Origin of the sequence: Azospirillum thermophilum, assembly GCF_003130795.1 — a bacterium.
GTDB classification, from domain to species: Bacteria; Pseudomonadota; Alphaproteobacteria; order Azospirillales; family Azospirillaceae; genus Azospirillum; species Azospirillum thermophilum.
In genome coordinates this window covers 401,237-492,500 of record NZ_CP029357.1, presented here as the reverse complement: position 1 = coordinate 492,500, position 91,264 = coordinate 401,237, and the positions used below count along the sequence as shown (strand labels likewise).

Sequence of the window (91,264 nt, the reverse complement as noted above, 5' to 3'; positions counted from 1 at the left end):
CTCTCCTCCGGACGGTTCCAGTACCCCGGGGCGACATTCGGGCCTTTTACGAGAAGCTCGCCGGGAGTCCCGTCGGGCACATCATGCTCCTCGAGGTCGACGATGCGGATGGCGGTGGCGGGGCCGGCGATGCCGACGGCACCGGCGTGGGCGGCGATGAGGTCAGGGTCGAGCGGCATGCCGAGGACCGTCCCGGTCTCGGTCATGCCGAAACCGTCGACCATGGGACGCCCTGCTCCAGCCACCAGCGGATGTTGGCGGGCGGATTCGGCGCCCCTCCGGTGAAGAGCGCGGTGAGCGACCACGCCCCGGGTCGGAAGCCCTCGGCATGGCGCAGGGCCTCGGCCATCTGTGGGACGCAGAAGTAATGGGTGATGCCGAGGCTGCGGTCGGCGAGGCGGCCATTGGTCGTCGCCGGGTCGAAGCCGCGGGACACGAGAATGGTCCCGCCGAACAACAGGGGCGGCCAAAGCGAGGTGACGAGCCCGATGACGTGGAACATCGGGGACTCGCAAAGGAAGACGGACGCGGGAGTGACCCCGCCAAGGACGCCGAAGTTGACGCCCGTGAAGAAGAGGGTCTGCGGGGTCAAGATCACCCCTTCGGCACCCCCGACGTGCCGGAGGTGTAGAGAATGACGCACGGGGTCCGGGCCGACCGGAGAGGACGGTTCGAGACGGGGATGGCGGCCTCGACCGCGGCAGCGAGGTCAGGCAGCGACAGCGCGCGGCAGCCTGCGGGAGTTTCCACCGTGACAGTGCCGTCGCCGACGAGGAGTTGGGGCGCACAGTCCGCGAGGATGGGGGCGAGTTCCGCCGGCGCCAGGCGCCAGTTCAACGGAACGAAGATCGCGCCCATCCGCATGGCCGCCAGATGAATGATCAGGAGGTCGGCGCTGTTCCTCGCCAGCGCCGCGATGCGTCCGCCGGCGACGAGGCCGAGGGCGGCGAGAGCGGCAACCGCCTGGTCGATCCCGCGGTCGAGGGCGGCATAGGTCCAGCGGCGGCCGGTGGCGAGGTCGAAGAGGGCGAGCTTCTCCGGACGGCCCTGCGCGTGCAGGGCCACCGGATCAGGGGCGATCCAGTCTTCCATGGGTCAGGTTCCCTCCCGGAATCACGGCTCAGGGTTTGACGCGGCCCGTGTCGTAGGCGCCAAGGCCGGGCTTGTAGCTCTTCTCGTCGATGAACTGGCGAAGACCTTCCCTGCGACCGTCATTATCGTAGGAGTTCGCCGCCTCCTGGGCGCGGACGAGATAATCCTCGGCCTCGTCGTAGGTCATCACCCCGACCCGGCGGACCGCGTCCTTGGTGGCCTTCAGCGCGACCGGGTTCTTCTTGAGCAGCTCCCTGCAGACCGCGACCACCCGGTCCCTGAGCTGCGCCAAGGGCAGACTCTCGTTGACGAGGCCCCACTCGGCGGCGGTCTTTCCATTGATCGGCTCGCCGAGAAGAGCGTGGTACATGGCCTTGCGGAAGGGCAGGAGTTCGACGGCCACCTTGGTGGCGCCACCGCCGGGAAGAATGCCCCAATTGATCTCCGAGAGGCCGAACGTCGCCTCGTCGGCGGCGAAGGCGAGGTCGCAGGCGAAGAGGGGGCCGTAGCCACCACCAAAGCACCACCCGTTGACCATCGCGATCGTCGGCTTCTGGTACCAGCGCAGCCGCCGCCACCAGCCGTAGCTCTCGCGTTGGCTGCGGCGGACGCCCTTGAGACCTTCGGCTTCCGTTTCCCGGAAATACTCCTTCAGGTCCATTCCGGCGGTCCAGGCGGACCCTTCCCCGGTCAGGACGAGGACGCCTACGTCGTCGCGGAACTCGAGCTCGTCGAGGACGTCCATCATCCGGCGGTTCAAGGTCGGACTCATGGCGTTCCGTTTCTCGGGCCGGTTGAAGTGGACCCAAGCGATGCGGTCTTCAATGGCGAAGGTCACGACGTCGGAGGTCATGGTGTCTCCAGGATTGGATTTGAAGGGCCGCGGAGCGTCCGGAGCTGGCCGGATCGCTGCTGCGGACGGTTGGGGAGCCCCGGAACGGCCGCTCAGATCGGGTAGTGGCCGGGCTCGGTTGCGAGCGTGATCCAGCGGAGCTCGGTAAATTCGGCGATGCCGGCCTTGCCGCCGAAGCGGCCGTAGCCGGAAGCGCCGACACCGCCGAAGGGCATCTGGGCCTCGTCATGCACGGTCGGTCCGTTGACATGGCAGATGCCCGATCTGATCTGACGGGCGACCTTGAGCCCCCGGGCCCCGTCGCCGGTGAAGACCGCGGCCGACAAGCCGTATTCGCTGTCGTTGGCGAGGCGGATCGCGTCCGCCTCGTCCCGGGCGCGGATCACGGCGACAACCGGACCGAAGCTCTCCTCGGCGTAGAGTCGCATCTCAGGCGTCACGCCGACGACGACGCGGGCCGGGACGAGCACGCCTTCGGCCGCGCCGGCGGAGATGACGTGGGCACCCTTCGACACCGCGTCTTCGACCAGCTCGGCGAGCTTGTCCGTCGTCTTCCGGTCCACCACGGCCCCGAGCGGGGCTCCGGCCTGGCGCGGATCGCCTGCAGTCAGGGTCTTCACCTTGGCGGCGAATTTCTCGAGAAAGGCGTCGGCAATGGCGTCGACCACGATGATCCGCTCGGTAGACATGCAGATCTGGCCCTGGTTGAAGAAGGCACCGAAGGCGGCGGCCTTCACCGCCTCGTCGATGTCCGCGTCCTCGAGCACCACGAAGGGCGCCTTGCCGCCGAGCTCCAGCACCACGGGTTTCAGGTTCTGCGCGGCGCGGGCCGCGATGATGCGGCCCACTGCCGTGGAGCCGGTGAAGTTGATCCGGCGGATGGCAGGGTGGTCGATGAGCGCGCCGACCACCTCCGCGGCATCCTCCGGCGCGTTGGTGACGAGGCTGACGAGACCCCGCGGGAGGCCGGCCTCCTCGAACGCCTCGACGATCAGGCCATGGGTCCGCGGGCAGACCTCGCTTGCCTTGAAGACCACCGCGTTGCCGCAGGCGAGCGGCGTCGCAATGGCGCGGATACCCAGGATGACCGGAGCATTCCAGGGCGCGATCCCGAGGACGACGCCAACCGGCTCGCGTACCGACATGGCGACGCTGCCGGGCTTGTCGGACGGAATGGTCTCGCCCGCAACCTGGGTGGTGAGCGCGGCGGCCTCACGGAGCATGGACGAGGCAAGCATGACGTTGAAGCGTGCCCACGCCTGCGTACTGCCGGTCTCGGCCATCATGGCGGCGACAAAGGCGTCGCCGCGCGCGGCGACGACGTCGGCCGCCTTGAGGAGTGCCGCACGCCGTGCCCCCGGGCCGAGGGCGGCCCAGCCCGGAAAGGCGGCTGCCGCCGCATCGGCAGCGGCGGCAGCGGCAGCCGGCGTCGCGGCCGGAGCCTCGCTCGCCACCCCGCCGCTGATCGGGTTCATCCGCCGGAACCGGCGGTCCACGCTATCCATCAGGGGTCTCCCCTCTTGTCCGGGGCTGCGGTACGCAGCCCATGGTGCGTCAGGCAAATTGTTATGTAACATAGCGATTGACTGCTATATCACATAACAGTATGGTCTTGGCAAGGGGTCGTTTCGCAGCGCCTGCATCAGACAGGGGGGATCGGATGAAAGCGCGGGCACCGCAGCGGGTCGTGGCCAGCAAGCTCGAGGATTATCTCGGCTATCACCTGCGCCGCGCCTCCATTCGGGATCTCAACGGCATCGCTGCGACCTTCGGCGACGAGATGAGGCCGGTGCCGTTCACCGTGCTGTGCCTGATCGACGAGGAACCGGGCATCACCGCGTCGGAGATTGCCCGTGCCCTCCGGCTGCAGCGGGCGAACCTGGCGCCGATGCTGGCCGACTTCGACGGTCGCGGGCTGATCGAGCGTCGAGCCGACCGGGAGGACAACCGCATCCAGCGGCTTCACCTGAGCCCGGCCGGCGCCGATGCGCTCGCCGGCTGGCGGGCCAGGGTCGACGAGCATGAGGCACGGACCTTCGGAGCGCTGACCGCCGCCGAACGGCAGACGCTGCGCCTGCTGCTCGCAAAGGTCTGGAAGGACGAATGAGAGACTGAACCCGGCCGGCCGACCGGCCGGGCAACCGCAAAAGGCAGCCGCGATCAGCGGCATATTCGGGAGGATTTCTGCAATGACCACGGTCTCGCACGCCGGTGCGGGGACGCGGGCGCTCGCGCTCGTGTTCCTGGCGGCGGTCATCGAAGGATTCGATCTCCAAGCCGCTGGCGTCGCCGCGCCCAAGCTCGCTCCGGCCTTCGGCCTGCAGCCCGACCAGATGGGCCTGTTCTTCTCGTCAGCCACCTTCGGACTGATGTTCGGGGCGCTGGGCGGCGGTCTGATTGCGGACCGCTGGGGCCGGCGGGCGGGTCTGGCGCTGGCCCTCGTCGCTTTTGGCGTGTTCTCCGTTCTGACCGTCTGGGCCGGGACCTTTGAACAGCTTCTGATCCTGCGCTTCCTGACGGGTGTCGGTCTGGGCGGCGCGCTGCCCAACCTCGTTGCGATTGCTGCGGAGTCGTCGGCCCCGGCACGGCGCGGGCGGGCGGTCGCCATCATGTATGCGGGCGTGCCGCTCGGCGGCGCGATCGCAAGCGCCGTCGCCATGATGGGCCTGCACGGGGACTGGCAGTCGATCTTCCTCATCGGCGGGGTGTTGCCGATCCTGCTTGTCGTTCCGCTCCTGCTGCTCCTGGCGCCGTTCAAGGTGGCCCGTGACGCGGCGATGCCGACGAACCGCCGGCAGGTGCTGTTCGCGCCTGGAACAATGGTGGGGACCGTTCTGCTGTGGAGCGCATTCTTCTGCGGGCTCGTCGTCGTCTATCTGTTGCTCAACTGGCTGCCGCAGCTTCTCGTCTCACTCGGATTCGCTCGTGAACAGGCCTCTCTGGTGCAGGTCGTCTTCAATGTCGGCGGCGCGGTCGGGAGCGTCATCGGCGGCCGGCTGCTCGACAGCGAACGGCCGGCGCTTGCGGCCGTCGGATGCTTTGTGGGGCTCACCGTGGCGATCGCACTGCTTTCGGCCGTTCCGGCGGGCAACGTCGTGGCGGCGCTGGCGGCCGGAACCTTCGTCGGTGCGACGCTGCTGGGCGCGCAGGCTCTGCTCTACGGGCTCGCGCCGCAATGCTATCCGGCGGAAGTGCGCGGCACCGGGGTCGGCCTAGCGGTTGCGGTCGGGCGGATCGGATCGATCGTAGGTCCGCTCTTCGCCGGGGCGCTGCTGGCGAGCGGCATGGGACCGCAGCACCTGCTTTATGCGATCCTGCCGATCGCGGCGGTCTGTGGGCTGGCGACCGTCGCGTTGATCCTGCGACGCAGCTACCGTGCCGCGGTTCCGGCCTGAGCGCCACACGCTCGCCGGCGACCGCGTATTCGCCGGCAACCGCGCATATGTGGATCTCCGGGGACGATGATGCTCCAGTTCCAGACCTGCTTACGTGAAATCGCGAACGCATGGTGCGCTCCAGGTCCCGCGCCGGTCGGCCGGTCCACGGGCGTTCCGGCGGAAGCGGCGCCGGCAAATGCTGAAGCTGCTCATCGCTCAACTCGGATCGTGCCATTCCCCTTCAACAGAGCACAGCCCGACCGTCACTGCCGGGTCCTCCGGCGTGCTGGCCGAGCGTCGCGGCATGAGCACCGAGACCATCCCCAGACGGTGCAAGCGCGGCACCGACGACGTCCAGGACCACGCCTCGCGGCCTCAGCACCTGCGCTGGCGGGCCGGCAACGAAGAGCGTGCTGTCTGTGGATCGGCTTCCAGGCCTGGGCCACGGACCAACGGCATCCATCGCCTTGATTTTTCCCACTCGTCTTTTCAAGAAGGTGGCCCTCTGTCGACGCCGACAGAGGGCCACCCGGAAGCTCAGGCATCGTAACAAATCGGTGGATTGGATCGCCTCTGCTCCTGGTTCAGCCTTGGGCGCCGATCCACAAGCTCAACCGCCCTTGCCAGGATCCTTCACCGCGGTGACCTTGTCGAACTCGACGTTGAACAGCTCGCCGTCCCGGCGCTCGACCTTCCGGATGTAGATGTCCTGGATGATGTCACGGGTGTCGGCGTCGATGGTCACCGGGCCGCGCGGGCTGGTCCAGCTCATGCCCTTGGCGGCGGCGACGAAGCTGTCGCCGTCGGCCTTGCCGCCGGTCTTCTTCAGCACCTCATAGACCAGATGCATGCCGTCCCAGCCGCCGACCGACATGAAGTTGGGGCGCAGTCCGCCGTTCGCCTTACGGAACGCCTCGACATAGGCCTTGTTCTCCGCCGACGGGTGGGCGGCGGAGTAATAGTGCGCGGTCACCGTGCCGATGGCGGCGTCGCCCATCGCCGGCAGGATGTCGTCGTCGGTGACGTCGCCGGTGGCGAGCAGCCGCACTCCGGCCTTGGCCAGCCCGCGCTCGGCGAACTCCTTCATGAAGGAGGCCCCCTCGCCAGAGGGCACGAAGGCGAAGATCGCGTCGGGGGCGGTGTCCTTGGCGCGCTGCATGAAGGGACCGTAGTCCGGGTTCTTCAGCGGGATGCGGACATCGCCGACCACGGTGCCGCCGGACGCGGCGAAGCGCTGCTTGAACACGGTTTCCGCATCGATGCCCGGGCCATAGTCGGTCACCATCGAATACATCTTGGCAGCGCCGTTCTTCGCCGCCCATTGGGCGATGGACGCGGCCGACTGCGGCAAGGTGCCGGACGTGCGCAGGATGTAGGGCGACTTGGTGGTGATGACGGAGGAGGCCGCCGCCATGACGATCATCGGCGTCTTCGCCTGCTCCGACACCGGGGCGGCCGACAGCGCCAGCGGGGTCAGCCCGAAGCCGGCGAGGACGGACACCTTCTCCTTCACCACCAGCTCCTGGGCCAGGCGCTTGGTCATGTCGGGCGCCACGCCGGTGTCGTCCTTGACGATCACCTCGACCTTGCGGCCGGCGACGCTGTCGCCGTTGAGCTGCTGGTAGAGCCTGACCGCCGCCTCGATCTGCTTGCCGGTCGAGGCGAAGGGGCCGGACATCGGCAGGATCAGGCCGATCTTCACCGGGTCGGCCGCCAGGGCGGGTGACCCGGCCGGGATCGTCCCGGCCGCTGTTCCCAGCACGGCCGCCACCGCCAAACTCCGCGCCAAACTCCGCGCCAAACTCCGCACCACTGACGTCATCGTGAACCTCCCCCAGTCCTTATTGGATGGTGTCTCTAGGCCGCCTTGGCGGCGACACGCAGGCCGACATAGCGTTCGAGCGTGGCATGGTCCTGCGCCAGCGCCGCCGAGGGCGCGCGGTGGACGATCCGCCCGCGCTCCAGCACGATGGCGTCGCGGGTCAGGCCCAGCGCGATGTGGGCGTGCTGTTCCACCAGGATGATGGCGAGGCCCTCGCGCTCCACCATGCGGCGGATGGCGGCGGACAGCTCCTCGACGATCACCGGGGCCAGCCCTTCCAGCGGTTCGTCCAGCAGGACCAGCGCCGGGTTCAGCATCAGCGCCCGGCCGATCGCCAGCATCTGCTGCTCGCCGCCCGACAGTTGGGAGCCCAGGTTGGCCCGCCGTTCGCGCAGCCGCGGAAACAGCTCGTACACGCGGGCGAGCGTCCAGGGGCCGCGCCGCGCCGCCACCGTCAGATTCTCCTCCACCGTCAGCGAGGGGAAGATGTCGCGCTCCTGCGGCACCCAGCCGAAGCCGGCGCCCGGCCGCAGATGCGGGGCGAGCCGCTCCACCGGCCGGCCCCGCAGGGCGATGCTGCCGCCGCGCCGCTGCGTGTGCCCCATCAGCGTGGCGAGCAGCGTGGATTTGCCCATGCCGTTGCGGCCGAGCAGGGCCAGCGCGCCGCCATCCTCCAGCTCGAACGACACGTCGTCCAGCACCGACGCGTCGCCATAGCCGGCGCTCAGGGAGCGGACTCTCAGCAGCGGTTCAGCCCCAGCAGCGGTTCAGCCCCCAGCAGCGGTTCAGCCATGACCGGCACTCCCCAGATAGACGCGCTGGACCTCCGGGTTCTCCGCGATCTCGGCCGGGGTGCCGTGGCACAGCACCTGGCCGCCGACCAGCACGGTGATGCGGTCGGCGAAGCGGAAGACGAGGTCCATGTCGTGCTCGATGAACAGGATGGCGAGATCGCGCGGCAGGCCGGCGATCACCTCGAACAGTTCGGCACTCTCGCGTGCCGGGACGCCGGCCGCCGGTTCGTCCAGCAGCAGCACCCGCGGCTCGCAGGCCAGCGCCAGCGCGATCTCGACCAGCCGCTGCCGGCCATAGGCCAGTTCCCGCGTCGGCCGTTCCGCGTCGGGGCCGAGGCCGAGCCGGTCGAGCAGGGCGTGCGCCTCGTCGATGGCGTCGGTGTGCCGGCTCAGCCGCGACAGCCAGCTGCGCGTCAGCCCGCGCCGCTCGCACACAGCCAGCGTGACCGACTCCAGCGGCGTCAGCGCCGGGAACAGGCTGTTGATCTGGAAGGTCCGCACCAGCCCGCGCCGCACCCGCTCGGCCGGGCTGGCGTGGGTGATGGTGCTGCCGTGCAGGCGGATCTCGCCGCCGCTGGCTCGCAGCAGGCCGGTCAGCAGGTTGATCAGCGTCGTCTTGCCGGCGCCGTTCGGGCCGATCAGCGCGTGGCGGGCTCCCACCGGCAGGTCGAGCGTCACGTTGCGCGTCGCGAGCAGCGCGCCGAAATTGACCGACAGTCCCTCGGTGGACAGGGCGGCGATCGATCGGGCGGCGGTCATCGCGTGCCTCCCTTGCGGAAGCGGGCGCCCAGCCCGTATGCGATGGTGCCGACCCCGCCGATGATGCCGCCGCGGGCGAACAGCACGACCAGCACCAGCATCAGGCCCAGCCAGAAGAACCAGTATTCCGGGTTGGCCGCCGCCAGTTGGTCGCGGACGATCATGAAGACCGCCGCGCCGATGAAGGCGCCGTAGAGATGCCCGGCCCCGCCGAGGATCAGCATGATCAGCACCTCGGCCGAGCGTTGGAAGCCCAGCACCTCGACCGACACGAACTCGGTGGTCTGGGTCAGCAGGGCGCCGGCCACCCCGGCCAGGGCGGCGGAGACGGTGTAGATCAGCGCGCTGTGCCGGCGCAGCGGCGCGCCGATGGCGGCCATCCGCCGGCCGTTCTCGCGCATGCCCTGCAAGGCCAGCCCGAAGGGGGAGGACACCAGCCGGCGGGCCAGCAGGAAGCCGGCGAAGGCCACGGCGAGGCTGTAGCCGAAGGCGGTCCGCCCCCACATGTCCATCGGGAACATCCCGAGCAGCGGGTCGACGGCGATGCCCTGCAGGCCGTCGTCGCCGCCGGTGACGGCGTAGCCCTTCACCGCCGCCTCGTGCAGCACCAGCGAGACGCCGAGCGTCACCATCAGCAGTGCGATGCCGCGCACCCGGACGATGATGAAGCTGAGGGCGAAGCCGAGCAGCCCGGCCAGCGCGCCGGACAGCAACAGACCGCTGACCGGCTCGCCCCAGCCATGGCGGGCCAGCAGGCCGGCGGCATAGGCGCCGACGCCGAAGAAGGCGGCGTGGCCGAGCGAGACGATGCCGCCATAGCCGAGCAGCAGGTCGAGCGACAGGGCGAACAGCCCGGCGATCAGCACCTGCGAGGCCAGCACCAGATCGTCCGGGACGATCAGCGGGCAGCTTGCAACCGACAGCCAAAACAGGATCTCGTGCCAGCGCCAGCGGCTGCGCCGTTCCAGCCGGGTGACCGCCCGGCTGGGGCGGGCGGCGTCGGACGCCTGGGGGGACGCCACGGGAAGCGACACCATCGGCTACCTCCGCCCGAACAGGCCGGCGGGGCGCCACAGCAGCAGCGACACCATGACGGCGTAGATGATGAAGGCACCGGCCTCCGGCACGTAGTATTTGCCGCCGACGTCGAAGACGCCGAGCAGCAGCGCGGCGATCAGCGACCCCTTGATCGAGCCGAGGCCGCCGACGGCGACGACGATCAGGAAGTAGACCATGAACTTCACCGGGAAGCCGGGGTCGAGCCCGATCAGGTTGATGCCGACCGCGCCACCCAGGCCGGCCAGCCCGCTGCCGGCCATGAAGGTCAGGCTGAACACCCGGTTGACATTGATGCCGCAACCCTGGGCCATGCGCGGGTTGTCGACGGCGGCGCGTATCATCGCGCCGAAGCGGGTGCGCTCGATCCCCAGCACCAGGGCGGCGGTGACGGCGATGCCGACCAGGATCAGGAACAGCCGGTAGACGCCGATGTCGATGCCGGCCACCGTCCATTGCCCGGTCAGATAGTCGGGCATCCGCACCGGCTGCTGGCCCGGCCCCCAGACATAGGTCGCCCCCGCCACCGCCATGAAGACGAGGCCGATGGTCAGCAGCACCTGGTCCAGCTCGCCCGCCCGGTAGAGCCGGCGGTACAGCACCCGCTCCAGCACGAAACTGACCGCCGCGACCGCGACGAAGGCGACGGGCAGCGTCAGCAGGAACGGCACCCCTGCCTTGTTCATCAGCGTCGTCGCGACATAGCCGCCCAACATGGCGAAGGCGCCGTGCGCCAGGTTGGCGAAGCCCATCAGCCCCATCGTCACCGACAGGCCGACCGAGATCACGAACAGCAGCATCCCATAGGCAAGGCCGTTGAACAGCACGTTGCCCAGACTGACCATCATGGTCGTCCCCTCCCCAATTCTCACGTCGGCAGGCGCCGCCCCCGTTTCGGGATTCGGTCAGGCGCCGGCCTTCAAACCCCGCGGTCGGCGGTGTCGATGGTGATGCCTCCCTGCACCGCGCGCGACACGCAGGTGCACATCCGCTTGCCTTCGTCCTTCTGGCGGTCGCTGAAGAAGACGTCGCGGTGGTCCAGCGCGCCGTCGACCTCCAGCACGTCGACGGTGCACAGCCCGCACTCGCCGCGCCGGCAGTCGGAGATCATCGCCACGCCGGCCGCCTCCAGCGCGTCCAGCATGGTCTGGTTCTGCGGGACCTGCACCGCCATTCCCAGCCGCGGGATACGGACGGTGAAGGGCTCCGCCGCGAAGCGCCCGGTGTTGCCGAAGGTCTCGAAGCGCAGGTTGGCGGCCGGCCGGCCGCTGTCCCGCCACAGGCGGCGGACGGCGTCGAGCAGGCCGATCGGGCCGCAGACATACAGCTCGCCATCCGGCGCCAGCGCCGCCACGGCGCCCGGCAGGTCGGGCCGCTGGCCGTCCTCCTCGACGGCGATCTCCAGCCGGTCGCCGATCCGCTCGCGCAGTTCGTCGGCGAAGGCGAGATCGCCGCGCGACCGGCAGCCGTAGAGCAGGCGGAACTCCGCCCCCTTCTCGGCCAGCGCCAGGGCCATGCTGTAGATCGGCGTGATGCCGATGCCGCCGGCGACCAGCAGATACTGCGGCCGGCCATGCGCCAGCGGGAAAAGGTTGCGCGGCGGCGTGATCGACAGCCGCGCGCCGGGGGCCAGCGACCACAGATAGGCCGACCCGCCGCGGCTCTGCGGCATGCGCTTGACGGCGATCCGGTAGACGGAGTCTCGGCAGGGGCCAACGACGGAGTAGGAGCGGGTGTCCGGCCGCTCGCCGATCCGGACCGCGACCGAGATGTGGCTGCCCGGCGGCGGCGGTTCGAACCAACCGGCAGGCTCGATGTCGAACAGGCGGATGTCGTCGGCGATGTCGGTCACCGACCGCAGCCGGGCGTCACGCCAATCGGACTCAACAGGCATAGCGGCTCTCCACGCGGCAGGCGGATGATGAACGGGGATCAGGCGCGCTCGCGCTGACGGATCAGCGATGCGCCGGGAATGCGGTTGCGCTGCTGCTGGTTCGACAGGGCGATCTGCAGGTTGCGCTGGGCGATGCGGGAATGCTCGCGCGCCAGTGCCTCGGCCCGGCCGCCTTCGCCATGCTCGATCGCCTCCAGGATGGAGCGGTGATGCTCCTGCGCGATCGACAGGATCTCGCGCGATTCCGGCAGCTCCGACTGGACGAAGACGAAGGCGTTGGGCGAGGCGAAGGGCAAATGCAGGATGCGTTCGATCGACCGCTTCAGCACCGCGCTCGCCGCCAACTCCACCAGCAGGGTGTGGAAGCGGTCATTGAGCCGGATGTAGTCGGAGAAGTCCTCCATGCTCAGCTCGCGCTGGCGGATCAGCGCGTCCAGATTGCCGACGCAGTCGCGGATCTCCGCCAGTTCGCCACGGTCCGGCCGGCGCTCGGCGGCGCGGCGGGCGGCCATGCCCTCCATCGTGCCGCGCAGTTCGATCGAATCCGCGATGTCCTGGTCGCTGAACTCCCGCACCACGAAGCCGCCGGTGGCGAGGCAGTCCACCAGCCCCTCCTCCTCCAGGCGGACCAGCGCCATCCGGATCGGGGTGCGCGAGACACCCAGCCGGTCGACGATGCTCAGCTCCGCGACGCGCTCGCCCGGCGGCAGTTCGCCGCTCAGCACCATCTCGCGCAGCTTCAGCAGCGCCTTGACCGTCTGGGCGTTGCGCGGCTTGTCGTCCGCGGCGGCGGCGGTCATTCCGCCGCCATGCGGGGCTGGGGCGCCGCGCCGCTCTCCGCCGCGATCATCGCGCCGATCAGCCGGCGCGCCCACAGGGCGCCCGCATCGATGTTGAGGTTGTAGAAGGGCTGGCGCCGGTTGCGCTCGATCGCCGCCTGCTGCGCCTCCAGCACGGCGTGGTCCTGGTCGTAGACGCCGCGGCCGTTGTTGACGTGGGCGAGGTTGAGCTGCCTGGTCAACTCATCGTCGTCGGTGCGGTAGGTGCGGACGAAGTTCCAGAAATAATGGCAGCTCGTCTCGGTTTCCGGCGTGATGGCGGCGAGGAAGCAGCCGTTGACCCCCTGCGAGCGGTCGCCGGCGCGGGCACCGGTCCCGGTCAGCGCCACGCCGACGTCGCCGACCACCGTCGACGGCGCCTGGAACAGGATGACCTGCCAGCGGTCGACCCGGCCGCTGCGGCCGGTCGAGGCCAGTTGACGGGCCCAGAAGGGCGGCGGCTCGATGTCCTCCATCCAGCGTTCCACCGTCGCGGTGCGGTCGGTGTGGGTGACCTCGAACGGGTTGCGGGTGATGGCGTCGTCGCCGATGCTGCCGGCGTGGACATAGGTTTCGTGGGTCAAATCCATCAGGTTGTCGATGACCAGCCGGTAGTCGCATTTCAGGCTGTAGAAGGTGCCGCCCTCGCCGACCCAGTCGGTGCCGTCGTTCCAGTGGAAGTCGGGAATGCGGTCGGGATCGGCCAGCGCCGGGTCGCCCATCCAGGTCCAGACCAGCCGGTGCCGCTCGACCACCGGAAAGCTCCGCACGCAGGCCGACGGGTTGATGGTTTCCTGCGCCGGCATGTGGGTGCAGCGCCCGCCGGCGTCGAACACCAGCCCGTGATACCCGCAGACGACCTGATCGCCGTCCAGCCGGCCGAGCGACAGCGGCAGCAGCCGGTGCCAGCAGGCATCCTCCAACGCCGCGACCTCGCCGGTCGTGCGGCGGTACAGCACGATGTCCTTGCCGCAGATCGTCCGCGGCGTCAGCGCGTGCCTGATCTCGTGGCCCCAGGCGGCGGCGTACCAGGAGTTCATGGGAAATGGCTTGGCGTCCGACACCGGCTCCTCCCTTTCAGCGGTTCTGGCCATGCGGTGGTTCGCTTCGGGTTGGAGTATAGTGTCGCCAACTGTTGTATACAACGGATCATTTGTGGATAAAACTGTTTCGCGCGTTCAGCGGGGTTGTGCGGTATCCGACCGCTCCCGCTGCCTCGCTCCTTCGATTTTTGTATCCATTATTGGATCTTGGGCTCCGGCAGCCGCCCGCCGTGACGTTGGTGCGCAATCTGATTGACGGCCGGCGGTCGGAGTGCGGGGCCGGGACAGAGGCGCGCCCCTGACACCGGGAACCGTATGCCGTGCATGGCCGACGAGAACCGCCGTCACCGCATTCCGAAGGCCGGCTACCGCGTCTGACCATCTGAGTGTCCTACAGCATGGACCGTCCACACTCCGCGCTCGGCGACAGAACCCCGGAGGAGGCCTGCCAGGGCACACCGGATCCCATCGGACTGGCGGCATGACACAAACCGGAACCAAGCCTGGCAAAGACGCGGATCTGCCCGGAAAACGGGGACCAGCCCAGGCGTCAGGACGATGCGGTCGGTCCGACGCACGCCACCTTCACGGCTTCGGTGTACTGAGCTGCGTCAAAAGGCCGGCGGCGACGCCGGACGGCTTATGGTAGCAAGGCACATCGCGCTCTGGCGTGTCCTGAGCTCCCGCCTCGTTCGGGTGGGAAGGAAATTGCGTGTTCAGACACTCACTGGCCCGGCTTGTCCTCGCCCTGCAATGGACATCCATTCTGGCGTTGGGCCTGATCACCACTCTCTTGGCGGGACAGGAATGGCTCGCCTATCTCGACGCGCAGCGGATCGTCGGCCTGACCCGTGCTGACCGGGTGCTTTTCCAGTCGATGACCGGTATCCGCTATGAGGTCGGCGTGACCGGCGTGGCGGTGCTGACGCATGAGGATGCGCGCGCGCTGGTCCATGAGTCCTATCGGACCGTCGATGCCTTCTACAGATCCGCGCTCGCCTCCATTGCCGAAACCGGCATCGAGGAGGGGGGCTCGATGCTCGAAGCGGCCCGCCGATCCTACGCCGCTCTCGAGCGCACGCGTGTCCTGGTCGCGGAGCAGCTGCGGCATCCCCTGGCGGACCGTGACATGGCCCCGGCGGAACCCTGGCGTCAGGCGATGTTCGATGTGGTCGGGCGGCTCGACGATGCCTCCATCGCAGTCGGCAACACCGTGCGGATGCTCGACCCCGCCATCGCCGAACTGGTGCAGGTGCGGCAGGCATCCTACGTCATCCGCGAACGATACGGACGCCCATGCTCCACCTTCCGGCCCAACATCCAGCGCAACGTGCCGCTCGACCGCGGTCAACTGGCGGCCTGGAGGGAGGATGTCGGCGCCTATACGTCGCGCTGGCGGGATCTGGAGACCATTCTGCGGCGTCCCGGAGCACCGGCTCAACTGATCGAGGATGTTCGGGCCGCCCGTCTCGCCACCGAGGCGGTGCAGGCACGGATGGACGGGATCCTCCATGGCCTGAACGGGTCCGGGGCTCCGGCCATGCCGGCTGCCGAATGGTCGCAACTGTGCGTCTCCGCCTATGACGCGATCCTGACGCTCGGCGAGCATGCGCTCGACCTTGCCATCGCGCGCGCCGACGAGCGCAAGGCGGAGGCCTTCCTGATGCTGGTGGGCATGGCCGGGCTGGCGGCCACGAGCCTCCTGCTCGGCGGACTGTCCATCGTCGTGGTGCGTCGGCGACTGTCCCAGCCGATGAAGACGCTGGTCGCCACCATCGGCCGGCTGTCGCGGCAGGAGTTCGACGCACCGGTGCCCGCCACCGGTTATCCGGACGAAACCGGTGTGATGGCCGGTGCGCTGGAGGATTTGCGGATCGGCGCGCTGCGGGCACAGCATCTGCATCGCCTGCTCGACGAGGCGCGGGACGGCGAGATCAGGCGGGCGAACGAGCTCAACCGCGCCAAGACCGCTTTCCTCGCCACGATGAGCCACGAGGTGCGGACCCCCCTGAACGGCATTCTCGGCATGGTCCAGCTGCTCGAGGACAGCCCGCTGTCGGACCGGCAGAGGCAATGGCTCGACGCGATCTCGAAGTCCGGCTCCCTTCTGCTGGCCGTCCTCAACGACGTCCTCGACTTCTCGAAGATCGAGGCCGGGCGGATGGAGTTGGAAGCCATTCCCTTCAGCCCGGAGAACCTCCTGCAGACCGTCACCGCGACCATGAGGCCCCAGGCCGCTGCCAAAGGGCTGTCCTTCCATTGCGAGCATTCACCCTTGCCCGGCTGGCTGATCGGCGATCCGGCCAAGCTGGGTCAGGTTCTGCTCAATCTCGTCAGCAACGCGGTGAAGTTCACGCAGGCCGGCTGCGTGACCCTGTGCGTCCGGCGCCTGGAGGATGCTGCCGCTCCGGGGCAGGTTCGGCTGGAATTCAAGGTCGGCGACACCGGTATCGGCATGACGCCGGAGGCGGTCGAGCATGTGTTCGACGCCTTCGCGCAGGGCGATTCGTCGATCACGCGGCGCTTCGGCGGCACGGGACTGGGCCTTGCCATCTGCAAGCGCATCGTCGGAATGATGGGCGGCGGCATCGCCGTGACCAGCGTTCCCGGCCGCGGCAGCACCTTCACGGTCGTTCTGGAGGTTCCGGAAGCGGCAACGGGTCCCTCCGCCGAAGGCCCCACCGCCATTGCCGAGCCGCTGCCCAGCCTGTCGATCCTGCTGGCCGAGGACAACGAGGTGAACGCCGCCGTTGCCGTTGCGATGCTGGAGCGGATGGGGCACACCGTCACCCATGCCGCGGAGGGGTGTACCGCGGCGAAGCTGGCGGCGGAGAACGACTATGACGTCGTGATCACCGATCTCGCCATGCCGGGTCTGGATGGCGTCGGGTTGACGCGCAGCATCCGCGCCCTGCCGCACGCGACGCGTCGCGAGGTGCCCGTCGTGGCGCTCACCGCCGACGTGGCGACCGACCGCCTGCAGCATTGCCTTGCCGCCGGCATGACCGGCTATCTGGAGAAGCCGTTCCGTCGGCAAGACATCGAACGGGCGCTGGCGGAGTCCATCGGTGCCCTTGAGGTGGCCGGACAGACACCGTGCGGGACACCCCTGTCGCTGCTGGAAGAGCGCGCGAACGATCTTGGCGAAGAGCATGCGGGCCGGATCGTCGAACTGTTCGCGATGACCGCTCCGGTCCTGTCCGTTGAGGCGGCGGACGCCGCCAGGATCGGCGACGCCGGAGCGTTCGGCGACGCGGTGCACAGGCTGAAGGGGGCGGCCGGTCAGGTCGGGCTGCGGAAACTGGCGCAATTGGCGCTTCAGGCGGAGCAGGTGGCGGCCAACCATCCGGAGCGCATTGGCGACTGCGCCGAGGCGATCACGGCGGAGGTTCCGCTGGCCGTGACGGCGCTGCGCGATGCCTGGGCCGATGTGCTCAGCGAACGGGCCCGGCGAACCGATAGCCCACCCCGTGTTCCGTGACGATCAGATGCGGGTCGGCCGGATCGGTTTCGATCTTCCGGCGCAGGCGCGCGATCAGGACGTCCACCGTACGGTCGTTCGGCGGTCCGTCGCGGTGGCTGATCTGGTCCAGCAGGGCGTCCCGCGACAGCACCTGTCCGGGATGGCGGACGAGCGCTGAGAGCAGTTCGAACTCGCCACGGGTGAGCCGGACCTCCTGCCCGTCGGCGGCGGTCAGGGTGCGCTGCGACAGATCGAAGGTCCAGTTGGCGAAGCGCCGCGTGAGGTTGTGCCGCTCCGGCCGGAAACCGTCCGTGGTACGGCGCAGGACGGTGCGGACCCGGGCCAGCAGTTCGCGCGGCGAGAAGGGCTTGGTGATGTAATCGTCGGCCCCCAGTTCCAGCCCGAGGACGCGGTCGATCTCGTCCGACCGGCTGGTCACGAAGATGACCGGCAGACCCGATCGGCTGCGCAGTTCCCGGATGATGCTCAACCCATCCTCGCCGGGCAGGCGGATGTCCAGCAGAACCAGATCCACCCGTTCGCGGTTGAGGACGCCATGAAGACCGTGCGCATCCTCGACGGCGCTGATCCGGTAGCCCTCCCGTTCAAGATACCCGGCAAGGGTTTCACGGGCGACCGGCTCATCTTCCACAACAACGAGATGAAAATCATTCATACTCAACATCCATGACAGGTCGTCTGCGACATATCGTCCTGTTAATATCCTGTTCGCAACCTGACGAACGCGTATTCATACCAGCCGGATATCTCCTGATCCAAGGATTCCGCGATTGGCGGACGGAACAGGAGAGCCGAAATGTTTGGTCGGACCTCACGACTACGGAAGTGGCTGAGAAAGCCCGTCGGCATCGGAACGGTGGTTGCGGTGGCAGTGCTGTCTGCCGGCGGCGCCTTGGCGGCGTGGGGGACCTTCTCGGTCGTCATCGAAAAGACCAACTCGCTGGAGTTCTGCGTTTCCTGCCACTCGATGCAGGCGACCGTCTATCAGGAGTATCAGAATTCCCCCCATTTCAAGAACGCGTCGGGCGTGCGCGCCATCTGTTCCGACTGCCATGTGCCCAAGCCCTTCATCGACAAGATGATCGCCAAGGTCACGGCGGCGAAGGACGTCTACCACACGGTGCTCGGCACCATCGACACGCCGGAGAAGTTCGAGAAGAACCGGCTGCACATGGCGAAGACCGTCTGGGCCAAGATGGAGGCCACGGATTCGCGCGAATGCCGGTCGTGCCATTCCCGGGACGCCATGGACGTCCACAAGCAGCGCCCCAAGGCCCAGAGCCTCATGGCGAAGGGAATGGAGCAGGGACAGACCTGCATCACCTGTCACAAGGGCATCGCCCACAAGCTTCCCGACATGTCGAGCGGCTACCGGGCGATGCTGGCCGAGCTGAAGGATGCAGCCCCGGCCAAAAGCGGCTCCGCCGGCACGCTCTATGCCTTCGAGAGCACCGAACTCTACAGCGAGCGGCCCGACGGGACCCCCGGAAAGGGTGATGGCACCGTCTTCCCGCTGACGGAGGCCAAGGTGCTGGAGCGTCAGGGCGACTTCGTCAGAGTGGAGGTCCAGGGCTGGCTGCAGGAAGGCGCCGGCCGCCTGCTGGTGGCAGCCAAGGCCCGGCGCATCTTCCAGATCACCATGTCGCCGAAACTGGCCGATACCGTCGCCATACAGGGCGAGGCGGAAAGCGATCCCGACACGGGCCTGTCCTGGCAGCAGGCCAGCGTGACCGGTTGGGTGAAGAGCGCGGCCTTCACCGCCGACCGCAAGGCACTCGATGCCTACGGGGCGGAGATGGCCGGCGCGGCTTGCGGCTCCTGCCACAGCCAGCCCCATGCCGACCATTTCCCGGCCAACCAGTGGATCGGGATCATCAAGGACATGAAGGACAGCACCGCGCTCAGCGCCGAAGACGTGCGGTACCTCCAGTCCTACCTCCAGCGCCAGGCGAAGGACATGGCGAAGCACGGCTCCTGAGCCCTGGTCACGCCACCCCCCATCGAGACGGAGACAGACGCCATGTCAGCCCGGTCCCTTTCCGCCGCCGAACTCGCCGACATCTGCGGCGAACTTGCCGGCATCTTCGGAGCGCCTCTCGAACTTGAGGACATCCGCGTCCTGCGCCGACACGGCAGCTTCGGGCCGCTCCACGCTCTTGCCGCAGATCCGCTCTACGCGACCGGCCTCCGGCGCGCGCTGGCCGCGGTGCTCGCCCCGGGTTCCGACGAGGAGGCGGTTTCGCTGCTCAACAGCAGCTACTGCCAGCTGTTTCTCGGCATCGGCGGAGCCGCCGGCGCTCCCCCCTTCGAATCCGCCTATCGCGGCGCCGGGCGCCTGTTCCAGGAGCCTGCGGACAGCATGGCGGAGCTTCTCGCCGCCTGCGGGCTGAAGCCGGCGGACGGCTTCGCCGAGCCGCCCGATCATGTCGCCATCGAGCTGTCGGCCCTGGCCCTGCTGATGCGTCCGGATCCCGGCACCGGCGTCGCCAACGGGCCTGCCCCGGCCTTGCGCGAGCGTCTGATCGAATGGGTCCCCGCCTTCGCCCGCGCCTGCGCCCGGTTCGACCGTTCCGACTTCTACGCGCCGCTGGCGGCCGTGCTCACGAACCTGCTTGAAGACGGCACGCCGGCCCTTGCCGCCTGACCTGCCGGCCTTCCGACCGAGCCTTCTGAAAAGGAAACTCTCCCATGACGGAACAAGACACACTGCGCATCTCCCGGCGCCGGTTCCTGCAGACGACGTCGGCAGCCGCGGCACTCGGCGGCCTGTCGGAATGCCCTTCGGGCTGCCGAAGGCCTTTGCGGCATCCGCGAGTGCGGCCGTGGCGGATGGCGAGTATCTCCAGGCCTCCCACTGGGGCGCCTTCTGGGCCAGGATCGAGAAGGGCCGCTTCGTCTCGCTGCGCCCGTGGGAGAAGGACCCGCACCCCAGCCCGCAGCTTCTCGGCGCCTGGGATCAGGTCTACTCGCCGACGCGGATCCGCTATCCGATGGTCCGCCGCGCCTGGCTGGAGAAGGGGCCGGGCGCCGCGCCGGAGACCCGCGGCACCGGTGATTTCGTCCGCGTGAGCTGGGAGAAGGCGCTCGATCTCGTCGCCGGCGAGATCAAGCGGGTGCAGACCGACTTCGGTCCCTGGGGCATCTACACCGGTTCCTACGGCTGGGGTCCGATCGGCCGCGTGGGCAACCCGCAGACCATGCTGAAGCGCCTGATGAACCTGACCGGCGGCAGCGTGGTGTCGTCCAGCAATTATTCGAAGGCCGGCATCGAAGCGATCATGCCCTATGTGGTGGGCTCGATCGACGCCGAAGGGCCGCAGACCAGCCACCAGACCATTCTCGACAACACCGACCTGATCGTCTTCTGGGCCTGCGACCCGCTGAAGAACAACCAGATCTCCGCGGCCATTCCCGACCATGGCGAGTATGGCTGGTTCGAAGCCATGAAGAAGGCCGGGAAGAAGGCCATCTTCATCGATCCGGTGCGGACCGAAGGCTGTAAGATGCTCGGGGCGGAATGGCTGCCGGTGCGGCCGCATTCCGACGTCGCCCTGGCGCTGGGCATGGCGCACACGCTGCTGGTCGAGAACCTCCACGACAAGGGGTTCCTGGAGAACTACACCTTCGGCTTCGACCAGTTCGCCCAGTATCTGCGCGGCGAGAAGGACGGCACGCCGAAGACCGCGGACTGGGCCGCCTCCCTGTGCGAGCTGCCGGCGGACACGATCCGCGACCTCGCACGCCGCCTGACGAAGGGGCGGTCGATGCTGGTCAGCGGCTGGACGCCGCAGCGTCAGCAGTATGGCGAGCAGTTCCCGTGGGCCTTCGTGACGCTGGCCGCCATGGTCGGGCAGATCGGCCTGCCGGGCGGCGGATTCTGCCAGCGCTACCACCTGGACAATGCCGGCGTGCCCAGCGCCAACGCACCGGGTCTCGCCGGTTCGCTGCAGATCGGCAAGCGCAAGGAGATCAAGCCCTGGCCGAAGGAAAAGGGCACCACCAGCATTCCCTGCGCCCGCGTCGTCGATATGCTGCTGAATCCGGGAACGACGTACCAGCACAACGGCGGCACCCATGTCTATCCGGAGATCAAGCTCTGCTATTGGGCGGGCGGCAACCCCTTCCACCATCATCAGGACCGCAACCGCATGGTCCAGGCCTGGGCGAAGATCCAGACCTTCATCGTGCAGGACTTCCAGTGGACGGCGACCGCGCGGCATGCCGACATCGTGCTGCCGGCCACCACCAGCGTCGAGCGCAACGACATCGAGCGGGTGGGCGTGGTCGCACGCAAGGCCGTCGTCGCGATGAAGCAACTGATCGACCCGGTCTTCGAATCGCGCAACGACTACGACATCTTCGTCGAACTTGCCAAGCGGCTGGGCGTCGAGCCGGAATTCTCGGAAGGCAAGTCGGAGCTGGAGCGTGTCCGCGAGATCTATGAGGACGCGCTGAAGCAGGCGACTGCCAAGAAGATCCCGATGCCGGACTTCGACACCTTCTGGAACAAGACAGGCGTGGTCGAATTCTCGACGCCGGACACGGCGGTGCGGCGCACCAAATATGCCGATTTCCGTGAAGACCCGGTCATCAACGCATTGCCGACGGCGACGGGGCGCATCGAGATCTACTGCAAGGCCATCGAGAAGATGGGCTACGCCGACTGCCCGCCGCACCCGACCTGGCTCGAACCCAGCGAATGGCTGGGCCAAGCGGACCGGAAATATCCGCTGCACGTCAATTCCAGCCACCCGCAGTTCCGTCTGCACTCGCAGCTGAACGGCACGAAGGTGAGGGAACTGTATGCCGTCGCCGGTCGTGAGCCCTGCCGCATCAACAGTGCCGACGCTGCGGCCCGCGGCATCAAGTCCGGTGACGTCGTGCGGGTCTTCAACGGCCGTGGCCAGTGCCTGGCCGGCGCGGTGGTCTCGGACGACATCCGGCCGGGCGTCATCGAACTGCAGGAGGGCGCCTGGTACGATCCGGCCGAGGGCGGCAAGCCCGGCACCCTGTGCAAGTACGGCGATCCGAATGTGCTGACGCCGGACATCCCGACTTCCAAGCTGGGACAGGCCACCTCTGCGCACACCTGTCTGGCCGAAGTCGAGCTCTACAAGGGCACGCCTCCGGCGGTCACGGTGTTCGACACGCCGAAGGACGCGTAATCCACCGTCCGGCAGCCGGCAGTCCCTTTTCGCGAGAGGCCTGCCGGCGCTTCGGGCCGGGCGTCAGCGTGATCCGCTCGATCGTGCCGTGCCGCATGTCGCGTAGCGGAGCCAGCTGTTCTTCTTCGCGCGAAGCGGCCTCTGACGGCCGCAAGGCCCGAGCCCGGGGCCTTCGCAGCCTGGCCCGACCCGGGCCGAGGTCGCCGGTGCGCCGCTGGCCGCCTGATCCCCAGGTCACCGGCGCGCCACGATGGTGAACATGGGGATCAGCCTGTCTCCCTGGATCTGGTGGTGGACGCTCAGCTCGGCATGCGGAAACCCAAGGCACTCCAGCGACCTGATGAAGAAGTTCGGGGAGAAGGACCACCATGTGTCGATGCCCGGCGCCTCGCGCCAGGGGATCAGCCGCATCACCGGCAGTTCGCCGAGGCCGATGTCGTAGAGCTCCGTGACGATCATCGTGTCGCGCACGCGCGCCGCGACACTCTCCAGAATGGAGAAGGGCGAACGGACGTGCAGCAGGATGGCCCCGAGAAGGCCGATGTCGAAATCGCCGACCGCCTCCGGAATGGATTCGGGCACGGTTTCGATCAGACGGACCGTCGATCGGTAGCGGTGGTGCAGGTACCAGAAGGAATTCCGCACCTGCGTGATGTTGCCCAGGAAATCCGAACGCCACGCGTCCATGTCGAAGCCGTGCAGCGGGAAGGCATCCCACAACCGCTCCATTGACGGTTCCACGGCGGTCACCGACGCGCCGGAGCGCTCCATGTGGAAGGACAGGAAACCGCTGGCCGGCCCGATCTCCAGCACGCTCCGGCCTTCCAGAGGGACGCCGCCGAGATAGGCGTTCACGTTCGGGCGCAGATCCCAGTCGCCCGGAATGGTGCCCTCCGGCAGGTCGGCGGTGTGGTAGAACCGGCACTGGTCCAGCGGCGGCGGGGGCCTGCGGATCACGGTGAAGCCGGAGTTCCGGCCGCCGTTCCCCCTGATCATCCCGCAGACCGCCGGCGCAGCCTCCACATCCTTGCGCCAGGCCACGCCGGTCCAGTCGATCGTCTCCAGCGGTGTGGCGATCCCTCGCTCGGCCCGGAAATCGTCGACCGCCTGGCGGCAGGCCGGTACCGCGCCGTAATCGTCCGCCACGACGAAGCCGCCGGGGGCCACCTTGTCGTAGAGTGCCAGAAGCGCGTCCATCGTCGATTCGTAGAGGTCGCCGTCCAGGCGCAGCAGTGCCAGTTCCGTGATCGGCGCATCGGGCAAGGTGTCGCGAAACCAGCCCGGCAGGAAGCGGACCTGATCATCCAGCAGGTCGTAACGCTCGAACAGCCCACGCACACGGGCCTCGTCGACGGCCAGGAAGGGATAGTGCTGCCGGCTCAGTTGCAGGCCGGCATCCTGGCTCACCGACGGTTCGGGCAGACCGACGAAGGAATCGGCGACCCAGACCCTGCGATCCTTCACCCCGTGGGCGGCGAGATGCGCGCGCATGAAGATCGTCGCCCCGCCCCGCCAGACCCCGGTTTCGATCAGGTCGCCGGGGATGGCCTGGTCCAGGATGGTGTCGAGGCAGGCGTGCAGGTGATCCAGGCGCTTGCGCCCGATCATGGTGTGGGACTGCTCGGACAGGGTGCGGGGATCGTAGGGCGCTCCGTCCCCCGACGGCCAATGGGTGAGATTGCCGTCGTCGCGCGCCGCGGACAGGTGCGACAGGATGTCGGGGCGCTTGCCGGCGATGTCGTGCAGGACCGCGACATCGGGTTCGCTCCCCTGCCGGCGGCACAGCTGCAGATAATGAAGGACGCCCTCCAGCTCGATGTAGAAATCATTCAGGAGGGAGCGCTTGATCGTCCTCAGATACCGTTCGGCAAGGGAGAGCGACGGGGTGGGGGCGGTGACCATGCTGTTCTTCCGGAAATGGGGGGTTCTTGCTAGCATGACTGGTGGAACGGCTGCCATGGACCGGGTGCGAGAGGATGATTGATTCGATGACGGATCCGCGTGCCGTCGACCGCATCGACGAGGTCTGGGGCGATCCCCTGTCGTGGGAGGCGGCCGGCTGGCAGGCGTCCCGGCTGCCGGCCGTCAGGCGCATGTTCAACCGCCATGTGACGGGGGAGGCCGAGACCGACGCCGTCACGTGGTTCTTCCGCCGGGTGGCCCGGGAACGGCCCCTGCCGCTCGGCCGGGTGCTCGTCCTGGCCTGCGGCGGCGGCGAGCTGGAGCGTTCGCTGATCGCCGAGGGACGGGTACGGGAGGTCGTGGCGGTGGACATCTCCGCCCGCGTGATCGCCGTTGCCGAGGCGGCGGCCCGTGACGCCGGGATCACCGGCATCCGGTACCGGACCGGGGATATGAACGCGCTTGACGTGGACGGGCCGTTCGACGCCGTCTTCAGCAGCTCCGCCATCCATCACTGTGAGAATCTGGAAGGACTGTTCGCGGTGATCCGGCGGGTTCTGGTGCCCGGCGGCTGGCTGTTCCTGGACGATTACGTCGGGCCCGACCGCTTCCAGTGGACGGACGCGCAGGTGTTGCAGATCAACCGCCTGCTCCAGCTCCTGCCCGACCGGATGGTCCACAACATGGCCGGCTACACCCGGCGCGGCTTCGATCGCGTCGGCGCCGACGTGGTGGCGGCCCACGATCCCAGCGAGGCGGTCCGCTCGCGCGACATCCTGCGCGTGATGGCCGATCATCTCACGGTCGAGGTCTGCCGGGGCTATGGCGGAAACCTGCTTCACCTCGTCCTGTCGAATCTGGCCCAGCATTTCGACCCGGACCACAGCGGTGATCCGTCCGGGCCGGAGTATCTGGCGCTGCTGATCGAGGCTTCGGATCATCTGCGGGCGACCGGCCGCTGTCAGGACGATTTCGCGGTGGCCATCGCCCGCCATGCCAGCAACTGATCCAGCGCGGTGCCGTCATTGCGGACGAGTGCGAGGCTGTGCCCGGCCCCGGCGCCGTAGGGCAGCGGCGTGAAGGCGGCCAGGATCCGGTCGAACCGCCGGCGCAGCAGCGTCGAGGCCGGGTCCAGCCCGGTGACCAGGGTCAGACCGGTCGGCGCCGCCGGGATCGTCATGAGGCGAAGATCGGGGCGCAGCGCGCGCAGACAGGGAACCAGCTTCCACCCGTCGCCGCTGTAGAAGCCCGTCAGGCGGGTGCTGGCGGCGGTCCGGGCATCCAGCGGCCAGGTGTCGTGCACGGCGATGACGCCGTCGGGTGCCATCCTCGCCTCCAGTTCCAGGAAGTCGTGCAGCACGCTGGCAAAGCGATGGTCGCCGTCGATGAAGGCCAGATCGACCGGGCCGGGCAGGGCGGCCACCGCCTCGGGCGTGGCGAAGAAGTCCTGGCTTGTCATGGCGAACACCCGGGCATCGGGTGCAACCGTCCCATCGGCGGGGAGCCTGGGATCGGGATCGATGCCGATCACGGCGGTGCCCGGGCCGGCCAGGCGCAGCGTCCCGCCCGTTTCGATCCCGATCTCCACATACAGGCCGGGGCGCAGGGCGTTGTGCAGGATCTCCAGCCAGCTCCGGTAGCCGGGCCCCGGCCGCCGGGCAAGGGCGAGGCCGAGATGTGCCTCCGGTATGTTGGGCTCCAGTTCCAGCGCCCGTTCGAACCGGCGGATGGCCTGCAAGGTCCGGCCTTGCCGCAGGTCCCGCCGCCCCTCCAGGAGCAGGCGGCGCAACGGCAGCGGCCAGGGTTGCGTCAGTTCGATGTCCGGTGGCATGTCGGCGGGCACGGCGATGGTCATGGCGGCGCGTCCAGGCCCAGCGCGTCGCGCAGGACGCGGGCGAAGGTTTCGGGCGAGAACTGGGCCGCGGCCTTGAGCGACGCGGCGCCGCGGACGCGGTTCCACAGGGCCGGGTCCTCATGCAGGCGGGCCATGGCGGCGGCGAAGCCGTCGGCGTCGCGGGCGCCCAGCACCTGAACGCCCGACTGCCAGCCGAGTTGGCGCACCAGCAGGTCGGTGGCGGCGACCGGAATGCCGGAGCGGACCGCCTCGATCACCTTGAGCGCCACGCCGGCCCCGAAGCGGGTGGGTGCGACGAACACGCGGGCGCGGTCGTACCAGGGACCGATGTCCTCGGCACGACCGGCCAGCCTGATCTGGTCGGAGGCCAGGGCGGCGATGCGGCCGGAGCGGCATTCCCCGATGATGGTGACGGGGATCGCGCGGCCCAGCCGGTCGTTCAGGCGCGGCAGGATGTCCCTGGCCAGCCACAGCAGGCTGTCCTCGTTGGGGCTGCCGGGGGTGAGGGCGCCGACGAACAGGAAGCCGTCGCGCGCCTCCCACGGCGGCGTTTCCGCGCGGAGGGGAACGCCGTGGCTCAGGACATGGACGGTCCGCGCCCCGCCCCCGGCGAAGAGGCGGGCTTCGCGTTCCGAAACCGCCAGAACGCAGTCGGCCGAGGCGGCGAGGTCCAGTTCCGCCTTGAGCAGCCGCTTCGCCTCGGCGCGGGGCAGCGGCCTGCCCCGACGGCCGCCGCGCCGATGTCGCGCAGAGCGAACAGCGCTTCGGCGTCGTAGACCAGCCGCATGCCCGCGAACAGGCCGGACCGCCGCCTCATGATGTCGGCGACCAGGGCCATGTTCGGAGGACGGCTGACCAGCAGGATGTCGTAGAGGTCGCGGCGGCGTTCGAGGAAGCTCTCCAGCGTGCCGGCATGTTCGCCCAGCATCACCTCGACGTTGTCGGGCAGGGTCGCGTAGACCTCGTCCCACGACTCGTCGCCCCCCCACAGCGGGAAGAAGGTGACGTGGCAGCCGTGCAGGGACTGCAGCAGAAGCCGGGCGCGCGGATTGCCGGCGCCGCTGGTCTGGTGCGGGACCATGTTGTCCAGCACCAGCACCCTCGGTGCCGGAACCGACGCCCAGCGGTCGCGCAGCGGATGCGAGGCGGCGGGCGCCGGACGCCGGCGCAGCTCGTCGGCATGGCGGACCAGGAAGGGGCGTCGGTTGGTGCGCATCATGCCGGCGGCGGCATCCGCGCCGATGGCGCTGCCACCTTCCACATGAGTGAGAAGGACGGCAGGATCATAGACGACCCGAAAGCCCGCCCGCCGCACGCGGAAGCACAGGTCGGCGTCCTCGTAATAGGCCGGTGCCAGCCCGGTGTCGAACCCGTCGAGCGCCAGCCACAGCGGACGCGGGATCAGCAGGAACGCGCCGGAGACGAAATCGGCATCGCGGACGAAGCGGAATTCCGGCCGGTCCGGAGTCTCGCCCCGCCCGTATCCGGCCGTCGAGCCGTCGCTGAAGGCGATGCATCCGGCCTCCTGCAGCGCGCCGTCGACGTGCAGGATGCGCCCGCCGACCACGCCGATGGCGGGATCGCCGTCCAGGCGCCGCAGGGCGGTGGCCAGGGCGTCCCGATGGGGAAGGGCGTCGTTGTTGAGGAACAGGAGGTGGCGTCCGCGCGCGCGGGCGGCGCCCTGGTTGGCCGCCAGCAGGAAGCCGGCATTGTCCTCGTTGCGCAGGATGGTCGCGCCATGGATCCGACTGAGCAGGTCGGCGGTCTCGTCCTGCGAGGCGTTGTCGACGATGATGGTTTCGAACGTGATGCCGCGCTGGTCCGCCAGGGCCGTCAGGGTCTGGAGACTGAGGCCCGCCTGGTTGTGCAGCACCAGCACCACCGAGATGTCCGGCGGGACGTCGGGTGTGGCGGGGCCGGGCATGGACAGCTTCCGGCCGCAAGCCAGCCAGTCCGCCACGTCGCGCCGGGCGATGGCGCGGCAGCGCGATTTCAGATCCCCGGCGGCGGCGACCTCCCGCATCCCGTCCCGCATGCGGGTCCAGGCGGCCTCCAGCTGGCTTGCGATCCGGTGCGGGTCGAGGAGCGGCGAGGCCCGCAGGCGGTCGCGCAGCGTGCGGCGGATTTCGGCAAGCCCGTCGAGATCGGCGGCCAGGTCCGTCGCGATCCGGACATACTGGTCGGGATCGCGGGCGATCCAGCCGGAGCATCCGGCCGATTCCAGGATCGAAGCGCCCTGCCGTTCCGCCAGACCGCCCCTGTTCTCTCCACCGCCCGCCAGCGTGACGACGGGCACGCCCATCCAGAGGGCGTCGGGCAGGCAGAGGCCGCCGTTGGCGGGGAAGCTGTCGAGCGCGATGTCGATCTGCCGGAAGATGCGGAGATGGTCGCCGTACGGGCGGTGCAGATGATAGCCGACCCGCTCCGGATCAAGGCCGCGTTCCGCCAGCAGGGCGGCGAAGCGGGGACGGAATTCCCAGTCCCGTCCATGGCGCCCCAGCAGCACCAGGCGCGATCCCGGAACGGCGGCGAGCAGGTCGGCCCAGCGCTCCAGGCAGCGGCGGTTCAAGCGGAAGCCGCGCACCGCGCAGCCGAAGGTGACGCCGCCGCGCCCGGCCGCCGGCAGCGGCCCCACCGCCGGGGCGGAAGCGGGCGGCGTCCAGCTCCATTGCCCGCCCTCCAGGCGAAGGACCGCCTCGCCGTAAAGATCACGGGAGGAGTCGGGAATGGCGGTCGCATCGGCGATGAGCAGGTCGTACAGCCCGGCGCCTGTTCCCCATCCGCCGAACCAGCCGCATTGCAGCGGTGCGATCCGCCGGCGCAGCGCACGCAGGACCGGCGCCTGTCCGTGGAAGGCGTGGAGCCCCACCGTGTCCACCACCACCTCGATACCGTTGGCGGCGCAAGATGCCGCGAGGTCGGTGCCCGACAGCGGGTGCAGGGCGATGCGCTGCCGCAGGTCGGCCGGAAGCCCCGGCGCATCGTCGGTATAGAGGTGCAGCGCGACCGTCTCGGGATCGTGCGCGGCCAGGATCCCGTTGAGAAGCGCGTGGTGATAATGGGAGGCGAGATAGGCGACCCGCAGGCGGCGTCCGGGCGTGGAAGCGGGCATGGGGCGGCAGGCGTTGCGGCCGTGGACGGCGCCGTGGTCGAGGCCCCATTGCCGCAGCTCCCAGGCGCTTTCCTCCGCGTCATCCGCGCCGGCCATCGCCCGCAGATAGAGGCAGGCGATCGCGATCTCGGTGTCCTGGGGGAAGGCGGCGCGCGCCGCCGCCGTCACCCGCGCCACCTCCTCGGCATTGCCGAACGCGCTCAGCCATTCCAGCACCTCCAGATAGACGCGCCGGCGATTCCCGGCCGGGATCAGCCGCAGCAGATCGCCGGTCGCGGCATGGCCGGCGGCGTGAAGGCGCACTGCGACCAGCGCCGCCTCGTGATGCCCGCGGTCGCGGTACAGGAGGGCCGCCACATGCCGGGCGGCGGCTTCCCAGCAGGATCCGGATGCCGGCTCCCGCAATCCCCGGGCGAACAGCAGCCGAGCCGCCAGCGCCTGGGCCGAGGGCGGCAGCGGGACGAGCGCCGGAGTGGTGTCGAGGATGCGCAGGGCCTCGGCGTGGCGGCCCGCCAGACCGAGGATGTCGGCGTGCTCCAGCCAGCGCTCCGGCAGGTCGGGCGCCAGTTCACAGGCCTTCATCGTGGCCATCCGCGCCTCGGGCAGCCGGTCGTCGGCGGCCAGCACCCAGGCGAGCTGGCCAAGCACATCGCTTCGGGCCGGAGCGAGGCGATGGGCGTGGTGGAGGGCTTCCTCCGCATCGGCCAGCCGGTTCTGGCAGTGCCGCAGTTGGCCGAGGCAACGCCAGGCCTCGGCGTCCGTGGGGGTCAGCAGGACCGCCTTCTCGGCATGCCGCTCCGCCTCCTCCAGATCGCCCAGGGCCTGCTGGATGAAGCTCGCCATGATCCGGACCGGGCCGTGCTCGGGCGCAAGGTGCAGCAGGGCGCCGCACAGCTCCCGGGCCTCGGTCAGGTCGCCGGCTTCGAGCGTCAGCGTGGCGGCGTGGCGCAGCAGGTCGCCGTGGGCGGGTGCGAGGCGCCGGGCCCGCCGGGCCGCCAGCCGGGCGGCGCCGAGCCGGCCCATCTGATGAAGTGCGACGGACAGCGGAATCCACAGCTCCACATTGTGGCGGGCATGCCGCAGCAGAGCGTGCAGATGAGACCGCGCCTCGCGGCTCCTGCGCTGTCCGATCAGCGCCCAGGCGTACTGGCGGCGGGCGGCGGAATGGCCGGGTGCCTGGTCCAGCACGCATTCCATCAGCCACGCCGCGTCGACCGCCCGTCCGAAATGCAGCAGCACCTGCGCCCGGGCAACCACGGCCGGGATGAGCGAGGGGTCGAGGTCCTGGGCGCGGGTGAAAGCGTGGAGAGCCTCCTCCATCAGGCCCCGGTCGCGGTCGATCTGGCCCAGCAGGAGCCATCCCTCGGCCCAGCCGGGCCAGCGCTCGACGATCGAAGCCGTGGCGAGGCGGGCCTGCGTCGTCGATCCGATTTCACGCAGCATCGCAGCATGCGCCAGATGCAACGTCCGGTCGTCGGGAGCCAGCGCCAAGCCCTGCTTGATGAGCGGCCAGGCCTGGTCGGCGCGCCCATTGCGGAACAGCGCGGTGGCGAGCCGCCGCCGCGTGTTCCTGTCGTCGGGGGCGGTGGCGAAGGCATGCCTCAGAAGAGTCAGGCCCGGTTCGATTTCGCCCTTTTCCGTCAGGAGATGGCCGAGCTGTGCGAGCCGGTGGGGAAGGCGCCCGCGTTCGGCGGCGGCGTGGGACATCTCCAGCGCCTCGTCCAGCCGGCCCGAATCGGCCAGCACCCAGGCCAGCGTCACCATGGCCTCGTCGAGATCCGGCGCGAGCTCCAGCGCACGCCGGAGCAGCAGTTCCGCTTCGGCATGCCGGCCGGCCCGGCTGCGCATATGGCCGAGGTACCAATGGAGCGTCGCATGATCGGGGTGGCTTTCCAGCGCCGTCTCCAGCGTTGCCGCCGCCTCGTCCGGTCGTCCGGCCTCCCATTGCACCCAGCCCAGCGTCGCCGGCGCCTCCGCCGACTCGGGGTGTCGCGGCACGCGCATTCCGCATGGTAGATGGCCGTCTCCCAATCCGAACGGCCGCAGGCGTCCCAGACGAGGGCGAGACGGGCCTCCAGGCAACGGCCGTCGAGTGCCAGCGCCGCCCGATGGAGGTTCGCCGCGAAACCGGACCGGCCGAGACCCGACGCTTCACGCGCCAATGCCAGCAGGCGGTCTCGGGCCGCCGGCGTCGAGCTCAAGACTCTCCGAAGATGGTAATCCGGAAGAAGCTCCTCGATACCCAGGTCGGGAAGAACCCGACAGGTGTCTGCCGCGAGAACGACCAGAATGGTTGCATGAGAATCCATGCGGTCATTCAGAAACTTCTTGAGGTCCCCCCAGCTTCCGTCACGGACAACCGAAGCAATCTCTCCATATTTCTCAAGAAGCATGGTCTCTCCACGTCCGACCTGTAGATTCTCACGTGAGCAATCGGATTCACTCGAAGTCACAATTCGTTTCAATCCGGTGCAACTTGAGAATTGTCCCGAGGTGTCGTCTGTCAGCTATGAAACCGCAACGAGTGGCGAAGATTAAATTTTCTCTCATCGAATCGCCTGGCGACCATGTAAGTCATCCTCGCTTCGGAAATCAATTTCTACCTTTGAATTTATCATTGACTTTCCCTCTCCAGAATACTGAATGTGGACAGAGTGAGGCGGAATTAGATCTCTCTTGTCGATTTGGTTCGGCCAGGGGGCATGACGGGGGTTTCGGGCGGGGAATGGGCAAGATGCTGCGTGTGGGCCTTATGGCGACGATGGTCCTGGGTGGGGTCTCCGCGCTCGGCGCGACCGCACTCGCCCAGCAGGTTCCGACCCCCAACACCGACGCCCAGGTGAACGAGGCCTTCCGCGAGGTTCTGCGCAGTCCGGGCAATCTCCAGGCCGGGCAGACCTATGCGCGCCTGCTGGTCGCGGCCGGAAACTACGAAGGCGGTATCGCGGCGCTGGAGCGGCTGCTTCTCGATCCCGCAGCCGATCCGTCGATCCGGGTGGAGTTGGGCGTCCTTTACTACCGGGTCGAATCCTACGGTATGGCGGAAGGCTACCTGCGCGCCGCACTCGCCGATCCGCGCCTGTCGAACGAGGTTCGCAAGGTCGCGGAAAGCCTCGTGCAGGACATCGCGCGGCGCACCGCGCCGGGGGGCTTCCTGGTCGGCAGCCTGTCCGTGGGCTTGCGGGGACAAACCAACCCCACCGCCGCCGCCCGGTCGGACAGGCTGATGTTCGGCGGCGCGCCTTACACCAGGGGGGATGAGTTGCGGCGCAAGGGGGGAATGGACGCCTTCCTCAGCGCCAACGCCGCCCACGAATGGGATTTCGGTACGCAGGACAGCGCTACCCTGGTGACCACGGCGAACCTGTTCGCCAACCGCTACCGGAATGCGGCCGATTACAACACCCGGACGACCAAGTACGATCCCCGGGATCTGGTGGCACTGGGCGCGACGACCGGCGTCCGTTTCAAGCCGGCGCCGTCCGATGCCCCCGATCTGACGGTTCGGCCCTATCTGGCCGGAAGCGAACTGCTGCTGGACGGCCATCAGTACATGGCGTCCGCCGGTGTCGGCCTCGACGTCGACTACCGCCTCAACGGCGGCGCAACGCTGGTGGGGGCGACCTATGACATCCGCCGGACGGCCTTCGCCGACCGGGCCGACATCTTCGAATCCGGCGCCCAGAGCGGTTACGAGCAGTTCCTGCAACTGCGCGGCACGCAGGAGGTGGCGCCCCTGCAGACGGTGGGACTGGACGTCGTGCTGCGCGACCACAATGCCAGCCGCCGCTACTTCGCCTACCGGAGCGTCGAGGCGCGGGCGACCTACAGCGTGAATTACTCCAGCCCCTTCGGTGGAGAGGGGCGGCTGTGGGGCAGCAGCCTCTATGCCGGACCGACCCTGCGCCAGTATGACGGCTCCGACCCCTTGGTGGATCCCTCGGTCACCCGCCGGGATGTGGAATGGCGCGTCGGAGCAAAGCAGGTGGTTCCCGTCGTCGACTCCATCTCGCTCGTGCTGGCGGTCGAATACGCGACGTCGGATTCCAATCTGCCCAACTACTCCTATGGAAATCTGATCGGACAGACCAGCGTCGTCTGGAACTTTTAACCGCGGACAAGCGACCGGGCTCCCTCATACCGGATCGGATGGAACGAGAGAACGATGGCACCGGCAGATTCGAAAGATTGGTTGTTTGCGGTGGCTGCGCTGACGACGGTCGCCACCTCGACGGCTGCGGCGGATAGCTCCAGGGCCGGCGTCGTGACGGGTGCGGTCGCGTCGACCCGCAGCATCGCGGGCAGCGCGACGGCCGTGGCCCTCGGCGACGCCGTGCGAGCCGGGGAGGAGCTGCGGACGGGGCCGGACGGCATCATCCACATCCTGTTCCTCGACCAATCCTCGATCACCCTGGGCCCCGATTCCAGCCTGTCGATCGACGTCTTCAACCATGACGAGGCGAGCCGGTCGGGCAAGATCGCCATGACGCTGAACACCGGCAGCGTCCGGGTCGTGGGCGGGCTGAACAGCAAGGGGCATGAAACCGAGGTGCGCACGCCAAGCGCCACCGTCGGTATCCTGGGCGGCATCTCCATCGTCGAGACCAATGGGCAGAACACCTCCAGCACCTTCCTGTTCGGTCAGGAGATGCGGATGACGAACACCAGCGGCAACAGCCAGACCGTCCTGCGGCCGGGTTTCTCGATCTCCGGGTCGATCGACCGGATATCCTCGGCGGAGCGGCGGTCGCCTCAGCAGTTGTCGTCGCTCGCCAGCCGTTTCGAAGCCGGCCCGCCGCCCGGTGCGCCAGCCGGGACGCCGGAGCCGTCCGTGGCCGGGAGCCAGCCGGGTCCGGGCGCGGCCCCCTTGGTGTCGACCAGCGATCGGCCGACCGGAACCGACAATCCCGGATCGACCCTCGCCGAGGACCGGCTGGGCAACCCCGCGTCGAGTCTGGTGGGCGCAGCCATGTCGAACAACCGGCCCGACGTGATCAACTCCAGCGACACTCCTCCGCCGGTCAACAACGTGCGCACGGTGCCGCCGACCGTGACCTCCTGACGGGGGGCTGCGGCCCGCTCACGCCCATGCATGTTCTCCTGTGTTCGTCCTACCCCCATCTGCCGGAGACGCGGGGCGGGTTGCAGACCAGCACCGATGAGCTGGCCCTCGCCCTTCTGGACCGGGGATGCGGCGTGACGGTTCTATGCGGCCGCATGGATGGGCGGGAGAGCGGCCCCTCGCTCCGGCACGACCATTCCCTGGGCTATCCGGTTGTGCGGGCGGCGGATCCCGTCGCCGCGCTGGCTCAGGTCGCGGCGGACGCCGGGGCATCGGTGCTTCTGGTCCAGAGCGGCTACAGCCTTGCGGCAATGCTGGCGTCGGCCCTGGATACGGGGCGTCCCGCCGCCGTGTATCTGCACAATGTCGAGATCCATCGGATCGGCGGAACCCTGCCACCTGATCCCGCCATCCTGTACTTCGCCAACTCGCGCTTCACCGCCAGCCGCTGGAAGGCCCTGTTCGGGATCCGCTGCCACATCCTGCCGCCGGTCATTCGCGCCGACCGTTACCGCGTGCCCGGCACCGGCGATCGTGTGCTGTTCGTGAATCCGGTGCCGGAGAAAGGCATCGAGCGGGTGATGGAGGTTGCAGCGGGCAACCCGGACCTGCCCTTCCTGATCGCCGAGAGCTGGCATGTCGGGGAAGGCTGGCGGGCCTGGCTGCAACGGCGTTTCGGGGCATTGCCGAATGTGGAGTGGCGCCCCGCCACCGTGGACGTGCGCGAGCTGTTCCGCGATTCCCGTCTTCTGCTGATGCCGAGCGTATGGGAAGAGGCTTACGGCCGCACCGTGGTGGAAGCGCAGTTGAACGGCTTGCCCGTCCTGGCAAGCGACAGGGGGGCATTGCCGGCCACGGTTGGAGGGGAGGCGCCGTCCTGGACGCGCAAGGTCCGGGGGCGCTGTGGAACGAGACGGTGCGGAGATTCTATTTCGACATCACCGTTTGGGGAGAGGCTTCGGAGGCGGCAATCGCCAACGCTCGGCGGATGCTGGCCGATGGCGCCTGCGCGCTGGACGAAGCTCTGGGCCTTCTCGACCGGCACGGGCGCTGACATGAGCCGCCGTGCCGTCCGCCATCCCGGCGACGCCGCATCCGTTGCGTATCCGGTAACTCACCAGTTTACGTCATAGGCCAGATAGCGGGTCATGTACTCTTCGAACGTCCAGTGCTGGTTGTACCACCGGAAACGCATCCCCGGCTTGTAGAATTTCAAGCCCAGCCCCCGGGCGACCACGGGATCGATCGGTTCTTCCAGCGAATCCATGTCCGGAAGCATGCTCGCGGCGGCCCGCAGTCTCTGTCTGGCCGCATCGCCATCGCCTCCGATCAGCGCATGCATGGCATCGTACAGGCGGGCGGCCAGTTCGCCTATGGCATAGGCTCGGACATGGGCATAGCCCAGAAACATGTGGCGCTCCCGGAAATTGGCCCACACGTAATCCGCAATCCCGACATCGCAGTTGGCATCGCGGCTTTCCAGCTTGCTCCGCACCCTGTCCAGCGTCTCCTGCGGGTTCGGCATGCACGCGGCCGACCGCTCCATGTAGGCGGCCAGTGCGGCCGGACCGGTCAGTCCACTGGCCAGCACCTCCAGCGCCAGCCGGTTGCCATAGGGAAAGCGGCCCCACACATAATCAGGTTCAGGCACATTGCGCGGATCGCCGATGGTCGCGAAAGGCCAGAGGGCGGTCATTACGAAGCTGGGGAAAACGATCTTCGGACAATCGGAAGGGCAGGCGTTGCGAAGAAATGTCCGCAACGGCAGCCCATGGCGCCGGATGTCGCCCACGACCGTCCACGCCGGCAAATCGGGCTGGCTGTCGTACTGCTCCAGATACAAGGTGCAGCGGCGCAACTGTCCGGCCGTGGGTCTTTCCGGTTCCCTGCCCGGCGGGGCGTGATTCAAAACACAGAGATAGCCCTTGTCGTCACGGGCCGCAGCCAGCAGGCGTGCCAGGAACGGGATCTGGCAATTGCCGTACAACAGCACCAGTTCGGCATCACTGGCCTGGTTCCCATATAGAATCATGGTTCCTATCGGATCCTGCGCTGTCGGGGATGCGCGGCCTCGCTTGGTTTATGCATGAGGCCTCCCGATATCCCAAGCCGAAAAGGGCGGATCCTGTGCATCGGCCTGCGACACCGGGCGGGTTCCGGGGGGGATCGGCGCCGGCAACCAGCCCCCCGATCCGGCGGGCCGCCACGCTGGGTCTGGCGACAGGGTGGCGGGCAGGGTTGCGCGAACCGCGCCCCGCCGGCCCGTGCCGCCGACTTCGCCGGCCACGCTCGCGGGACCGTGTCGGGCGCCCCGTCGGTACATATACCCTCGGGTCGATTGATCCCGGACCCCGCCTGAACCGAACGTTGAATCGCGAGGCCGGTGGGTTCGGCGCCATGCCGGGCATCGGGCCGAAGGGGTGTGGACCGAAGCGGGGAATGAACGGCTATGAGCGCTCCTCTGACCGTGACGCGCATCGTCATCGCCAATCGCAATGCCGAGGGCGTGCAGAGCCGGGGCGACCTGCAGTTCGCTCCCGGCGCGTCCCTGTCCCCCGACGGCACGAAGGTCGCGTTCCACAGCGACTCCGGCGATCTCGTGGCCGGAGACACCAACCGGTACTTCGACGTCTTCGTCAAGGATCTGCAGACGGGCGAGGTCGTGCGTTACGTCCCCGCGCGCCTCAACAGGACAGGCATGACCTGGGCGGCGTCTGGCCGGTCTTTGTCGGGGACGGGTCCAGGATCGCGTTCAGAAGCCTCGAACCCGGCTATTCAGGCTTCAACGACTATGTCGCCATCGCCGATCTCAAGTCGGCGGCCGTCGATCTGGTCGACGATACCGAAGGAAACGACGGGTATCTCTTTTCCAAAGACGGCAGGACGATGCTCCTGACAAGCGCCGGCTCCGAGGTCTATCTCGTCGACATGCTCAGCGGCGCCCGGACGATGGTCAGCACGGACGTCAACGGCCGTCCCGCCGACGAGTCCGCCTATGGCATCTCGATGTCGGCGGACGCCTCGAAGGTCCTGATCTCCACCCAGGCCACCAATCTCGTCCCCGGCATCGAAAAGCCGGGGGGCGGCCTGCTCCTGCTCAAGGACACGGTCACCGGCGAGGTCTCGCTTGCCGCCCGGCACAGCATGTGGGGCCAGCTCTCCGCCGACGGCACCATGCTGCTGTTCGAAAGCGCGGAGAACGGCCTCGTGCCGGGCGACCAGGACAACCGTCAGGACCTCTTCCTGAAGGACCTGAAGACCGGGATCGTCACGCGGGTCAGCGGTGCCGCCGACGGCAGCGCGCCGAACGGCGCCGCGGGGCGGGGGGCGCTGTCGGCCGACGGCAGGCGTGTGGCCTTCGAAAGCTCGGCCAGCAACATCGTCCCGAATGACACCAACGGCCGGACGGACATCTTCGTCAGGGATCTGGTGAGCGGCGAGACGGTGCGGGTGACGTCCGGACCGGCCGGCGCCTCCGGTCCCGGTGGCGATCCCAGTGTGTACATCTGCGACTTCTCCGACGACGGCCGCACCCTGGTGCTCACGAGCAATGCCGGAGGCCTCGTTCAAGGCGACCGGAACAGGGGGTTCGACGTCTTCGTCGCCAGCTTGAGCGGCCGCGACGGGCAGCGGATCACCGGAACGATGGATGATGACCGCCTGACGGGCGGTTCCGGCGATGACGTCATCCACGGACTGGCGGGAAGCGACACGATCCTCGCGGGGGGCGACAACGATACCATCGTCGCGGGCGCAGGCGACGACCGTGTGGACGGAGCGGGCGGCTCCGACGACATGACCGGCGGCGACGGCCAGGACACGCTGGCCGGCGGTTCCGGTGCCGATACCGTCTTTGCCGGCAACGGCGGCGATCTGGTCGACGGCGCCGATGGTCACGACCTGCTGGGGGGCGGCCCGGATTCGGACAGCGTGACGGGCGGGGCCGGCAACGACACGCTCTATGCCGGCGACGACGGCGTGGCGGACACGCTCGTCGGCGGTTCCGGAGATGATCGCTTCTGGGTCAACGGTCCGGAGGACCGCATCGTTGAACGGCCCGGCGGGGGAATCGACACGGTGATCGCCCGCTTCTCCTGGACCTTGGACGACTCCCTGGAGAATCTGCGGCTGCAGGAAAAAGGCGCGTCCGCCAACGGGGCGGCCATCGGCAACCGCCACGCCAACCTGCTGATCGGCAACGGCGGGAACAACCGGATCGACGGGCTCGACGGCGACGACACGATCTGGGCGACCAGAGGCGACGACCGGGCCGACGGCGGGCCGGGCGACGATGTGGTCGGCGGCGGCGGCGGAAGCGACAGCGTCATCGGCGGGTCGGGCAACGACACGCTCTATGGCGGCGACGATGCGGCCGCCGATCTGCTGGCCGGCGGGCCGGGCGACGACGTCTACTGGATCAACGGCACCGCGGACATCTCGGCTCCTGCCGACGTCATCGAGGAGAAGCCGGGGGAAGGAACCGACGCGGTCCACGTCAAGGGCTCCTATCGGATGGCGGACTGGATCGAGATCCTGACGATGCAGGCGGAGCCGCGTGGCTCCGCATCCATCGCCTGGGGAAACGCGCTGTCCAACCACATCACCGGCAACGGGGCGGCGAACGGTCTTGCCGGTCTGGCCGGAGACGACACGCTGGTCGGGATGGCTGGCGACGACAGTCTCAGCGGCGGCCCCGGCGACGACCTTTGCATCGGTGGCGCCGGCAACGACAGCTTGGGACCGGCCGGCGCGCCGGAGGGAGACGGGAGTCCTGCCCAGGGCCGCGACACGCTGATCGGCGGTCTGGGCGATGACCGTCTCGATGCCGGCGGCACCCCGGACAGCCGCGGGCTGGTGGCCTTCGACGACGCTCCGGACCTGATCGTCGTCGGCCGCGAGGCCGGCGACGGGTTCGGCAAGGATACGATCGCCGGCTTCGACGCGGCCGGGGACCGCATTCTGTTCACCGGCTATTCGCCAAGCGACCTTGCCGCACCGGTGACGGTCACGGATGTGGCGCCCTATGCGCCCATCGAAGGCGCCATGTCCTGGCGCGCCAGATTCTCCTTCTCCGACGGCTCGACGCTGGAGGTCGGCGGGATTGCCAGGGGCCTTCCCTCCTTCACGCAGGGCAGCGACTACCTCTTCGCCGGGTCTCCTGTGCCGGGGCCGTAGCCGGATCGCCGGGACGCCCGGCCCCGTCCCGACGGTACCGGTGCGGCGCCGGCCGGCCGGAACAGCCCGGTCAGTCCGGCGGGGCGTCCGGGGGATGGGCTCCAGGATGGTCGTGGTCGTGGTGGTGATGCCCGTCGCCGGCTTCCCCGTCGCGCATCGGAATCACGACCGCGCGGCCATGGCGCACGCCGCGCTCGGCGATCACCCGTTCGGCCATGCCGCGCACCGCCGCCTCGTCGCCTTTCAGCACCGACACCTCCATGCAGCTTCCGTGGTCCAGATGGACGTGGAGCGTGGTCAGCGTCAGCTTGTGATGCTCATGAAAGGCGGTGGTCAGCCGCCTCGACAGCTCCCGCGCCGCATGGTCGTAGATATAGACGAGCGCCGCCACGCAGGGACCCGTCTCCCCCTCCGCCGCGGCGGCCTCCGCCAAACCGCTGCGGGCAAGGTCGCGGATCGCCTCGGACCGTCCCTGGTAGCCGCGCCGCTCGACCAGCCGGTCGATGTCGGCCAGCAGATCATCGTCCAACGTGATCGTCACCCGTTGCATGTCGCCTCCAACCGTGTGAGCTGGGTCAAGATGCCGCTGTGCCGCAAGTGTGATGATTCTTCGTAGACATCATACCCATCCGGCCGTATCGTTCCCGCCATGACCATAGGGCCACCCGCCGCGACCGTCCATCCGCAACCGGCGGGCGGGCGGGGGCGGCGCGCATGCCGCGACCGCGACCGGGGACCATGGCAGGAGCCGAACCGAACGGGGGATGCGATGGCGGCATGGCGGAGGAGTCTCGCCCGGGTGGCGACGGCCGCCCTTTTTCTGGCGGCGGCGGCCGGGGGACATGCGGCGGCGGCGGCCAGCCCCGGGGGCACGCTGACCTACTCCTGGACCAGCAACGTCGGGCCGCTCGACCCGCACCGCTATTCGCCCAACCAGATGTTCGCCCAGGCGATGGTCTACGAACCGCTGGTGCGCTACCGCGACGGCGGCACCATCGAGCCGTGGCTGGCCACCGCCTGGACCGTGTCGCCGGACGGCCGGACCTACGACTTCACCCTGCGCGAGGGCGTGGTCTTCTCCGACGGCACGCCGTTCGACGCGGCGGCGGTCAAGGCCAACTTCGATGCCATCCTGGCCGACCGCTCCAGGCATGAGTGGCTGGCGCTGATCGCGCAGATCCAGGCGGTCGAGGTGCTGGCCCCCCACAAGGTCCGCCTCGCCCTGAAGGCGCCCTACTACCCGACCCTGCCGGAACTGGCGCTGATCCGCCCGGTGCGTTTCGCCGCCCCGTCGGTCCTCGCCCCCGAAGGCGTCCGCTCCCCGGTCGGCACCGGGCCGTGGATGCTGACCGCGACGAAGAAGGGCGAATACGACGTCTTCACGCGCAATCCGTCCTATTGGGGGCCGAAGCCGGCCTACGAGCGCATCGTCGTCAAGGTCATCCCCGATCCCACCGCCCGCGCCGTCGCCTTCGAGACGGGCGAGATCGACCTGATCTACGGCGGCACCGGCCAGATCTCGGCCGACAGCTTCACCCGTTTCAAGGCGCGCGGCACCGGCCGGACCGCGGTGTCGCCGCCGCTCGCCACCCGGACGATGGCGATCAACAGCGGCCGTGCCCCGACCAGCGACCTTGCCGTGCGCCGCGCCATCAACCACGCGGTGAACAAGGATGCGATCATCGCCAAGCTGCTCTATGGGCTGGAGCCGCGGGCCGACACCCTCTTCGCCGCCAATTTTCCCTACACCGACCTCGGCCTGGCGCCTTACGCCCACGACCCGGCCCGGGCGGCGCGGCTGCTCGACGAGGCGGGCTGGACCCTGCCGCCCGGCGGGACGGTGCGCCAGCGCGACGGCCGGCCGCTGCGGGTGGAGCTGTGCTTCATCGGCAACGACGCGCGGGAGAAGGCGCTCGCGGAGGCGATCCAGGCCAACCTGAAGGCGGTCGGCTTCGAGGCCGTCCTGGTCGGCGAGGAGGAGAACGCCATCCAGGCCCGGCAGAAGGACGGCCGCTTCGGCCTGATCTTCGGCGACACCTGGGGGGCGCCCTACGATCCGCACTCCTTCGTGGGTTCGATGCGGGTGCCGGCGCACGCCGATTACCAGGCGCAGCGCGGCCTGCCGATGAAGGCGGAGATCGACGCCAGGATCGGCGCCGTGCTGGTGACCACCGACGAGACGGAGCGGCAGGCGCTCTACCGCGACATCCTGACCACCCTGCACGAGCAGGCGGTCTATCTGCCGCTGTCCTACCTGACCGTCATGGCCGTCAGCCGGGGGGTGGAGGGGGTCGGCTTCGGCGCCAGCGCCTACGAGATCCCGTTCGGCGCGATGCGGCCGGCACCCTGACGGCGGGAGAGGGACGATGCTGCGCTTCATCGCCGGCCGCCTGCTGACCCTGCCGCCGCTGCTGCTGGCGGTGTCGGTCGGCGTGTTCCTGCTGCTGCGGCTGGGGCGCGGCGACCCGGCGCTGGATTACCTGCGCCTGTCCGGCATCCCGCCGACCGACGCCGCCGTCGCCGCGGCGCAGCGGCTGCTCGGTCTCGACCGGCCGCTGGCGGAGCAGTATCTGTCCTGGTTGTGGCAGGCGCTTCACCTCGATTTCGGGCTGTCCTACGTCACCCGCCGGCCGGTGCTGGACGATCTGCTCTACTATCTGCCGGCCACCCTGCAGCTCGGCGCCGCCGCGCTGGCCGTCACGCTGGCGGTGAGCCTGCCGCTCGGCATGTGGGCGGCGCGGCACCGCGACCGCCTGCCCGACCATCTGGTGCGGGCGCTCGCCTTCGTCGGCGTGTCGATCCCGAACTTCTGGCTGGGCTTCCTGCTGGTGCTGCTGTTCGCCGTGACGCTCGACTGGCTGCCGCCGCTCGGCCGGGGCGGCTGGTCGCACATGGTGATGCCGGTGGCCGCGGTGGCGCTGATGTCGCTGTGCATCAACGCCCGGCTGCTGCGCGCCAGCATGCTGGAGACCGCGGGGCAGCGCCACGTCCTCTACGCCCGGCTGCGCGGCCTGCCGGAGCGGCGGGTCGTCCACGGCCACATCCTGCGCAACGCCCTGCTGCCCATCGTCACCGCGACCGGCATGCACATCGGCGAGCTGCTGGGCGGCACGCTGGTGATCGAGAACATCTTCGGCTGGCCGGGGGTGGGGCGCTATGCCGTCTCCGCCATCTACAACCGCGACTATCCGGTGCTGCAGTGCTTCACCCTGCTGATGACGGTGATCTTCGTGCTGTGCAATCTGGCCGTCGACATCCTCTATGCGTGGCTCGATCCGCGCATCCGGCTGGCGCGGGAGGTCGGGCGATGAGCGCGCTGATCCGGGACGACGCCGTGCCCGCCATCCGCCGCCGGCGGCTCCGGTGGCCCCGGCCCCGCCGCACGACGATGGCCGGGCTGGTCCTGGTCGGCGCGATGGCGCTGGCCGCCCTGGCGGCCCCCCTGCTGCCCTGGGATCCGGAAGCCGTCGACCTGATGGCCCGGCTGGAGGGGCCGGGCGCCGCCCACTGGCTCGGCACCGACCATCTCGGGCGCGACCTGCTGGCCCGGCTGCTGCACGGCGCCTCGGTGTCGCTGGGGGCGGTCGCCGTCATCGTCGCCCTGATCCTGGCGCTGGGCATCGGCGTCGGTGGCCTGTCGGGCTTCCTCGGCGGGCGGGCCGACCGGATCATCATGCGGGTGTGCGACGGCTTCCTGACCGTGCCGACCTTCGTGCTCGCCATGTTCATGGTCGGCGTGCTCGGCACCGGGCTGACCAACGTGGTGCTGGCGATCGCGCTGTCGCACTGGGCCTGGTACGCCCGCATCGTCCGCGGCATGGTGCTGTCGCTGCGCGAGCGCGACTTCGTGGCCGCCGCCATGGTCTCCGGCGCGTCGCGCCCGCGCGTCTTCATGGACCATATCCTGCCGGGGGTGCTGGTGCAGCTCGTGGTGCTGGCGACGCTCGACATCGGGCACATGATCCTGCATGTCGCCGGCCTGTCCTTCCTGGGGCTGGGGGTGACGCCGCCGACGCCGGAATGGGGCGTGATGATCAACGACGCGCGCGAGTTCATCTGGACCCAGCCGATGCTGATGCTGTGGCCGGGGCTGATGATCCTGCTGACGGTGATGGGCTTCAACCTGCTGGGCGACGCCCTGCGCGACCGGCTCGATCCGACGCTGGGAGGGGGCGACCATTGAGCGCGCATCGCCTGAGCGTGGAGGGGCTGCGGCTTTCCGCCCGCCGCGACGGCCGGCCGGTGGAGCTGGTGCATGGCATCGATCTGGCGGTGGAGCGCGGACGGGTCACCGCGCTGGTCGGCGCCAGCGGGTCGGGCAAATCCCTGACCTGCCTGGGGCTGCAGGGTCTGGCGCCGCCCGGGGTGGAGCGGCTTGCCGGCCGGGTCCGTCTGGACGGCGTGGCGGTCGAACCGGCGGCGCTGCCCGGCCGGGTGGTGGCGACGGTGATGCAGAATCCGCGCAGCGCCTTCAACCCGGTGCTGACCATGCGGGCCCACGCGCGCGAGACGCTGGCGCTGCGCGGGGATGCCGGCGCGCTGGACGAGCGTCTGGCCGAGGCATTGGCCGAGGTCGGCCTGCCCGAGCCCGGGCGCGTCGCCCGGCTGCATCCCTTCGAGATGAGCGGCGGCATGCTCCAGCGCATGATGATCGCCCTGGCGCTGCTGGCCGGGGTGCCCTTCCTGCTGGCCGACGAGCCGACGACCGACCTCGACCCGCTGGCCCAGGCGCATATCCTGACGCTGATCGAGCGGCTGGTCGCCACGCGGGGGCTGGGGGTGCTGATCGTCACCCACGACATGGGGGTGGTCGCCCGTCTGGCCGACGACGTGGCGGTGATGGAGGCCGGCCGCATCGTCGAGACGGCGCCGGTGGCCGACCTGTTCGCGGCGCCGCGCTCCGGCGCAGCCCGCGCCCTGCTCGCCGCCCATCGGGCGCTCTATCCGGAGGAGGTCGCGTGACGGTCCTGCTGGCCGCCGAGGCGGTGGAGAAGCGGTATGCCGGACAAGGCGCCTTCGGCGGCGGTCCGGCGAAGACGGTGCTGCGCGGCGTCAGCCTGTCGGTGCGCGAGGGGGAGAGCGTGGCGCTGCTCGGCGCCAGCGGGTCGGGGAAGAGCACGCTGGCCCGCCTGATGCTCGGCCTCGAACGGCCGGACGGCGGCACGGTGCGCTGCCTCGGCCGGCCGATCGACGGGTTGGACGCCGCCGGCCGCCGCGCCTTCCGCCGGTCGGTGCAGGCGGTGTTCCAGGACCCGCTGGGTGCCGTCAATCCGCGTCACCGGATCGGCCGGATCGTCGCCGAGCCGCTGCGCCACCTGACCGACCTCGACGCGCCGGGGCGGGCGGCGCGGGTGGCGGACCTGCTGCGGCTGGTCGGGCTGGCGCCGGAGGATGCCGGCCGGCTGCCGGGGAGCTTGAGCGGCGGTCAGGTCCAGCGCGTCTGCATCGCCCGCGCGCTCGCCCCGGAACCCCGGCTGATCCTGCTGGACGAGGCGGTGTCGAACCTCGACCTCGTGCTGCAGATCCAGATCATGGAGCTGCTCGCCGGGCTGCGGGACCGGCTGGGCACCGCCTTCCTGTTCATCACCCACGACGTCCGGCTGGTCCGCCGGTTCTGCAGCCGGGTGGCGGTGCTGCACGACGGGGAGCTGGTGGAGGACCGGCCGGTCCGCTCCCCTCTCGTCTTCGACCACCCGGCGGCACGGGCGCTGCTCGGCGCCGTGCTGCCCGCGACTCCGGAAGCCGCCCGACCGCCGCGGTGACGGCGGGAGGAGCCTGTCCTCCCGCCCCGGCCCTCACAGTCCCGGCCCTTACAGATCCGGCCCTCACAGATCCGGCCAGGTCTCCGTGACCAGCCGGCGCACGTCCTCGGCGCTGTCCAGCGACAGGGCCATCTCCGCGATGCGGCGGCAATCCGCGATCCGCAGCGTGCGGATGAAGGCCTTGAGGTCGGCGATCACCGCCGGGGTGGCCGACAGCTCCGTCACGCCGAGCCCGATCAGCAGCGGCGCCGCCATCGGGTCGGAGGCGGCGCCGCCGCACACCGCCACCGTGCGGCCGAGCACCTCGGCCCCCGCCACCGTCTGGCGGATCAGCCGCAGCACGCCGGGATGCAGCGCGTCGAGCTGGGCCGCCACATGCGGGTTGCCGCGGTCCATCGCCAGCACATACTGCGTCAGGTCGTTGGTGCCGATGGACAGGAAGTCGGCGACGATCGACATGCGGTCCGCCACCAGGGCCGCCGCCGGCACCTCGATCATCGCGCCGACCTCGATGGGCTCCGCCCGGCCCAGCCTCGCCCGCTCCTCGTCGACCATCGCCCGCACCGTCCGCAGCTCGGCGGGCGAGGCGATCATCGGCACCATGATCCGGCAGACGCCGGCCGGCCTCACCCGCAGGATGGCGCGGATCTGGGCGCGCAGCAGCTCGGGCTCGCGCAGGCCGACGCGCACGCCACGCAGGCCCAGCACCGGATTCTCCTCCTTCGGCAGCGGGAGGTAGGGCAGGGGCTTGTCGCCGCCGACGTCCAGCGTGCGGATCACCAGCGGCCGGCCGCCGAGATCGTCGGCGATCTGCTGGTACTGCCGGTACTGCTCGTCCTCCGACGGGGCGGACTGGCGCTCCAGGAACAGGAATTCGGTGCGCAGCAGGCCGCAGCCCTCCGCCCCCTCGGTCACCGCCCCCGGCGCGTCGCTGACCCGGCCGAGGTTGGCGAGGACCTCGATCCGCGTCCCGTCGGCGGTGCGGCAGGGCTCATGCGCCGTCCGCCGGTTCTCCTCCCGCCGTGCGGCGCGGCTGGCGACGGCGCCGCGCGTCGCCTCCATCGCCTCGGCCGGCGGGGAGACGCGGATCTCGCCGCGGTTGCCGTCGACGATGACGGAGGCGCCGTCCGGTATCCGCTCCGCCTGCCGGCCGACGGCGACCACCGTCGGCACCCCCAGCGCCGCCGCCAGGATCACCGCGTGCGAGGTCGGGCCGCCATGCACCATGCAGATGCCGCCGAGACGCCCCGCCGGCACCCCGGCGAGGTCCGAGGGCAGGATCTCGTCGGCCAGCACGATGCTGCCCTCCGGCACGCCGGCGAGGCCGACGCTCGGCTCCCGGCCCGACAGCGCGGCCAGCACCTGCTGTTCCAGGTCGCGCAGGTCGGCCGCCCGCTCCGCCATGCGCGGGTCGGCGAGGCGCGACAGCACCTCCGCTTGGCCGCGCGCCGCCCGGCTCCACGCCCATTCGGCGCTCTTGCCGGCGCCGATGTCGGCCAGCGCGCCGTCCAGCAGCTCCGGATCGGCCAGCAGCTCCTGGTGCGCCTGGAAGATCGCGGCATGCTCGGGCATCCGGCGCGCCGCGTCCGACAGGCCGGCGACCACGCGGTCGAGCGCGCCGCGCAGCCGCCGCTCCTCCTCGGCCGCGCCGCGCCCCTCCTCCCGGACCGTGACCGCGGCGCGGAAGCGGCGCAGCGCGGTGCCGACCGCCACGCCGGGAACGGCGATGGTGCCCTTCAGCAGCACCTCCTCGCCCGGTGCGAAGGGCGGCCCGATCTCCTCCGCCACCGCGGGGGCGGCAGCGGGGGCGGCAGTCGCGGCGGCGGGCGGCGGCCCCTCGACGATCTCGTCGCCGAGGCCGCTCTCGATCAGCCCGGCCAGCGACTCGACCACGCCCGGCGCGCCGGGGCCGGTGGCGCGCACCGTCAGCTCGTCGTTCGCCACGGTGCCGAGCCCCATCAGCGCCACCACGCTCTTGGCGTTGGCGGTCTGGCCGCGGCAGAGGATCGTGACGGCGCCCGGATGGGCCTTGGCGGCGGCGACCAGCGCGGCGGCCGGCCGCGCATGCAGCCCGTGGGCGATGCGCAGCCGCACCGTCCGTTCCGCCGTCTCCCCGCCGGCTCCGGGTCCGGCCGCGGGTCCGGCCGCAGCCGCCGGCGCTGCGGCGGCCGGCGCGGTCCCGCCCTCCACCGTCATCACCGGGGCGCCGGCCGCCACCTCCCGGTTCACGGTGCGGCCGTCGACGGTGAAGCCGTCATTCACCACCACCATCATGCTGACCAGGCTGTGGGCGCGGCTGCCCACCAGATCCATGTCGAAGGACAGCAGCAGGTCGCCGGTCCGCACCGGCTGGCCGTCCCTGACATGGGCGGTGAAGCCCTCGCCGTTCAGCCCGACCGTATCGACGCCCAGATGCAGCAGGACCTCCGCCCCGCTGGCCGCGCGGATGGTGCAGGCGTGGCGGGCGCGGTGGACCGACAGCACGACGCCGTCGCACGGCGCGCGCAGCTCGTTCACCGTCGGGTCGATCGCCATGCCGTCGCCGACCAGCCCCTGCGCGAAGGCCGGATCGGGCACGTCCTCCAGCGGCATGGCCCAGCCGGCAAGCGGTGCGGCAAGCGTGATCGCGCTCATGATGTCCTTTCCCCCCTTCGCCAGTGTCGTCGGTTTCCTGTCGTCACTGAACGCTTCGCCCCGGCCTTCGATCCAGCGGGGGCTTGGCACTTGTCCGGAGGATTGGACGCCCGCGCGCGGATTTCGTCAACGCGCACGGCCGCGGCGGCGGCGTTAACCGGGGATTCATCGACGGGTTGTCAAATATTACGGGTCAATATCGTCAACGGGCTGGAAAATACACTGCTGAGGCGATGCGGCCGCTGGCGGCCGGCGTTTCCAGGGGAGGGGGCAGATGGTTAGGGTGGAGTCGCAGACCGGTCCGGGAAAGGCCGGCGGAGCGCAGTCCGGCGCGGCGTCCCGAAGCCGGTCTTTCGGCATCGGGCGCAAGCTGCTGGTGTCGGTCGGCGCCATCTCGGCGCTTGCGGTTCTGGGGGCCGGAGTCGGCTGGCTGTCGTTCAACACGGTGGACGAGGCGCTGACCCAGGTCACCGGCACCAGCATGCCCAGCCTCGCCGCCGCCCACGGGCTGGACGCGGAAAGCTCGCGCATCGTGGCGCTCGCCCCGGCGCTGGCCGCGGCCGACACCCAGACGGCGCGCGAGGCGCTGAAGCAGGACCTGCTGCGCCGCCAGACCCTCCTCAACTCCCTGATCGCCGATGCCGAGCGGCTGGGCGCCCGCAAGGAGGCGCTGGACCGGATCCGCAGCGAGGCGTCGGCGATGTTCGGCAACCTCGGCCGCCTCGACGCCTCGGTGCAGGCCCGCCTCGGCGCGGCGGAGCAGGGGGCCGGCATCCTCGCGGGCATCAACACGGCGCACCGCGACCTGCTGGCCATCGTCGGGCCGCTGGTCGACAAGCGCTCCGGCGCCATGGAGAAGTCGGCCAACGATCTGGAGACGGTGGTCACCGCCACCGCCGAGAAGCTCGGCAACCAGACCAGCGGCAACCTGATCGCGGCCTACGAGATCCGCCAGTCCATCTCGACGATGGGCGAGGCGCTGCGCGCCCTGCCGCTGGTCAATGCGCCGGACGCGGTCGGCGAGCTGATGTCCACCTTCATCTCGGCCACCTCCTCGGCCATGATGCGCGGCAAGCGGCTGGCGCAGGACGAGGCCGGCGCCGCCCTGATGCCCGACATCGAGGAGCTGGTGAAGTTCGGCGTCCGGCCGACCGACGTCTTCGAATGGAAGCAGCAGCTTCTGACCGGCGCCCTCCCGCCGGCCGAGCGCGAGGCGCAGAACGCCCGCATCGCCGAGGCGGCCCGCCGCGCGGCGGAGCTGGAGAAGAGCGCGATCGAGAAGGTCGACACCCTGACCCAGAAGGCCCGGCTCGCCTTCACCATCTCGACGCTGGAGCTGAAGTCCGACGCGTCCGAACGGCTGGTGGACGTGAAGCGCGACCTCGCCGGCCTGCGCACCCTGCTGGAGGTCGCGGCCTACGGCAACCTGCTGGCGGGCCAGATGAACCAGGCCGGCACCGCCCCGACGCTCGCCGCCATCGACGATCTGGAGAAGGCCTTCGCCGCCGGGCAGCAGGAGTTCGCCAAGCGCCTCGACCGCCTCGTCAAGGATGACGACGCCGCGGCCCTGCTGGAGCGCGCCCGCGCCCTGGTGGCCTTCGGCGCCGGTGAGAAGAGCATCTTCGCCGTCCGCCGCTTCAGCCTGAAGGTCGACCAGGAGGGGACCGGCCTGCTGGCCGCCAACGCCCAGTCCGCCGCCCGCCTGGCCGAGGCCGCGACCACCCTCGTCCAGTCGGCCGGCGAGCTCGCCGGCCGTGCCTCCGCCGACGCCGGGTCCGCGGCGCGCAGCGGCCGGCTGTGGCTGACCGGCCTCGCCGTCTTCTCGGTCGGTGCCTCCATCCTCATCATCTGGCTGGTGGTCGGCCGTCACATCGTGGCGCGGCTGACCGCGCTGGCGACCGCCATGCGGGCCATCGCCGCCGGCCGGCTGGACCATCCGATCAAGGCCGACGGCAGCGACGAGATCACCGACATGGCCTCGGCCCTCGTCGTCTTCCGCGACACCGCCCGCGAGGTGGAGGCCGCCAACGCCCGTGCCGAGGCCGAGCGCGCCCGCGCGGCGGAGGACCGGAAGACCATGCTGCTGTCGCTGGCCGACGACCTGGAGCGCAGCATCAAGTCGGTGGTGGGCTCGCTGTCGAAGCAGGCCGACCACATGCACAGCATGGCCGGCGAGATGACCCAGTCCGCCGAATCGAACCGCTCCGTCGCGTCGGAGGCGGCGGTCACCGCCGACCAGACCCGCAGCAACGTCGAGACCATCTCCGCCGCCGCCCAGCAGCTCTCCGCCTCCATCGCGGAGATCACCCGGCAGGTCGCCGACTCCGCCCGCTTCGCCGGCAACGCCGCGACCGAGGCGCAGCGGACCGACGAGACGGTGCGCACCCTGCAGGACGCGGCGACCGAGATCGGCAAGGTGGTGGAACTGATCAGCGCCATCGCCAACCAGACCAACCTGCTGGCGCTGAACGCCACGATCGAGGCGGCGCGGGCCGGGGAGGCCGGCAAGGGCTTCGCCGTGGTGGCGAGCGAGGTCAAGCATCTCGCCAGCCAGACCGCCAGCGCGACCGACCAGATCTCCCAGCAGATCTCCGCCATCCAGTCGGTCGCCTCGGATGCCGCCGTCGCCATCCGGCGCATCGTGGACACCGTCGGCACCATCAACACCATCTCCACCGGCATCGCCGCCGCCGTGGAGCAGCAGGAGGCCGGCACCCGCGAGATCGCCCGCAACGTCGAGCAGGCCGCCAACGGCACCAACGCCCTGTTCCAGAGCCTGGAGACCGTCTCGACCGCCGCCGCCCGCACGGGCGCCGCCGCCACCGAGGTGCTGAACGCCTCGGCCGACGTCTCCCACGACGCGGAGACGCTGAACCACGACATCGAGAAGGTCCTGCAGCAGATCCGTTCGGCGTCGTGACCCCGCTCCTTCCAGGCGGATCAGCGACAGACTGACGCAGGCGGCCGGACCTTCGGGTCCGGCCGTTCGCCGTTCAGGACCCAACCTCTTGCATCACCCCGTTTTCGCCCCATGCTTCGGGCTAAACCATCGGGATCGGCGATCCTGTCGCAACCTTGGGCAAGCTGGGCTGTATTACCATCTTGAGTTTGTGACGTTACAACCGTCAGTCAATATGCGGGAGACCGGCTATGGCGCTGCATCCCTTTGCATTCCTACAGAAAATCGGCAAGGCCCTGATGCTTCCGGTGGCGGTGCTCCCGGTGGCCGGCCTGCTGCTCGGCATCGGTGCCGCCAACTTCGAGTGGATGCCGCCGATCCTGTCGATGCTGATGAAGAATTCCGGCGACGTGATCTTCGGCAACCTGCCGCTGATCTTCGCCATCGGCGTGGCGCTGGGCTTCACCGAGAATGACGGCGTGTCGGCCGTCGCGGCGGCCATCGGCTACATCGTGATGCTGGCCACGCTCGGCGTGATGGCCGGGGTCTGGGGGATGGAACCCAAGACCATCATGGGCATCAAGTCGATGGAGACCGGCGTGTTCGGCGGCATCCTGGCCGGCGGTCTCGCCGCCTTCATGTTCAACCGCTATTACAAGATCAACCTGCCGGCCTATCTCGGCTTCTTCGCCGGCAAGCGCTTCGTGCCCATCGCGACGGCGCTCTCCGCCATCCTGCTCGGCATCGTGCTGTCGGTGGTGTGGCCGCCCATCCAGTCGGGCATCGACCATTTCTCGCGCTGGGCGGCGGTCAACGATCCGCGGACGGCGGCGACCATCTACGGCTTCGTCGAGCGCCTGCTGATCCCCTTCGGCCTGCACCATATCTGGAACGTGCCCTTCTTCTTCGAGATCGGCAGCTTCACCGACGCCGCCGGCAAGGTGGTCCACGGCGACATCAACCGCTACTTCGCGGGCGACCCGACCGCCGGCATCCTGTCCGGCGCCTTCCTCTTCAAGATGTTCGGCCTGCCGGCCGCGGCGATCGCCATCTGGCATGCCGCCCTGCCGGAGAACCGGGTGCGCGTCGGCGGCATCATGATCTCCGCCGCGCTGACCTCCTTCCTCACCGGCATCACCGAGCCGATCGAGTTCTCCTTCCTGTTCCTCGCCCCGGTGCTCTACCTGATCCATGCGGTGCTGGCGGCGACCTCGCAGTTCCTGATGAACTCGCTCGGCGCCCACATGGGCTTCACCTTCTCGCAGGGCGGCATCGACTTCGTCCTGTTCAACGTGCTCAGCCCCAATTCGCAGAAATGGTGGCTGGTCCTGATCCTCGGGCCGGTCTACGCCGCCATCTACTACACGGTCTTCCGCGTCACCATCCGCGTCCTCGACCTCAAGACGCCGGGCCGCGAGGCGGTGGCGGCGGACGGCGAGGTCGCGACGAGCGGCACCGAGCGGGCGCGCGATCTGGTCATCGCCTTCGGTGGCCGCGGCAACATCGCCAACCTCGACGCCTGCATCACCCGCCTGCGCGTCGTCGTCCGCGACCCCGGCCGGGTGGACGAGCCGAAGCTGCGCGGCATGGGCGCGTCGGGCGTGCTGCGCGTCGGCGACAGCGTCCAGGCCGTCTTCGGCACCCTGTCGGAGAATCTGAAGACCGAGATGCAGGAGTATCTGCGCTCCGCCGGGGCGGAGGCCGACGCGGCGCCGGCCGCGCACCCCGGGACCCAGCCGGCCGCCGCCGCGCAATCCGCCCCGGCGGCGCTGCCCGCCGCCCGGGCGGCCAGACTGCGCGATGCGCTCGGCGGGGCGGGCAACCTGCGGGACGTCGCCGCCTTCGCCGTGACCCGGCTGCGGGTCGAGCTGGCGGACGGTTCGCGCGTCGACCAGGGGGCGTTGCGGCAGGCCGGCGTCCGCGCCGTGAGGAGTGTCGGCGCCAACGGCTTCGACCTGATCGTCGGCAACGAGGCCGGCGCTCTGGCCGAGGCGTTGCGCTCCGGCGCCGGCGGCCGCCGCGCGGCGGAATAGGCCGGGGCGTCGGGGCGGCCGATCCATAGGTTCCGTCACTGCCGGCATAGACGGAATGGATTGGACCGATGGGCCGGGTGCCGCTGTCATCGCGCGACCGCCGCAAGGCGCCAGCACGACGATCCAGCGCGACGAGAGGGGCACCCGTGACCGACCGGCTTTCCGAAGGCGACATCAACCTCGGCCCCCGGCGGGCCGCCTGGACAGCCGCCCATCACGGCCCGGCCTCCGGCGCCCTGGTCGCCCGCGACTCCGCGGCCTTCCTCAGCCAGTCGCTGTCCACCCCCTGCCTCACCGCGATCCGCAAGGCGGAAGGCATCTGGATCGAGGATGCCGACGGCCGGCGCTTCATGGATTTCCACGGCAACAGCGTCCACCATATCGGCTACGCCCATCCCCGCCTGCGCGAGGCGCTGAAGCGCCAGCTCGACGGCCTCACCTTCGCCCCGCGCCGCTTCGCCTGCGACGAGGCGGCGGCGCTCGCCGAGCGGCTGGCCGCCCTGTCGCCGACCGGCCCGGGCTCCCGGGTGCTGTTCGCGCCCGGCGGGTCGGAGGGGATCGAGATCGCGCTGAAGCTCGCCCGCCTCGCCACCGGCCGCTTCAAGACCGTCTCCTTCTGGGACGCCTTCCACGGCGCCGGCTTCGGCGCGTCGAGCGTCGGCGGCGAGGCGGTCTTCCGCTCGCACGGCATCGGGCCGCTGCTGCCGGGGACCGAGCATGTCGCCCCCTTCGCCTGTTCCCGCTGCCCCTACGGCTTCCCGTCGGCCGGCGCCGTCCCGGATCTCGACGCCTGCCGGATGGCCTGCGCCCGCATGCTGCGCTACGTGCTGGAGAAGGAGGGCGACGTCGCCGCCGTGGTGGCGGAGCCGGTGCGCGCGGTCCCCTACGTGCCGCCCCCCGGATTCTGGGCCGCGGTGCGGCAGGCCTGCGACGAGACCGGCACGCTGCTGATCTTCGACGAGATCCCGACCGGCCTCGGCAAGACCGGCCATCTCTTCACGCATGAGCCGTTCGGCGCCGTGCCCGACATCGTCGTGCTGGGCAAGGCGCTGGGCGGCGCCATGCTGCCGCTTTCCGCCGTCATCGCCCGCGCCGGGCTGGACGTGGCGGGCGACCGCGCGCTCGGCCATTACACCCACGAGAAGAACCCGCTGCTCGCCCGTGCCGGGCTGACGACGCTCGACATCATCCGCGACGAGGGGCTGGTGGAGCGCGCCGCCACGCTCGGCCGCCACATGGCCGGCCGGCTGACCGACCTCGCCGCCCGCTTTCCCGGCATCGCCGGGGTGCGCGGCGCCGGCCTGCTGCAGGGGGTGGAGCTCGTCACGCCGGACGGACGGCCCGATGCCGACCGCGCCGAGGCCGTGCTCTACGCGGCACTCTCCCGCGGCCTCAGCTTCAAGGTGTCGATGGGCAGCGTGCTGACCCTCTCCCCGCCGCTGACCATCGCCCGCGGCGACCTCGACCGCGCGCTCGACATCCTGGCGGAGTGCTTGTCGGACAGGCCCTGCTAGTCCAGATGCCGCCGCAGCGCGTCCACCACCAGGGCGGGGGCGGTCAGGTGGGGCAGGTGGCCGGCGGCGTCCAGCACCTCCATGACGCTGCCGGCGATGTGCTCGTGCAGGTATCGCGCGGCCTCGTCCGACACGGCGGGATCGTGGCGGGTCTGCAGCACGACGGTCGGCACGCGCAGCTCGGGCAGGCGGGCGCGCAGGTCGATGTTGAGGATCGTCAGCAGGATCGACAGGACGAGGTCGGGGCGCATCTCCTGCAGGTTCTGCACGAATTCCCGCACCGTCGGGTTGCCCGGCGGGGCGGACACCACGGTCCGGCCGTAGGTCTCGCTCCACGCCACATAGTCGCGGGTGGCGGCGTCGATCAGCAGGCCGAGGTCCATCTTGGTGAAACCGCCGCGATAGCCCTCGTCGTCCAGGTAGCGGGCGGAGGACCCCAGCATCACCAGCTTGCGGAAGGCCTGGGGCTCCCGGATGGCGGCCAGCGCCCCGACCATGCCCGCCACCGAATGGCCGACAAAGTCGCAATGCGCGATCCCCAGCTCCTGCAGCGCCTCCAGCAGGTCCTCCGCATAGGCCTCCAGCCGGGAATAACGGATGGCGTCGTAATGCCAGCGGTCGTCCGGTCCCAGCCCGGCGAGGTCCAGCAGCACGATGCGGTAGCGGTCGCCGAAGGCCTCCGCCACATGGCGCCAGGCCGCCTGGTTGGTGCCGAACCCCGGCGCCAGCACGAGGACCGGGGTGCCGCTGCCGCTGACGCCGACGTTCAGCCGTTCGAGGATCTTGTTGCGGAGACCGGCCATGACGGACCCTGCGTTGCCAGACACGATGCAAATTGGCGCGGCCGGCGGCCCGCTCAAGTCGGGCGGCCGTCCTATGACGCGGTGTCCTGTGACGGAGTGTCCTGTGACGCGGTGTCCTGGCGGCGGTCCCGCTATGCCGGGCTCGGCTGCCGCAGGCCGCGGGTCGACCCGCGCACGACGCAGGTTCCGGTCAGCACCACCTTGCGCACCGGCCGTTCCGGATTGTCCAGCCGCTCGAACAGCAGGGCCATGGCGGCGTCGCCGATCTCCTGGACCGGCTGCTCGATCACCGTCAGGCCGGGGCCGACCAGTTCCGTCCAGGGCTCGTTGTCGAAGCCGGCGAGCCCCAGATCCCCCGGGATCGACAGGCCCAGCCGGCGCACCGCCTTCACCACGCCCATCAGCAGCAGGCTGTTGGACACCACCACCGCGTCGGGCCGCTCCCCCGCCGCCATCCAGGCCAGCAGCTCCGCCTCCGCCGCCTCGGCCCGCGGGGCGACGAAGCGGGCGGCGGGCTCCAGGCCGCGGGCCGCCATGGCGGCGCGATAGCCCTCCTGCCGTTCGGCGCCCGTCGTGCTGGTGTTGCCGAACAGCCCGCCGATCCGGCGGTATCCCCGCTCCACCAGATGGTCGACCAGCATCGCGGCGGCCTGCCGGTTGTCGAGGATCACCGCGTCATGCAGCCCGGCCGGCTCGCCGCGGTCGATCAGCACGACGGGGAAATCCAGCCCGAACCGTTCCAGCTTGCCCAGCGTCTCGCGGGTCGGGGCGAAGATCAGTCCGGTGACCCGCTCCTCCTGCATCAGGCGCAGATACATCGCCTCGCGCTCGGGGTTCTCGTCGGTGTTGCACAGGATCACCCGCATGCCGGCGTGATAGGCGGCATCCTCCACCGCGCGGCTGACGGCGGTGAAGAAGGGATTGCGGATGTCCGACACGATCAGCCCGATGGTCTGGCTGTGCTGCGAGCGCAGCCGCCGGGCCGACAGGTTGGGGCGGTAGCCGGTGCGGCGCACCGCATCCTCCACCCGCTTGCGCAGGGCCTCGCTGACCGGGCCGTTGCCCAGCACCCGCGACACCGTGGCGACAGACACCCCGGCCTCGCGGGCAACGTCCTTGATGCTGACGCTCATGGTGGGATCGGCTCCGCTCTTCCTCGAATGCGCTGTAAACGTTATCAGCGCCGCGGCTCTAGAATGGGATGTTTTGCCCCGGCCGTCCATAGCCTTCAGTTGAAAAATCGCATGCTGCAATGCGGTGCGCGTTGACAGCGCTATTGTAATCGTTTTCAATGCGTCTCAGAGAACGTCACAATAAGCACCCGCGGAGGAGGCGGACCCGCCATGGCCCCCGACACCCTCACTGCCCCGCTGCTCCCGGACCTCGTCCGGCTCGCGGCCAGCCCGGCCGGCAAACAGGACGCGATCGGGCAGGCGGCCCAGCTCCTGGTCGCCGCCGGCTGCATCGACCCCGCCTATGCCGACAGCATGCTGCGGCGCGAGGCGGTGGCGAACACCTACCTCGGCCATGGCGTCGCCATCCCCCACGGCATGGTGGAGGACCGCAACATGGTCCGCCGCAACGGCATCGCGGTGCTCCAGGTGCCGGGCGGGGTGGAATGGAACCCCGGCCAGACGGCCCATCTCGTCGTCGCCATCGCCGCCCAGTCCGACGCGCACATCGGCATCCTGCGCCGCCTGACCCGGCTGATGCAGGACGAGGCGCGGCTGTCCTCCCTCTTCACCGCCACCGACCCGGCCCTGCTGATCGCCGCCCTGTCGGAGGATCAGGCGGCCCCCGTCGCCGGCCCCGGCGGCGACCTCGCCGAGAGCTTCGAGTGGGTGGTGGACTATCCGACCGGCCTGCACGCGCGCCCGGCCTCGACCTGGGTGGAAACGGCGCGCAGCTTCGCCGCCCGCATCCAGGTGCGCCACGGCGACCAGGTGGCCGACGCCAAGGCGCTGGTCTCGCTCCTCCAGCTCGGCCTGCGCGCCGGCGACGGCATCGTCGTCTCGGCGGAGGGGGGCGACGCCACCGCGGCGCTCGCCCGGCTGAAGGCGGTCATCACCCGCCTCAGCGCGCAGGAGAAGGCGGACGCCAAGGCCGCGGCCCTGCGTGCCCGCAGCGCCGCCCAGGGCTGGACCCCGCCCGGCGCGCTGCCCGTGGTGGTCGGCATCGGCGCCAGCCCCGGCCTCGCCATCGGCCCGGTGCATGTGCTGCCGCCGGCCGACCTGACGGTGCCCGACCAGCCCTCGCCGCTGATCAACGGCGGCGACCGGCTGCACGAGGCGCTGACCCTGACCCGCCAGCACCTGAAGGCGCTCGCCGACGATACCGGCCGCCGGCTTGGCGCCGCCGAGGCCGGCATCTTCCGCGCCCAGGCGGAGCTGCTGAACGACACCGACCTCATCACGCTCGCCTGCCAGCTCATGGTCGAGGGGCACGGCGTCGCCTGGTCGTGGCACGAGGCGGTGGAGCGCACGGCGGGCAGCCTGTCGGCCCTCAACAACCCGGTGCTCGCCGCCCGCGCCGCCGACCTGCGCGACGTGGGCCAGCGGGTGCTGGCGCGCATCGACCCGTCGCTGCGCATCGGCTCCATCCACGACCTGCCGGACCAGCCCTGCATCCTGGTGGCGGACGACCTCTCGCCCTCCGACACCGCCGGGCTGGACATGAGCCGGGTCATCGGCCTCGCCACCGCCCAGGGCGGCCCGACCTCCCACACCGCCATCCTGGCGCGCACGCTGGGCCTGCCGGCCATCGTCGCCGGCGGCAAGGCTCTGCTGGAGCTGGCCGACGGCACCCCGGCGGTGCTGGACGGGCAGGGCGGGCGCCTGCACCTCGACCCCGGCCCGGCCGACCTGGAGTCCGCCGGGGCCTGGATCGCCCGGCAGGCCGAGCGCAAGGCGCGGGAGGAGGAGCGGCGCGGCCTGCCCGCCCGCACCCGCGACGGCCACACGGTGGAGATCGGCGCCAACGTCAACCGCCCGGACCAGGTCCCGGTCGCCCTGTCGCAAGGGGCCGAGGGGGTCGGGCTGATGCGCACCGAGTTCCTGTTCCTCGAACGCTCCGACGCTCCCGGCGAGGAGGAGCAGTACGAGACCTACCGCGCCATGCTGGAGGCGCTGGACGGCCGTCCGCTGATCGTCCGCACCCTCGACATCGGCGGCGACAAGCAGGTGCCGCACCTCCAGCTCCCGCAGGAGGAGAACCCCTTCCTCGGCGTGCGCGGCGCCCGGCTGCTGCTGCGCCAGCCCGACCTGCTGGAACCGCAGCTCCGCGCCCTCTACCGGGCGGCGAAGCAGGGCGGCGCCCTGTCGATCATGTTCCCGATGATCACCTCGCTGCGCGAGGTGGAGGCCCTGCGCGCCGCCTGCGACCGCATCCGGGCGGAGCTCGACGCCCCGGCCGTGCCGCTCGGCATCATGGTGGAGGTGCCGGCCGCCGCCGTGCAGGCCGACATGTTCGCCCGCCACGTCGATTTCTTCTCGATCGGCACCAACGACCTGACGCAGTACGCGCTCGCCATCGACCGCCAGCACCCCGACCTCGCGGCGGAGGCCGACAGCCTGCACCCGGCGGTGCTGCGGCTGATCCGCATGACGGTGGAGGGCGCCGCCCGTCACGGCCGCTGGGTCGGGGTGTGCGGCGGCATCGCCGGCGATCCCTTCGGCGCCGCCCTGCTGACCGGTCTCGGCGTGCGCGAGCTGTCGATGACCCCGCACGACATCCCGGCGGTCAAGGACCGGCTGCGCGACAGCGACCTGTCCGCCCTGCAGGACCTCGCCGCCCGGGCCATCGCCTGCGAGACCGCCGACGCCGTGCGCGCGCTCGACGGGGGAGGGGCGTCATGACCGCTCCCTCTTCCCAGGCGCCCCTTGCCCAGGTCCCCATCGTCACCGTCACGCTGAACCCGGCGATCGACCAGACCATCACGGTGGAGGCGCTGAGGCCCGGCACCGTCCACCGGGCGCGCGAGGTCCGCCACAATGCCGGCGGCAAGGGCGTCAACGTCGCGAGCTGCCTCGCCGACTGGGGCGCCCCGGTCGTCGCCACCGGGTTGCTCGGCGCCAACAACACGGCCCCCTTCGGCGCCCTCTTCGCCGCCAAGGGCATCACCGACCGTTTCGCCCTGGTGGCGGGGGAGACGCGCATCAACGTCAAGATCGCCGATCTGGCGAGCGGCGACACCACCGACATCAACCTGCCGGGCCTGACCGCCTCGGCCGCCGACCTGGAGCGGGTGCGGGCGATCCTGCACGGGCTGGCCGTCCCCGGCAGCCTCGTCCTGCTGGCCGGCAGCCTGCCCGAAGGACTGCCCGCCGGCTGCTATGCCGACCTCACGGCCGACCTTGCCGGCCGCGGCGTCCGGGTGGTGCTCGACAGCAGCGGCGATCCGCTGGCCGCCGCGCTCGCGGCCCCGCGGCTGCCCTACTGCATCAAGCCCAACCGGCACGAGCTGGAGGCCTGGGCCGGCCGGCCGCTGCCGACCGAGGACGCCATCCTCGACGCCGCGCGCGGCCTGCGCGCCCGCGGCGTCGGCGTCGTGGTCGTCTCGCTCGGCGCCGACGGCGCCCTGTTCCTGGCGGAGGAGGGCGCGCTGCGCGCCGGCCTGCCGCCCGTCCAGACCCTCAGCACCGTCGGGGCCGGCGACGCGATGGTCGCCGGCCTGATCGCCGCCTTCCGCGACGGCGTCCCGCTGGAGGGGGTCGCCCGGCTGTCCGTCGCCTTCGCGGTGGCCAAGCTCGGCTGCTTCGGTCCCAACCTGCCCGGTGCCGACGCCGTGCGGGCTCTCGCATCCCAGGTCCGCGTAACGAAACTCTAACGGAGCGGCGGGTGGCGCCCGCCCAGGAGGAAACCATGGCGAATTTGCTGGCGGTGATCGCCGCGGGAGACCGCAGCACCCAGGCCCTGCTCGCCGCCGAAGCCCTGCGCAAGGCGGCGGTCGGCCTCGGCCACCGGATCGAGGTGGAGGTGCGCAGCGGCCCCGACGTCCGCAACCTGCTGACCACGGCCGTCATCCGGCAGGCGCAGGGCGTCGTGCTGGTCGGATCGGGCGAACTGGACGAGGAACGCTTCTCCGGCCTCGCCCCGGTCACCGCCGATCTCGACGCCGTGCTGGCCGATCCGCAGGCCGTCCTGCGCCGGGCCGCCGAACCGGGCGCCGCCGCCGCGCCGGCTCCGGCCGCCGGCAGGCGCATCGTCGCCATCACCTCCTGCCCGACCGGCATCGCCCACACCTTCATGGCGGCGGAGGGCATCCAGCAGGCGGCCACCGCGCTCGGCCACCGCATCCGGGTGGAGACGCAGGGTTCGGTCGGCGCCCGCGACACCCTGACGGAGGAGGAGATCCGCGACGCCGACGTCGTGCTGATCGCCGCCGACACCCAGGTCGACCTCAGCCGCTTCGCCGGCAAGCGCGTCTTCCAGAGCGGCACCAAGCCGGCGATCAACGACGGCCGCGCCCTGGTGGAGCGGGCGCTCGCCGAGGCCAGGCCCCACGGCGCCGCGGCGCCGCTCGCCGATGCGGTCGCCGCCGGCAAGGCGGAGCGCGCGGCCCAGCGCACCGGCCCCTACAAGCACCTGATGACCGGCGTCTCCTTCATGCTGCCCTTCGTGGTGACCGGCGGCCTGCTGATCGCCATCGCCTTCGCGCTCGGCGGCATCTACGTCTACGAGGACAGCAACCAGGGCACGCTCGGCTACGCCCTGTTCCAGATCGGCGCCAAGGCCGGCTTCGCCCTGATGGTCCCGGCGCTCGCCGGCTACATCGCCTTCTCCATCGCCGACCGGCCGGGCATCGCGCCGGGCATGATCGGCGGCATGCTGGCCGGCACCATCGGCGCCGGCTTCATCGGCGGCATCATCGCGGGCTTCATCGCCGGCTACGGCACCGACTGGCTGAACCGCCGCATCAAGCTGCACCGCAATCTGGAGGGGCTGAAGCCCGTCCTGATCCTGCCGCTGCTCGGCTCGCTGCTGACCGGGCTCGCCATGCTCTACGTCGTCGGCACGCCGGTCGCCCAGGCGCTGGCCCTGCTGACCGCCTGGCTGAAGGGCATGCAGGGCAGCAGCGCCGTCCTGCTCGGCCTGCTGATCGGCGCCATGATGGCCTTCGACATGGGCGGCCCGGTCAACAAGGCGGCCTACGCCTTCGCCACCGGCCTGATCGGCAGCCAGGTCTACACCCCGATGGCCGCCGCCATGGCCGCCGGCATGGTCCCGCCGCTCGGCATCGCTCTGGCGACGCGCCTGTTCGCCGACCGCTTCACCCATGAGGAGCGCGAGGCCGGCAACGCCGCCGCCGTGCTCGGCATCGCCTTCATCACCGAGGGCGCCATCCCCTTCGCCGCCCGCGACCCGCTGCGCGTCATTCCCTCGCTGATGATCGGCGCGGCGCTGACCGGCGCCATCTCGATGGCGATCGGGGCGGAGCTGAAGGTCCCCCACGGCGGCATCTTCGTCCTGCCGATCCCCAACGCCGTCACCCATCTCGGCGGCTATGTGGTGGCGCTGATCGTCGGCACGGTGGTGACCGCGCTCGCCCTGCGCATCCTGAAGAAGCCGGTGGCCCAGGCCGCCGCCCAGCCGGGACGCGCGCCGCAGGATCTCAAGCCGGTCGCCGACCAGCCGGCGCACTGACCCCTTATCGAAGCGTTCTCTCCCCGACTTTGCGCATCCGCAGCCCCCGCGGCCCTCATCGGCCGCGGGTTTTTTCTTGTGCGCCCAGCATGGGCGCGTTCTTGAGGGTGTAAGTCCCTCCGTAAGCTGGTCACGGCGAACGAAGAGAAGCGCAACTGCGGAAGGGCAACCGACCGTGGGAAGGAAGCGTGGATCGCAGCTGCGGGCCGATGAACAAGAACCGGATATGAGGCGGTGCCGACCAGGGCGAGCGGGCATGGAACCGCGAAGCTCTTGTGACCAAGGGTCGGTGGCGTAAATCCGGCGGTCGTGCAGCGAAGGAACGCGTTCTTACCTGGGGGATCCCGCCTTGCGCCTGAAAGGGCGACGGCGTCGAGCCGGAGCGGGAAGTCAGCAGAGGCCATAGTAGGCGAGGCGCGAGCCGGACCGAAGGGCCGAACGAGGGAGAATGGAGTCCACCCGACGATGCGTGAGGCCATGCGTCAGATGCCGGAGCGATCCGGGAGGCGGGAGAGGAGGACGGGTGAAGCCCGTCCGGAGGCCCGTCTTGACGAAGCCGAGCGCCCGCGCCGGGACACGGACGCCATGGGGCCGGGGCTGCTGGATGCGGTCCTGGCGCGAGAGAACCTTCTGCGAGCGTTGAGGAAGGTGCGGGCCAACGGGGGTGCAGCGGGAGTGGACGGCCTGGACATCGACCAGACCGCCGCACTGCTGAAGAGCCGCTGGCCGGCGATCCGCGACAGCCTGCGGGAGGGGACGTACCGGCCGCAGCCGGTGCGTCGCGTGATGATCCCGAAACCTGGGGGTGGCGAGCGCGAACTCGGCATTCCCCCGGTGACGGACCGCCTGATCCAACAGGCGATGCTGCAAGTTCTCCAGCCGATCCTCGATCCCGGCTTCAGCGACCACAGTTACGGCTTCCGTCCCGGCCGGAGTGCGCACGACGCCGTCCTTGCGGCGCAAAGCTTCGTGCAGTCCGGCCGGCGGATCGTCGTGGATGTGGACCTGGAGAAGTTCTTCGACCGGATCGACCATGACCTTCTGATCGACCGTCTGTCCAAGAGGGTCCCGGACCCGGCCATCATCCGGCTGGTGCGGGCCTACCTGGATGCCGGCGTCATGGAGGACGATGGGGCGGTCGCACGGCGTCGGACGGGTTCCCCGCAAGGGGGACCGCTGTCGCCGCTGCTGGCCAATCTGATCCTGGACGAGGTGGACAAGGAACTGGAACGCCGGGGCCATGCCTTCTGCCGCTACGCCGACGACTGCAACGTCCATGTGCGGTCGCGTCGGGCGGGAGAGCGGGTGATGGCCCTGCTGCGGCGCCTCCATGGCCGGTTGCACCTGACGGTGAACGAAGCCAAGAGCGCCGTGGCCCCCGTCTTCGGCCGCAAATTCCTCGGCTATGCCTTCTGGGCCGGACCGAAGGGAGAGGTCAGGCGGAGGGTCGCCGACAAGGCGATCACGGCGTTCAAGGACCACATCCGCGACCTGACGCCCCGGCTGACGGGACGGTCGATGGCCGCGGTGGTGGCGAGGCTGCGCGATTTCCTGCTGGGCTGGAAAGCCTACTTCCGACTGGCGCAAACTCCAAAGGTCCGGCGAACGCTGGACGAATGGATACGCCACCGGCTGCGGGCCATTCAGCTCAAGCAGTGGAAGCGGGGGAAGACCATCTTCCGGGAACTGACGGCCAGAGGGGCCAAGCCCGCCGTCGCCCAACAAATCGCGGCCAATGGCCGACCCTGGTGGGGCAACAGCGGCAAGCTTCTCAATGCAGTCCTCACGATCAAATGGGCAGACCAACTCGGACTGCCCAGGCTCGCATGACCTCAATCCCCCGAACCGCCCGGTGCGGACCCGCATGCCGGGTGGTGTGGCAGGGGTGCGACCTTCTCGGGTCGCACCCTATGCCGATTGGGGCGGGGCTGGCAGGCGGACGCGCCCCCTGCCGGTCAGGCCGCCCGGATGCCGCTCAGGAAGCTCTCCACCTCCGTCCGCAGCAGCTCCGACTGGCGGGCGAGGTCGCCCGAGGCTTCCAGAACCTGCCCGGCGGCGGTGCCGGTCTGGGTCGCCGCCTCGCTGACGCCGCCGATGTCGGCGCTGACGGTGGCGGTGCCGCGGGAGGCCTCCTGCACGTTGCGGGCGATCTCGGCGGTCGCCGCCCCCTGCTCCTCGATGGCGGACGCGATGGAGGTCGCGACCTCGCTGATCGTCGCGATGGTCCGGGTGATGCCGCCGATCGCCTGGGCGGCGCCGTTGGTCGCACCCTGCATCGAGGCGATCTGCTGGCCGATGTCCTCGGTCGCCTTGGCCGTCTGGTTGGCGAGGCTCTTCACCTCCGATGCCACGACGGCGAAGCCCTTGCCCGCTTCGCCGGCCCGCGCCGCCTCGATGGTGGCGTTCAGCGCCAGCAGGTTGGTCTGGCTGGCGATGCTGCTGATCAGTTGCACGATCTCGCCGATCCGCTGGGCCTGCTCGACGAGCCCCTGGACCCGTGTGTTGGTCTGCTGCGCCTCGCCCACCGCCTGGTCGGCGATGGTGGTCGAGCGCGACACCTGTCCGCTGATCTCGGTGATCGACGCGGTCAGCTCCTCCGTCGCCGCGGCGACGGCCTGGACGTTGGTGGAGGCCTCGGCCGCCGTGCCGGCCGCGGAGGCGGCGCGGGCGTTGGTCTGCTCGGCGATGCCCGACATGCTGTTGGCCGTCCGGTTCAACTCGGTGGCGGCGGAGGACAGCGTGTGCAGGATGTTCCCCACCGTCGCCTCGAAATGTTCGATCAGCCGCTCGATCTCGGCCGCCCGCCGCTCCTTGGCGGCCCGCTCGGCAGCCTGCTCCGCCTCCAGCCGGTCGGCGGTCCGCAGTGCGTCGCGGAAGGTGACGACCGCGGTGGCCATGGCGCCGACCTCGTCGCCGCGCGCGGCATCCGACAGGTCCACCCCGTAATCCTTGCGGGCGAGGCGCTCCATGCCCGCCGTCAGACGGGCCAGCGGCTCCACGACGCTGCGGCGGGCGATCAGCCAGGACAGCAGCGCGCCGGCCAGAATGCCGACCAGCCCCACCGCGATCACCACGGTCCTTACGAAATCCTCGGTTGCCTCCACCTCGCGGGTCAGGCGGGCGACCTCTTCGACCCCCGTCTCGATCACCGGGTCGGTCAGGGCCGAGGCGGCACGCTCGCCGTCGCGCAGCTCGCCGCGGAACAGGGCCGCCGCGGCCTCGCGCCGTCCCGCCACCGCAAGGTCGCGCGTCTTCGCCAGGGCTTCCATGACCGTGATCTGCAGTGGACCGATTCGCCCGGCCGCCGGGTTGCCCGACGCGGCGAGGAGCCGGTCGAGCTGCCTGTTCCTCTCCGCCATCTCGGTGAGGCGCGCGCCGAACCGCGCGGCGATGGCGGCCTGCGTCGTGCTGTCCTCGGCGATCAGGTTGAGCGCGTCCCGCTGCAGCGACCGGCTGAGGGACCGCAGCTCCGATGCCGCCAGAACCGTCCGGTCGGCCTGGATCAGGGCATGGTTGGCGGCGGCCATGCGGTTCAGCCCCCAGACGGACGCGCCCCCGATGGCTGCCGAGACGACGGACAGGACGAAGACCGGAAGCAGAATCTTGGTTGAGAGTTTCATCGCAGTCCCACGAACAGAGTGATTCGCCGGGCAATATCTCCGGCCCCTGCGAAGACCCTACGGGGTATTCCTTAAAAAAACTGATCATACGGCGGTATGACATACAGCATTCCGAGGCCGCTATGACGGAATATGACTTGCCTGATTCCCGAGAAATTCTTTTTTATTGCTCTCGAATGGAAATAATCCGGAATGATGTTCCGAAGGTCCGGTCACGAACTGTCCGGGCGCGGGCAAGAAAAAAGGTGGACGGACAGGATTGCCTGTCTCGTCCACCTTTCCTGAAGACCGCTCCTGAAGGCCGCCGCCGCGGCCGGCCCTCACGCGGCCCAGACGACGGTGTCGGTGTCCTGCGGGGCGGTCTGGGCAGCGGGGTTGGGGAGGACCTTGACGGCGAGGCCGCCGCAGGAGGTTTCGCGGTACTTGGGGTCCATGTCCTTGCCGGTCTCGAACATCGTCTCGATCACCTTGTCGAGCGAGACCAGCGGCTCGCTGGTGCGGTGCAGCGCCATGCGCGTCGCGTTGATCGCCTTCATCGCGCCCATCGCGTTGCGCTCGATGCAGGGGATCTGCACCTGGCCGCCCACCGGGTCGCAGGTCAGGCCCAGATTGTGCTCCATCGCCACCTCGGCGGCGACGCAGACCTGCTCGGGGCTGCCGCCCATCAGGTCGGCCAGGCCGCCCGCCGCCATCGAGCAGGCGACCCCGACCTCGCCCTGGCAGCCGACCTCGGCGCCGGAGATCGAGGCGTTGGTCTTGTACAGCGCCCCGATCGCGGCCGAGGCGAGGAAGAAGCGCATGCAGGCCTCCTCGTCCACCGGCTTGATGAAGTGGTGGTAGTAGGCCAGCACCGCCGGCACGATGCCGCAGGCCCCGTTGGTCGGCGCCGTCACCACCCGGCCGCCCGAGGCGTTCTCCTCGCTCACCGCGAAGGCGAACATGTTCACCCAGTCCACCACGTTCATCGGGTCGCGCGACAGCGCCTCCGACGAGGCGAGCTGGCGGCGCAGCAGGGCCGCGCGCCGCGGCACCCGCAGCGGCCCGGGCAGCACGCCCTCGGTCGCCATGCCGCGCTCCATGCAGGCGCGCATCGTCTGCCAGATGCGGCTGAAATAGTCGCGGATCTCCTGGCGGCCGTGCAGCCGCAGCTCGTTCTCCAGCACCAGCCCGGAGAAGGACAGGCCGGTGGCCCGGCAATGGGCCAGCAGCTCGGCCGCCGTGGCGTAGGGATAGGGCAGCTCGGCCGCCTGCGGCGCCGGCCGGCCGAAAGTCTCCTCGTCGACGATGAAGCCGCCGCCGATCGAATAGTAGGTCTTGGCCAGCAGCTCCTCCTCGCCGTCGAAGGCGCGGATGGTCAGGCCGTTCTCGTGGCGGGGCAGGTTGGAGCGGTGGAAGGTGATGGCGGTGGCGGGGAAGTCGACCGGCCGGCCCTGCGGCCCGAGCGGCAGGCGGCGGCTGGCGCGCACCTGCTGGAGGAAGCCGGGGATGGCGTCGATGTCCACCGTGTCGGGCAGGTTGCCGGCCAGCCCGAGGATCAGCGCCACGTCGGTGTGGTGGCCCTTGCCGGTGAGGGCGAGCGAGCCGTAGACGTCGACCGCCACCCGGCCGGTGCGCTCGAGCCGGCCGGAGGCCGCCAGATCGTCGACGAACTGCCGGGCGGCCTTCATCGGCCCGACGGTGTGGGAGCTGGAGGGGCCGATGCCGATCTTGTAGAGGTCGAACATGCTGATCATGGCGGAGGTCCTTCCTGTGTCGGCCTGGGCCGCCTTCCCCGGTGGGGGAGAGGCGGCGGCCGGTCCGGCGGTTCAGAGGCTGAGCAGGGAGTAGAGGATGGCGGAGATGGCGACCGAGCCGATGAAGAGGACCACGACGTTGCCCGGCTGGCCGGCATATTTGCGCATCGCGGGGACCTTGCGGATGGCGTACATCGGCATGATGAAGAGCAGGGAGGCGATGATCGGGCCGCACAGGGATTCGATCATGCCGAGGATGCTGGGGTTGAGGGTGGCGGCGATCCAGACGGCGGCGACCATGAACAGGGCGCTGAAGCGGTTGATCGCCTTGAGGTCGACGGCCTTGCCCTGGCCGCGCAGATGCTGGGAGATCAGGCCGTTGAGGCCTTCGCGGGCGCCGAGATAGTGGCCGAAGAAGGACTTGGTGATGGCGACGAAGGCGACGGCCGGGGTGAGGTAGGCCATCAGGGGGTTGTCGAACTTGTTGCCGAGGTAGGAGAGGATGGAGATGTTCTGCGCCTTGGCGTTGGCGAGGTCCTGGGGGGTGAGGCTGAAGACGCAGCTGAAGACGAAGAACATGACGACCAGGACCATCATGACGGCGGCGTACTTCTCGATCTGGTCGGACTTGGCCTCGGCCTCGTCGCGGTACTGGTGCTGCTGGGCGACGACGAAGCGGGAGATGGCGGGGGAGTGGTTGAAGGAGAAGACCAGGGCGGGGATGCTCAGCCACAGGGTGAGGCTGAAGGTGCCGACGCTGGGGGTCTCGTTGAGGATGGCGCCGTTCCAGTCGGGGGCGAGGTAGAGGGCGATGCCGATGAGGACGAAGACGAAGGGATAGACCAGCCAGCTCATGACGCGCACGACCATCTGCTCGCCGAGCTTGATGACGGCCATCAGGCCGAGGATGAGGCCGAGGGAGAGCAGGATGCGCGGGGCGGCACCATGCCGAGCTGGTGGACCATGAAGCTCTGGACGGTGTTGGTGAGGCCGACGCCGTAGATGAGCAGGATGGGCAGGATGGTGAAGAAGTAGAGCAGGGTGATGAGCTTGCCGGCGGTGGCGCCGAAATGCTCCTCGACGACCTCGGTGATGTCGCTGCCGGGCTTGGAGGAGGAGAGGATGAAGCGGCACAGGCCGCGGTGGGCGAGGTAGGTCATGGGGAAGGCGATGGCCGCCATGGTGGCGAGCGGCCAGAAGCCGCCGAGGCCGGCGTTGATCGGCAGGAACAGGGTTCCCGCGCCGATGGCGGTGCCGAACAGCCCGAGCATCCACATCGTGTCGTGCTTGGACCAGGGCAGGGTCGGGTTGCCCAGCCTTGTGGTTTCGGTTGAGATACTGACCATGGCGATGCCTCCTGCGAGCCCGTGACGCCGGATGGTTCGTCCATCCCGGTGCGGCTGCGGTTGATTGACTGGAGGCAGCCTAGCAAGGACAAAGGCCCGCTTCCGGACCCAACGCCGGAACGGTGGAATAGCAGAATGAGCGGTGGAATGCGCAAATGAGCGGAGACGCCAAGGGCGGCAGCCGGACGCCCGCACCGCCGCCGGCACCGGCGCAGGGGCGCAAAGGGGGCGGGCCAGCCAGGTTTCGGTCCGATTCCGGACGCGCCCGTCGCTCCGCCCTCACTATCGCCTTGCGGGCGCGGAACTCAAGGACCGCCTGTGCAAGGCAGCCGAGCGTGCATGTGCTGGCCGTTGCCGGCCGCCTCCCCGTTCACCGCGGCGCGAAGCGGTCCAGAAGGCCGGTATAGCGCTTGGGGCGGGGCGTCGCGTAGCCCAGCGTCTTCGAGGTGCGCAGCCCCAGCGCCGCCAGCCCCTCGACCAGCTTGACGGCGGAGGCGACGCCGTCCACCACCGGCAGCCCATGGGCGGACGACAGCGCCGCGGCGAGGTCGGCCATGCCGGCGCAGCCCAGCACGATGGCCTCGGCGCCGTCCTCGTCCTTGGCCTGCTCGATGACGCCGGCGATGCGGCGGCGGGCGTCGCTCGCCGCGTCCTCCAGCGCCAGCACCGGCACCTCGGCGGCCCGCACCCGCGCACAGCGGGCGGCCAGCCCGTACTTCATCAGGTTGTGCTCGATCGCCGGGACCGAGCGGGCGAGCGTGGTGACGACGGTGAAGCGGCCGGCGATCAGGCTCGCCATGTGGAAGGCCGCCTCGCCGATTCCGACGACGGGCGCCCGCGCCAGGCTCCGCGCCGCCTCCAGCCCGGTATCGTCGAAACAGGCGATGACATGGCCGTCCACCCCCGTGGCCTCGCCCCGACCGATCTCCTCGAGCAGGCCGGGCACCGCGAAGGCCTCGTCGTAGTAGCCCTCGATGGAGGCGGGTCCCATGGCCGGATTGACGGCCTCCACCTCCGTGCCGGGGGCCGCCGCGGCGCGGGCCGCCGCCCCGATGCGGGCGGTCATGGAGGCGGTGGTGTTGGGGTTGACGACCAGGATCCTCATGCCGCCGCACCCCGTCCGCCGCGGGTCCGCCAGCGGCGCAGCAGCAGCACCGACCCCACCCCGGCCGCGATCACCAGGAAGGAGAAGACGGTGGTCAGCGTGCCCAGGGCGTACAGCACCGGGGTGGTGACGTTCGTCGTCATGCCGTAGATCTCCAGCGGCAGCGTGTTGTTGGACCCGGCGGTCATCAGGCTGCGCGCGAACTCGTCATAGCTGAGGGTGAAGCCGAACAGCGCGACGCCGATGATGCTGGGCAGCAGGATCGGCAGCACGACGTGCCGGACCGTCTGCCACGGGCCGGCCCCGAGGTCGCGCGCCGCCTCCTCGAAGCTCTTGTCGAAGCGGTTGAAGATGGCGAAGACGATCAGCAGCCCGAAGGGCAGGGTCCAGGTCAGGTGCGCGCCCAGCGCCGAACTGTACCAGGCGGGCTCGATGCCGACGATGGTGAACAGCAGGCCGATGCCCAGGCTGACCAGGATCGACGGGATCACCAGGCTCGACACCGTCAGGTAGAACAGCGCCGTGCTGCCGATGAAGCCGCGGCGGAAGGCGAAGCCCGCCGACACCGAGATCACCACCGTCAGCACCATGACGATCAGTCCCAGCGCCAGCGAACGCCTGAAGGAGCCGCCGAAATCGCCGACCGCCTGCCGTTCGAACAGGTTGGCGAACCAGTGGGTGGAGACGCCGTTCATCGGGAAGGTCAGGCCGCCCTCCGGCCCCTGGAAGGACAGGACGGCGATGGTCACCGTCGGGCCGTAGAGGAACAGGACGAACAGCGCGAAGACGGCGGCCAGCAGGTAGAAGGACAGGCCGCGGCGGGCGGTGGTGCGCATGGGCTAGAGCTCCTTGCGGATGTCGACGACGCGCAGCATCGCGACGACCATCAGCATGACGACGGCCAGCAGCACCACGGCGTTCGCCGCCGCCGCCGGATATTGCAGAAGCGAGATCTCGTTGGCGATCGTCAGCCCGATGGAGGCGCTCTGCCCGCCGCTCATCAGCCGGACGGTGATGAAGTCGCCCATCACCAGCGTGACCACGAAGATCGAGCCGATGGCGATGCCGGGCTTGGTCAGCGGCAGGATGACGTTCCACAGGATCTGCCGGCCATTCGCCCCGGCGTCGCGCGCCGCCTCGATCAGCGAGCGGTCGATGCGCATCATCGCGTTGAAGATCGGCACCACCATGAACAGCGTGTACAGGTGGACGAAGGCCAGCACGACCGAGAAGTCGGAGAACAGCAGGAACTCCAGCGGGTGGTCGACGAGGCCGAGCCCGATCAGCGTCTGGTTCAGCAGGCCGTTGCGCCCGAGGAACGGGATCCACGAGATCATGCGGATGATGTTCGAGGTCCAGAACGGCACGGTGCAGATCAGGAACAGCACCATCTGCCACATCACGGTGCGCACGTGGAAGGCCAGGAAATACGCCACCGCGAAGCCGATCGGCAGCGTGAAGGCCCAGGCGAGCGCGGCATAGCGGATGGTGTTCAGGTAGGTCTTCCAGGTGACGGCGGAGCCCAGCAGCTCCTCGTAGTTGGTCAGCACGAAGTCGGGAATGACGCGCACGCTGTCGTAATCCCAGAAGCTGACCACCAGGATGGTGGCGATGGGCACCACCAGGAAGACGAGCAGCGCCAGCGCCAGCGGTGCGGCCTGCAGATAGGGGGCGATCCGGAGCCGGCGACGGGACGGGCGGCCGCGCCGGGCGACGGCGGTGGCGCCGGTTGGCGGGTGGACGGTTGCGATCATGGTCGTCGGCTCCGGATACGGTGGTCAGGCGGCGATGAACTCGTTCCACTTGCGGACCATGTAGCGGTCCTCGTCCATCACCGCGTTCCAGCAGGCCACGGCGCCCATCCGGTCGTAGAAGGAGCCGCCGTCACGCACGGCGCCGGCCTTCTCCATGACCTTGCCCTCCGGGCTGAGGATGTCCTTCTGGGCGGGCTTGCCCTCCATCCAGAAGCCCCACTCGTCCTCGCTCATGTGCTGCCTGGCGGTGTCGAGGACGGCGGAATAATAGCCCTGCCGGTTCAGATAGGCGCCGGCCCAGCCCGACAGGTACCAGTTGATGTACTCGTAGGCGGCCTCCAGCTCCAGGCCCGACAGGTGCTTCGCCAGGCCGAGGCCGCCGCCCCAGGCGCGGTAGCCTTCCTTCAGCGGCTGGTAGACGCAGGGAATGCCCTTGGCGCGCACCGCGGCGACCGCCGGCGACCACATGGACTGCACCACCACCTCGCCCGAGGCCATCAGGTTGACGCTCTCGTCGAAGCTCTTCCAGAAGGAGCGGAACTGGCCGGCCTTCTTGGCCTCGATCAGGATCCTGATCGTCTTGTCGATCTCCTCCTTGGTCATGTTGCCCTTGTCGCCATAGGTCACGGCGCCCATCGCCTCGCAGACCATGGCGGCGTCCATGATGCCGATGGAGGGGATGTTCAGGATCGACGCCTTGCCCTTGAAGGCGGGATCGAGCAGGTCCTTCCAGCTCGTCACCGGGCGGCCGACCAGATCGGGGCGGATGCCCAGCGTGTCGGCATTGTAGATGGTCGGGATCAGCGTCATCCACTGCGTCGGCTGCTTGGCGAAGGTCTTGGAATCCTTGCCCTCGACGAAGCCGACGCTGTGCGGCGCGGTGCCCTGGGCGATGGCGCTGGCGGGGTTCAGCTTTCCGGTGACGAAGATCGGGACGATCTTGTCGAAATACCTGATCCTCGACACGTCCATCGGCTGCAGCACGCCGGCCGGAAAGATCTTCTTGCAGATCCAGTATTCGATGTCGGCGATGTCGTAGGACTTCGGCTGCGTGACGGCGCGCTGGGCGACGGCGTCGGAATCGAGCGCCGTCATCTGCAGCGTGAAGCCCAGATCCTCCTTCACCTTGTCGGCGAAGGCGTTCAGGTTCGACACGCCGGTGCCGAACTGGCGCAGGGTGACGGTCTTGATGTTCTGCGCCCAGATGGTCGGAAAGCCGGTGATGGCCCCGGAGCCGGCGGCCGCACCCACGGCGGCGGCGGCCCCCTTCAGGATCTGGCGGCGCGAGACTGCGATGGGCTTTCCGGCAATGCTCTTCGTCATGAACGTCACTCCATCTGGATCGGCAGGAGGGGGAGGGAGGAGGGGAGGAAAGGCCGGCGGCGTCAGGCCTGCAGCCGGTGGAGGTCGCCGTCGCGCCAGCTCGCCCGCACACGGGCGCCGACGCTCAGCGGGTCGGCGAAGAAGCGGGCCTCGTCCATCACCACGGTGAACTCGTCGGCACCGGGAACGGCGAGGCTGAGCTGGACCGAGGAGCCGTGATACTCGAAGGCGTTCACGGTGCCCTCGACGTGCATGGCATCCTGCCGCGCGTCGTCCGGCGCGCCGCCGGCGGCCTGCGACAACACGATGCGGTCGGTGCGCAGCGCCACCGGGCCGAGCCGCTCGTGCGTCAGCACATTGTGCCCGCCGATGAAGCGGGCGACGAAGGCGGTGCGCGGCGCGTTGAACAGTTCGCGCGGCGAGGCCGCCTGCTCGATCCGGCCGTCGTTCATCACCACGACCAGATCGGCCAGCGCCATCGCCTCGCTCTGGCTGTGGGTGACATGGATGAAGGTGATGCCGAGGTCGGTCTGCAGGCGCTTCAGCTCCTCCCGCATGCGGTCGCGCAGGAAGGGATCGAGGGCCGACAGCGGCTCGTCCAGCAGCAGAACGCCCGGCTCGGTGATCAGAGCCCTGGCCAGCGCCACCCGCTGCTGCTGCCCGCCGGAGAGCTGGGAGGGCAGGCGGCCGGCATAGGCACCCATATGCACCGTGTCCAGCATGGCGCGCGCCCGCTCCCGCCGCTCGGCCCTGGGCACGCCGCGCATCTTCAGGCTGAAGGCGACGTTGTCGACGCAGTCCAGATGCGGGAACAGCGCGTAGTTCTGGAACATCATCGCCGTGCCGCGCCGCGCCGGGGGCACGTCGTTGACGACGCCGTCGCCGATCAGCAGGTCGCCGGAACTGATCTCCTCATGACCGGCGATCATGCGCAGGGTGGAGGTCTTGCCGCAGCCGCTCGGCCCCAGGAAGCAGCAATAGGACCCGGCGGGGATCTTCAGGTTGATCCGGTCGACGGCCACCGACCGGCCGTACACCTTGCTCAGCGCGATCAGTTCGACGGCGGCACCAGAGCGCATCACAGCCTCTCCCGGTTCGTGCGCCATGAGGGGCGGCGCAGATTGTCGACAATTTCCTCCCGCCCCAGCAGGAAGCATGCCAACGCCCAGGCACCGGGAATCCGTGCCATCGCCTGGCACCCTTGTGCAGGAGATGCCGTTTTGTGCGCCGTTCTGGCGGTTTTCAGGGCAAGGTGATGGATTTCAGGCCAGAGAGGCCGGCTGTACAAACGGTGGCGGGCGCCTCCAGGATTGTCTACAATGGCGACAACCCACCCCGATCCCTTGGAGCATCCCATGGCGGCGACCGGCCGGAAAGCGCGGGAAGGCACGACCGGCGGTCCGCGCGGAGCGCAGGCTCACGACCGCATCGTGCAGAGCGTGGTCGACGCCATCGCCGACCGCCGGCTGCCGCCCGGCACCAAGCTGACGGAGGAGCGGCTGGCCCAGATCTTCGGCGTCAGCCGGGCGCGCATCCGGACGGCGCTGTCGGCGCTGGCGCAGATCGGGGTGGTGGAGCTGCGGCCGAACCGCGGCGCGTTCGTCGCCCGCCCGTCGGCCCGCGAGGCGCGCGAGGTGTTCGAGGCGCGGCGGATCGTCGAGCGCGGTCTGCTCGACCGTCTCGCCGGCGCCGGTCCGCTGCCGGCCGACGCGGTGGCGCGGCTGCGCGCCCATCTGGCGAAGGAGAAGGCCGCGGCGGCGGCGGACGACCGCGTGGCGATGATCCGATTGTCGGGCGACTTCCACCTGCTGCTGGCCGATCTCGCCGGCAACGGCACGCTCGCCACCTTTCTCGACTCCCTGGTGCGGCAGTCGTCCCTCGCCATCGCCGCGCTGGAGGTGCGCCAGTCTCCCGACTGTGCCGCGCACGAGCATCAGGCGATCGTGGAGGCGCTGGCGGCGGGGGAGGGGGAACGGGCGATGCACCTGATGATGGAGCATCTGGGCGCGGTCGAGGACCGCCTCGCCCCGGATCCCGGCGTGCCAGAGGTGGATTTGTTCGCCGTGTTCGGGCGGCTGGGCGAGGCGATCTGACGGCGGTCCGGCCGGCCGCTCCGGGCTCGGTCCCGGGCGCGGCGTGCCGTTACGCGGGGTCGGGTGCCGGGGTCTCCGTCACGCCCCAGCTTCCGGTGAAGCACTCCGGATACTGCCGGATGGCGCGCTCCACCACCATGCGGACCGCCTGGAAATGGCTCGCCAGCGCCTCGGCCGCCGCGTCGGGATCGTTGCGCGACACCTGCTCGCAGACGGCCTGATGATCGGCATGGAAGCGGTAGAGCTGTTCCTGGCCGGACGGGGCAAGGCGGAGCGCCCGGTCGATCGGCAGCTTGATCCGGCTGCAGACCTCCCAGAAGAAGGGGTAGCTCGCGGTGGCGGCGAGCGTGCGGTGGAACTCCTCGTTCGCCTGATGGAAGGCGAGGTCGTCGCGCTGGAGAATGGCTTCCCGCTGCCCCTGGAGCGCCCCGCGCAGCCGCTGGACATCCCCGGCCGCCGCGCATTCCGCGGCGCGCCGGACCACCTTGTCCTCCAGGATCCGGCGGGCTTCCAGGGCGGTGCGCAGGGTATCCAGCGGGATGCGGGCGACGAAGGTCCCCTTCGTCGGGACCGTCTCCACCAGCCCGTCGTTCCCCAGCCGGCGCACCGCGTCGTGGATCGGCATGGAACTGACGCCGAACTCCTCGGCGATCTCCGACCGGCTGATCGTCTCTCCGGGCCAGCGCGTCAGCTTGACGATCTCGCCCTTCAGCTTGTCGTAGATCGCTCCGGTCGCGGTCAGGACGGCGATGTCGGATTGGGGACCGGTGTTGACGGTCAGCATCGGGGATGCCTCCAGGAGAATGGGGCCGGGAGAGGGGGCCCGCGCGGAGCGGGCCCGGGGTGTCAGACTCCCGAATAGGCGGAGAAACCGCCGTCGACGGGAACGACGATGCCGTTGACGAAGCCGGAGGCCTGGCTGCTCGCCAGCCACAGCAGCGTCCCGGTCAGCTCGTGCGCCTCGCCGAAACGGCCCATCGGGGTGTGCTCGACGATCTTGCGCGCCCGCGCGGTGAACTCCCCGCTCGCCTCGTCGATCAGCAGCTTGTGGTTCTGCGCCGTCAGGAAGAAGCCCGGCGCCATCGCGTTGACCCGGATGCCGACCTTGGCGAAATGCACCGCCAGCCACTGGGTGAAGTTGCTCACCGCCGCCTTGGCGCCGCTGTAGGCCGGGATCTTCGTCAGGGGGCGGAAGGCGTTCATCGACGACACGTTGATGATGCCGCAGCCCGGCCGCCCGACCATCTGGCGCGCGAACACCTGCGTCGGCAGCAGCGTGCCGAGGAAGTTCAGGTCGAAGACGAACTTCACCCCGGACGGATCGAGGTCGAAGATGGTCGTCAGCGACGTGTCGCCGAGGTCCTCGGCCTCCAGCCACTCCTTGCTGGTGGTGCCGCGCGGGTGGTTGCCGCCGGCGCCGTTCACCAGCAGGTCGCACGGCCCGAGCTCCGCCGCGACGCGGTCCGCGGCGGCGTCGAGCGAGGCGCGTTCCAGCACGTTGGCGGCGACGCCGATGGCCTGCGCGCCGCGCGAGCGCAGCTCCGCCGCCACCGCCTCGGCCGCCTCGGCCTTGAGGTCCAGCACGGCGACCCGCGCTCCGGCGTCGGCCAGCGCCCGGGCGAATTCCGCGCACAGGACGCCGCCGCCGCCGGTGACGACGGCGACCTTGCCCTTGATGTCGGCAGGCGTGAAGGGAATGGTCATGGCCGTGCTCCTCAGTTCCGGCCTTCGGCCTTGGCGATCCCTTCCCAGAGACCGTTGAGATAGACCGCCCCCAGCGCGCGGTCGTACAGGCCGTAGCCGGGCTTGCCGGTCTCGCCCCAGATCATCCGGCCGTGGTCGGGCCGGGCATAGCCGTCGAAGCCGGCCTCGTAATAGGCCTTGACGATCTCCGCCATGTCGAGCGAGCCGTCGGCCGAACGGTGGCTGGTCTCGTGGAAGTCGCCCGCCTCGTTGATCCTGACGTTGCGCAGATGGGCGAAATGGATGCGCTTGCGCCCGGCGAACTCGCGCACCAGGGCCGGGATGTCGTTCTTGCACGAAGCGCCGAGCGAGCCGGAGCACAGCGTCAGGCCGTTGGCCGGATCATCGACGATGGCGAGCAGCCGCTGCAGGTCGGCACGGTCCTTGACGATGCGCGGCAGTCCGAAGATCGGGCGCGGCGGGTCGTCGGGGTGGATGGCCATGCGGATGCCCGCCTCGGCCGCCACCGGGATGATGCGCTTCAGGAAGTACTCCAGGTTCTTCCACAGCGTCTCCTCGTCGACCGCCTCATACTCGGCGAGCAGCGCCTTCAGCTCCTCCGGGCGGTAGCTGGCGTCCCAGCCGGGCAGCGAGATGCCCTTGCTGACGTCGATCTTCTCGACCGTGGCCGTATCGAAGGCCAGCGTGGTGGACCCGTCCGGCAGCGTCATGTCCAGCGTCGTGCGGGTCCAGTCGAACACCGGCATGAAGTTGTAGCAGATGACCTTGATGCCGCACTGCGCCAGGTTGCGGATGGTCGTGCAGTAATTGTCGATCAGCCGGTCGCGCGAGGGCTTGCCGAGCTTGATGTCCTCGTGCACCGGGACGCTCTCGATCACCTCCAGCACGAGGCCGTGCGCCTCGACCTTGTCCTTCAGCGCCCGGATGTTGGCCAGCGGCCACGCCTCGCCCACCGGCACGTCGTAGACCGCCGACACGATGCCATACATGCCGGGGATCTGCCGGATGTGGCTGAGCGGGATCGGATCCGCATCGCCGTACCAGCGGAAGGTCATCTTCATCTCATACCTCGCAAGCAGAGCCGAAATCCTGCCATGACCGGGCGCAGGGGCCGGCGGCCTCGATCGTTCGACGCCGGGGGCGCTGCGGCCCGATGGCCTAATGGACCACTGGCCGGACCAGTAGGCCAACCTTAGCCCCCGCCCGCCGGCTTGGCAAGAGGGATCGCGGCTTCCGCAATTTTCATCCTGGGCCTTGATATTGCTTGGATTCCGCCCGGTTCTTGTGATGGGATGCGTCACCGGGCCGCATATCGGCGACCCGCTCCACGCCCGACCATCACCCCTGTGTCTTCGCCCCCGGAGTTGCGCGTCATGGAATTGCCGACGGTTAAGGTCGAGCGCTTGTACCGCCAGATTTCCAACATTCTGATCCAGTACATCCGGGACGGACATTTCGTTCCCGGGCAGCTCCTGCCCGGCGAGCGGGACCTCGCGAAGCAGCTCGGGGTCAGCCGGTCGTCGGTGCGCGAGGCACTGATCGCCCTGGAAATCAGCGGCTGGGTGGAAATCCGCACCGGGCACGGCGTCTATGTCCGCCAGGCCCCGCCCGACGGCGGCCCGGAGGAGCCGGCGGGCGAGGATGTCGGAGTCGCCTACCTGATGGAGGCGCGCGAGGTGATCGAGGGCGAAATCGCCGCCCTCGCCGCGAAGAACGGCACGGACGGCCAGCTCGCCGACATCGCGCGGGTGGTCGAGCGGATGGAGGCCGAGGCGGCGGCCGGCAACATGGAGACCTTCCACGGCCACGACCAGCAGTTCCACGAGATGATCGGCGCGATGACGGGCAACCCGGTGTTCGTCGAGATCACCGACATGCTGTGGAAGAAGCGGAAGTCGCTCCACTACGCGAAGTTCGAGCAGCAATACTCGGGCGGCCCGATCATCCGCAGCATGTGCGAGGATCACCGGGCGATCCTGCAGGCCCTGCAGAGCCGCAACGCGCGGACGGCCCGGCAGGCGATGCGCAACCACATCCGGAATGCGCAGACCCGGCTCTTCGACGGGCGCTCCTGACCGCCGGGCCTACGCGTCCCGCCAGCCGAAGCGCAGGGGAGCCTCGCGGAAGGCGAAGCGGTCGAGGTGGCTGGCGACGGCGCCCTTCAGCGCCTCGAGCTGTCCCGCGGCGCTCGCCTCCAGCCGGCACTCCAGCCCGTCCTCGAAGGCCTGGAGCGTCAGGGTCGCATCCCCCGGCCAGTCGGCGCCACGGGCGTCGCGCGGGAAGACCACCGTGCCCCGCTCCGCGGTGAACTCGACGGCGAGGTTATGGCTCCAGTGCTTGCAGAGCTGCTGCAGATAGCGGCTGCCGTTCGCCGTGGGAACCCGCGTGGTGCTGGTAACGGTCATCCTTGTTCCTCTTGAAAATCCGCCGGCCGGAGAGATTCTCCGGCGCCCGCGGAGTCTGGGGGAGTGATCAGGGCAGACGCTCGATGCGCTGCGCCGCCTCGTCGAGGATGGCGGCGACGGCGTGGAGCGTCTCGGTTTCGACGGTCTCGCGGCCCAGCCGGTGCATCAGCACCGCCTTCAGATTGTCCATCGCCCGGCGGATCGGCGCGGCGTCGACCTTCTCGCGCTTCCGGGCCAGGGCGGCCAGCCGGGCGAACAGGCCTTCGACCGTTTCCATCTCGCCGGCGAGCTGCACCCGGCCGTCCTGCGTGATGGTGAACTCCTTGCGCGCGCCGTCGGAGCCCAGCTTCTCGATCTGGCCCATCTCCTCCAGCATCGTCAGGGTCGGGTAGATCACCCCCGGACTCGGCGCATAGGCGCCGCCGGTGAGATCCTCGACCGCGCGGATCAGGTCATAGCCGTGCCGCGGCTGGTCGGCGATCAGCTTGAGCAGGACGAGCCGGAGCTCCGTCGACTCGAAGACCCGCCGGCGCCCGCTGCGCCCTTCTCCCCGGCCGCCGCGCCCGTCCTCCCAATCGGCGCCGGGGCCATGCCGGCCATGCCGGCGCCCGCCGACATGATGCATGCGCAGTCCGCCGCCGCACATCTGTGGGAAAAATCGCATGTCAATGCTCCCGGTTCGTTGCGATACGAACAAGATATATCTTGACCGTATCGGATGCAAGAGCCGACCGTCGATTCTCTGCCATGGCGGCGGCCCGCAGATCCCGGGCACATCGCCGCCAGACATCGATGCGGTGAGAGTGATTATGAATTGCGTTGATCCCGCAGGCGATTGAGGCCAAATTGCCGGAACTTTGTCGTCGCCCGGTCCGGCCTTCGGGGGCCGGCGGACGGGCACATGATCGAGGAATGGGAATGATCAGCGTAACGCGCCGGCATGCCGTCTTGATGGCTGTCCTCGCCCTTGGGTTCGCCGGCATGGCGCCGGCCTCCGGCCGCAGCCAGGAGCTGACCGTGCGGCATGCCCGGGGGGAGACGAAACTGCCGTCGAAGGTGACGCCCGTGCTCGCCTTCGACATCGCGGCCCTCGATACGCTCGACGCCATCGGCGTCCCGGTCGCCGGCGTCCCGACCGGCCCGAAGCCGGCCTACCTCGCCAAGTATGACGGCAAGGACTATGCGAAGATCGGGACGCTGTTCGAGCCGGACTACGAGGCGGTGAACGCCGCCGAACCGGGGCTGATCATCGTCGGCGGCCGCTCCGCCCCCCGATATGCCGAGCTTTCCGCCATCGCGCCGACCATCGACCTGACGACGCGGACCGACGCCTATGTCGAGAGCGCCATCGCCAATGCCGAGACGCTGGGCCGGATCTTCGGCAGGACGGCCGAGGTGGGGCAGCGGGCGGACAACCTCCGCCGCTCGGTCGCCGAGCTGAAGGCGATGGCGGCGACGGCCGGCAAGGGGCTGCTGATCCTGACGACCGGCGGCAAGATGAGCGCCTTCGGTCCCGGCTCCCGCTTCGGCGTCCTGCACACGGAGTTCGGCATCAAGCCGGCGGTGGAGACGCTGGACGTCGCCAACCACGGCCAGGCCATTTCCTTCGAATTCATCCTGCAGGCCAACCCCGACTGGCTGTTCGTCATCGACCGCGACTCCGCCATCGGCCGGGAAGGGCAGGCGGCGCGCCAGCTTCTCGACAACGACATCGTGCGGCGGACGACCGCCTGGCAGAAGGGCCGGGTCGTCTATCTGAACGGGACCAACTGGTACCTCGTCGGCGGCGGCCTCACGGCGCTGCAGCAGGACGTCGACGATCTGAAGGCCGCCCTGTCGAAGGCGCGGTAGGAGCCGGCACACCCCCATGAGGCCCCTGATCCCCGCGGCGGCCGCGGTCGGCGCCCTGGCCGTGGCGAGCCTGTTCATCGGCGTCGGCGACCTGCCGGTCGGTGCGCTGCTGGCCGGCGCCCCCTCCGACGAGGCCGTCCAGCTTCTGCTGGTCAGCCGGATTCCGCGCACCCTCGCCCTGGTGCTGGCCGGGGCCGCGATGGCGGTGTCCGGCCTGATCCTGCAGATGCTCGCCCGCAACAAGTTCGTCGAGCCCTCGACGGCCGGCACGTCGGAGTCCGCGATCTTCGGCATGACGCTGACGACCCTGCTGCTGCCGGACATCCCGGTTCTCGCCCGGATGCTGGTGGCGGGGGGCTTCGCGCTCGGCGGGACGGGGCTGTTCCTGGCGATCCTCCGGCAGGTGCCGCTGCGCTCGCCCCTGGTGGTGCCGCTGGTCGGCATCATGCTGGGCGGCGTCATCACCGCGATGACCGAGTTCATCGCCTACCGCTACGACCTGATGCAGTCCGTCCGCGCCTGGGAGACCGGCGACTTCTCCGGCGTCCTGCGCGGCCGGTACGAGCTGCTGTGGATCGGCTTCGTCCTGACCGGCATGGCCTATGTCGCCGCCGACCGCTTCACGGTGGCCGGGCTGGGGCAGGACTTCACCACCAACCTCGGCCTCAACTACCGGCGCGTCCTGTCGCTCGGGCTGACCATCGTCTCGCTGGTTACCGCGGCGGTCATCGCCACCTGCGGCATGATCCCGTTCCTCGGGCTGATCGTGCCGAACGTCGTCAGCCTGCTGCTCGGCGACAACATGCGGCGGTCGCTGCCCTGGGTCACGCTGCTGGGGGCGGGGCTGGTGCTGGCCTGCGACATGCTGGGGCGCATCGTCATCCACCCCTACGAGATCCCGATCGGCACGATGATGGGGGTCATCGGCAGCGGGCTGTTCCTCTATCTGCTGCTGCGGAAGAACAGCCATGCCGCCTGACCGCAGCCGGCTGCTTCGGCCGCAGCCCGTCCTCGCCCTTCTCGCCGTGCTCGCCGTCGCCTGCATCGTCGTCTTCATGACGATCGACGCCCGCGGCAAATGGAGTTTCGTGCTGACCTTCCGCGGCACGAAGGTGGCGGCGATGGTGCTGGTCGCCTATGCGGTGGCCGTCTCGACCGTGCTGTTCCAGACCATCACCAGCAACCGGATCCTGACGCCCTCCGTCATGGGATTCGACCTGCTCTACCGCCTGATCCAGAGCGCGCTGGTCGCCGGGCTGGGGGCCGGCGCGGTGGTGCAGCTCGACCCGCGCCTGCGCTTCGGCTGCGAGGTGGCGGCGATGCTGCTCTTCTCGGGGCTGCTCTACCGCTGGCTGTTCTTCGGCGGCCGGCGCAGCCTGCATCTGCTGATGCTGGTCGGCATCGTCTTCGGCGTGCTGTTCCGCAGCCTGACCGCCTTCCTGCAGCGCATCATCGACCCCAACGAGTTCCTGGTGGTCCAGGACCGCATGTTCGCCAGCTTCAACCGGGTCGACGGGTCCCTGCTGGCGGTCTCGGCGGTCATCGTGCTCGCCGTGTCGGTGGTCGGCTGGCGCTGGATCCGGACGTTCGACGTGCTGGCGCTGGGGCGCGAGGCGGCGATCAACCTCGGCATCGACCACCAGCGGGCGGTGATGGGGATCCTGGTCCTGGTGGCGATCCTGGTGTCCGTCTCCACCGCCCTGGTCGGGCCGGTCACCTTCTTCGGCCTGCTGGTCGCCAACCTCGCCTACCTGCTGATCCGCTCGCACCAGCACCGCTTCATCCTGCCGGCGGCCGTCCTCGTCGCCGTCGTGACGCTGGTCGGCGGGCAACTCGTGCTGGAGCGGGTCTTCGCCTTCAACAGCGCCCTCAGCATCGTCATCGAGTTCGTGGGCGGTCTCTTCTTCCTGTTCATCCTGGTGCGGGGATCCACCCGATGATCGACGTCAAGAACGTCAGCAAGCTCTACGGCGGCAGCCTGGTCGTGGACGACGTGACGCTGACCCTGCCGGCCGGGGGCGTGATCTCGCTGATCGGCGCCAACGGGGCGGGCAAGTCCACCCTGCTGTCGGTCATCAGCCGCCTGCTGCCGATGAGCGCCGGCTCCGTCCACATCGACGGCATGGACGTGACCACGACGCCGGGCGACGCGCTGGCCCGCCACCTGTCCATCCTGCGGCAGGACAACCACATCATGTCCCGGCTGACGGTGGAGGAGCTGGTCGCCTTCGGCCGCTACCCCTACAGCAAGGGCCGCCTGACCGTGGAGGACCGCGGGCATATCCGGCGGGTAATCGGCTATCTCGACCTGGAGGCCGTGCAGCACCGCTTCCTCGACGAGCTGTCGGGCGGGCAGCGCCAGCGCGCCTTCATCGCCATGGTGCTGTGCCAGGATACCGAATACGTCCTGCTCGACGAGCCGCTGAACAACCTCGACGTCCGGCATGCCGTCGCCATGATGAAGCTGTTCCGGCGCACCGCCGACGAGTTCCGCAAGACCATCATCCTGGTGCTGCACGACATCAACTTCGCCTCCTGCTATTCCGACCGCATCATCGCCATGCGCGACGGCCGGGTCGTCCACGAAGGCCCGCCCGAGCGGATCATCACCCCGGAGGTCATCCGCGACGTCTATGGCGTGGAGGCCGACATCCTGGAGACCGGCGGCCGCAGGATCGCCCTCTATTACAGTTGAAACCCCGGAGCGGGGGCGTGCCGAGACGGTCTTGGCACGACCCGCGCCGGCAGGTCCACGGCGCGACCCGCGCCGGCAGGTCCACGGCGCGACCCGCGCCGACAGGTCCTTGACAGGCCCGGGGCGTAAGGTAGGGGCCGGCACGACGTCGATCGGTCCGCGCGTCCGCAACAGCGATCCGTCTGCCAGCCCCGCCGGCACCGTCCGGCGGTCCCCCAACCCGACTGGTGAGACGGAATCATGCTGGATTTCAATGCGATGCTCGACAGCGACGCGGCGTTCGACCGCGCCGTGGAGGTTCTCGGCACTGTGGAACGCGCCATGGACTGGATGCAGTGCAAGGACAGCGCGCTCGGCGCCAGGCCGCGGGACCTGGTCAATACCGGCGACGGGCTCGCCCAGGTCCTGCACTGCCTGCGCCGGATCGAGCTTGACCAGCGCGTCTGAGCGGGTGCAGCACAGACTCCTCCTTCTCCCTTCGCCCGGATGATGCGCATGGGCAGGATCCGGCCGCCCGGCCAATGGGCGGCGATGAGCCTTTTGTCCCTCCTGCTGTTCGCCCTGCTGCAGGGGGCGGCCCTGCCGGCCGCCGCCTTGCTCGGCCCGATGGTGGCCGGCATCCTGATGGGGGTGGGCGGGGCCACGGTCCGGATCCCGCGGGCCGGGTTCGTCGCGGCCCAGGCGCTGATCGGCTGCAGCGTCGCCCATGCCGTCACCGGCTCCATCCTGGTTTCGGTCGGCGAGAACTGGCCGTCGATGGTCGCGGTGGTGCTGATCACCGTGCTGGCCAGCGGCCTCGTCGGCTGGATGCTGGTCCGCTTCGGCAGTCTGCCGGGTTCGACCGCCGCCTGGGGATCGTCGCCCGGCGGGGCCGCGGCCATGGTGGCGATGGCCGAGGAGTTCGGGGCCGACCCGCGGCTCGTCGCCTTCATGCAGTATTTCCGCGTGGTGCTGGTGGTGGTCTCCGCCTCCATGGTCTCGCGGGTCCTGCTCGGCGACCATGCGGCACTCCTGCCGGCGGTCGCGCCGGCGGCGGTGCCGCTCCAGCAGCAGGCGGCGGGCGTGGCGGCGACCCTTGCCGTCGCGGCCCTCGGCGGCTGGGCCGGCGTGCGGCTGAGGATCCCGGCCGGCGGCATGCTGGTGCCGATGATCCTCGGCGCTGCGCTGCATGTCGCCGGGCTGGCCGAACTGACGGTGCCGCCCTGGCTGCTCGCCCTGGTCTATGCGACGCTCGGCTGGTGCATCGGGCTGCGCTTCACCCGCGAGGTCGTGCGCCATGCCGTCCGGGCGGTGCCGCAGATGCTGGCCGGCACCCTGGCGCTCATCGCGCTGTGCGGCGGCTCCGCCTGGGTGCTGACCAGGATGCTCGGCACCGATGCGCTCACCGCCTATCTGGCGACCAGTCCCGGCGGGCTCGACTCCGTGGCGATCATCGCGGTGGGCAGCGGCGCCAACGTCTCCTTCGTCCTTGCCCTGCAGACGCTCCGCCTGTTCGTCGTCATCCTCACCGGTCCGCCGGTCGCCCGGCTGATCGCGCGCTACGCCTGACTTTCCCCGCTGCGACATAATGACGTCCCGGACCGAAAGCTGCCCGTGTCCTTGACGCAAGACAGGTTGGCGACAGCCGGTCACGCCATACTGCCGTATGAGCCGTGGCGCGAGGGGCCGTGTCCGTAGCACGCGGTCCGGGCAATGCCGGTTCTGTCGTCGGAGGCGAGCGTCATGCGCATACTGGTCGTGGAAGACACCGAGGATCTGGCCGACGCGATCATCCAGCGGCTGCGCAAGCATGGCTACGCCATCGACTGGGCGGCCGACGGCTATCAGGCGGAGGAGCTGCTGGCGGGCGAGGAATACCAGCTCGTCATCCTCGACCTGATGCTGCCCGGACCGGACGGCCAGACGCTGCTGCGCCAGTTGCGCCGGAAGGGCGACCACACGCCGGTCCTGGTGGTCACCGCCCGCTCGCGCGTCGACACCAAGGTGGACGCGCTCGACCTCGGCGCCGACGACTACGTCGTCAAGCCCTTCGATTTCCGCGAGCTGGAGGCGCGCTGCCGCGCCCTGTTGCGCCGCCACCACGGCATCGCCACGTCGGAGCAGGTCTTCGGCAACATGGTCTTCGACACCGCGACCAAGAAGGTCACCGTCGCGGCCCAGGCCGTGGACCTCAGCGCGCGGGAATTCCGCCTGCTGGAGCTGTTCCTGTCCAACCTCAACCGGGTCATGAGCAAGGACACGCTGATCGACCGGCTGTGCAGCCTCGACCAGCCCGTCGCCCCCAATGCCATCGAGCTCTACGTGTCGCGCTTGCGCCGCAAGCTGGAGCGGGCGTCGGTGGTGATCCGCACCGTGCACGGCCAGGGCTATGTGGCGGAGCAGCAGGATGCCGCCTGACGGCCGGCTTGCCGGGTCGCTGCAGCGGCGGCTGATGGTCCGCCTGGTCCTGGTGCTGGGGCTGGTGGCCGGCTGCCTGTTCCTGCTGATCCGCACCGACGCCAGGCGGGCGGCCGACGGCGCCTACGACCAGCTTCTCCTCGCCTCGGCCCTGGCGATCGCCGATGCGGTGCGGGTGGAGGACGGCGCCATCCTGGTCGACCTTCCCTATTCCTCCCTCAGCATCCTCGCCATGGCGCAGCGCGACCGCGCCTTCTACAAGGTGCTGGATTCCGACGGCAGCCCGGTCATCGGCTACCACGACCTGCCCGGATCGGTGCGGCGCGACGACGTCGCCGCCTTCTCCGATACCGTCTACCGGGGCGAGCCGGTGCGCGTCGTGGCGCTCGGGCATCTGATCGTCCAGGCGCGGCGGACGAGCTGGGTCACCATCGTCGTCGCCCAGACGCGGGAGGAGCGCGACACGCTGACCCGCGGCTTCTTCATGAATTCCTTCCTGCCGGTGGTCCTGATGATGCTGGTCAGCATCGCGCTGGTGTGGATCGGCGTCCGGCAGGCGCTGGCGCCGCTGGGCTTCCTCGAACGGCTCATCCATGCGCGCCGGCCCAACGACTTCAGCCCGATCGACGTGCCCGCCCCGGCGGAGGTGCGCCAGCTCCTCGGCGCGATCAACACGCTGATGGCGCGGCTGCACGGGAACCTCGAATCGACCAAGACCTTCCTCGCCGACATGGCGCACCAGATCCGCACGCCGCTGGCCGCCCTGCGCTCGCAATCGGAACTCGCGTCCGAGGAAACGGAGCCCGACCGGCTGCGGCGCATCGTCGCCCGCATCCACCGCAACGCCGTGGAGGCGAGCGAGCTGACCACCCAGCTCCTCAGCCACGCCATGGTGGTCCACCGCAGCGAGGCGCTGCATCCCGACCATGTCGACCTGACGGTGCTGGCGCGGCAGGTGGTGCAGCGCGCCGCCGCCATCGCCGAGGACACGACGCTGCGGGTCGAGCAGGAGGGCGAGGACAACATCGTCGTCTGCGGCGACGCGGTGATCCTGCGCGAGGCGCTGGTGAACCTGGTCGACAACGCCATCAAGTACGGCGGCGATGCCGGCGCGGTGGAGGTGCGGCTGCAGCCGGCCAACGGCGAACGCGGACCGGTGGTCGAGGTGGCCGACCGCGGCCCCGGCGTCCCCGACGAGGAGAAGCCCAGGGTCTTGAGCCGGTTCGGCCGCGGCAGTTCGGCGGCGGGCACGGTCGGCAGCGGCCTCGGCCTCGCCATCGTCGCGGCGGTGGCCGACGGGCACGGCGCCGGCTTCTCGCTGATCGACCGGCCCGGCGGCGGCCTGATCGCCCGCATCGTCTTCCCGCTGGATCATCTCTGCGAGTCCTGCCAGCCGGACCGCGGCGAGGCGAAGCCGGACCGGCGCTGGCTGCCGCTCGTCCTGCTGATCGCCGCGGCCGTCCTCGCCTGGCCGGGGGAGGGCTGGGCCAAGCGCTTCTTCTATGCGGCGCAGGGCGGCCCGGCCGCCGTCCTCGCCATCGCCTCGACCACCGACCAGCCGGTGATGGAGGAGCTGATCCGCGACTTCCAGCACCGCTATCCCGGCATCGCCGTCGAGTATGACGAGCTGACGGCGGTCGAGCTCTACGAGAGCATCGTGCATCCGGCGGAGCGCCTGCCGGACCTCGTCATCAGCTCCTCGGCCGATTTGCAGGTGAAGCTGGTCAACGACGGCTACACCCAGCGCCACCTGTCGCCGGCGACGGCCGGCTTGCCGCGCTGGGCCAACTGGCGGAACGAAGCCTTCGCCTTCGCCCAGGAGCCGGCGGTCATCGTCTACAACCGCAATCTGATGCCGGAATCCGACGTGCCGCGCACGCGCGACGACCTGATCCGCCTGATCCGGGAGAGGGAGGGGATCTACGATGGCCGCATCGTCACCTACGACATCGCGCAGAGCGGCATCGGCTACCTGCTCGCCGCCCAGGATTCGGTCCTCAACAGCCAGTTCTGGCAGCTCGTCGACGCCATGGCCGACCGCCACATGGAGCAGCATTGCTGCACGGGCGAGATGCTCGACCAGATCGAGCGCGGCGAGCGGCTGATCGGCTACAACCTGCTGGGCTCCTATGCGCGGGCGCGGCAGCTCGCCGGGTCGCCCATCGGCATCGTGCTGCCCAGCGACTACACGCTGGTCACCGCGCGCGTCGCCTCCATCCCCAAGGGAGCCGCGGCGGCGGCGCTGGGCGGCCTGTTCATCGATTATCTGCTGTCGGACGAGGGGCAGACGCACATCGCCAACCGGATGCCCTTCTACGCCATCTCCCCGACGGTCGAGGGGCCCTTCTCGGCTGCGCATCTGCTGGCCGACCTCAACGGGCCGCTGCGGCACACGACGCTCGGCCCCGGCCTCCTGGTCTTCCTGGACGAGACCAAGCGCGCCCGCTTCCTGCGCCAGTGGCAGATGATCACCAACCGCTACTGACAGGCTTCTGACAGATCCGGCCCCTATAACTCCAAGACTTCGTCAACAGGCGGAACAGCAGGCCGGCCGGCCTCCATTTCCGGCCGCCCGGCGCGACTGCGGCCGGCGTGCGGCCCCGTGCGTTCCGCAAGACAATCAATATTGGGGACTGCCATGTCGGGCGATCTGAAGGAGCGTGCTCTCGATTACCACCGCAGCGGGAAGCCGGGCAAGCTGGCGATCGTCCCGACCAAGCCGATGATGACCCAGCGCGATCTGGCGCTGGCCTATTCGCCGGGCGTGGCGTTCGCCTGCAACGACATCGTCGCCGACCCGGCCCATGCGGCCGACGTGACGGCGCGCGGCAATCTGGTGGCGGTGATCTCCAACGGCACCGCGGTGCTCGGCCTCGGCGACATCGGCCCGCTGGCCTCCAAGCCGGTGATGGAGGGGAAGGCCGTCCTCTTCAAGAAGTTCGCCGACATCGACGTCTTCGACATCGAGATCGACGAGAAGGACGTCGACGCGCTGGTGGACACCATCGCGCGGCTGGAACCGACCTTCGGCGCCATCAACCTGGAGGATATCGGTGCGCCGGCCTGCTTCGAGGTGGAGCGCCGCCTGAAGGAGCGGATGGGGATCCCGGTCTTCCACGACGACCAGCACGGCACCGCCATCGTGGTGGGGGCCGCCGTCTACAACGCGCTGCAGGTCGTCGGCAAGCGGATCGAGGATGTGCGCATCGTCTCCACCGGCGGCGGGGCGGCGGGCCTCGCCTGTCTCGACCTGCTGGTCGGCATGGGGGCGAAGCGCGCCAACATCGTGCTGGTCGACCGCGAGGGCGTCGTCTATCACGGCCGCAACGCCGGGATGAACCCCTACAAGGAACGCTATGCCACCGGCAGCGCCGTGCGCAGCCTGGGCGAGGCGATGGCCGGCGCCGACATCTTCCTCGGCCTGTCGGGGCCGGGCGTGCTGACCGGTGCGATGGTCAGGACCATGGCGCCGAAGCCGCTGATCCTGGCGCTGGCCAACCCCGATCCCGAGATCACGCCGGAGGAGGCGCGCGCCGCCCGTCCCGACGCCATCATCGCCACCGGCCGGTCCGACTACCCGAACCAGGTCAACAACGTCCTCTGCTTCCCCTTCATCTTCCGCGGCGCGCTCGACGTCGGGGCCACCACGATCAACGAGGCGATGAAGATCGCCTGCGTGAAGGCCATCGCCGACATGGCGCGCATCGAGGCTTCCGACGTCGTGGCCGCCGCCTACACGGGCGAGCAGCTCCGCTTCGGCCCGGACTATATCCTGCCCAAGCCCTTCGACCCGCGCCTGATCGTCGAGGTCGCCTCGGCGGTCGCCAGGGCCGCCATGGACAGCGGCGTCGCGACGCGCCCGCTGGCCGACCTGCGCGCCTACCGCGAGCGGCTGGGCCAGTATGTCTTCCGCTCCGGCCTCGTGATGAAGCCGGTGTTCCACAAGGCGGCGCAGGCGCCCAAGCGCGTCATCTATGCCGAGGGCGAGGACGAGCGCGTGCTGCGCGCCGCCCAGGTCGCGGTGGATGAGGCGATCGCCCGGCCGATCCTGCTCGGCCGGCCGGAGGTGGTGGAGCGGCGGATCGAGCAGCTCGGGCTGCGGCTGGTCCCCGGCCGCGACGTCGAGGTGGTCGAGCCGGTGCGCGATCCGCGCTGCCACGACTATGCCGACGTCTACCGGCAGCTCATGGGCCGGCGCGGCGTCTCCCCGACCTTCGCCGGCACGGTCGTGCGCGCCGAATCCACCGTCTTCGCCAGCCTGATGGTGCGGCGCGGGGCGGCCGACGCGATGATCTGCGGCACCGCCGGGCGCTATGGCGACCATCACCGCCACATCCGCGACCTGCTGGGCCGCCGCGGCGACGCGCCGGTCTCGGCGGCGATGACGCTGCTGATCCTCGGCAAGGGCACCTATTTCCTCTGCGACACCCACGTCAATCCCGACCCGACCGCCGCGGAGATCGCCGAGATCGCCATGCTGGCGGCCGAGAAGGTGCGGCACTTCGGCATCGAACCGAAGCTCGCCCTGCTGTCGCACTCCAACTTCGGCAGCTCCGATTCCCCCTCGGCGCTCAAGATGCGGGCGGCCTGCGACCTGCTGCGGCAGCGGGCGCCGGAGCTGGAGGCCGATGGCGAGATGCAGGCGGGGGCCGCCCTGTGCGAGACGGTGCGCGACGCCGCCCTGCCCAACGGCCGGCTGCGCGGGCAGGCCAACCTGCTGGTGATGCCGACGCTGGACGCCGCCAACATCGCCTTCGAGATGCTGAAGGTGCTGGGCGACGGCCTGTCGGTCGGGCCGATCCTGCTGGGCGTCAGCGCGCCGGCGCACATCGTGACCCCGGCGATCACCACGCGCGGCCTCGTCAACATCACGGCGCTGGCCGTCGTCGACGCCCAGATGGATCTGGCCCCCGTCCCGCTGCGCCAGGCGGCGGAGTGAGGCCGGCCCGCTTCTTTCCGGAAAAAGGCAGGGGCCTGACAGCGATTTGACAGATGTCCGGCCCTACACTGCCTCTCAGCACCGGCTCCCGTCCCATCCGCCGGATGCGCTCTTAGCAGCGCTCCGATGCCGCGGGAGCGGAGACCGGACACCGCGAGATGTCTCATGAAACTCGTCAGCATCGCAGTCAAGGGCAGGCGGACCTACGGTATCCGCACCGACCGGGGGGTGGTCGATCTCGGCCGCCGCTTCGGCAGCCGCCTCCCCGACCTCAAGGCTCTCCTCGCCGCCGGCGCCCTGGCGCAGGCGCAGGAGTTCCTGGACGCCACGCCCGACTATGCCGAGCCGGAACTGTCCTTCCTGCCTCCGGTGGACCAGCCGGCCAAGATCTTCTGCGTCGGCATGAACTACGCGGAGAAGCGGGCGGAATTCGGGGAGACCGGCAGCGCGCCGACCCTGTTCATCCGCTTCCCCGACAGCCAGACCGGCCACGGCTGCCCGGTGCTGAAGCCGGCCGCCAGCGACGAGTTCGACTATGAGGGCGAACTGGCGGTGGTCATCGGCACGGCCGGGCGCCGCATCCCGCGCGACCGCGCGCTCGACCATGTCGCCGGCTACAGCTGCTACATGGACGGCTCGGTCCGCGACTGGCAGCACGGCTGGTACACCGCCGGGAAGAACTGGCAGCAGACCGGGGCCTTCGGACCCTGGATCGTCACCGCCGACGAGGTGCCGGATCCCCACGCGCT

General features: G+C 69.9%; 67 protein-coding genes and 3 pseudogenes (2 of these 70 cut by a window edge). 36 read left to right on the top strand and 34 right to left on the bottom strand.

What is annotated here, in order from left to right; translation table 11 throughout:
• The 3 genes and pseudogenes from DEW08_RS27030 to DEW08_RS27020 all read right to left on the bottom strand — a co-directional run.
• A pseudogene (locus DEW08_RS27030) lies at positions 1-1,092 on the bottom strand (AMP-binding protein); it reaches 418 nt to the left of the window's first position.
• A 28-nt stretch (positions 1,093-1,120) separates the two neighbouring features.
• The gene (locus DEW08_RS27025; protein ID WP_109333158.1) at positions 1,121-1,945 is read right to left on the bottom strand and encodes a p-hydroxycinnamoyl CoA hydratase/lyase; all 825 of its coding nucleotides are present in this window, start codon (positions 1,943-1,945) and stop codon (positions 1,121-1,123) included.
• Positions 1,946-2,037: 92 nt separating this feature from the next.
• Positions 2,038-3,450 (bottom strand): aldehyde dehydrogenase, encoded by a 1,413-nt coding sequence (locus tag DEW08_RS27020; RefSeq protein WP_109333156.1) that lies wholly within the window; start codon positions 3,448-3,450, stop codon positions 2,038-2,040.
• A 182-nt stretch (positions 3,451-3,632) separates the two neighbouring features.
• On the opposite strand from DEW08_RS27020, the gene DEW08_RS27015 reads away from it, so the two are divergent.
• Both DEW08_RS27015 and mhpT read left to right on the top strand, forming a co-directional pair.
• Positions 3,633-4,052, top strand: coding sequence for a MarR family winged helix-turn-helix transcriptional regulator (locus DEW08_RS27015; RefSeq protein ID WP_168220528.1), 420 nt, complete (start codon positions 3,633-3,635; stop codon positions 4,050-4,052).
• 82 nt (positions 4,053-4,134) lie between these two features.
• Positions 4,135-5,340, top strand: a complete 1,206-nt coding sequence (gene mhpT, locus DEW08_RS27010) for a 3-(3-hydroxy-phenyl)propionate transporter MhpT (RefSeq protein ID WP_109333152.1) — start codon at positions 4,135-4,137, stop codon at positions 5,338-5,340.
• Between the two features lie 592 nt (positions 5,341-5,932).
• Here the strand turns inward: mhpT and DEW08_RS27005 are convergent.
• From DEW08_RS27005 to DEW08_RS26970, 8 genes are all read right to left on the bottom strand, one after another.
• Positions 5,933-7,144, bottom strand: coding sequence for an ABC transporter substrate-binding protein (locus tag DEW08_RS27005; protein WP_109333150.1), 1,212 nt, complete (start codon positions 7,142-7,144; stop codon positions 5,933-5,935).
• Positions 7,145-7,179: 35 nt separating this feature from the next.
• On the bottom strand, positions 7,180-7,890 hold the full coding sequence (locus tag DEW08_RS27000; RefSeq protein ID WP_109333148.1) for an ABC transporter ATP-binding protein: 711 nt from the start codon (positions 7,888-7,890) through the stop codon (positions 7,180-7,182).
• A gap of 39 nt (positions 7,891-7,929) precedes the next feature.
• Positions 7,930-8,697: an ABC transporter ATP-binding protein gene (locus DEW08_RS26995; protein ID WP_109333146.1), complete on the bottom strand. Its 768-nt coding sequence runs from the start codon at positions 8,695-8,697 to the stop codon at positions 7,930-7,932.
• Positions 8,694-9,734, bottom strand: coding sequence for a branched-chain amino acid ABC transporter permease (locus tag DEW08_RS26990; RefSeq protein WP_109333144.1), 1,041 nt, complete (start codon positions 9,732-9,734; stop codon positions 8,694-8,696). Before DEW08_RS26990 ends, DEW08_RS26995 begins: the two co-directional genes overlap by 4 nt.
• Positions 9,735-9,737: 3 nt before the next feature.
• The gene (locus tag DEW08_RS26985) at positions 9,738-10,598 is read right to left on the bottom strand and encodes a branched-chain amino acid ABC transporter permease (protein WP_109333492.1); all 861 of its coding nucleotides are present in this window, start codon (positions 10,596-10,598) and stop codon (positions 9,738-9,740) included.
• Between the two features lie 74 nt (positions 10,599-10,672).
• Positions 10,673-11,647, bottom strand: a complete 975-nt coding sequence (locus DEW08_RS26980; protein ID WP_109333142.1) for a PDR/VanB family oxidoreductase — start codon at positions 11,645-11,647, stop codon at positions 10,673-10,675.
• Between the two features lie 38 nt (positions 11,648-11,685).
• Entirely contained in the window at positions 11,686-12,447 is a 762-nt protein-coding gene (locus DEW08_RS26975) for a GntR family transcriptional regulator (RefSeq protein ID WP_109333140.1), read from the bottom strand.
• Positions 12,444-13,505, bottom strand: coding sequence for an aromatic ring-hydroxylating dioxygenase subunit alpha (locus tag DEW08_RS26970; RefSeq protein WP_168220539.1), 1,062 nt, complete (start codon positions 13,503-13,505; stop codon positions 12,444-12,446). Before DEW08_RS26970 ends, DEW08_RS26975 begins: the two co-directional genes overlap by 4 nt.
• A gap of 715 nt (positions 13,506-14,220) precedes the next feature.
• Here DEW08_RS26970 and DEW08_RS26965 point away from each other — a divergent pair.
• Entirely contained in the window at positions 14,221-16,989 is a 2,769-nt protein-coding gene (locus tag DEW08_RS26965; protein ID WP_146214774.1) for an ATP-binding protein, read from the top strand.
• On the opposite strand, the gene DEW08_RS26960 is transcribed toward DEW08_RS26965, so the two are convergent.
• The gene (locus DEW08_RS26960) at positions 16,943-17,647 is read right to left on the bottom strand and encodes a response regulator (protein ID WP_181449487.1); all 705 of its coding nucleotides are present in this window, start codon (positions 17,645-17,647) and stop codon (positions 16,943-16,945) included. The genes DEW08_RS26965 and DEW08_RS26960 overlap by 47 nt on opposite strands.
• A 210-nt stretch (positions 17,648-17,857) precedes the next feature.
• Between DEW08_RS26960 and DEW08_RS26955 the strand changes: the two genes are divergently transcribed.
• The 3 genes and pseudogenes from DEW08_RS26955 to torA all read left to right on the top strand — a co-directional run bounded on the left by DEW08_RS26955 (position 17,858) and on the right by torA (position 22,157).
• Entirely contained in the window at positions 17,858-18,970 is a 1,113-nt protein-coding gene (locus DEW08_RS26955) for a NapC/NirT family cytochrome c (protein WP_245987016.1), read from the top strand.
• A gap of 42 nt (positions 18,971-19,012) precedes the next feature.
• Positions 19,013-19,636, top strand: coding sequence for a TorD/DmsD family molecular chaperone (locus tag DEW08_RS26950; RefSeq protein WP_109333130.1), 624 nt, complete (start codon positions 19,013-19,015; stop codon positions 19,634-19,636).
• Between the two features lie 44 nt (positions 19,637-19,680).
• Positions 19,681-22,157: pseudogene (torA, locus tag DEW08_RS26940) on the top strand (trimethylamine-N-oxide reductase TorA).
• A gap of 234 nt (positions 22,158-22,391) precedes the next feature.
• On the opposite strand, the gene DEW08_RS26935 reads toward torA, so the two are convergent.
• Complete coding sequence (locus DEW08_RS26935; RefSeq protein WP_109333126.1) at positions 22,392-24,059, bottom strand: class I SAM-dependent methyltransferase; 1,668 nt, start codon at positions 24,057-24,059, stop codon at positions 22,392-22,394.
• 86 nt (positions 24,060-24,145) lie between these two features.
• Between DEW08_RS26935 and DEW08_RS26930 the strand changes: the two genes are divergently transcribed.
• Positions 24,146-25,066 carry a class I SAM-dependent methyltransferase gene (locus DEW08_RS26930; protein WP_109333124.1) on the top strand — a complete coding sequence of 307 codons (921 nt, stop codon included), beginning with the start codon at positions 24,146-24,148 and terminating at the stop codon, positions 25,064-25,066.
• On the opposite strand, the gene DEW08_RS26925 is transcribed toward DEW08_RS26930, so the two are convergent.
• The 3 genes from DEW08_RS26925 to DEW08_RS26920 form a co-directional block, all read right to left on the bottom strand.
• Positions 25,021-25,914, bottom strand: a complete 894-nt coding sequence (locus tag DEW08_RS26925) for a class I SAM-dependent methyltransferase (protein ID WP_245987015.1) — start codon at positions 25,912-25,914, stop codon at positions 25,021-25,023. The genes DEW08_RS26930 and DEW08_RS26925 overlap by 46 nt on opposite strands.
• Positions 25,911-26,381 carry a glycosyltransferase gene (locus DEW08_RS32930; protein WP_245987046.1) on the bottom strand — a complete coding sequence of 157 codons (471 nt, stop codon included), beginning with the start codon at positions 26,379-26,381 and terminating at the stop codon, positions 25,911-25,913. Before DEW08_RS32930 ends, DEW08_RS26925 begins: the two co-directional genes overlap by 4 nt.
• 110 nt (positions 26,382-26,491) lie before the next feature.
• Positions 26,492-31,024 carry a tetratricopeptide repeat protein gene (locus tag DEW08_RS26920; RefSeq protein ID WP_245987014.1) on the bottom strand — a complete coding sequence of 1,511 codons (4,533 nt, stop codon included), beginning with the start codon at positions 31,022-31,024 and terminating at the stop codon, positions 26,492-26,494.
• Between the two features lie 727 nt (positions 31,025-31,751).
• On the opposite strand from DEW08_RS26920, the gene DEW08_RS26915 reads away from it, so the two are divergent.
• The 3 genes from DEW08_RS26915 (at position 31,752) to DEW08_RS26905 (ending at position 35,221) form a co-directional block, all read left to right on the top strand.
• The gene (locus DEW08_RS26915) at positions 31,752-33,137 is read left to right on the top strand and encodes a tetratricopeptide repeat protein (RefSeq protein ID WP_245987013.1); all 1,386 of its coding nucleotides are present in this window, start codon (positions 31,752-31,754) and stop codon (positions 33,135-33,137) included.
• Positions 33,138-33,191: 54 nt separating this feature from the next.
• The gene (locus DEW08_RS26910; protein WP_109333122.1) at positions 33,192-34,088 is read left to right on the top strand and encodes a FecR family protein; all 897 of its coding nucleotides are present in this window, start codon (positions 33,192-33,194) and stop codon (positions 34,086-34,088) included.
• A gap of 80 nt (positions 34,089-34,168) precedes the next feature.
• On the top strand, positions 34,169-35,221 hold the full coding sequence (locus DEW08_RS26905) for a glycosyltransferase (protein ID WP_245987012.1): 1,053 nt from the start codon (positions 34,169-34,171) through the stop codon (positions 35,219-35,221).
• Here the strand turns inward: DEW08_RS26905 and DEW08_RS26900 are convergent.
• Positions 35,203-36,120: a WcbI family polysaccharide biosynthesis putative acetyltransferase gene (locus tag DEW08_RS26900; RefSeq protein ID WP_168220527.1), complete on the bottom strand. Its 918-nt coding sequence runs from the start codon at positions 36,118-36,120 to the stop codon at positions 35,203-35,205. The genes DEW08_RS26905 and DEW08_RS26900 overlap by 19 nt on opposite strands.
• Before the next feature lie 417 nt (positions 36,121-36,537).
• Between DEW08_RS26900 and DEW08_RS31400 the strand changes: the two genes are divergently transcribed.
• Complete coding sequence (locus DEW08_RS31400; protein WP_168220526.1) at positions 36,538-36,984, top strand: hypothetical protein; 447 nt, start codon at positions 36,538-36,540, stop codon at positions 36,982-36,984.
• The gene (locus DEW08_RS26895) at positions 36,975-39,263 is read left to right on the top strand and encodes a calcium-binding protein (RefSeq protein WP_168220525.1); all 2,289 of its coding nucleotides are present in this window, start codon (positions 36,975-36,977) and stop codon (positions 39,261-39,263) included. The genes DEW08_RS31400 and DEW08_RS26895 overlap by 10 nt, the downstream gene beginning before the upstream one ends.
• A 70-nt stretch (positions 39,264-39,333) precedes the next feature.
• Here the strand turns inward: DEW08_RS26895 and nikR are convergent, their stop codons facing one another.
• The gene (gene nikR, locus DEW08_RS26890; protein ID WP_109333116.1) at positions 39,334-39,813 is read right to left on the bottom strand and encodes a nickel-responsive transcriptional regulator NikR; all 480 of its coding nucleotides are present in this window, start codon (positions 39,811-39,813) and stop codon (positions 39,334-39,336) included.
• Between the two features lie 219 nt (positions 39,814-40,032).
• On the opposite strand from nikR, the gene nikA reads away from it, so the two are divergent.
• The 5 genes from nikA (at position 40,033) to nikE (ending at position 45,025) form a co-directional block, all read left to right on the top strand.
• Complete coding sequence (gene nikA, locus DEW08_RS26885; protein WP_109333114.1) at positions 40,033-41,613, top strand: nickel ABC transporter substrate-binding protein; 1,581 nt, start codon at positions 40,033-40,035, stop codon at positions 41,611-41,613.
• A gap of 16 nt (positions 41,614-41,629) precedes the next feature.
• On the top strand, positions 41,630-42,574 hold the full coding sequence (gene nikB, locus DEW08_RS26880; RefSeq protein WP_109333112.1) for a nickel ABC transporter permease subunit NikB: 945 nt from the start codon (positions 41,630-41,632) through the stop codon (positions 42,572-42,574).
• 77 nt (positions 42,575-42,651) lie between these two features.
• On the top strand, positions 42,652-43,446 hold the full coding sequence (nikC, locus tag DEW08_RS26875) for a nickel ABC transporter permease subunit NikC (RefSeq protein ID WP_168220538.1): 795 nt from the start codon (positions 42,652-42,654) through the stop codon (positions 43,444-43,446).
• The gene (locus tag DEW08_RS26870; RefSeq protein ID WP_425429143.1) at positions 43,443-44,225 is read left to right on the top strand and encodes an ATP-binding cassette domain-containing protein; all 783 of its coding nucleotides are present in this window, start codon (positions 43,443-43,445) and stop codon (positions 44,223-44,225) included. Before nikC ends, DEW08_RS26870 begins: the two co-directional genes overlap by 4 nt.
• Positions 44,222-45,025: a nickel import ATP-binding protein NikE gene (nikE, locus tag DEW08_RS26865; protein ID WP_109333106.1), complete on the top strand. Its 804-nt coding sequence runs from the start codon at positions 44,222-44,224 to the stop codon at positions 45,023-45,025. The genes DEW08_RS26870 and nikE overlap by 4 nt, the downstream gene beginning before the upstream one ends.
• 63 nt (positions 45,026-45,088) lie before the next feature.
• On the opposite strand, the gene ptsP (DEW08_RS26860) is transcribed toward nikE, so the two are convergent.
• Positions 45,089-47,659 (bottom strand): phosphoenolpyruvate--protein phosphotransferase, encoded by a 2,571-nt coding sequence (gene ptsP, locus DEW08_RS26860; RefSeq protein ID WP_109333104.1) that lies wholly within the window; start codon positions 47,657-47,659, stop codon positions 45,089-45,091.
• Between the two features lie 274 nt (positions 47,660-47,933).
• On the opposite strand from ptsP (DEW08_RS26860), the gene DEW08_RS26855 reads away from it, so the two are divergent.
• The 3 genes from DEW08_RS26855 (at position 47,934) to DEW08_RS26845 (ending at position 54,105) form a co-directional block, all read left to right on the top strand.
• Positions 47,934-50,579 (top strand): methyl-accepting chemotaxis protein, encoded by a 2,646-nt coding sequence (locus tag DEW08_RS26855; protein ID WP_146214772.1) that lies wholly within the window; start codon positions 47,934-47,936, stop codon positions 50,577-50,579.
• A gap of 230 nt (positions 50,580-50,809) precedes the next feature.
• Positions 50,810-52,591, top strand: a complete 1,782-nt coding sequence (ptsG, locus tag DEW08_RS26850) for a PTS glucose transporter subunit IIBC (RefSeq protein ID WP_109333100.1) — start codon at positions 50,810-50,812, stop codon at positions 52,589-52,591.
• Positions 52,592-52,737: 146 nt separating this feature from the next.
• Complete coding sequence (locus DEW08_RS26845; RefSeq protein ID WP_245987011.1) at positions 52,738-54,105, top strand: aspartate aminotransferase family protein; 1,368 nt, start codon at positions 52,738-52,740, stop codon at positions 54,103-54,105.
• Here the strand turns inward: DEW08_RS26845 and DEW08_RS26840 are convergent.
• Positions 54,102-54,908, bottom strand: a complete 807-nt coding sequence (locus DEW08_RS26840; protein ID WP_109333096.1) for an alpha/beta fold hydrolase — start codon at positions 54,906-54,908, stop codon at positions 54,102-54,104. The genes DEW08_RS26845 and DEW08_RS26840 overlap by 4 nt on opposite strands.
• 131 nt (positions 54,909-55,039) lie before the next feature.
• On the bottom strand, positions 55,040-56,041 hold the full coding sequence (locus DEW08_RS26835) for a LacI family DNA-binding transcriptional regulator (RefSeq protein ID WP_109333094.1): 1,002 nt from the start codon (positions 56,039-56,041) through the stop codon (positions 55,040-55,042).
• Positions 56,042-56,251: 210 nt separating this feature from the next.
• On the opposite strand from DEW08_RS26835, the gene ptsP (DEW08_RS26830) reads away from it, so the two are divergent.
• From ptsP (DEW08_RS26830) to ltrA, 4 genes are all read left to right on the top strand, one after another.
• On the top strand, positions 56,252-58,762 hold the full coding sequence (gene ptsP / locus DEW08_RS26830; RefSeq protein ID WP_109333092.1) for a phosphoenolpyruvate--protein phosphotransferase: 2,511 nt from the start codon (positions 56,252-56,254) through the stop codon (positions 58,760-58,762).
• The gene (gene pfkB, locus DEW08_RS26825) at positions 58,759-59,733 is read left to right on the top strand and encodes a 1-phosphofructokinase (RefSeq protein WP_109333090.1); all 975 of its coding nucleotides are present in this window, start codon (positions 58,759-58,761) and stop codon (positions 59,731-59,733) included. Before ptsP (DEW08_RS26830) ends, pfkB begins: the two co-directional genes overlap by 4 nt.
• A gap of 35 nt (positions 59,734-59,768) precedes the next feature.
• Positions 59,769-61,550, top strand: coding sequence for a fructose-specific PTS transporter subunit EIIC (locus tag DEW08_RS26820; protein ID WP_109333486.1), 1,782 nt, complete (start codon positions 59,769-59,771; stop codon positions 61,548-61,550).
• Between the two features lie 465 nt (positions 61,551-62,015).
• A complete protein-coding gene (ltrA, locus tag DEW08_RS26810) occupies positions 62,016-63,380 on the top strand; it encodes a group II intron reverse transcriptase/maturase (protein WP_109333088.1) in 1,365 nt (454 codons plus the stop codon).
• Positions 63,381-63,505: 125 nt separating this feature from the next.
• Here the strand turns inward: ltrA and DEW08_RS26805 are convergent, their stop codons facing one another.
• The 8 genes and pseudogenes from DEW08_RS26805 to DEW08_RS26770 form a co-directional block, all read right to left on the bottom strand.
• Positions 63,506-65,170, bottom strand: a complete 1,665-nt coding sequence (locus DEW08_RS26805; protein WP_109333085.1) for a methyl-accepting chemotaxis protein — start codon at positions 65,168-65,170, stop codon at positions 63,506-63,508.
• Positions 65,171-65,490: 320 nt separating this feature from the next.
• Complete coding sequence (locus DEW08_RS26800; RefSeq protein WP_109333083.1) at positions 65,491-66,903, bottom strand: L-serine ammonia-lyase; 1,413 nt, start codon at positions 66,901-66,903, stop codon at positions 65,491-65,493.
• Between the two features lie 72 nt (positions 66,904-66,975).
• Positions 66,976-68,249, bottom strand: a pseudogene (locus DEW08_RS26795) (serine/threonine transporter).
• 370 nt (positions 68,250-68,619) lie between these two features.
• Positions 68,620-69,354: an aspartate/glutamate racemase family protein gene (locus DEW08_RS26790; RefSeq protein ID WP_109333081.1), complete on the bottom strand. Its 735-nt coding sequence runs from the start codon at positions 69,352-69,354 to the stop codon at positions 68,620-68,622.
• Positions 69,351-70,190 carry an ABC transporter permease gene (locus DEW08_RS26785; RefSeq protein ID WP_109333079.1) on the bottom strand — a complete coding sequence of 280 codons (840 nt, stop codon included), beginning with the start codon at positions 70,188-70,190 and terminating at the stop codon, positions 69,351-69,353. The genes DEW08_RS26790 and DEW08_RS26785 overlap by 4 nt, the downstream gene beginning before the upstream one ends.
• Before the next feature lie 3 nt (positions 70,191-70,193).
• Positions 70,194-71,108 carry an ABC transporter permease gene (locus DEW08_RS26780; RefSeq protein WP_109333077.1) on the bottom strand — a complete coding sequence of 305 codons (915 nt, stop codon included), beginning with the start codon at positions 71,106-71,108 and terminating at the stop codon, positions 70,194-70,196.
• A gap of 24 nt (positions 71,109-71,132) precedes the next feature.
• The gene (locus DEW08_RS26775; protein WP_109333075.1) at positions 71,133-72,431 is read right to left on the bottom strand and encodes an ABC transporter substrate-binding protein; all 1,299 of its coding nucleotides are present in this window, start codon (positions 72,429-72,431) and stop codon (positions 71,133-71,135) included.
• A gap of 62 nt (positions 72,432-72,493) precedes the next feature.
• The gene (locus tag DEW08_RS26770) at positions 72,494-73,510 is read right to left on the bottom strand and encodes an ABC transporter ATP-binding protein (protein ID WP_109333073.1); all 1,017 of its coding nucleotides are present in this window, start codon (positions 73,508-73,510) and stop codon (positions 72,494-72,496) included.
• A gap of 240 nt (positions 73,511-73,750) precedes the next feature.
• Between DEW08_RS26770 and DEW08_RS26765 the strand changes: the two genes are divergently transcribed.
• Complete coding sequence (locus tag DEW08_RS26765) at positions 73,751-74,524, top strand: GntR family transcriptional regulator (protein ID WP_245987010.1); 774 nt, start codon at positions 73,751-73,753, stop codon at positions 74,522-74,524.
• A 49-nt stretch (positions 74,525-74,573) separates the two neighbouring features.
• Here DEW08_RS26765 and DEW08_RS26760 read toward each other — a convergent pair whose 3' ends face one another.
• The 3 genes from DEW08_RS26760 to uxuA all read right to left on the bottom strand — a co-directional run bounded on the left by DEW08_RS26760 (position 74,574) and on the right by uxuA (position 77,289).
• Positions 74,574-75,308 carry a GntR family transcriptional regulator gene (locus tag DEW08_RS26760; protein ID WP_109333071.1) on the bottom strand — a complete coding sequence of 245 codons (735 nt, stop codon included), beginning with the start codon at positions 75,306-75,308 and terminating at the stop codon, positions 74,574-74,576.
• 62 nt (positions 75,309-75,370) lie between these two features.
• Positions 75,371-76,228, bottom strand: a complete 858-nt coding sequence (locus DEW08_RS26755) for an SDR family oxidoreductase (RefSeq protein ID WP_109333069.1) — start codon at positions 76,226-76,228, stop codon at positions 75,371-75,373.
• 11 nt (positions 76,229-76,239) lie between these two features.
• Complete coding sequence (gene uxuA, locus DEW08_RS26750; protein WP_109333067.1) at positions 76,240-77,289, bottom strand: mannonate dehydratase; 1,050 nt, start codon at positions 77,287-77,289, stop codon at positions 76,240-76,242.
• 312 nt (positions 77,290-77,601) lie between these two features.
• Between uxuA and DEW08_RS26745 the strand changes: the two genes are divergently transcribed.
• Positions 77,602-78,303, top strand: a complete 702-nt coding sequence (locus DEW08_RS26745; protein ID WP_109333065.1) for a FadR/GntR family transcriptional regulator — start codon at positions 77,602-77,604, stop codon at positions 78,301-78,303.
• Positions 78,304-78,312: 9 nt separating this feature from the next.
• Here the strand turns inward: DEW08_RS26745 and DEW08_RS26740 are convergent, their stop codons facing one another.
• A complete protein-coding gene (locus DEW08_RS26740; RefSeq protein WP_109333063.1) occupies positions 78,313-78,633 on the bottom strand; it encodes a DUF2218 domain-containing protein in 321 nt (106 codons plus the stop codon).
• A 67-nt stretch (positions 78,634-78,700) separates the two neighbouring features.
• Positions 78,701-79,297 carry a PadR family transcriptional regulator gene (locus DEW08_RS26735; protein ID WP_245987009.1) on the bottom strand — a complete coding sequence of 199 codons (597 nt, stop codon included), beginning with the start codon at positions 79,295-79,297 and terminating at the stop codon, positions 78,701-78,703.
• A gap of 254 nt (positions 79,298-79,551) precedes the next feature.
• Here DEW08_RS26735 and DEW08_RS26730 point away from each other — a divergent pair, with 254 nt between their 5' ends.
• The 10 genes from DEW08_RS26730 to DEW08_RS26685 all read left to right on the top strand — a co-directional run.
• Complete coding sequence (locus DEW08_RS26730; RefSeq protein ID WP_109333061.1) at positions 79,552-80,484, top strand: siderophore ABC transporter substrate-binding protein; 933 nt, start codon at positions 79,552-79,554, stop codon at positions 80,482-80,484.
• 16 nt (positions 80,485-80,500) lie between these two features.
• Positions 80,501-81,463 (top strand): ABC transporter permease, encoded by a 963-nt coding sequence (locus DEW08_RS26725; protein ID WP_109333059.1) that lies wholly within the window; start codon positions 80,501-80,503, stop codon positions 81,461-81,463.
• Positions 81,453-82,424, top strand: a complete 972-nt coding sequence (locus DEW08_RS26720; RefSeq protein ID WP_109333057.1) for an iron chelate uptake ABC transporter family permease subunit — start codon at positions 81,453-81,455, stop codon at positions 82,422-82,424. Before DEW08_RS26725 ends, DEW08_RS26720 begins: the two co-directional genes overlap by 11 nt.
• Complete coding sequence (locus tag DEW08_RS26715) at positions 82,421-83,179, top strand: iron ABC transporter ATP-binding protein (protein ID WP_109333055.1); 759 nt, start codon at positions 82,421-82,423, stop codon at positions 83,177-83,179. Before DEW08_RS26720 ends, DEW08_RS26715 begins: the two co-directional genes overlap by 4 nt.
• 240 nt (positions 83,180-83,419) lie before the next feature.
• Positions 83,420-83,626, top strand: coding sequence for an MbcA/ParS/Xre antitoxin family protein (locus DEW08_RS26710; protein ID WP_109333053.1), 207 nt, complete (start codon positions 83,420-83,422; stop codon positions 83,624-83,626).
• A gap of 48 nt (positions 83,627-83,674) precedes the next feature.
• Entirely contained in the window at positions 83,675-84,727 is a 1,053-nt protein-coding gene (locus tag DEW08_RS26705) for an AbrB family transcriptional regulator (RefSeq protein ID WP_109333051.1), read from the top strand.
• A 174-nt stretch (positions 84,728-84,901) separates the two neighbouring features.
• Positions 84,902-85,576: a response regulator transcription factor gene (locus DEW08_RS26700; RefSeq protein WP_109333480.1), complete on the top strand. Its 675-nt coding sequence runs from the start codon at positions 84,902-84,904 to the stop codon at positions 85,574-85,576.
• Complete coding sequence (locus DEW08_RS26695; RefSeq protein WP_109333049.1) at positions 85,566-88,061, top strand: sensor histidine kinase; 2,496 nt, start codon at positions 85,566-85,568, stop codon at positions 88,059-88,061. Before DEW08_RS26700 ends, DEW08_RS26695 begins: the two co-directional genes overlap by 11 nt.
• 153 nt (positions 88,062-88,214) lie before the next feature.
• Positions 88,215-90,515, top strand: coding sequence for an NADP-dependent malic enzyme (locus tag DEW08_RS26690; protein WP_109333047.1), 2,301 nt, complete (start codon positions 88,215-88,217; stop codon positions 90,513-90,515).
• Between the two features lie 165 nt (positions 90,516-90,680).
• A protein-coding gene (locus tag DEW08_RS26685; RefSeq protein ID WP_109333045.1) for a fumarylacetoacetate hydrolase family protein crosses the window boundary here: on the top strand, positions 90,681-91,264 show its 5' portion. It continues 265 nt past the right edge of the window; the window shows 584 of its 849 coding nt (coding positions 1-584); its start codon is at positions 90,681-90,683; its stop codon lies off the right edge, out of view.

Excerpts from the sequence above, each read along its gene's own strand:
- DEW08_RS27025 (WP_109333158.1), bottom strand. The coding sequence starts at position 1,945 with ATGACCTCCGACGTCGTGACCTTCGCCATTGAAGACCGCATCGCTTGG.
- DEW08_RS27020 (WP_109333156.1), bottom strand. The coding sequence starts at position 3,450 with ATGGATAGCGTGGACCGCCGGTTCCGGCGGATGAACCCGATCAGCGGC.
- mhpT (WP_109333152.1), top strand. The coding sequence starts at position 4,135 with ATGACCACGGTCTCGCACGCCGGTGCGGGGACGCGGGCGCTCGCGCTC.
- DEW08_RS27005 (WP_109333150.1), bottom strand. The coding sequence starts at position 7,144 with ATGACGTCAGTGGTGCGGAGTTTGGCGCGGAGTTTGGCGCGGAGTTTG.
- DEW08_RS26995 (WP_109333146.1), bottom strand. The coding sequence starts at position 8,697 with ATGACCGCCGCCCGATCGATCGCCGCCCTGTCCACCGAGGGACTGTCG.
- DEW08_RS26990 (WP_109333144.1), bottom strand. The coding sequence starts at position 9,734 with ATGGTGTCGCTTCCCGTGGCGTCCCCCCAGGCGTCCGACGCCGCCCGC.
- DEW08_RS26985 (WP_109333492.1), bottom strand. The coding sequence starts at position 10,598 with ATGGTCAGTCTGGGCAACGTGCTGTTCAACGGCCTTGCCTATGGGATG.
- DEW08_RS26980 (WP_109333142.1), bottom strand. The coding sequence starts at position 11,647 with ATGCCTGTTGAGTCCGATTGGCGTGACGCCCGGCTGCGGTCGGTGACC.
- DEW08_RS26975 (WP_109333140.1), bottom strand. The coding sequence starts at position 12,447 with ATGACCGCCGCCGCCGCGGACGACAAGCCGCGCAACGCCCAGACGGTC.
- DEW08_RS26970 (WP_168220539.1), bottom strand. The coding sequence starts at position 13,505 with ATGAACTCCTGGTACGCCGCCGCCTGGGGCCACGAGATCAGGCACGCG.
- DEW08_RS26960 (WP_181449487.1), bottom strand. The coding sequence starts at position 17,647 with ATGAATGATTTTCATCTCGTTGTTGTGGAAGATGAGCCGGTCGCCCGT.
- DEW08_RS26950 (WP_109333130.1), top strand. The coding sequence starts at position 19,013 with ATGTCAGCCCGGTCCCTTTCCGCCGCCGAACTCGCCGACATCTGCGGC.
- DEW08_RS26935 (WP_109333126.1), bottom strand. The coding sequence starts at position 24,059 with ATGGTCACCGCCCCCACCCCGTCGCTCTCCCTTGCCGAACGGTATCTG.
- DEW08_RS26930 (WP_109333124.1), top strand. The coding sequence starts at position 24,146 with ATGACGGATCCGCGTGCCGTCGACCGCATCGACGAGGTCTGGGGCGAT.
- DEW08_RS26925 (WP_245987015.1), bottom strand. The coding sequence starts at position 25,914 with ATGACCATCGCCGTGCCCGCCGACATGCCACCGGACATCGAACTGACG.
- DEW08_RS26915 (WP_245987013.1), top strand. The coding sequence starts at position 31,752 with ATGGGCAAGATGCTGCGTGTGGGCCTTATGGCGACGATGGTCCTGGGT.
- DEW08_RS26910 (WP_109333122.1), top strand. The coding sequence starts at position 33,192 with ATGGCACCGGCAGATTCGAAAGATTGGTTGTTTGCGGTGGCTGCGCTG.
- DEW08_RS26900 (WP_168220527.1), bottom strand. The coding sequence starts at position 36,120 with ATGATTCTATATGGGAACCAGGCCAGTGATGCCGAACTGGTGCTGTTG.
- DEW08_RS31400 (WP_168220526.1), top strand. The coding sequence starts at position 36,538 with ATGAGCGCTCCTCTGACCGTGACGCGCATCGTCATCGCCAATCGCAAT.
- DEW08_RS26895 (WP_168220525.1), top strand. The coding sequence starts at position 36,975 with ATGCTCCTGACAAGCGCCGGCTCCGAGGTCTATCTCGTCGACATGCTC.
- nikR (WP_109333116.1), bottom strand. The coding sequence starts at position 39,813 with ATGCAACGGGTGACGATCACGTTGGACGATGATCTGCTGGCCGACATC.
- nikA (WP_109333114.1), top strand. The coding sequence starts at position 40,033 with ATGGCGGCATGGCGGAGGAGTCTCGCCCGGGTGGCGACGGCCGCCCTT.
- nikB (WP_109333112.1), top strand. The coding sequence starts at position 41,630 with ATGCTGCGCTTCATCGCCGGCCGCCTGCTGACCCTGCCGCCGCTGCTG.
- nikC (WP_168220538.1), top strand. The coding sequence starts at position 42,652 with ATGGCCGGGCTGGTCCTGGTCGGCGCGATGGCGCTGGCCGCCCTGGCG.
- ptsP (WP_109333104.1), bottom strand. The coding sequence starts at position 47,659 with ATGAGCGCGATCACGCTTGCCGCACCGCTTGCCGGCTGGGCCATGCCG.
- DEW08_RS26855 (WP_146214772.1), top strand. The coding sequence starts at position 47,934 with ATGGTTAGGGTGGAGTCGCAGACCGGTCCGGGAAAGGCCGGCGGAGCG.
- ptsG (WP_109333100.1), top strand. The coding sequence starts at position 50,810 with ATGGCGCTGCATCCCTTTGCATTCCTACAGAAAATCGGCAAGGCCCTG.
- DEW08_RS26840 (WP_109333096.1), bottom strand. The coding sequence starts at position 54,908 with ATGGCCGGTCTCCGCAACAAGATCCTCGAACGGCTGAACGTCGGCGTC.
- DEW08_RS26835 (WP_109333094.1), bottom strand. The coding sequence starts at position 56,041 with ATGAGCGTCAGCATCAAGGACGTTGCCCGCGAGGCCGGGGTGTCTGTC.
- ptsP (WP_109333092.1), top strand. The coding sequence starts at position 56,252 with ATGGCCCCCGACACCCTCACTGCCCCGCTGCTCCCGGACCTCGTCCGG.
- pfkB (WP_109333090.1), top strand. The coding sequence starts at position 58,759 with ATGACCGCTCCCTCTTCCCAGGCGCCCCTTGCCCAGGTCCCCATCGTC.
- DEW08_RS26820 (WP_109333486.1), top strand. The coding sequence starts at position 59,769 with ATGGCGAATTTGCTGGCGGTGATCGCCGCGGGAGACCGCAGCACCCAG.
- ltrA (WP_109333088.1), top strand. The coding sequence starts at position 62,016 with ATGCGTGAGGCCATGCGTCAGATGCCGGAGCGATCCGGGAGGCGGGAG.
- DEW08_RS26805 (WP_109333085.1), bottom strand. The coding sequence starts at position 65,170 with ATGAAACTCTCAACCAAGATTCTGCTTCCGGTCTTCGTCCTGTCCGTC.
- DEW08_RS26800 (WP_109333083.1), bottom strand. The coding sequence starts at position 66,903 with ATGATCAGCATGTTCGACCTCTACAAGATCGGCATCGGCCCCTCCAGC.
- DEW08_RS26790 (WP_109333081.1), bottom strand. The coding sequence starts at position 69,354 with ATGAGGATCCTGGTCGTCAACCCCAACACCACCGCCTCCATGACCGCC.
- DEW08_RS26785 (WP_109333079.1), bottom strand. The coding sequence starts at position 70,190 with ATGCGCACCACCGCCCGCCGCGGCCTGTCCTTCTACCTGCTGGCCGCC.
- DEW08_RS26780 (WP_109333077.1), bottom strand. The coding sequence starts at position 71,108 with ATGATCGCAACCGTCCACCCGCCAACCGGCGCCACCGCCGTCGCCCGG.
- DEW08_RS26775 (WP_109333075.1), bottom strand. The coding sequence starts at position 72,431 with ATGACGAAGAGCATTGCCGGAAAGCCCATCGCAGTCTCGCGCCGCCAG.
- DEW08_RS26770 (WP_109333073.1), bottom strand. The coding sequence starts at position 73,510 with ATGCGCTCTGGTGCCGCCGTCGAACTGATCGCGCTGAGCAAGGTGTAC.
- DEW08_RS26765 (WP_245987010.1), top strand. The coding sequence starts at position 73,751 with ATGGCGACAACCCACCCCGATCCCTTGGAGCATCCCATGGCGGCGACC.
- DEW08_RS26760 (WP_109333071.1), bottom strand. The coding sequence starts at position 75,308 with ATGCTGACCGTCAACACCGGTCCCCAATCCGACATCGCCGTCCTGACC.
- DEW08_RS26755 (WP_109333069.1), bottom strand. The coding sequence starts at position 76,228 with ATGACCATTCCCTTCACGCCTGCCGACATCAAGGGCAAGGTCGCCGTC.
- uxuA (WP_109333067.1), bottom strand. The coding sequence starts at position 77,289 with ATGAAGATGACCTTCCGCTGGTACGGCGATGCGGATCCGATCCCGCTC.
- DEW08_RS26745 (WP_109333065.1), top strand. The coding sequence starts at position 77,602 with ATGGAATTGCCGACGGTTAAGGTCGAGCGCTTGTACCGCCAGATTTCC.
- DEW08_RS26740 (WP_109333063.1), bottom strand. The coding sequence starts at position 78,633 with ATGACCGTTACCAGCACCACGCGGGTTCCCACGGCGAACGGCAGCCGC.
- DEW08_RS26735 (WP_245987009.1), bottom strand. The coding sequence starts at position 79,297 with ATGCGATTTTTCCCACAGATGTGCGGCGGCGGACTGCGCATGCATCAT.
- DEW08_RS26730 (WP_109333061.1), top strand. The coding sequence starts at position 79,552 with ATGATCAGCGTAACGCGCCGGCATGCCGTCTTGATGGCTGTCCTCGCC.
- DEW08_RS26725 (WP_109333059.1), top strand. The coding sequence starts at position 80,501 with ATGAGGCCCCTGATCCCCGCGGCGGCCGCGGTCGGCGCCCTGGCCGTG.
- DEW08_RS26720 (WP_109333057.1), top strand. The coding sequence starts at position 81,453 with ATGCCGCCTGACCGCAGCCGGCTGCTTCGGCCGCAGCCCGTCCTCGCC.
- DEW08_RS26715 (WP_109333055.1), top strand. The coding sequence starts at position 82,421 with ATGATCGACGTCAAGAACGTCAGCAAGCTCTACGGCGGCAGCCTGGTC.
- DEW08_RS26710 (WP_109333053.1), top strand. The coding sequence starts at position 83,420 with ATGCTGGATTTCAATGCGATGCTCGACAGCGACGCGGCGTTCGACCGC.
- DEW08_RS26705 (WP_109333051.1), top strand. The coding sequence starts at position 83,675 with ATGGGCAGGATCCGGCCGCCCGGCCAATGGGCGGCGATGAGCCTTTTG.
- DEW08_RS26700 (WP_109333480.1), top strand. The coding sequence starts at position 84,902 with ATGCGCATACTGGTCGTGGAAGACACCGAGGATCTGGCCGACGCGATC.
- DEW08_RS26695 (WP_109333049.1), top strand. The coding sequence starts at position 85,566 with ATGCCGCCTGACGGCCGGCTTGCCGGGTCGCTGCAGCGGCGGCTGATG.
- DEW08_RS26690 (WP_109333047.1), top strand. The coding sequence starts at position 88,215 with ATGTCGGGCGATCTGAAGGAGCGTGCTCTCGATTACCACCGCAGCGGG.